This window comes from Roseibium marinum (assembly GCF_002906165.1).
GTDB lineage: Bacteria > Pseudomonadota > Alphaproteobacteria > Rhizobiales > Stappiaceae > Roseibium > Roseibium marinum.
Window position 1 is genome coordinate 1 of record NZ_PPCN01000001.1, and the last position, 115343, is coordinate 115343.

The 115343-nt window shown below is 62.0% G+C and carries 109 protein-coding genes and 1 tRNA gene (1 of these 110 running past the window's edge); 56 read left to right on the forward strand and 54 right to left on the reverse strand.

Features of this window, described 5'->3' with window-relative positions; all coding sequences use genetic code 11:
• A partial coding sequence (locus tag CLV41_RS00005) for an integrase core domain-containing protein (RefSeq protein ID WP_146048464.1) occupies positions 1-327 on the forward strand: 327 nt, incomplete at its 5' end.
• Positions 328-802: 475 nt separating this feature from the next.
• On the opposite strand, the gene CLV41_RS00010 is transcribed toward CLV41_RS00005, so the two are convergent.
• The 5 genes from CLV41_RS00010 to CLV41_RS00030 all read right to left on the reverse strand — a co-directional run bounded on the left by CLV41_RS00010 (position 803) and on the right by CLV41_RS00030 (position 5421).
• Complete coding sequence (locus CLV41_RS00010) at positions 803-1555, reverse strand: SDR family NAD(P)-dependent oxidoreductase (protein ID WP_103220253.1); 753 nt, start codon at positions 1553-1555, stop codon at positions 803-805.
• Between the two features lie 21 nt (positions 1556-1576).
• Positions 1577-2395 (reverse strand): SDR family NAD(P)-dependent oxidoreductase, encoded by an 819-nt coding sequence (locus tag CLV41_RS00015; protein WP_103220254.1) that lies wholly within the window; start codon positions 2393-2395, stop codon positions 1577-1579.
• Positions 2392-3759 carry a TRAP transporter large permease gene (locus CLV41_RS00020; RefSeq protein ID WP_103220255.1) on the reverse strand — a complete coding sequence of 456 codons (1368 nt, stop codon included), beginning with the start codon at positions 3757-3759 and terminating at the stop codon, positions 2392-2394. The genes CLV41_RS00015 and CLV41_RS00020 overlap by 4 nt, the downstream gene beginning before the upstream one ends.
• Before the next feature lie 3 nt (positions 3760-3762).
• The gene (locus CLV41_RS00025; protein ID WP_103220256.1) at positions 3763-4296 is read right to left on the reverse strand and encodes a TRAP transporter small permease subunit; all 534 of its coding nucleotides are present in this window, start codon (positions 4294-4296) and stop codon (positions 3763-3765) included.
• 102 nt (positions 4297-4398) lie between these two features.
• Positions 4399-5421: a TRAP transporter substrate-binding protein gene (locus CLV41_RS00030; RefSeq protein WP_208987215.1), complete on the reverse strand. Its 1023-nt coding sequence runs from the start codon at positions 5419-5421 to the stop codon at positions 4399-4401.
• A 212-nt stretch (positions 5422-5633) separates the two neighbouring features.
• On the opposite strand from CLV41_RS00030, the gene CLV41_RS00035 reads away from it, so the two are divergent.
• From CLV41_RS00035 to CLV41_RS00055, 5 genes are all read left to right on the forward strand, one after another.
• On the forward strand, positions 5634-6443 hold the full coding sequence (locus tag CLV41_RS00035; protein ID WP_103220257.1) for an IclR family transcriptional regulator: 810 nt from the start codon (positions 5634-5636) through the stop codon (positions 6441-6443).
• Between the two features lie 31 nt (positions 6444-6474).
• Positions 6475-7644 carry an acetyl-CoA acetyltransferase gene (locus CLV41_RS00040; RefSeq protein ID WP_103220258.1) on the forward strand — a complete coding sequence of 390 codons (1170 nt, stop codon included), beginning with the start codon at positions 6475-6477 and terminating at the stop codon, positions 7642-7644.
• Complete coding sequence (locus CLV41_RS00045) at positions 7641-9269, forward strand: acyl-CoA synthetase (protein WP_103220259.1); 1629 nt, start codon at positions 7641-7643, stop codon at positions 9267-9269. Before CLV41_RS00040 ends, CLV41_RS00045 begins: the two co-directional genes overlap by 4 nt.
• On the forward strand, positions 9266-10108 hold the full coding sequence (locus CLV41_RS00050) for a PPC domain-containing DNA-binding protein (RefSeq protein ID WP_103220260.1): 843 nt from the start codon (positions 9266-9268) through the stop codon (positions 10106-10108). The genes CLV41_RS00045 and CLV41_RS00050 overlap by 4 nt, the downstream gene beginning before the upstream one ends.
• Positions 10109-10187: 79 nt before the next feature.
• Complete coding sequence (locus CLV41_RS00055; RefSeq protein WP_103220261.1) at positions 10188-11255, forward strand: Gfo/Idh/MocA family protein; 1068 nt, start codon at positions 10188-10190, stop codon at positions 11253-11255.
• 91 nt (positions 11256-11346) lie between these two features.
• Here CLV41_RS00055 and CLV41_RS00060 read toward each other — a convergent pair whose 3' ends face one another.
• Positions 11347-12339 carry a GntR family transcriptional regulator gene (locus tag CLV41_RS00060; protein WP_103220262.1) on the reverse strand — a complete coding sequence of 331 codons (993 nt, stop codon included), beginning with the start codon at positions 12337-12339 and terminating at the stop codon, positions 11347-11349.
• Positions 12340-12564: 225 nt separating this feature from the next.
• On the opposite strand from CLV41_RS00060, the gene CLV41_RS00065 reads away from it, so the two are divergent.
• From CLV41_RS00065 to CLV41_RS00085, 5 genes are read left to right on the forward strand one after another with little or no spacing between them, the layout of a single operon-like run.
• Positions 12565-13308 carry an SDR family oxidoreductase gene (locus CLV41_RS00065; RefSeq protein WP_103220263.1) on the forward strand — a complete coding sequence of 248 codons (744 nt, stop codon included), beginning with the start codon at positions 12565-12567 and terminating at the stop codon, positions 13306-13308.
• Entirely contained in the window at positions 13305-14399 is a 1095-nt protein-coding gene (locus CLV41_RS00070) for an Ldh family oxidoreductase (RefSeq protein ID WP_235867021.1), read from the forward strand. Before CLV41_RS00065 ends, CLV41_RS00070 begins: the two co-directional genes overlap by 4 nt.
• 57 nt (positions 14400-14456) lie before the next feature.
• Positions 14457-15431, forward strand: coding sequence for a C4-dicarboxylate TRAP transporter substrate-binding protein (locus CLV41_RS00075; RefSeq protein ID WP_235867022.1), 975 nt, complete (start codon positions 14457-14459; stop codon positions 15429-15431).
• 60 nt (positions 15432-15491) lie between these two features.
• On the forward strand, positions 15492-15971 hold the full coding sequence (locus CLV41_RS00080) for a TRAP transporter small permease (RefSeq protein ID WP_235867023.1): 480 nt from the start codon (positions 15492-15494) through the stop codon (positions 15969-15971).
• A 4-nt stretch (positions 15972-15975) separates the two neighbouring features.
• The gene (locus tag CLV41_RS00085) at positions 15976-17256 is read left to right on the forward strand and encodes a TRAP transporter large permease (RefSeq protein ID WP_103220265.1); all 1281 of its coding nucleotides are present in this window, start codon (positions 15976-15978) and stop codon (positions 17254-17256) included.
• A gap of 50 nt (positions 17257-17306) precedes the next feature.
• Here CLV41_RS00085 and CLV41_RS00090 read toward each other — a convergent pair whose 3' ends face one another.
• Positions 17307-18272 carry an amidohydrolase family protein gene (locus tag CLV41_RS00090; protein WP_170107074.1) on the reverse strand — a complete coding sequence of 322 codons (966 nt, stop codon included), beginning with the start codon at positions 18270-18272 and terminating at the stop codon, positions 17307-17309.
• 180 nt (positions 18273-18452) lie between these two features.
• Complete coding sequence (locus tag CLV41_RS00095) at positions 18453-19481, reverse strand: LacI family DNA-binding transcriptional regulator (RefSeq protein WP_103220267.1); 1029 nt, start codon at positions 19479-19481, stop codon at positions 18453-18455.
• A gap of 405 nt (positions 19482-19886) precedes the next feature.
• On the opposite strand from CLV41_RS00095, the gene CLV41_RS00100 reads away from it, so the two are divergent.
• The 16 genes from CLV41_RS00100 to CLV41_RS00175 all read left to right on the forward strand — a co-directional run bounded on the left by CLV41_RS00100 (position 19887) and on the right by CLV41_RS00175 (position 36478).
• On the forward strand, positions 19887-20852 hold the full coding sequence (locus tag CLV41_RS00100) for an NAD(P)-dependent oxidoreductase (RefSeq protein ID WP_103220268.1): 966 nt from the start codon (positions 19887-19889) through the stop codon (positions 20850-20852).
• A 97-nt stretch (positions 20853-20949) separates the two neighbouring features.
• Positions 20950-22221, forward strand: a complete 1272-nt coding sequence (locus tag CLV41_RS00105) for an amino acid ABC transporter substrate-binding protein (protein WP_103220269.1) — start codon at positions 20950-20952, stop codon at positions 22219-22221.
• Positions 22222-22343: 122 nt separating this feature from the next.
• Positions 22344-23087, forward strand: a complete 744-nt coding sequence (locus CLV41_RS00110; protein ID WP_103220270.1) for an ABC transporter ATP-binding protein — start codon at positions 22344-22346, stop codon at positions 23085-23087.
• Positions 23084-23812 (forward strand): ABC transporter ATP-binding protein, encoded by a 729-nt coding sequence (locus CLV41_RS00115; protein ID WP_103220271.1) that lies wholly within the window; start codon positions 23084-23086, stop codon positions 23810-23812. The genes CLV41_RS00110 and CLV41_RS00115 overlap by 4 nt, the downstream gene beginning before the upstream one ends.
• Positions 23812-24690, forward strand: a complete 879-nt coding sequence (locus CLV41_RS00120) for a branched-chain amino acid ABC transporter permease (RefSeq protein ID WP_103221433.1) — start codon at positions 23812-23814, stop codon at positions 24688-24690. Before CLV41_RS00115 ends, CLV41_RS00120 begins: the two co-directional genes overlap by 1 nt.
• On the forward strand, positions 24690-25721 hold the full coding sequence (locus tag CLV41_RS00125; protein ID WP_235867024.1) for a branched-chain amino acid ABC transporter permease: 1032 nt from the start codon (positions 24690-24692) through the stop codon (positions 25719-25721). Before CLV41_RS00120 ends, CLV41_RS00125 begins: the two co-directional genes overlap by 1 nt.
• A 5-nt stretch (positions 25722-25726) precedes the next feature.
• Positions 25727-26509, forward strand: a complete 783-nt coding sequence (locus tag CLV41_RS00130) for a glutathione S-transferase family protein (RefSeq protein ID WP_103220272.1) — start codon at positions 25727-25729, stop codon at positions 26507-26509.
• A gap of 5 nt (positions 26510-26514) precedes the next feature.
• Positions 26515-26961: a DMT family transporter gene (locus CLV41_RS00135; RefSeq protein WP_103220273.1), complete on the forward strand. Its 447-nt coding sequence runs from the start codon at positions 26515-26517 to the stop codon at positions 26959-26961.
• A gap of 136 nt (positions 26962-27097) precedes the next feature.
• Entirely contained in the window at positions 27098-28396 is a 1299-nt protein-coding gene (locus CLV41_RS00140) for a M24 family metallopeptidase (protein ID WP_103220274.1), read from the forward strand.
• A 65-nt stretch (positions 28397-28461) separates the two neighbouring features.
• Entirely contained in the window at positions 28462-29451 is a 990-nt protein-coding gene (locus CLV41_RS00145) for a thiamine pyrophosphate-dependent dehydrogenase E1 component subunit alpha (RefSeq protein ID WP_103220275.1), read from the forward strand.
• Entirely contained in the window at positions 29452-30435 is a 984-nt protein-coding gene (locus CLV41_RS00150) for an alpha-ketoacid dehydrogenase subunit beta (protein ID WP_103220276.1), read from the forward strand.
• Positions 30436-30437: 2 nt separating this feature from the next.
• A complete protein-coding gene (locus tag CLV41_RS00155) occupies positions 30438-31463 on the forward strand; it encodes a biotin/lipoyl-containing protein (RefSeq protein ID WP_103220277.1) in 1026 nt (341 codons plus the stop codon).
• Positions 31464-31474: 11 nt separating this feature from the next.
• Entirely contained in the window at positions 31475-32938 is a 1464-nt protein-coding gene (locus tag CLV41_RS00160) for an NAD-dependent succinate-semialdehyde dehydrogenase (RefSeq protein ID WP_103220278.1), read from the forward strand.
• Between the two features lie 10 nt (positions 32939-32948).
• On the forward strand, positions 32949-33854 hold the full coding sequence (locus CLV41_RS00165; protein ID WP_235867025.1) for a 2-oxo acid dehydrogenase subunit E2: 906 nt from the start codon (positions 32949-32951) through the stop codon (positions 33852-33854).
• Positions 33855-33872: 18 nt separating this feature from the next.
• A complete protein-coding gene (locus CLV41_RS00170; RefSeq protein ID WP_103220280.1) occupies positions 33873-34370 on the forward strand; it encodes a (2Fe-2S)-binding protein in 498 nt (165 codons plus the stop codon).
• A complete protein-coding gene (locus tag CLV41_RS00175) occupies positions 34367-36478 on the forward strand; it encodes a molybdopterin cofactor-binding domain-containing protein (RefSeq protein ID WP_103220281.1) in 2112 nt (703 codons plus the stop codon). The genes CLV41_RS00170 and CLV41_RS00175 overlap by 4 nt, the downstream gene beginning before the upstream one ends.
• 19 nt (positions 36479-36497) lie before the next feature.
• On the opposite strand, the gene CLV41_RS00180 is transcribed toward CLV41_RS00175, so the two are convergent.
• The 7 genes from CLV41_RS00180 to CLV41_RS00210 all read right to left on the reverse strand — a co-directional run bounded on the left by CLV41_RS00180 (position 36498) and on the right by CLV41_RS00210 (position 43461).
• The gene (locus tag CLV41_RS00180) at positions 36498-37253 is read right to left on the reverse strand and encodes a hypothetical protein (RefSeq protein ID WP_103220282.1); all 756 of its coding nucleotides are present in this window, start codon (positions 37251-37253) and stop codon (positions 36498-36500) included.
• On the reverse strand, positions 37246-38664 hold the full coding sequence (locus CLV41_RS00185) for an amidase (RefSeq protein ID WP_103220283.1): 1419 nt from the start codon (positions 38662-38664) through the stop codon (positions 37246-37248). The genes CLV41_RS00180 and CLV41_RS00185 overlap by 8 nt, the downstream gene beginning before the upstream one ends.
• Positions 38661-39956 (reverse strand): TRAP transporter large permease, encoded by a 1296-nt coding sequence (locus tag CLV41_RS00190; protein ID WP_103220284.1) that lies wholly within the window; start codon positions 39954-39956, stop codon positions 38661-38663. Before CLV41_RS00190 ends, CLV41_RS00185 begins: the two co-directional genes overlap by 4 nt.
• Positions 39957-39963: 7 nt before the next feature.
• Positions 39964-40518, reverse strand: a complete 555-nt coding sequence (locus tag CLV41_RS00195; protein WP_103220285.1) for a TRAP transporter small permease — start codon at positions 40516-40518, stop codon at positions 39964-39966.
• 61 nt (positions 40519-40579) lie between these two features.
• The gene (locus CLV41_RS00200; protein WP_103221435.1) at positions 40580-41611 is read right to left on the reverse strand and encodes a TRAP transporter substrate-binding protein; all 1032 of its coding nucleotides are present in this window, start codon (positions 41609-41611) and stop codon (positions 40580-40582) included.
• Positions 41612-41694: 83 nt separating this feature from the next.
• A complete protein-coding gene (locus CLV41_RS00205) occupies positions 41695-42312 on the reverse strand; it encodes a GntR family transcriptional regulator (RefSeq protein WP_170107075.1) in 618 nt (205 codons plus the stop codon).
• A gap of 447 nt (positions 42313-42759) precedes the next feature.
• On the reverse strand, positions 42760-43461 hold the full coding sequence (locus CLV41_RS00210) for a GntR family transcriptional regulator (protein WP_235867026.1): 702 nt from the start codon (positions 43459-43461) through the stop codon (positions 42760-42762).
• A gap of 196 nt (positions 43462-43657) precedes the next feature.
• On the opposite strand from CLV41_RS00210, the gene CLV41_RS00215 reads away from it, so the two are divergent.
• The 7 genes from CLV41_RS00215 to hydA are packed head-to-tail and all read left to right on the forward strand — an operon-like array spanning position 43658 to position 50536.
• Positions 43658-44701: an extracellular solute-binding protein gene (locus CLV41_RS00215; protein ID WP_103220288.1), complete on the forward strand. Its 1044-nt coding sequence runs from the start codon at positions 43658-43660 to the stop codon at positions 44699-44701.
• 32 nt (positions 44702-44733) lie between these two features.
• Entirely contained in the window at positions 44734-45831 is a 1098-nt protein-coding gene (locus CLV41_RS00220) for an ABC transporter ATP-binding protein (RefSeq protein WP_103220289.1), read from the forward strand.
• Complete coding sequence (locus CLV41_RS00225) at positions 45828-46667, forward strand: ABC transporter permease (RefSeq protein ID WP_103220290.1); 840 nt, start codon at positions 45828-45830, stop codon at positions 46665-46667. Before CLV41_RS00220 ends, CLV41_RS00225 begins: the two co-directional genes overlap by 4 nt.
• Complete coding sequence (locus tag CLV41_RS00230) at positions 46664-47464, forward strand: ABC transporter permease (protein WP_235867027.1); 801 nt, start codon at positions 46664-46666, stop codon at positions 47462-47464. Before CLV41_RS00225 ends, CLV41_RS00230 begins: the two co-directional genes overlap by 4 nt.
• A 16-nt stretch (positions 47465-47480) precedes the next feature.
• Positions 47481-48218 (forward strand): maleate cis-trans isomerase family protein, encoded by a 738-nt coding sequence (locus tag CLV41_RS00235; RefSeq protein WP_103220291.1) that lies wholly within the window; start codon positions 47481-47483, stop codon positions 48216-48218.
• Positions 48219-48233: 15 nt separating this feature from the next.
• The gene (locus CLV41_RS00240) at positions 48234-49145 is read left to right on the forward strand and encodes a polysaccharide deacetylase family protein (protein ID WP_103220292.1); all 912 of its coding nucleotides are present in this window, start codon (positions 48234-48236) and stop codon (positions 49143-49145) included.
• The gene (hydA, locus tag CLV41_RS00245; protein ID WP_103220293.1) at positions 49142-50536 is read left to right on the forward strand and encodes a dihydropyrimidinase; all 1395 of its coding nucleotides are present in this window, start codon (positions 49142-49144) and stop codon (positions 50534-50536) included. The genes CLV41_RS00240 and hydA overlap by 4 nt, the downstream gene beginning before the upstream one ends.
• A 171-nt stretch (positions 50537-50707) precedes the next feature.
• On the opposite strand, the gene CLV41_RS00250 is transcribed toward hydA, so the two are convergent.
• From CLV41_RS00250 to CLV41_RS00270, 5 genes are all read right to left on the reverse strand, one after another.
• On the reverse strand, positions 50708-51685 hold the full coding sequence (locus CLV41_RS00250; protein WP_103220294.1) for an ABC transporter ATP-binding protein: 978 nt from the start codon (positions 51683-51685) through the stop codon (positions 50708-50710).
• Complete coding sequence (locus tag CLV41_RS00255; protein ID WP_103220295.1) at positions 51682-52731, reverse strand: ABC transporter ATP-binding protein; 1050 nt, start codon at positions 52729-52731, stop codon at positions 51682-51684. Before CLV41_RS00255 ends, CLV41_RS00250 begins: the two co-directional genes overlap by 4 nt.
• Complete coding sequence (locus tag CLV41_RS00260; RefSeq protein ID WP_103220296.1) at positions 52718-53605, reverse strand: ABC transporter permease; 888 nt, start codon at positions 53603-53605, stop codon at positions 52718-52720. Before CLV41_RS00260 ends, CLV41_RS00255 begins: the two co-directional genes overlap by 14 nt.
• A gap of 1 nt (position 53606) precedes the next feature.
• Positions 53607-54560: an ABC transporter permease gene (locus CLV41_RS00265; RefSeq protein ID WP_103220297.1), complete on the reverse strand. Its 954-nt coding sequence runs from the start codon at positions 54558-54560 to the stop codon at positions 53607-53609.
• Between the two features lie 103 nt (positions 54561-54663).
• Positions 54664-56277, reverse strand: coding sequence for an ABC transporter substrate-binding protein (locus CLV41_RS00270; RefSeq protein WP_103220298.1), 1614 nt, complete (start codon positions 56275-56277; stop codon positions 54664-54666).
• Positions 56278-56660: 383 nt separating this feature from the next.
• Here CLV41_RS00270 and CLV41_RS00275 point away from each other — a divergent pair, with 383 nt between their 5' ends.
• The 5 genes from CLV41_RS00275 to CLV41_RS00295 are packed head-to-tail and all read left to right on the forward strand — an operon-like array spanning position 56661 to position 61403.
• Positions 56661-57416: a FadR/GntR family transcriptional regulator gene (locus CLV41_RS00275; protein ID WP_103220299.1), complete on the forward strand. Its 756-nt coding sequence runs from the start codon at positions 56661-56663 to the stop codon at positions 57414-57416.
• Positions 57413-58576, forward strand: coding sequence for an amidase (locus CLV41_RS00280; RefSeq protein ID WP_103220300.1), 1164 nt, complete (start codon positions 57413-57415; stop codon positions 58574-58576). Before CLV41_RS00275 ends, CLV41_RS00280 begins: the two co-directional genes overlap by 4 nt.
• Positions 58576-59787: a diaminopropionate ammonia-lyase gene (locus tag CLV41_RS00285; RefSeq protein WP_103220301.1), complete on the forward strand. Its 1212-nt coding sequence runs from the start codon at positions 58576-58578 to the stop codon at positions 59785-59787. Before CLV41_RS00280 ends, CLV41_RS00285 begins: the two co-directional genes overlap by 1 nt.
• A 31-nt stretch (positions 59788-59818) precedes the next feature.
• Positions 59819-60733, forward strand: a complete 915-nt coding sequence (locus CLV41_RS00290) for an N-carbamoyl-D-amino-acid hydrolase (RefSeq protein ID WP_103220302.1) — start codon at positions 59819-59821, stop codon at positions 60731-60733.
• 4 nt (positions 60734-60737) lie between these two features.
• Entirely contained in the window at positions 60738-61403 is a 666-nt protein-coding gene (locus CLV41_RS00295; protein WP_103220303.1) for an aspartate/glutamate racemase family protein, read from the forward strand.
• 141 nt (positions 61404-61544) lie between these two features.
• On the opposite strand, the gene CLV41_RS00300 is transcribed toward CLV41_RS00295, so the two are convergent.
• The 12 genes from CLV41_RS00300 to CLV41_RS00355 form a co-directional block, all read right to left on the reverse strand.
• Positions 61545-61835: a putative quinol monooxygenase gene (locus CLV41_RS00300; RefSeq protein WP_103220304.1), complete on the reverse strand. Its 291-nt coding sequence runs from the start codon at positions 61833-61835 to the stop codon at positions 61545-61547.
• Between the two features lie 251 nt (positions 61836-62086).
• On the reverse strand, positions 62087-63112 hold the full coding sequence (locus CLV41_RS00305) for an ABC transporter ATP-binding protein (RefSeq protein ID WP_103220305.1): 1026 nt from the start codon (positions 63110-63112) through the stop codon (positions 62087-62089).
• Positions 63109-63858, reverse strand: a complete 750-nt coding sequence (locus tag CLV41_RS00310; protein ID WP_103221437.1) for a glycerophosphodiester phosphodiesterase family protein — start codon at positions 63856-63858, stop codon at positions 63109-63111. Before CLV41_RS00310 ends, CLV41_RS00305 begins: the two co-directional genes overlap by 4 nt.
• A gap of 12 nt (positions 63859-63870) precedes the next feature.
• Complete coding sequence (locus CLV41_RS00315; protein WP_103220306.1) at positions 63871-64695, reverse strand: carbohydrate ABC transporter permease; 825 nt, start codon at positions 64693-64695, stop codon at positions 63871-63873.
• Entirely contained in the window at positions 64685-65554 is an 870-nt protein-coding gene (locus tag CLV41_RS00320) for a carbohydrate ABC transporter permease (protein WP_103220307.1), read from the reverse strand. The genes CLV41_RS00315 and CLV41_RS00320 overlap by 11 nt, the downstream gene beginning before the upstream one ends.
• Before the next feature lie 75 nt (positions 65555-65629).
• Entirely contained in the window at positions 65630-66883 is a 1254-nt protein-coding gene (locus CLV41_RS00325; protein ID WP_103221438.1) for an ABC transporter substrate-binding protein, read from the reverse strand.
• Positions 66884-67001: 118 nt separating this feature from the next.
• Positions 67002-67886, reverse strand: coding sequence for a MurR/RpiR family transcriptional regulator (locus CLV41_RS00330; protein WP_103220308.1), 885 nt, complete (start codon positions 67884-67886; stop codon positions 67002-67004).
• Positions 67887-67967: 81 nt separating this feature from the next.
• Positions 67968-69260: an amidohydrolase family protein gene (locus tag CLV41_RS00335; protein ID WP_103220309.1), complete on the reverse strand. Its 1293-nt coding sequence runs from the start codon at positions 69258-69260 to the stop codon at positions 67968-67970.
• A gap of 14 nt (positions 69261-69274) precedes the next feature.
• Positions 69275-70219, reverse strand: coding sequence for an ABC transporter permease (locus CLV41_RS00340; RefSeq protein WP_103220310.1), 945 nt, complete (start codon positions 70217-70219; stop codon positions 69275-69277).
• The gene (locus tag CLV41_RS00345) at positions 70216-71298 is read right to left on the reverse strand and encodes an ABC transporter permease (RefSeq protein ID WP_103220311.1); all 1083 of its coding nucleotides are present in this window, start codon (positions 71296-71298) and stop codon (positions 70216-70218) included. The genes CLV41_RS00340 and CLV41_RS00345 overlap by 4 nt, the downstream gene beginning before the upstream one ends.
• The gene (locus CLV41_RS00350) at positions 71295-72842 is read right to left on the reverse strand and encodes an ABC transporter ATP-binding protein (RefSeq protein ID WP_103220312.1); all 1548 of its coding nucleotides are present in this window, start codon (positions 72840-72842) and stop codon (positions 71295-71297) included. Before CLV41_RS00350 ends, CLV41_RS00345 begins: the two co-directional genes overlap by 4 nt.
• A gap of 103 nt (positions 72843-72945) precedes the next feature.
• Entirely contained in the window at positions 72946-73953 is a 1008-nt protein-coding gene (locus tag CLV41_RS00355; RefSeq protein ID WP_103220313.1) for a BMP family protein, read from the reverse strand.
• Positions 73954-74251: 298 nt separating this feature from the next.
• On the opposite strand from CLV41_RS00355, the gene CLV41_RS00360 reads away from it, so the two are divergent.
• The 6 genes from CLV41_RS00360 to CLV41_RS00385 all read left to right on the forward strand — a co-directional run bounded on the left by CLV41_RS00360 (position 74252) and on the right by CLV41_RS00385 (position 81198).
• Complete coding sequence (locus CLV41_RS00360) at positions 74252-75160, forward strand: LysR family transcriptional regulator (protein ID WP_103220314.1); 909 nt, start codon at positions 74252-74254, stop codon at positions 75158-75160.
• A gap of 92 nt (positions 75161-75252) precedes the next feature.
• Entirely contained in the window at positions 75253-75732 is a 480-nt protein-coding gene (locus tag CLV41_RS00365; protein ID WP_103220315.1) for a formate dehydrogenase subunit gamma, read from the forward strand.
• On the forward strand, positions 75729-77300 hold the full coding sequence (locus tag CLV41_RS00370) for a formate dehydrogenase beta subunit (protein ID WP_103220316.1): 1572 nt from the start codon (positions 75729-75731) through the stop codon (positions 77298-77300). Before CLV41_RS00365 ends, CLV41_RS00370 begins: the two co-directional genes overlap by 4 nt.
• Positions 77301-77304: 4 nt before the next feature.
• On the forward strand, positions 77305-80175 hold the full coding sequence (gene fdhF / locus CLV41_RS00375) for a formate dehydrogenase subunit alpha (RefSeq protein ID WP_103220317.1): 2871 nt from the start codon (positions 77305-77307) through the stop codon (positions 80173-80175).
• Positions 80176-80177: 2 nt separating this feature from the next.
• On the forward strand, positions 80178-80993 hold the full coding sequence (gene fdhD / locus CLV41_RS00380) for a formate dehydrogenase accessory sulfurtransferase FdhD (RefSeq protein ID WP_235867028.1): 816 nt from the start codon (positions 80178-80180) through the stop codon (positions 80991-80993).
• Positions 80983-81198 (forward strand): formate dehydrogenase subunit delta, encoded by a 216-nt coding sequence (locus CLV41_RS00385; RefSeq protein WP_103220318.1) that lies wholly within the window; start codon positions 80983-80985, stop codon positions 81196-81198. Before fdhD ends, CLV41_RS00385 begins: the two co-directional genes overlap by 11 nt.
• A gap of 77 nt (positions 81199-81275) precedes the next feature.
• Here CLV41_RS00385 and CLV41_RS00390 read toward each other — a convergent pair whose 3' ends face one another.
• Complete coding sequence (locus tag CLV41_RS00390) at positions 81276-82040, reverse strand: LamB/YcsF family protein (protein WP_103220319.1); 765 nt, start codon at positions 82038-82040, stop codon at positions 81276-81278.
• Between the two features lie 101 nt (positions 82041-82141).
• Between CLV41_RS00390 and CLV41_RS00395 the strand changes: the two genes are divergently transcribed.
• On the forward strand, positions 82142-83041 hold the full coding sequence (locus CLV41_RS00395) for a LysR family transcriptional regulator (RefSeq protein ID WP_103220320.1): 900 nt from the start codon (positions 82142-82144) through the stop codon (positions 83039-83041).
• A gap of 15 nt (positions 83042-83056) precedes the next feature.
• On the opposite strand, the gene CLV41_RS00400 is transcribed toward CLV41_RS00395, so the two are convergent.
• The 14 genes from CLV41_RS00400 to CLV41_RS00465 form a co-directional block, all read right to left on the reverse strand.
• On the reverse strand, positions 83057-84538 hold the full coding sequence (locus CLV41_RS00400) for a tripartite tricarboxylate transporter permease (protein WP_103220321.1): 1482 nt from the start codon (positions 84536-84538) through the stop codon (positions 83057-83059).
• A gap of 4 nt (positions 84539-84542) precedes the next feature.
• The gene (locus CLV41_RS00405; RefSeq protein WP_146048466.1) at positions 84543-85001 is read right to left on the reverse strand and encodes a tripartite tricarboxylate transporter TctB family protein; all 459 of its coding nucleotides are present in this window, start codon (positions 84999-85001) and stop codon (positions 84543-84545) included.
• Positions 85002-85937 carry a tripartite tricarboxylate transporter substrate binding protein gene (locus CLV41_RS00410; RefSeq protein WP_103220323.1) on the reverse strand — a complete coding sequence of 312 codons (936 nt, stop codon included), beginning with the start codon at positions 85935-85937 and terminating at the stop codon, positions 85002-85004.
• A 392-nt stretch (positions 85938-86329) separates the two neighbouring features.
• A tRNA-Cys gene (locus CLV41_RS00415) sits at positions 86330-86403 on the reverse strand.
• A gap of 134 nt (positions 86404-86537) precedes the next feature.
• On the reverse strand, positions 86538-87179 hold the full coding sequence (gene pdxH, locus CLV41_RS00420; RefSeq protein ID WP_103220324.1) for a pyridoxamine 5'-phosphate oxidase: 642 nt from the start codon (positions 87177-87179) through the stop codon (positions 86538-86540).
• A 73-nt stretch (positions 87180-87252) separates the two neighbouring features.
• Complete coding sequence (locus tag CLV41_RS00425) at positions 87253-88569, reverse strand: type III PLP-dependent enzyme domain-containing protein (RefSeq protein WP_103220325.1); 1317 nt, start codon at positions 88567-88569, stop codon at positions 87253-87255.
• 182 nt (positions 88570-88751) lie between these two features.
• The gene (gene trpC, locus CLV41_RS00430) at positions 88752-89552 is read right to left on the reverse strand and encodes an indole-3-glycerol phosphate synthase TrpC (protein WP_103220326.1); all 801 of its coding nucleotides are present in this window, start codon (positions 89550-89552) and stop codon (positions 88752-88754) included.
• Positions 89549-90601: an anthranilate phosphoribosyltransferase gene (trpD, locus tag CLV41_RS00435; RefSeq protein WP_103220327.1), complete on the reverse strand. Its 1053-nt coding sequence runs from the start codon at positions 90599-90601 to the stop codon at positions 89549-89551. Before trpD ends, trpC begins: the two co-directional genes overlap by 4 nt.
• Before the next feature lie 12 nt (positions 90602-90613).
• Positions 90614-92749: an oxidoreductase gene (locus CLV41_RS00440; protein WP_103220328.1), complete on the reverse strand. Its 2136-nt coding sequence runs from the start codon at positions 92747-92749 to the stop codon at positions 90614-90616.
• Complete coding sequence (locus CLV41_RS00445; RefSeq protein ID WP_103220329.1) at positions 92746-93441, reverse strand: YggS family pyridoxal phosphate-dependent enzyme; 696 nt, start codon at positions 93439-93441, stop codon at positions 92746-92748. The genes CLV41_RS00440 and CLV41_RS00445 overlap by 4 nt, the downstream gene beginning before the upstream one ends.
• 22 nt (positions 93442-93463) lie before the next feature.
• Positions 93464-94177, reverse strand: coding sequence for a B3/B4 domain-containing protein (locus CLV41_RS00450; RefSeq protein WP_208987216.1), 714 nt, complete (start codon positions 94175-94177; stop codon positions 93464-93466).
• A 200-nt stretch (positions 94178-94377) separates the two neighbouring features.
• Positions 94378-94989, reverse strand: coding sequence for a LysE family translocator (locus CLV41_RS00455; RefSeq protein WP_103220330.1), 612 nt, complete (start codon positions 94987-94989; stop codon positions 94378-94380).
• 366 nt (positions 94990-95355) lie between these two features.
• Positions 95356-96105: an AraC family transcriptional regulator gene (locus CLV41_RS00460; RefSeq protein ID WP_170107076.1), complete on the reverse strand. Its 750-nt coding sequence runs from the start codon at positions 96103-96105 to the stop codon at positions 95356-95358.
• Between the two features lie 218 nt (positions 96106-96323).
• Positions 96324-97271 carry a LysR family transcriptional regulator gene (locus CLV41_RS00465; protein WP_103220332.1) on the reverse strand — a complete coding sequence of 316 codons (948 nt, stop codon included), beginning with the start codon at positions 97269-97271 and terminating at the stop codon, positions 96324-96326.
• Positions 97272-97364: 93 nt separating this feature from the next.
• Here CLV41_RS00465 and CLV41_RS00470 point away from each other — a divergent pair, with 93 nt between their 5' ends.
• The 10 genes from CLV41_RS00470 to CLV41_RS00515 all read left to right on the forward strand — a co-directional run bounded on the left by CLV41_RS00470 (position 97365) and on the right by CLV41_RS00515 (position 107598).
• On the forward strand, positions 97365-98372 hold the full coding sequence (locus CLV41_RS00470) for a class 1 fructose-bisphosphatase (RefSeq protein ID WP_103220333.1): 1008 nt from the start codon (positions 97365-97367) through the stop codon (positions 98370-98372).
• Positions 98373-98420: 48 nt separating this feature from the next.
• Positions 98421-99293, forward strand: a complete 873-nt coding sequence (locus CLV41_RS00475; protein ID WP_103220334.1) for a phosphoribulokinase — start codon at positions 98421-98423, stop codon at positions 99291-99293.
• Between the two features lie 11 nt (positions 99294-99304).
• Positions 99305-101293, forward strand: a complete 1989-nt coding sequence (gene tkt / locus CLV41_RS00480) for a transketolase (protein ID WP_103220335.1) — start codon at positions 99305-99307, stop codon at positions 101291-101293.
• 138 nt (positions 101294-101431) lie between these two features.
• Positions 101432-102511, forward strand: a complete 1080-nt coding sequence (gene fba / locus CLV41_RS00485; protein WP_103220336.1) for a class II fructose-bisphosphate aldolase — start codon at positions 101432-101434, stop codon at positions 102509-102511.
• A 20-nt stretch (positions 102512-102531) separates the two neighbouring features.
• Positions 102532-104001 (forward strand): form I ribulose bisphosphate carboxylase large subunit, encoded by a 1470-nt coding sequence (locus CLV41_RS00490; RefSeq protein ID WP_103220337.1) that lies wholly within the window; start codon positions 102532-102534, stop codon positions 103999-104001.
• An 11-nt stretch (positions 104002-104012) separates the two neighbouring features.
• Positions 104013-104402 carry a ribulose bisphosphate carboxylase small subunit gene (locus tag CLV41_RS00495; protein ID WP_103220338.1) on the forward strand — a complete coding sequence of 130 codons (390 nt, stop codon included), beginning with the start codon at positions 104013-104015 and terminating at the stop codon, positions 104400-104402.
• 70 nt (positions 104403-104472) lie between these two features.
• Entirely contained in the window at positions 104473-105408 is a 936-nt protein-coding gene (gene cbbX / locus CLV41_RS00500) for a CbbX protein (protein WP_103220339.1), read from the forward strand.
• Between the two features lie 57 nt (positions 105409-105465).
• Positions 105466-106164 carry a ribulose-phosphate 3-epimerase gene (gene rpe / locus CLV41_RS00505; protein ID WP_103220340.1) on the forward strand — a complete coding sequence of 233 codons (699 nt, stop codon included), beginning with the start codon at positions 105466-105468 and terminating at the stop codon, positions 106162-106164.
• A 70-nt stretch (positions 106165-106234) separates the two neighbouring features.
• Entirely contained in the window at positions 106235-106909 is a 675-nt protein-coding gene (gene gph / locus CLV41_RS00510) for a phosphoglycolate phosphatase (protein ID WP_103220341.1), read from the forward strand.
• Positions 106906-107598 (forward strand): HAD-IA family hydrolase, encoded by a 693-nt coding sequence (locus CLV41_RS00515; RefSeq protein ID WP_103220342.1) that lies wholly within the window; start codon positions 106906-106908, stop codon positions 107596-107598. The genes gph and CLV41_RS00515 overlap by 4 nt, the downstream gene beginning before the upstream one ends.
• Before the next feature lie 22 nt (positions 107599-107620).
• Here the strand turns inward: CLV41_RS00515 and CLV41_RS00520 are convergent, their stop codons facing one another.
• The 7 genes from CLV41_RS00520 to soxA form a co-directional block, all read right to left on the reverse strand.
• Positions 107621-108898 (reverse strand): NAD(P)/FAD-dependent oxidoreductase, encoded by a 1278-nt coding sequence (locus CLV41_RS00520; RefSeq protein WP_103220343.1) that lies wholly within the window; start codon positions 108896-108898, stop codon positions 107621-107623.
• 53 nt (positions 108899-108951) lie between these two features.
• Entirely contained in the window at positions 108952-109710 is a 759-nt protein-coding gene (locus CLV41_RS00525; protein WP_103220344.1) for a c-type cytochrome, read from the reverse strand.
• Positions 109711-109781: 71 nt separating this feature from the next.
• The gene (locus tag CLV41_RS00530) at positions 109782-110225 is read right to left on the reverse strand and encodes a DsrE family protein (RefSeq protein WP_170107077.1); all 444 of its coding nucleotides are present in this window, start codon (positions 110223-110225) and stop codon (positions 109782-109784) included.
• Positions 110226-110316: 91 nt separating this feature from the next.
• Positions 110317-111429, reverse strand: coding sequence for a c-type cytochrome (locus CLV41_RS00535; protein WP_103220345.1), 1113 nt, complete (start codon positions 111427-111429; stop codon positions 110317-110319).
• Positions 111413-112687 carry a sulfite dehydrogenase gene (gene soxC, locus CLV41_RS00540; RefSeq protein WP_103220346.1) on the reverse strand — a complete coding sequence of 425 codons (1275 nt, stop codon included), beginning with the start codon at positions 112685-112687 and terminating at the stop codon, positions 111413-111415. Before soxC ends, CLV41_RS00535 begins: the two co-directional genes overlap by 17 nt.
• A gap of 48 nt (positions 112688-112735) precedes the next feature.
• On the reverse strand, positions 112736-114430 hold the full coding sequence (soxB, locus tag CLV41_RS00545; RefSeq protein WP_103220347.1) for a thiosulfohydrolase SoxB: 1695 nt from the start codon (positions 114428-114430) through the stop codon (positions 112736-112738).
• A 255-nt stretch (positions 114431-114685) separates the two neighbouring features.
• Positions 114686-115343: the 3' portion of a sulfur oxidation c-type cytochrome SoxA gene (gene soxA, locus CLV41_RS00550; RefSeq protein ID WP_235867029.1), read on the reverse strand. The gene runs 161 nt beyond the window's last position; only the last 658 of its 819 coding nucleotides appear in the window; its start codon lies off the right edge, out of view; its stop codon occupies positions 114686-114688.

Consider the following 115343-nt stretch of genomic DNA (forward strand, 5'->3'; position numbering starts at 1 on the left):
CACGGCAAGCCCGACATCTTCAACACTGACCAGGGATCGCAGTTCACCTCCGTGGACTTCACGGCGGTGCTGAAGAAAGCGGAGATCGCCATCTCGATGGACGGCAAGGGCGCGTGGCGGGACAACGTGTTCGTCGAACGGCTCTGGCGGTCAATCAAATACGAGGAAGTCTACCTCCACGCTTACAAGACCGTTTCCGAGGCCCGCGTCGGCATCGGCCGCTATCTGACCTTTTACAATACCCGACGCCCTCACTCATCCCTTGACCGGCAGACGCCGGATCAGGCTTACTTCAACGCTCTGACGCCGATGATGGTGGCGGCTTAATCGAGGCGAAAATCCACTTAGCGAAACGCCCGAAACTGTTCAGACGAACCGAGCCAGCTCTGACCCATCAGATGGGTCGTAATCAATGCTCTTTGGTATTAATCCTCATTCGAGGCCGAAACGGCCATCACTGAGTGAAAGCCTCTCCACTAAATCCGGGCAGATCCAGCCGTTGAAAGGGCCAAGCGTTAAAATCTCAGTGTGATCAGGCTCCCGCAACCAAATAAAATGACCCACATAACCGCAGACGCTTTTGGAAAAAAAACGCGCGCGGTGTCTTGTTGGTCACCACCCACGACAGGCGCTAAACGCAACACGCCTCACAAAGCAACACGGAAATTCCAGAACGATACAAATCAAAAGCCCCACCCGGTAACAACGGTGGGGCTTTTTGCGTTCTATTGGCAATTGGCAAACCGGATTGTGCAGCTCAGCCAAATCTGCGCTGCAGCTTCACAGGCAGAGCTGTGCGGGCTTAGTCGCGCAGGTCCGGCAAGCCGATGCCGGTGCTATCAAAGCCGCCGTCTGAGGCGACGACCTGACCCGTGACATAGCTTGCCTTGTCGCCGCACAGGAAGACGATGACTTCGCCGATCTCGTCTTCGGAACCATAACGGTTCAGCGGAATGGCATCGTGATAGGCGGCGATGATAGCCGGCGAATGGACAGCCATGGCCAGTTTGGTGCGCACCGGTCCCGGGCAGACGCAATTGGCGCGAATGCCGTGTTCGCCAAGTTCCGCCGCCTGCTGCTTGGTCATGTGGATGACGGCCGCCTTCGAAGTTCCGTAAGCGACCCGCAGCGTAGAGGCGCGCAGGCCCGAGATGGACGCGATGTTGACGATGGCGCCGCGGGTCTCACGCAGGGCCGCAATGGCCGCCTGGGACATCAGAAAGACACCGTCCAGATTGGTGTCCATCACCGTGCGCCAGCGCGCGAAGGTGGTCTCCTCGATGGGCCCGAAATCCGCCACGCCGGCATTGTTGACGAGAGCGTCGATCCGCCCGAATTTCTCCAGGACATCCTTGTAGAGCTGGTCCACGGCCTCGGGAATGGAGACATCACAGACAAAGGCCCGGGCGCCGTCGAGGTCCTTGGCAGCTTCGGCCAGCGTTGGTGCGTCGCGGTCGATCATGGCGACATTCCAGCCGTCGCGCAGGAAGAGCTTCGTGGTGGCAAGTCCGATGCCGCGGGCCGCACCGGTGACGAGAGCGAGTTTCTGTGTCATTTGAAGTTTTCTCCCGGAAAATCAGATCGCGGCATTGCCCATGAGGATCGACATGCCGCCGTCAACGTGAAGATCGACGCCGGTGATGAAGCCGGCCGCGTCGGACGCCAGAAACAGGGCCGCCTCCGCGACATCCCACCCCGTGCCCTGACGCTTCATCGGCACCTGGGCCGCGCGCGCTTGCGCCACCGCCGCGCCATCGGTGGAGGTGGCCACATGAGCCTGAACGTGCGGCGTGTCGATCATGCCCGGCACCACGGTGTTGGAGCGCACGCCCCGGGCGGCATATTCCGCCGCGACGCTGCGCGACAGTCGGCTGAGGGCCGCCTTGGAGGTCTCGTAGCCGACATAGGCGTAAGGGCCGTTGAGATGGGCCGCGAGGGTCGTGATGTAGACGATCGCGCCGCCGCCGTCCTGCTCCAGAACCGGCAGGGCGGCCCGGGTGACGTGAAAGGCGGCATCCAGGTTGACGGCGAACACCTTGCGCCAGTCCTCGAGCGTCGTATCGGCGATGCCGCCACGGGTGCTGATCCCGATGTTGAAGTGAAGGATGTCGAGCCCGCCGAAGGCGTTGACGGCAGAAGTCACGGAGGCCTTTGCCACCTCGGGATCGGTCATGTCCCCGATGAAGGCAGCGGCTGTCCCGCCCTCGTCGCGGATCAGCTCGACGGTGGCTTTTGCGGCCGCATCGCTCCGGTCGACGACCAGAACCTTTGCACCTTCACGGGCGTAGAGAACGGCTGCGGCCTTGCCGTTGCCCCAACCGGGGCCGACGGACCCGCCGCCAACAACAAGGACGCGTTTGCCGGCGACGCGGCCTGTTTGTCTGGTCTCACTCATTGCATCACCTGATCCGGCAGCCACAGGGCAATCTCCGGGAAGGCAACGACGAGGCCGAGCAGAACAAGCTGCACGATCACGAAGGGAATGATGCCCCGGTAGATGTCGCGCATCGCCAGCATGTTGCCCGCCGCGCCTTTAAGGTAGAACAGCGCGAAACCGAAGGGTGGCGTCAGGAAGCTGGTTTGCAGATTGAGCGACACCAGAATGGCGAACCAGTAGATCATCTGCGCCTTGTCGACATGGTCGCCCAGATCCATCAGCGGAACGATCGGTGCGAAGATCGGCAGCACGATCAGGGTGATCTCGATCCAGTCGAAGAAAAACCCCATGACGAAGATCATCGCCATGATGGAGATCAGCAGACCCCAGTCGCCAAAGGGCAGCGCCCGGGCGGTGTCCACGATGAAATGCTCTCCACCGACCTTGCGGAAGATGTAGGAGAAGGCCGTCGCGCCGACGAAGATGAAGAACAGCATCCCCAGCGACGTGACCGATCCGTCCATGGATTCCCTTAGCGTCACCCGGGTCAACCGGCCGCGCAGCAAGCCGATCAGCAAGGCGGCCACGACCCCGACGCCCGAGGCTTCGGTCGGCGTGGCGAAACCGCCGAGAATGGAGCCGAGGACAGCGAAGATCATCAGAAGCGGGGCAAGGACGGACTTCAGGGTTTCAAGCCAGAGACCGCCTTTTTCCTTGTCGGTCAGCGGCGGAGCCTTGGGAGCAAGGGAGGGCTGAAGAAACGACCGGGTGACGATGTAGATCACATAGCAGGCGGCCAGAAGCAGGCCCGGCAGGAGCGCGGCGACGAACAGTCGTCCGAGGGAAATCGACAGCAGGTCCCCCATGAAGACCAGCATCACGGACGGGGGAATAAGGATGCCGAGGGTGCCCGCGGAAGCGACAGTGCCAGCGGAAAGCCCCTTGTCGTAGCCGTTTTCGAGCATGGTGGGCAGGGCCAGCATCGTCAGCATGATGACGGACGCGCCTATGATGCCGGTGGCGGCCGCCAGGATCGTCCCCATGAGAACGACCGCCAGGGCAAGGCCGCCGGGGACGACCCGCATCAGCCGCTGCAGGGTCAGCAGAAGGTCTTCGGCAATGCGGGTCTTCTCCATGATCAGGCCCATGAAGATGAACATGGGGGCCGCGACGAGGACCGCGTTGTCGATGGTGCCGGAAAAGATCCGGTTGGGCAGCAGGGTTGCATGCACCAGGCGCATGTCGCCGGTCCAGATCGCGAGCAGCCCGAAAATGAGGCTCGTTCCCATCAGCATGATCGCGACCGGTGCCCCGGAGAACAGCAGCACGATCAGCGACAGGAACATGGCGCCCGGCAGGACCGCGGAGATCGTTTCGATCATGGATCAGGTCTCCCAGGGGCTTTGCAGCATGTCGGGCCGGCGAAGAGCGACAATGACCTTGAAGAGGACGGCCAGCCCGCCGGAAATGGTCAGCAGCGCGCCGATCGGGATCACCGACTTGATGATCCAGCGGTTCGGCAGGCCGACCCCGCCGGAGCTGCCTTCTCCGCGCTCGAAAGAGCGCAGCACGAAGTCGTATCCGAACCAGGTCAGCAGCAGCATGAAAGGAATGAGGAAGGCGACGATGGCCACGATCTCCAGCCACAGCCGGGTGTCCTGGCGCATGTTGGCGGAGAAGATGTCGATCCGCACATGGGCGTTGGCGAGATAGGTCCAGCCGAAGCAGAGCACCGCGATCGCACCGTGAATGTGCCACTCCAGCTCCTGGAGCTTGAAGGAGCCGGTGGAGAAGAAGCGCCGGCCGATAACGTCATAGAGAATGACAGCCGCCAGAACGAGCAACAGCCAGCCGCATAATCTTGCCGCCAGGCGGCAGGGGATCGCCAGCAAATCGGAGAGCCGCAGAAGAGTGTTCATCAGACTTACCTTGGGTCTGGCCTTAAGTCTGGCCTTGCATCCGGCGAGATGGCGCGGGACAACAGCCGGAAGGACCGGGCGCGGGGCGCCCGGTCCTTCGGATTATTTCAGGTAGGCAAGGTCGGACCAGGTCTGGAAGTTCTTGCGGAACTCCGACAGGCTTTCCCATGCGCGCTTGAAATCCGGATCGGCTTCGGACTGCTCGACGACGACCTCGTCCCAGGACTGGCTGAAGGCGGTCATCATCGCGTCGTTCCATTGATGCACCTGGACACCGGCGGCCTTGAGGTCTTCCAGCGGCTGCAGCTGCTTGGCTTCCCCCTCGGCGGCGGTCAGGGCGACATTGGCCTGACAGGCCGTCTGAATGACGGTGCGCTGCTGGTCGGACAGGCCGTCCCAGACGTCCTGATTGACGATGAAGGTGATCAGCGACGTCTGCTGGTGCCATCCCGGGAAGTAATAGTGGGAGGCATACTCGTTCATGCCGACCGCCTTGTCGATCAGCGGGAACGAGACTTCAGCGGCGTCGATGGTGCCGAGACGAAGACCGGTCAGCGTGTCGGCGACAGGCATGGACTGGGCTTCGACGCCGAGCTTGCCCATAACGGCCGCGCCAAGACCGAAGACGCGCATCTTGATGCCCTGAAGATCTTCCGGCTTGTTGATTTCCTTGGCGAACCAGCCGGAGGCTTCCGGCACCAGGATGGCGCAAAGCTCTGTGTGGATGTTGTATTTGGCCGTGATGTCGGCCCACAGTTCATTGCCGCCGCCATAATACCACCAGGCTGTATAAGCGCGCACGTCCGGCCCGAAGGGAACGGCGGTGAAGATCGCCGCGGACGGGATGATCCCCTGAGCGAAGCCGGGGCTGTACCAGCCCGCGTCCACGGCACCGGTGGAGATCGCATCCCACATTTCATTGCCGCCGACGATGGCGCCCGGCTCGTTGAACTCGATCTTCAGATCGCCGCCGGTCAGGGCTTCCACCTGTTCGGTCAGGCGAATGCCGCTATCTCCCAAAAGGGGAAGGGATGAGGGGTAGACGCTCTGCATGACAAGCGTTTCGGCCTGAGCTGCGGCTGAAAGTGAAAGCGCCGCGGCAGCGGCAAGTGCAAAAGTCTTCATCGGATTTTCCTCCCGTTTGCGCGTTCATCTCTGGTGAATGCCACCGGCTATTCTCAGGCAGTATCCATATTATGGATGATATCGCGGTTGTAAGGGTAGCGTCATGAAACACAAAATGTAAGGGAAAATTTGCAATCTGTTGAATTATGGAAAAAAGAAAGACAGAATAGGACACCTGATGAGATTTTAGTATCTACAATATGGATAGTGCAATGCAACAAAAAGAGGCGGAGCCGGGCGGGGCGCAGAGTGTCGACCGGGCGCTCGGGTTGCTGTCGGCGATCGCCCGGGCAGGCGGAAACGCCGTATCGATCAACACTCTGGTTGAGCAAAGCGGGCTGAGCCGCCCGACCGTCCGGCGCATGCTGCTGGCGCTCATCCGGGCCGGAATGGTCGAACAGGACAAGGACAGCCGGTCCTATGCCCTGGGGCCTGAAAGTTATGTCATCGGTCTGATGGCGAACCGGCGGTTCGATCTTCTCGATCTGGCGATTGACAGTCTTGGCGCCCTGGCGCGGGACAGCGAGGACACCTGCTTTCTGTCGATCCGGCGGGGATGTCATTCGGTTTGCCTGCACAGGGAGGATGGTCCCTTTCCCATTCGCACTTACGCCCTTCAGGCTGGGCAAAGGCACCCGCTCGGGGTTGGAGCCGGTGCGATGGCGATCCTGGCGGCACTGCCAGACCGGGAGGTGGACGACGTGATCGCCGACAACGCACAAACCCTGGCGAGCGGCTATCCGGGCTATACGCCGGAGCTTCTCCGGGACCATGTGAAAGAAACCCGGGCGCGCGGCTGGTCCGTCAATCCCGGGCTTTATTTGCCGAATTCATGGGCGGTGGGCATTGCGCTCATGGCCCCGAGCGGAGAGCCGATCGGGGCCCTGTCGGTCGCGGCGCTGGACACGCGCATGCAGCCCGACCGCCAGCTCGAGATTGCCGGTCTTCTGAAACGTGAAAAACGCACGATAGAAGCGAAGCTGAACAGAAAACTGGAATTCAACAATCCAGGCACGGCCTGACCGCCCTGCCGGGACGCCCGGGAGAAACAAGATGAACCATGCGCAGATTGTGGGTTGGGCCCACAGCAAATTCGGAAAGTCCGAAACGCCGGGCCTGGAAGGCTTGATGGCGGAAGTCGTGCCCGCCGCTCTCGAGCATGCCGGTGTCGGTGCGCCGGACGTCGACGGCATCTTCGTCGGTGTCTTCAACAACGGGTTTTCCGCCCAGGCATTCGAGGGTGCGCTGGTTGGCATGGCGCTCGACGACTTGCGCAATGTGCCGGCCGTGCGCCTGGAAAATGCCTGCGCAACCGGCTCCGCCGCGCTTTATGCGGCGATGGACTTCATCGCAGCAGGCCGCGGCAAGGTTGCCCTGGTCGTCGGCGCGGAGAAGATGACTGCCGTTCCCACGTCCCGTGCCGGCGACATCATGCTCAGCGGCTGCTACCGGGAAGAGGAAGACCGGGTCGATGCGGGCTTCGCGGGTATTTTCGGCAAGATTGCCCAGACCTATTTTCAGGAAAACGGCGACCATTCCCTAGAGCTTGCGATGATCGCGGCCAAGAACCACAGCAATGGCCTGCGCAACCCTTACGCCCATATGCGCAAGGATCTGGACGCGACCTTCTGCAACACGGTCACCGACAAGAACCCGCTGGTGGCCGGTCCCTTGAGGCGGACCGATTGTTCGCTGATTTCCGACGGCGCCGCGGCGCTTGTCCTTGCAGCACCGGATGTGGCGGAGAGCCTGGGCCGGGCCATCGGCTTCCGGGCGCGCAATCAGGTGAATGATGTCCTGGCCCTGTCGCGCCGCGACGTGACCGAATTTGCCGGCGCGCGGGGAGCGTGGAAAGCTTCGCTGGAAGAGGCGGGCCTGTCCCTTGACGATCTGGATATGGTGGAAACCCACGATTGTTTCACCATTGCCGAGCTGCTGGAATATGAGGCCATGGGGCTGGCCGGGCGCGGCCAGGGTGGCCGGGTCGTTCGCGAGGGGATCACCGCGCGCGACGGCAAGCTGCCGGTCAATCCTTCCGGAGGGTTGAAGTCGCGGGGCCATCCGCTGGGCGCCACCGGTGTTTCCCAGCACGTGATGGCGGCGATGCAACTGGCGGGCGAAGCCGGAGACATGCAGCTGCCCGATGTCGGGCTGGCCGGTGTCTTTAATATGGGCGGTGCCGCCGTCGCGAACTACGTGTCCATTCTGGAGCGGGTAAAATGAGTTTTGAAACCGCCAATCGGGACACGGCCCTTCCCTGGTCGACCCGCACGTCGAACATCGCCCATTTCCTGTCCCGAAACGCGCGCCGTCTCGGAGACCGGCCGGCGATCATCTGGGGAGACGACCGCTGGACATGGCGGGAGCTGGATGCCCGCGTATCGTCTCTCGCCATTGCCATGCGGGAAGACTTCGGCATCCGGCATGGGGATCGGGTGCTCGTTCAGTCGCCGAACAACAACCAGATCATCGAGATCATGCTGGCCTGTTTCCGGCTGGGTGCGGTCTGGGTGCCGTCCAATTTCCGTCAAGGCGCGGATGAAGTCGCCTATCTGGCGCAAAAGGCCGGCACGGCGATGATGTTCTGCGAACACGGCTTTCCCGGCCATGCCGCGGCCTGCCGCGCGGCCCTGCCGGACATGGTGGGCGTGGTTGCGATCGGCAACGCGAACTTCGGCCCTTCCTACGAAGCCCTGATCGCGAAAAACCTCGGCAAGGACATGCCTAATGCCGATGTCGACCGCGATGCACCCTGCTGGCTGTTCTTCACCTCAGGCTCCACCGGACGTCCCAAGGCTGTCGTTCTCACCCACGGTCAGCTGACATTCACCATCGTCAATCACCTCAACGATCTGATGCCGGCATCGACGCCCGAAGATGTCAGTCTTGTGGTGGCGCCGCTGTCCCATGGGGCCGGAATGCATCAGCTGACCCAGCTCGCCGCCGGCGCCGTCAGCGTGCTGCTGCCGGCAGGCCGTTTCGACCCGGCCGTGGCCTGGGAGCTTGTGGCGCGCCACAAGGTGACGAACCTGTTCACCGTGCCGACCATCGTGAAGATGCTGGTCGAGCATCCGTCCGTCGACGAGCATGACCACACCAGCCTGCGCTATGTCATCTATGCCGGCGCGCCGATGTACCGGGAAGATCAGAAATTCGCCCTGCGCAAACTGGGCAAGGTTCTGGTCCAGTATTTCGGTCTGGGCGAAGTCACGGGAGCGATCACCGTGCTGCCGCGTCATGACCATCATCTCGAGGATGGTCCTCAAGCCAGGGTCGGAACCTGCGGAATCGAACGCACGGGCATCCAGATCAGCATTCAGGACGATGACGGCAAGCATCTGCCGCCCCTCGCCAGCGGCGAAATCTGCGTGACCGGCCCCGCAGTCTGCGCCGGCTACTACCAGGACGAGGAAGCCAACGGGAAGGCTTTCCGCGATGGCTGGTTTCGCACGGGGGATCTCGGCCACATGGATGCGGAGGGCTACCTCTACATCACCGGACGCGCATCGGACATGTACATCTCCGGCGGCTCCAACGTCTATCCGCGCGAGGTGGAGGAGCTTCTCCTGGCCCATCCGGCGCTGAAGGAGGTGGCGGTGCTCGGCATTCCCCATCCGAAATGGGGCGAGACCGGACTTGCCGTCTGTGTTGCCGAAGAAGGGCAGGAGCTGGACGAGATGTCGCTACTGGCAACGCTGCATGGCCGGCTGGCGAAATACAAGCTGCCGACCCATTTCGTCTTTCTGTCCGACATGCCGAAGACCGGCTACGGCAAGATCACCAAGAAGCTCATTCGCGAAGAGCTGACCGCACGCGGTTTGATGCCCGTGCTGGAGGGAACTTCATGAGCCGGTCTCACCTGATCCGGCATCCGGGTCCGCCGACAGTGCCGCGCCGGCATGTGGTGAGCGGCTTCGCGGAGCCGCTTTCCTTCAGCCTCGGCAAGGGCGCGATGCTCATGAGCGCCATTGCCGAAGTCATGGACGCCGCCGGGTGCGACAGCGCGGTGGTCCGCCTCGACGGGCTGGTCATGGGGCCGTACAAGTTCGTCATGCCGGACACCTCCCCGGACGAGGAGCATGTCGCCTGGTACAGTCAGACCCACGACGGGCAGGGCGCGACCCTGACACAGGGGACCGCGATTGTCGGCAGGCGGAACGGCGAATGGTTTCTCCATTGCCATGCCATCTGGGACGATCCGCAACACGGGCGCCGCGCCGGTCATCTGTTGCCCGACCAGGTGACGATTGGCGCCGATTATTCCGGCGACGGCTTTCGGTTCGAAGGCGGCTGCTTCGATGTCACGGCGGATGCGGAAACGAATTTCTCCTTCTTCCGGCCCCGGAAGCTGAGAGACACGCCTGCGGTCAATGCCGCCATCGTCTCGCTCGCGCCCCATGAGGATCTGTCCACCGCCGTTGCCGAGCTTTCCGGCGAACTGGAACTTGGCAATGCGCTGGTTCTGGGGATCGGAAGCCTGATCGGGGCCGATTTCTCCGATGGGTCCTCCATGGAATCGCCGATCTCGGAGGTTCTGTTGCTGAACGGGGCCCGGAATGCCGGACCGCAGGGACCCGTGCTCCCGACCTTCTGCGTCGATCCGGACGGCAACTTCTTCGAAGGCAACATCGTGCCCGGCAAGGCGCCGATCTGCGTCACCTTCGAGATGATCCTTGTCGCCGGTTAAGGCGGGGGCTGTTTCAGTTTGATAGCCGTTATTATTGGTATACCGGTATTCCATAACGAAAATCATCCGGAGGGAACTGATGGAAGTTGCTGGAGACCGCGTTTCGCCGCCACTGGGAGTGGCGCTCGTGGGAGCGGGTATGGTTGCGGGCACCCATCTTGCGGCGATTGCGCATGCCCGCGATCATGTGATCCTGCGCGGCGTTCTCTCCAGGCGGGCGGACCGCGCTGACGCGCTGCTGGCAGGATTGCCGGAAAACTATCAATCCGTACCACGAGTTTACCAGAGTCTCGATCAGTTGATCGAAGATGACACGGTGAACGCGGTGGTCATCATTACGCCGGCGAATGTGCGGCTGGAACTGATCGGGCCTATTGCCGGCAGCGGCAAGCATATCCTTCTGGAAAAACCTATTGCCCGAAATCAGGCGGAAGCCGAAGCAGTCGTGGACCTGTGCGAAAAAGCCGGCATCCATCTTGGCATTGTCTTCCAGCATCGTTTTCGTGACGCCTCCCGGAGGGCAAAGCGAATTGTGGACGCTGGCGGCCTCGGCCGTCTCGGAGCGGTCGAGGTCGCCGTGCCCTGGTGGCGCGATCAGGCTTATTACGACGAGGCCGGGCGCGGAACCTATGACCGCGATGGAGGAGGCGTTCTGATCACCCAGGCAATTCACACGATCGACCTGATGTTGTGGCTGACCGGTCCGGTCAGCCGTGTGCAGGCTCTGACGGCAACCAGCATCTTGCACAAGATGGAGGCGGAGGATTTTGCGGTCGCCGGGCTTCAGTTCGCCAATGGCGCGGTCGGATCGTTTACCGCAAGCACCTGCAGTTTTCCCGGGTCTTCGGAATCCATCGTCCTGCATTTCGAAAAGGCCAGCCTGCATCTCCAGGCAGGGGTACTGACCGTCAGCTGGCGCAATGGAAAAACGGAGACCTACGGGACAGACAGCGCCACGGGCGGCGGGGCCGATCCGATGGCCTTCACCCATGAATGGCACCAGTCCGTTCTTGAAAACTTCTCCGAAGCGGTTCGCCGGGGCGTCCCGCCCGCAATCACGGGACGCGAAGCGCTCGCCGCTCAACGGCTGATCCATGCAATTGAAGACTCCGCGCGGAAGGGCCGGACCTGCGAGCTGGAACAATGAAATTGGGCATGATTGGGCTTGACCGTCGGCACATCTGCGGCATCTCCGCCAACGCCGCGTGTTCGTCTGTTGCGAGAACCGGAGCCTGGCCTCAAGTTTCCAGTTTCTCCAAAAAGGCAAGCGGTTCCGGCTGGTAATATGTCGCGATCTTGTCGATGCGGCTGAGCGAGCGGTCGAGCGAGATCTTCAAATGCTCGGCGAGCGTGTCCGCCGCCTTGCCGGCTTCCCCCGACTGCAGATACTTCACGATCTCCAGATGCTCCGGCAGAAACGGCTCGACCGGAAACATCTCGTTCGTATGACGATAGAGGAAGCGGTGCGCAATGATCAGCGACTGATGTGTGTGGATCGTCTGGATCATGGTGGCATTGCCGCAATAACTCAGCAGCTCGACATGCATCTCGTTCTCAAAGCGATCAAGGTCCGCGCTGCCAAGATTTGCGGTGTTGGTGAGCGCCTTCTCCAGATTGGAGCGCATCCGCGCAAGCAGCGGTGGTGGCAGGTTCGGGGCGGCGTCTTTCAGCGCCACGGGTTCCAGCACCCAGCGCATTTCATAGAGTTCGCCCACATGGCGCGGGGTCAGCGCCGGCGCGAACCAGCGTGAGCGATCGTCCTTGCGCACCAGGCCGGCTTGCTGCAGACGGGCAAGGACATCGCGGGCCACGGTCCGGCTGACATGATAGGTCCGCGCCAGCTCTGCCTCGACGATCCGCCAGCTGCCGGTCGCTATCCGTGAAATGATTTCCGCTTCCACCTGGTCGTAGATCCGCTCCCAGCTGGACGACGACACGAGCCGCTGAAGTTCCCGTGGCGCGCTCAAAACTGCTTTATCGGCGGGTTCTCCGCAGACGATGAAGCCCCTGCCTGCCGCTTTTTCAACAAGTCCGGCTTCTTGCAACCGGGTCAGGGCCTGGCGCGCCGGTGGTCTGCTTATGCCGAAACGCGCGGCTATTCCCGTCTCGTTCAGACGTGACCCTGGACTGAGAGTCTTTTGCCGGATTTCCTCTGCAAGGATCTTGAAGGCGCGTTCGTAGAGACGGGGGGCCGCACCCGAAATCGGGCCGCGGCCGGCGTCTACAGGCATGCTCTCTTCCGTGGCAGGCGGTTCTTCGATCTTTCCGGCTCCATGATCTAATCGATTTATATGAGCTGTGACGATAGCCAAAATCGCCCTCCTTTGACAATTGCCGAACACTCAAAAACCAGGATCAGACTAAGGTCCCGCTTTCCTTATTGTGTTATATATTGATAATTGTATAGTGTGCACATTATACAATAATTGTTAGAGGCAAAGCGAAGGACACAGGGCATGTCGGACCGGCTGGCCGGAAAACGGGCTTTTGTGACAGGCGCGGGTCAGGGAATCGGACGAGCGACGGCCCTGGCTTTCGCCCGCGAGGGCGCCGAGGTCTATGCCGCCAGCCGTACGCTCGCGAAAATGGAAGACCTGCCCGCACTGAATGGCGCCATCACGCCGGTAGAGCTCGACGTCACAAGCGCCGAGAGCGTGGAAAAAGCCATTTCGAACGCCGGAAAGCTCGATATCCTGTTCAACTGCGCCGGATGGGTGCACAACGGCACGATCCTGGACTGTTCGCGCGAAGACTGGCTGAACAGCTTCGACCAGAATGTCACCTCGATCTACCAGACCATCCGGGCGGCTTTGCCTGGCATGCTGGAACGCGGGGCCGGGTCCATCGTCAACGTTGCCTCGGTCGCCTCCTCCATCACCGGCGTGGCCAACCGTGCCGCCTATGGCGCGAGCAAGGCAGCGGTGATCGGCCTGACGAAGGGTGTGGCGCGCGATTTCATAAAATCCGGCGTCCGGTGCAATGCGCTGTGTCCGGGCACGACCCTGTCTCCGTCGCTCGAAGCGCGCATGAGGGCCACCGGCGATCCGGAGGCGACACGCCGCGAATTCACCGCGCGCCAGCCGATGGGCAGGCTGGGGACCGTGGAGGAGATGGCGGCGGCCGCGGTCTATCTCGGCAGCGATGAATCGAGCTTCACCACCGGATCGGTAATGGTCGTCGATGGAGGGCAGACGCTGTGAGTTCCACCGCGCCCGTCAGCGAAACCGAGGCGCAGTGTATTGCCCTTGAGGACCTGAGCGCCTTCAGCATATCGGTGCTGTCGGCCGCCGGTGCGAATCTGGAAACGGCATCGGCCGCGACCCGGGCCATGTTGCATGGTTCCCGGCTGGGGATCGACAGCCACGGCATCCGCTTGCTGCCGCATTATGCGAAGGCCATCAGAGGCGGCCGCGTCAACGGCAGACCGCGGCTGGACTTCAACTACCGGGCGGGTGTCGTCGCGACCCTGAATGCCGGCGACGCGCACGGGGCGCTGGCCGCTTATGAAGCCATGAAGGAAGCCATTTCCATCGCCCGCTTCAACGGCATGGGAGCGGTTGCCATACAGCGCGGTTCCCACTTCGGGCCCGCCGGCGCCTATGCGGTCGAAGCGGCGAGGGCTGGAATGATCGGAGTGACTTTCTGCAATTCTGACGCCTTCGTGCGCCTGCATGGCGGGGCCGAGCGCTTTCATGGCACCAATCCGATTGCCGTGGCGGCTCCGAGCGGATCGGACGATCCCTGGCTGCTCGACATGGCGACCAGCTCGATTCCCTATAACCGCATCCGTCTTTTTGAAAGCCTTGGCCAGCCTCTGCCCCGGTCGGTGGCCTCGCTCGCGGACGGTGAGGACACCCTGGACGCCGCGCAGGCGGTTATGCTTGCCCCGCTCGGTGGCGAATTCGGCTTCAAGGGAGCGGGCCTGGCCGGACTGGTTGAGATCTTCAGCGCCGTTCTCACCGGCATGAAGCTGAGTTCGGAAATCCTGCCCATGGAGGGGGAGGACATGTCCACACCGCGCTACATGGGCGCCTTCGTTATGGCGATTGATCCGGCCGCATTTCTCGATCCGGCCGAGTTCAAGAACGGCATGCGCCGCTACCTGCATTCCCTGCGCAACTCGCCGACAGCGGCGGGCGAGACCGTCCTGGCCCCGGGCGACCGCGAATGGGCCGAAGCCGCGCGGCGCGACCGCGAGGGAATCCCCATCGACCCGAAGACCGAACTGGCGTTCCGCGATCTCGCGGAAGCCTATGGCGTACCGTTCCCTGAAGGGACGGGCACGCCCTGACCCACGAATTGACCATGGCATCATTGGGAGGATGAAATGACAGGTTATGGGAGAGTATTGAAGATAGGCGCAGCCGCGCTGCTTGCAGGTTGCACGCTGGCGGCCGGCACGGCGCAGGCACAGGAAACATACACGCTGCGGTTCAACCACGTGCTCGGACCGAACGAACCGTTTCACAAGGGGTTCACCGACTGGTCGGAACGCGTTGAGGAACGCACCGGTGGCGGATTGAAGATGGACGTTTTCCACTCCTCCCAGCTCGGAGTGGAGGAAGACATCATCGAGCAGATCCGCCAGGGCGCCAATATCGGTCAGAATACAGACGCGGCGCGCCTCGGCAATTACGTGCCGGGCATCGCGGTGGTAAATGGCCCCTATTTCGTATCCACGATCGAGGAAGCCTATGCGCTCGCCGACCTGCCCACCATGAAGAAATGGCAGCAGGAGCTTGCCGACGAACACGGTCTCAAGGTTGTCTGCTTCGACTGGGTGCAGGGGTTCCGCAACTTCTACACCAACAAGGAAATCCGCGAGCCGGCGGATCTGGAGGGATTGCGCATCCGCACCCCGCCGGCGCCGATCTGGCAGGAATCCATCCGCGCGCTGGGAGCGGAACCGACAGCAATGAATTTCGGCGATGTCTATCCGGGCCTGCAGCAGCGTGCCATCGACGGCGCCGAGCTTGTCTATCCGAACATCACCGCCGCCAATTTGAACGAAGTGCTTAAAATCGCCAATGAAACCAAGCACATTCTGCTGGTGAATTTTCAGGTTGTGAGTTCGAAGTGGTTCAATTCGCTGCCCGTCGAGTATCAGACAGCTCTGGTCGAGGAATGCAGGACGGCTGGACAGGAAACCTCCGAAGTCATTCGCCAGGCGACGGAAGCCGCCAGGCAGAAGCTGATCGAAGCCGGCATGACAATTGTCGAGGACGTGGACATGGAGGCTTTCCGGCAAGCCGGCGAGGCCGCGTATGAAGCGCTTGGCATTGTCGAGGCGAAAAAACAGTTGCAGTCTGAAATGCAGCAGTAACAACGGTTGGAACCAGACACGGAGCCGGCGGCAATGGTCAGGGCACGGACAGCATATTCGGTGCTAACACGGCTTGAAGCCGTTCTGGCCGGCGTGTTTCTGATGTTGATGGTTCTGCTTATTTTCACGGGTGGTGTGGCGCGCATGCTGCATCACCCGCTCAACTGGACCATTGATCTTTCCACCTGCTTCTTTGCCTGGGCCTGTTTTCTGTGCGCCGATATCGCCTGGCGCAGGAACGCCCTCATGTCCATCGATGTGTGGGGGAAACACCTTTCGCACAGGGCGAACCGCGCCCTGGACTACCTGAATTATGCGGTCATCTCCGCCTTTCTCGTCTACCTGATCTATGCCGGAATATGGCTCTCCTGGGTCAGCCGCGCACGGAGCTTTCAGGGAATCCCTGGCGTGAGCTACTCCTGGGTGACGATGAGCATCGCGGTCGGAGGAGCGCTGCTTCTGCTCACGACGATCCTGAAGGCCATGTCGGCCCTCAAGGAGGATCGCCTGCGCGGGACGACCCGGTGCGGCGCGGTCTGACATCATGTTGATCGTTGCCATCGCCTTTGTCGTCTTCCTGCTTATGCGCATGCCGGTCGCCTTTGCCATTGGCATTTCCGGCGTTCTGTTTTTCGCCCAGCATCCCGAACTTCCGTTCACGATCCCGGCGCAGATCACGGTTTCGCAAACCCAGAATTTTTCACTTCTGGCGGTTCCGCTGTTCATCCTTGCGGGCAATTTCATGAACCGCTCGGGCATCACGAAGCGCCTCCTGGAACTGGCCTCGGTCATGACCGGCCGGTTGCGCGGCGGCCTTGCGCAGGTCTCCATAGCCCTGTCGGCACTGATGGGCGGCGTCTCCGGATCGGCAATCGCCGATGCCTCGATGCAGTCGCGGATGCTGGGAGAGGACATGGTCCGGCGCGGCTTCACCCGCGGATTTACCGCGGGTGTTCTCTCCTACGGTGCGGTTCTCACACCGATCATCCCGCCCGGGATCGGCATGATCCTCTTTGGCACGATCGGTCAGGTGTCCATCGGGCGGCTGTTCGCCGGCGGCGTGCTGCCGGCGCTGCTCCTCTGGCTGGCCTTGTCCCTGGCCGTCTGGCTCACGGCCCGCAGCCGCGGCTATGAACCCGAACGCAAGGTGCGCCCGAGCCTCAAGGAAACCGCCCGCGCCTTCAAGGGCGGCATCTGGGCGCTGCTGTTCCCGGTATTCCTTCTGTTCGGCCTGAGGATGGGCGTCTTCACACCGTCGGAAATCGGCGCGTTTGCCGTGCTCTACGCGATCTTCATCGGGGTTCTGGTCTATCGTGAAATGAAGGCGAAGGGATTTATCGAGGCCCTGGAAGGCAGCCTGACGGATGTCGGCGCCGTGATGTTCCTGATCGCCTTGTCGGTGATCTTCAGCTACGGCCTCGTGTTCGAGCGGGTGCCGGAAGTCGTCTCGGGCTGGATACTCGGCGTGACGGAAAACCCCTACGCCGCGATGATCCTCGTTGCGGTTTTCGTGCTGGTGATCGGCTTTTTCATCGACGCCACGGTGTTGATCATCATGCTGACGCCGATATTTCTGCCGGTCATCCGCCAACTCGGTGGCGATCCCGTGCATTTCGGCATCGTTTTCATCATCGCCGCCACCATCGGCAATTTCACTCCACCCGTAGGCGCGGCGATGTATGCCGTATGCTCGATCCTCAAATGCCCGATCGGTGAATATACCCGCGAGTCGAAGGGCCTGCTGGCCGCTGTCGCGCTCGTTGTCCTCCTTCTTGTGTTCCTGCCCGGTATCGTGCTGTTCCTGCCTGACCTGGTCTTTGGGTGACGTTCGAGTTTGATTTATCCCTCATAATGAACGCTCTTTGGTATCAGGTATCACAGCTTGAGCAATACGCGGGCATTCAAGGAAAAGATGGCCTTTTTCAAGTCATGGTCCATCGGATGGGACCGCAGCCAGTCAACGCCGGACCGATTGTCCGCATAGGGCCAGTCGACAGCAAAGAGAATGTGATCCGGGTTGAGGCATTCCAGACAGCAGCGGAGCGCCGCATCGGAGAAAAAGCCGCTGGTCGTCACGAAGAAGTTGTTTTTGAAGATCTCGGCAAAGCGCACCGCTGCGTTGCCGGGCCGCGCGAGCGACTCATCGATCCGGGGAAGCCAGAACGGCAGGGCCTCGCCCATATGCCCCAGGATGATCTTGAGGCCCGGATGGCGGTCGAAGACGCCGCTCAGGATAAGCCGGATGGCATGGGTCCCGGCCTCCACGCCAAAACCCCACGCAGGACCGGTCAGGGCCGGGTGGCTTTGGTCATACGGCGCGTAGCAGCTTTCGATCACCGCCTTGTCCGGGTGGGCCGGATGCAGATAGATCGGCACGTCGAGCGCTTCCGCCCGGGCATAGATCGGCCAGAATTCCGCCGCGTCGACAAATTCGCCGCAGCTCTTTCCGTGGATCATCGCGCCTTTCAGGCCAAGTTCCTCGACGGCGCGCTGAAGTTCGTCGGCCGCGGCCTCCGGAACGGAGCTGGGGATCATTGCAAATCCGGCGAACCGGTCCGGCGTCTTCCGAATGATTGCCGCGAGCGCGTCGTTGACTGCCCGGCAGGCTTCCACGGCGGTATCGCCGGTGAGACGCTGACTGCCCGGTGACTGGTGCGACAGCACCTGCATGTCGATGCCTGCAGCATCCATTTCCTCGATGCGCACGCCTGCGAAATCGAAGAGCTTCCTGCCAAGCGCAGACGCCGGATCGGCCGCCGAAGCCAGATGCCGGGCGAGTGCGTCGTGCATGAAATGCTCTTCGATCGCAATGATTTCCGCGCTGGTGGTTACATCGGTCATGCGGTCCCCCTGGATATACGCAATCATGACAATTGCGCCTGAAACTTTGTGCAATCGATTGCAGGTAATTTCCGTGATTATGCAATCGATTGCAAAAAGGTCAATCGCTATAAGGACCGCGGACCGATCGCTGCAAGGAGCGACTGCCCATCGGCCGGGATATCTGGGAATTCTTTCTTTTCAGGCCGGGTCGATGCGTTTCACGCTGCCGCGTTCGACGAGCTTGACCGGCAGGATCGTGGTTCTGGGGATCGTGGCGTCCGGATCGGTCATCATCTTGATGAGTAGCTCCGCGCCGATGCGGCCGATATCGAACTGGGGGATCTGGATCGTCGTCAGTCCCGGCGGGATGAGATCCAGAAACGGAATGCCGTTATAGCCGGTGACGGAGATGTCGTCGGGACACGACAGGCCGTGCTGGCGCAGCGCGTCGAACGCGCCGAGCGCCAGGCGGTCGTTGGCGCACAAGATGGCTGTGAACTCAGTGCCGGATTCCAGCAGTTGCCGGGTACAGCGCCGTCCCTCCTGCTCGTCGAAATAGTTCGAAACCACAAGCGCCTCGTCGGGAAGATCGAGGTGAAGTTCCTTTGCGGTTGCCTTGAAAGCCTCGATGCGTGCCCGGCCTGTCGAGAGGTTTTTCGGCCCGGCGATATGGGCGATGTGGCGGTGGCCATGCTCATGAAGATACCGCAGCATCATCGCAATTCCGCCCGGATCGTCATTGACCACGGACGGGATTTCGCTGTTTTCGATCTGGCGGTTGACCGTCACCATCGGCAGGCCACGGCGCGCCACCTCGATCATGCGTGGATCGCTGAGATAGGGAGCGGCGTGGATGATGCCGTCCACCCCGCGTTCCAGCAGCACATCGACCAGTTTGGCTTCCCGCTTCCGGTCGCTGTCCGTGTTGACGATGATGGACGTGTATCCGGCGGGCTCAAGAACGCTTTCCGCACCGCGCACGATTGGCGGAAACAGCGTGTTCTCGATATCCGGAATCATGAGACCGATGGACATGGTGCGCTTTGTGCGCAGGCTGGAGGCCAGTCGGTTCGGGCGGTAGCCCATGCGCTCCGCCGTGGAGCGGATTCTCTCCACCACCTCACGGGTCAGGGACGTCCGGGCATTGGGATCGAGCGCCCGCGAAACCGTCGAGACATGGACGCCGGTTTCTCGCGCGATGTCCTTTAGCGTAACCGGTTTGTTCATGCGTCCATTCTCGTCCGTTTCGATCTTATCAGTTTTAGGGGCGGCGGCGGTTTTTCGCAATCGTTTGCAAAAAGGGATTGACAGGTTCTCAAAACCGTCCTTAGTATTTGTGCAATCGATTGCGTGATTTCTTCCCCAAAAGTGGAGAGGCGACAAGCGCGACATTTCAAGCCGGTCAGACTGATCAGACCGGAAAGGGAGGTTGAGGCCTGCGTGACGACCGACGAACCCGAGGCATGACTGCGTGGCAGTGCCAAGGAAGCGGAAGCGCGTCGTCGGGTTTTCAATCCGATCAAGGGTGCAAACGTTCGCACGTAAATCGTCTGGATACGGGACTCATCAGTCTGAATTCTTGCCCGCTGGACGGGCTCGGACTGCGAAAAGAATTATAAGTGGAGGTAAACTATGAGCAGCCTTAAGATTGGATGGGTCGGAATGGGGCGTATGGGGTATCCCATGGCCGAACGGCTCGTCGATGCGGGCTTCGATACCTATGTCTGGAACCGGACCCGGTCGAAAGCCGAACCGCTTGCCGCGAAGGGCGCAACGCTGGTCGATACGCCGCGCGACCTGGCGGGTGTCGACATTCTCGGAACCATGGTGTCCACCGGCAAGGACGTCGAACAGGTCTATTTCGGCGAAAACGGGGTTCTGTCAGGGGATGGAACACCGAAGATCTTCCTCGATTGCTCCTCGATTTCCAGCGAACAGTCGGCGGATATCCGCACCCGCCTTGCCGAGCGCGGCGCCGAGCTGATTGCCTCGCCCGTCAGTGGCAACGGCAAATGCGTCAAGTCGGGCAAACTGAGCGCCGTGGCCTCCGGTCCGAAGGCGGCCTTCGACAAGGTGGAGCCGGTCATTTCCGCGATCGCCGCCAATGGCGCGTCCTATGTCGGCGAGGGCGAGCTCGCTCGCTTCTGCAAGATCGCCCATAACGTCTTTCTGGGCGTTGTTACGCAAAACCTGGCTGAAATCACGGTTCTGGCCGAAAAGGCAGGCGTGCCGAGAGCCGCTTTCCTGGATTTCATGAACAACTCGGTCATGGGCTCGATCTTCACGCGCTACAAGACCAACGCCTTCGTGAATCTCGACTGGACGACCACCTTCACACCGGAGCTGCTGCGCAAGGACCTGGATCTGGGTCTCGGGGCGGCACGCAATCTGGGCGTGCCGATGCCGGTGACGGCGGCAACCCGCGAAGCGTTGCAGGCTCATTTCGGCGCCGCTACGCTGAAGGAGGATCCCGACGCTTACCTGCAAAAGGATTTCTCGGCGCTTCTTGAAACAGTTGCCCTGGCCGCCGGCCTGGAACTCAAGAGCGAAGACACCCCATACCCGACAGGTCTGGAATTGCCGCAGGCCGCGGAATAACCGCGGCCGAGCGGATTTACGGCGCCAAGAAAAACCAGAACGGCGTCCTGGAACGAGGAAAGAGGGCCTTTAGTTCCGAAAACAGGGAGGAATAGCAATGAAGCTTCTTACACTACTCACCACGACGGTTGCCGTCTGCGCCATGGCGACGGCCGCTCACGCGGACATCAAGATCGGGGCGTCCCTGCCGCTGACCGGCGCGTTTTCAATCGCCGGAGCCAAGCACAAGCAGGGCTACGATCTGTGCGTGAAGATGCTGAACGACAGGGGTGGCATCGGCGGCGAGAAGATCGAACTGATCACCTCGGACAACCGTTCCGATCCGGCCACCGCCATCAGCCAGTATGAGCGGTTCATCAATGTCGACAATGTCAACGCCGTCTTCGGCACGTTCTCGTCGCGCCTGACTTTTCCGGTCGCGAACATCCTGGCGAAATACGGTTACGTGCATCCGGTTCCGGCCGGCGGCGCGCTGCGCATCTACAAGCAGGGACACGACAACCTGTTCTATTTTCAGCCGAATGCCGCCGAATATGTCGGCAGTTCCCTGAAAGGGTTGATCGAGGACCTGATTCCGGAAGGCGAGCGTCCGAAGACCGCCGCGGTCGTGGCGGCCGATGACTTCTTCGCCAATGCCGTGGAGGCCGGTTTCCTGGGCCAGAAGGTCATGGACCCGGCTGACGGCAGTGTCGTGGCCGATCTGGCTCCCGGTTATCTCGCCGATGCGGGCATCGAGGTCGTCTTTTCGGAAAAGTGGCCCGAGGAAGGCTTCAACGACTGGCTGAACCTTGCCAACTCCATCAAGCGCTCCAACGCCGAGCTTATTATCGCCTTGACCGCGTCCGCGGAAGAAGCGGTGCAGATTACGCGTGCGCTGAAGACCGTGCGGGCGGAACCCAAGATGGTCTACTACAGCCAGGGCACCCAGGCGGAATTCTATGAAGGCACCCAGGGCGCGTCCGACAGCATCCTGATGCACACGTCCTGGCATCCTGCGGCTCCCTACAAGGGCACCCTTGCCGGCGAAGAGTTCACCAACGCCGATTTTGTCGCCGCGTTCCAGGAGGAATACGACGCGGCGCCGGATGAAGATGCGGCGATTCCGTTCGCGGTCTGCCAGGGGATCGAACAGGCCATCATCGGCGCCGGTTCGACTGACAATGCCGCCATGGGCAAATGGCTGTCCGAACGCACAGCCGACAATCCGGTACGCACGATCCTGGGCCGTTTCGCCTGGGACGACGTCGGCCTGCCGGTCAACAAGCCGTTCCTCGTCGCCCAGTGGAACGACGGCGAATTGCAGTTCGTCTATCCGACGGACGAATTCGACGGGGTCTCCAAGATGACCTATCCCAAGCAGGGATTCTGATAAGCTGAAAACGGCCGGGCACGGCAACGCGCCCGGTCACTTTGTACCGATCAACTCCGGATGACCGTCGGTTCCGACCGGTCATCCGTTGATCAGGACGAATTTTGAGCGGAGGAGCGCATATGCTTGAGGTCAGGAGCCTGAGCAAACACTTCGGCGGTATTCAGGCGGTCGACAAATGCTCGTTTGTCGCCGAGCGTGGCAAGATCACCGCGCTGATCGGGCCGAACGGGGCGGGCAAGACGACCGCTTTCAACTGCATCAGCCGCACGATGGCGCCCTCGGCCGGGGAAATCCGCCTGGATGGCAGGCGCATCGACACCCTTCGCCCCTACCAGGTCACGGCCGCGGGCCTGTCGCGGACCTTCCAGATCTCGCGCAATCTCGCTGACATGACGGTGCTTGAAAACGTTATCTGCCAGTCGAAGATCCACGGTTGGAGGGATCTCTTCCGGCCGGCGATGAGCGCGGAGGAGATCGACAAGGCCTTCGGCATCCTCGAATTCCTCGGCATCACGCGCATCGCCAACGAAGACGGCTCCAACCTGAGTTACGGCCAGAAAAAGCTGATGGACCTGGCGGCGCTCCTGATGAGCGACCCGAAGATCATCCTGCTCGATGAACCGGCCGGCGGTGTCAATCCGACGCTGCTGGAGGAAATCATCGGCCATATCCGCAAGCTCAACGAGCAGGGGCTGACGGTGCTTATCGTCGAACACAACATGGACCTGATCATGCGATTGTCCCACCGGGTTGTCGTCATGGCACATGGACGGGTGATTGCCGATGGCACGCCCGACGAGGTCCGCGAAAATCCGGATGTGCTGGACGCCTATCTGGGCGGCGCGCTTGAGGAGGCTGCATGAGCGGACTTCTGGAAGTTTCCAATGTGGTTGCCGGTTACGGCGACGGCCCCGCCATCCTGGACGGCGCCAACCTGTCGGTTCAGCCGGGCAAGGTTCACTGCATCATCGGCCCGAACGGCGCCGGCAAATCCACGCTGTTGAAGACCATTGTCGGCATGCTGAAGATCCGTCAGGGCAGCGTGACCTTCAAGGGCGAGAGCCTTAAGGGCAAGCGGCCGGATCAGATTCTGCGCCGGGGCATATGCTTCGTCCCGCAGGAACGGGCGCTGTTTCCCAAGATGACCGTTCGGGAAAACCTGCGCATGGGCGGCTTCTCGCTGGCCGACAAGTCGAAGCTGGAAAAGCGGATCGACGAAATCGAGGAGCGCTTTCCGATCCTGGGCGAACGGCGCGACCAGCACGCCGGTACGATGTCGGGCGGCCAGCAGCAGACCCTTGCGATGGCACGCACCCTGATCCTCAAGCCGGAAATCGTCATGCTCGACGAGCCGTCTCTCGGGCTCGCCCCGAAGATCGTCAAGGAAGTCTTTTCCATCATGCGGCTGATGGCCGATGAGGGGATCACCATCCTGCTTGTTGAGCAGAACGCGCTGATGGGATTGAAGCACGCCGACTGGGGCGTGGTGCTCGACCTTGGCCGGACCCTGTTCGAAGGGCCCGCGGCGGAGGTGCTGACGGATCCGAGGATCCAGGAACTCTATCTTGGTGGAAAGAAGGCGGCGTAATGGCTGAGGTCATTCAAATACTTATACTCGGGATGGCACTCGGCGGGGTCTATGCCCTGATGGGCTCCGGGCTGAGCCTGGTTTTCGGTGTCATGCGCATCGTCAACCTGGCACATCCGGTGCTGATCATGGCGGGGGCCTATGTCGCCTACTGGGCGGCCCGCCTCTACGGCCTCGATCCGCTTCTCACGCTTCCGATTGCCGCCGTCATCCTCGCGGCAACCGGTGTGATCCTCTACAAGCTGGTCTTCGAACGCGAGGCCAGATCCGCGAAATACTCCGAAATGACCGTGCTCCTGACCTTCGCCCTGGCGATGGTGATCGAGGGTGCCCTGGGGACGGCCTTCACCAACACCCAGCGCGTCACTTCGCCGGACTATGCCACCGACGCGTTCTTTATCGGCGACATCTTCATCCCCAAGGGACAGCTCTATGCCGGCATTGTTTCCCTCGCGATCATTTCCGCGCTGGCCCTGTTTCTGAAATACTCCCGCTTCGGCTATGCGATCCGCGCCACCACCCAGAACCGGGAGGCGGCCGAACTGCTCGGCGTGAACGTCAATTTCGTCGGGCTTGTGAGTTTCGCGATCGGGATCGGCCTTGCCGGCGCGGCGGGATCGCTGGTGTCCTTCGTGTTCTCGTTCTTTCCGGCAAAACACTGGGAGTGGATCGCCGTCCTGATGTCCCTCGTGGTGCTTGGCGGCATGGGCTCGATTTTCGGCACCGTCCTGGCCTCGTTCATCCTGGCCGTCGTTGCCGCCTTCATCGGCGCCTATTTCGGCGCCACCTGGTCCACCCTGACATTCTTTGTCGCCCTGTTCGTGGTGCTTCTTGTCAGGCCCCAGGGGATCTTTGGCGAAAAACCGGAGTTGGCATAGTGGCTAGCCTTGATACCAATGACGTGCTCGTGGCACGCAAAGCCTATAACGCCGGCCTCGTCCAGGACGTTTCGAAGGAGCGGGCCTACTGGTTCCCCGCCCTCGTCCTGGCGCTGCTCCTGCTGTTGCCCGCCCTGCAATTTACCGGCAACTACAATTATCTGATCCATCTTGTGCTGTTCACGGCCAGCTATGTGGTGATGGCCTCGGGCTGGAATATTCTGGGCGGCTTCACCGGCTACATCTCGCTGGGGCACAATGTGTTCTTCGCGGTCGGCGGATATTTCGCCGGCATGATCTTCGCCCGCTACGGCATCTCGACGATCGTCCTGGCGCCGTTCGCCGGTCTCGTCGCCGGTCTGCTCGGCTATCTCGTCGGCCAGATCACCCTTCGGGTGCGCGGTCCGTCGTTCATCATCTCCTCGCTGGCGCTGGTGATGATCTTCCGCATCCTGTTCGAAAACTGGGATTTCGTCGGCGGGGCTGCCGGCGTGTCCCTGAAGGCGAACGACCTTCCCGTGCAGTGGGCCAAGCTGCCCTACTATTATGCCTTCGTCCTCATGGCCGCCTTCTCGGTCTGGGCCGCCTACCGCATCAAGCACTCCAAGTTCGGACTGGGCCTGCGGGCCATCTCCAAGGACGAGATAAAGGCGGAAAGCGCGGGCATCAACACCCGGTTCTACAAGACGCTCGCCTTTGCCATCTCGGCGTTCTTCGTCGGCATGGCCGGCGCGGTCTGGGGCGAATACCTGACCTATATCCGGCCGAATATCTTCCTGATCATCCTGGTCTCGGTGAACATGGTGCTGATCTGCATTCTCGGTGGCAAGGGAACCATCGCCGGGCCGGTGGTCGGCGCCGTGCTCCTGGTGTCCTTCAACGAGTTCTTCGTCGCGACCCTGGGGGCTTCGGAAATCAACATCCTGGCAACCGGTCTCATCATGATGCTCTGCCTGATGTTCTTCCCGCTTGGCATCGTCGGTACGCTCGCGCGCCTCAGGAAGCTGCCGCGCATCCTGAACTGGGATTGAGGATCATGAGTTCTTTCGTGCTTCACAATGCGCCGCAATCGACCTGCTCTCAACGGGTGCGCTATGCGCTGCATGCCAAGGGCATCGCCTTTGAGGAACACAAGCTGGATCTTTTTTCCGGCGACCAGCTGAAGCCGGAATATCTGGCAATCAATCCCAACGGCGTCGTGCCGGCTCTGGTTCACGATGGAACACCCGTCATCGACAGCGCGGTGATCCTAGAATACCTGGAAGACATATTGCCCGGAACCGCGCGCATGCGGCCCGAGGACCCGCGCGAAACGGCCAAACTGCGGGCCATTATGCGCTTTATCGACGAGGTGCCGACACCGGCGATCCGGGTGCCGTCCTACAATCTGGCCTTCCTGCCCCATTTCCAGGCGATGAGCGAGGTGGACTTTCAGGCGCTTTGCGACAGCAAGCCGCTGCGCAGGGAGTTCCTGATGAAAATGGGCCGCACCGGTTTTCCGAAGCAGGACATGGACGAGGCGCTTGGCCGGCTGACGCGCGGCGTGGAGCGCATGGCGCGCTGGCTGGAGGAAAGCGGCGGGCCGTGGATCCTGGGTGAGGACATCTCCCTGGCGGACGTTGCGATCATGCCGGTTATCGTGCGCATGGACGACATCAATCTGGGAGGAATTTGGCAGGACTATCCGGCTATCGGTGCGTGGCTGGAGCGGATCAGGTTGACGGAGCCTTTCCCGGAGACCTACTACCATGGCTCTCTTCTAACGGAAAAATATCCGCACCTTGCCGCGCTGCGCAATGAGCGGATGGCAGAGGCCTGAAAACGATGCAGATGGTTCCCTACATGCTTGCGACGGTGGTCATTGGAATGATGCTGTCAACGCAGCCGCCGCTTAATTCCATCCTCGGGCGCGCCGTGGGCAGTGCCTATGGCGCGGCCACGATTTCCATCGCGGTGGCTCTGGCAAGCATCCTTGCTTTCATTGTCTTCTCCGGATGGGGAGACATCTCGCGCAAGTCGTTGGCCACTGTGCCCTGGTGGGTCTATCTGTCCGGCGTCGCCGGCGCGGTTTTCGTCGCCTCGGGTCCGGTTGTGGCGCCGGTGACCGGGGCCATGGTGTTTTTCGTGTGCATCGTCGCCGGTCAGCTCATCGGCTCGATGCTGGCCGACCATTTCGGAGCTTTCGGCCTCGATGTGCGGACTGTCTCTGTCTGGCGGCTGCTGGGACTGGCGATGGTTCTCGGCGGGGCCCTCCTGGTCAGTCGCGGCTAACACGGATCTGGTGCGGATCAAGGAAACGCGTTTCGCCCGCATATGCAATCGATTGCGCATTCCTTGAATGCGGACTGAGGAACAAGGAGCGCGCCGGAAAGACCGGCACCGCGTTCCACGATGAGGAGAAAAGACAATGAACCAGGCCCTGACCCCCCGGATACTGCAGCCGGGCGACATGGATCCGAACTGGCGCTGGGAGGGCAGACTGCCGGCCTGGGGGCACACGGCGGTCGATTTCGAGCGCCGCGTCGATCATGACCGCTTGCGCCGCTATCGGCTGAGCCGGGCGAAGGATGCGCTCAAGAAGAGCGAGTGCGGCTCGCTCCTGCTCTTCGACGTCAACAATATCCGCTACATTTCCGGTACCAAGATCGGCGAGTGGGAACGGGACAAGATGTGTCGCTTTTGTCTCCTCACAGGCGACGACGAGCCATATGTCTGGGACTTCGGATCGGCCGCCGTTCACCACAAGAAATATGCCGACTGGCTCAATCCGGAACATTGCCGGGCAGGCGTTGTCGGCATGCGCGGCACCATTCCGCCAAGCTTCGGCCTGATGAAACTCTATGCCGAGGAGATCGCCGGCCTCATCCGCGACGCCGGCATGTCGGGCATGCCGGTCGGCGTCGACTATGCCGAAACGGCGATGTTCTTCGCCCTGCAGGAAGCCGGCATCAATGTGGTGGACGGCCAGCAGATCATGCTGTCGGCGCGCGAGATCAAGAATACCGACGAGATCCAGTTGCTCACCCAGGCGGCCGCGATGGTCGATGGCGTCTATCACATGATCTACGAGGAACTGAAACCGGGTATTCGCGAAAACGACATCGTCGCGATGTCCAACAAGATGCTCTACGAAATGGGCTCCGACGACGTGGAAGCCATCAATGCCATCTCGGGCGAGCGCTGCAACCCGCACCCGCATAATTTCACCGACCGGTACTTCCGGCCGGGCGATCAGGCCTTCTTCGACATCCTCCAGTCCTATCAGGGCTACCGGACCTGCTACTACCGCACGTTCAACATCGGCCGGGCTACGCCCGCGCAGAATGACGCCTATGTGAAATGCCGCGAATGGCTCGACGCCTCCATCGAGCGCATCAAACCCGGTGTCTCCACCGACAAGGTGGCGGAAGTCTGGCCGACGGCGGAAAGCCTGGGCTTTCCCAATGAGCTGGCGGCATTCGGCCTGCAATTCGGCCATGGACTCGGGCTGGCGCTGCACGAACGCCCGATCATCTCCCGCGCGGTGTCGCTCGACAATCCGATGGAGATCAAGACGGGCATGGTTTTCGCGCTCGAGACCTATTGTCCGGCGGCCGATGGGTATTCAGCGGCCCGGATCGAGGAAGAAGTGGTTGTCACGGATACCGGCTGTGAAGTGATCTCGCTGTTCCCGGCGGAAGAACTTCCTATCGCCAACCGCTACTGACCGACGTCCGAATTGCCCGGTCCGGCGCGCCTTTCGCCGGCCGGGTCCCTTCGCAGGAGTTTCAAATGGCAGCCAGAAAGTCTAAGGCCAATACGGAGGCCTATCTGCGCATGTACCGCCAGATGGCGCGGATCCGCGCGTTCGAGGACAACGCCAACCAGCTCTATCTGTCGGCGAAGATGCCGGGACTGACCCACATGTATTCCGGCCAGGAAGCGGTTGCGGTCGGCATATGCGAGGCGCTCACCTCCGACGACAAGATCACCTCCACCCATCGCGGTCATGGACATTGTGTCGCCAAGGGTGCGGAGTTCCGGCAGATGTTCTGCGAGCTTCTGGGCAAGGCCGAAGGCTATTGCCGCGGCAAGGGAGGATCCATGCATATCGCCGATCAGGCAAACGGCAATCTTGGCGCGAACGCCATTGTCGGCGGTTCCATGGGCATTGCCACCGGATCGGCCCTGACCGCGAAACGGCAGGGCACCGGCCATGTGACGGTCTGCTTTTTCGGCGATGGCGCCACGGCGCAGGGCGTCTGGTACGAGGTCATGAACATGGCCGCGCTCTGGAAACTGCCGATCATCTATGCCTGTGAAAACAACGGTTACAGCGAATATACCAAGACGGCGGAAATCGCCGCCGGGTCGCTGACGGCGCGCGCCGAAGCATTCGGCATCGATTCCTTCACCGTGGACGGTCAGGATGTGCTGGCCGTGAACGATCTGGCACAAACGCTGGTCGCGCGGTGCCGCAAGGGCGAGGGACCGTTCTTCGTGGAACTCGAAACCTACAGGTATCACGGCCACCATGTCGGCGACATCAACCGCGACTACTACCGGACGAAAGACGAGGAAGCCGACTGGAAAAAGCACCGCGATCCCATCGTGAATTTCGGCAAGTGGCTGATCGGTCAGAAGATCGTCACGCCGGACGAGCTCGTTTCCATGGACAACGAGGTGCGGGCGGATGCCGAGGCTGCCGTGCAGTACGCGCTCGAAGCGCCCTATCCCGATGTCCGCGAAGTCGACATGCATGTTTTCGCCGAGGGGGCCTGAATGCGCGAAATAACTCTTTCCAGGGCGGTCAATGAAGCGATCGCGGAAGAAATGCGCCGCGACCCGGCGATTTTCCTGATCGGCGAGGATGTGGCGGAAGCCGGGACCCCGTTCAAGGTGCTGTCGGGTCTGGTGGAGGAATTCGGAACGGAGCGCATCATCGACACGCCGATTTCGGAGCCCGGTTTCATGGGGATGGCTGTCGGTGCGGCCATGACCGGGTCGAGGCCGATCGTCGATCTCATGTTCGGAGATTTCATTTTCCTGGTGATGGACCAGCTCTGCAATCAGGCCGCCAAGACCCACTACATGTCCGGCGGCAAGCTGAAGGTGCCGCTGGTCCTGCGCACCAATCTGGGCGCGACCCGGCGCTCGGCGGCCCAGCACTCGCAGTCCCTGCATGCGCTTGTCGCCCACATACCGGGCCTCAAGGTGGCGCTGCCCTCATCGGCCTATGAGGCCAAGGGTCTGTTGAAGACCGCGATCCGCGATGACAATCCGGTTGTGATCTTCGAAGACAAACTCATGTACAACGACAAGGCGCCCGTCCCGGAAGAGGAATATCTGCTGCCGTTCGGCAAGGCGGAAATTCTGCGCCAGGGCAAGGACGTCACGCTGGTGGGCACCTCCTCCATGGTTCAGGTCTGCCGCAAGGCGGCGGACCTTCTGGCGGCGGACGGCATTTCGGCGGAAGTCATCGACCCGCGCACCATCGTTCCGCTCGACGAGGACACGATCGTCGGGTCGGCGAAGAAGACCAGCCGGGCCATCGTCGTCGACGAAGGACACCAAAACTTCGGTGTAACGGCTGAAATCGCCGCGCGCATTGCCGACAAGGCCTTCTATTACCTGGATAATCCCGTTCAGCGCATGGGTGCGATGGATGTGCCGGTGCCGTTCTCTCCCGCACTTGAAGACCTGACCGTGCCGACGCCCGAGCAGGTCGCGGAGCGGGCGCGCCGGCTCTGCCGGGGGGAGATCTGACGATGACCCATGAAGTCATCATGCCCGCGCTTGGAATGGCCCAGGAAACCGGGTTGCTCCTTGCCTGGCGCAAGCAGCCGGGCGACGCAGTGAAGATCGGTGATGTCCTGATGGAAGTGGAGACCGACAAGGCCGCCATGGAAGTCGAGGCGCAGGCCGATGGCTTCGTGACCGAGCTGCGTGCAAAAGAGGGTGAGGACGTTCCTGTCGGCGCCGTGATCGCCATCATTTCCGCCAGCATGGACAAAGCCGCCGGGGCGCCGACTGAAGATGCTCCGGCAACACCGGCTGCAACGACGGACAAGGTGGACGACACGCCGCGGGTCGCCCCCACTGTTGCGAAACCAACCCCACAAATTCCGGAAAAACCGAAGGATACGGCACCGCCGTCTGAAGGCAGGGTGCTGGCCTCACCCAAGGCGAAGCGCCTCGCGGCCGAGCAGGGACTTGACTTGACCCGTCTGGCGAAAGCGGGTCACCCGCAGCCTTATCGCGCCGCCGATCTCGACCATCTCAAGGGTATGCATGCCAGCCAGGCGGACGGGGGGCAGGTTGGGGCCGCGTCGCAGCGCATCTTCGCACGCGCCAGCGTTCCGGCGGCGCCCTTCGACGAATTCTGCGATTGGCTTGCCGGGCAAGGCGCGGTCGCGGCGGATCTGGTCCTTGCCACATTCGCGGCCGGCAGCTTCAGGTCGGCAACCGGATTGCAGACGCTCGCCGTCTCCGTTTCCGCTCCGCGCAAACCCTCGCGGATATTCCAGGATCCCGACCGGTGCGGCCTTCTGGACCTTTCAGAAGATGAAGACGGACAGCACGCCGATCTGATTGTCTACGACCTGACCGCATCGCGCCTGACGGAGGCGGAACTTGCGGCGACCCATGCGCCGACGGTTACAATTGCCCGCGGTCAGGCGAACCTGACGGTATCTCTTTCGGCGACACGCGAGCAACTTGACGACGAGGTGCTGATCGCCATGCTCGACGCCTTTGCCGGGCGGCTGGAGGAACCCCTCCGGCAGCTACTTTGAGGACAAGACCAATGACCAAACCTGTTCTGAATGTCGATGCACGGCAGTTTTTATCCGACCTCCACATCGATGGAAGCTGGCGGGAAGGCGCGAACGGCGAGCGTTTCGATGTCCTCAACCCGGCAACGGAGGAAGTGCTCGCTTCGGTAGCCTCCGCCGAAATCGCCGACGCGGACGCTGCACTCGATGCGGCCGAGGCCGCCTTTGGCGAATGGGCGTCGCGCACGCCGCGCGCGCGTTCTGAAATCCTGCGCAAATGCTGGGAACTCATGACAGCGCGGCTGGACGAGTTCGCCACGCTGATCACTCTGGAAAACGGCAAGGCGGGCAACGATGCGCGGGGCGAGGCCGCCTATGCGGCGGAATTCTTCCGCTGGTTCGCCGAGGAAGCGGTGCGTGCGGACGGTCTGATCACCCGGGCGCCGGCGTCGGGAGCCCGGATCATCGTCCAGCACAAGCCGGCGGGCATCGCGGTTCTGGTGACGCCCTGGAACTATCCCGCCGCCATGGGCACGCGCAAGATCGCACCGGCTCTTGCAGCCGGATGTCCGGTGATCATCAAGCCGGCCTCCGAAACACCTCTCACCATGCTGGCGCTGATGCCGCTGCTGGAAGAGGCCGGTGTTCCCAAGGGGCTTGTAAACGTTCTGCCGTCGAAAAAATCCGGCGCGCTGGTCGATCATCTTCTGCACGATCCGCGCGTGCGGGTCGTTTCCTTTACCGGTTCGACCCAGGTGGGCCGCAAGCTGCTCCATTCCGCCGCCGATCAGGTGCTGAAACCGGCGATGGAACTGGGCGGCAACGCACCGCTGATTGTCTTCGACGACGCGGATCTCGATACGGCGGTTGAAGGCGCGATGCTGGCCAAGATGCGCAATCTCGGCGAAGCCTGCACCGCCGCGAACCGGTTCTACGTTCACGAGAGCGTGGCCGGCGAATTCGCCGAAAAACTGACGGCCTCCATGGCTGCGCTGAAACTCGGCAACGGTCTCGAACCGGATGTCGATGTCGGCCCGCTCGTCAACGCCGATACGCGTGACAAGGTGGCCGCCTTTGTCCGGGACGCAATCGCCAAAGGCGCGGATCTGCTGCTCGGCGGGACGGTTCCGGACGGACCCGGCTTCTTCTATCCGCCGACGGTTCTGACAAATGTTCCCGAAACGGCCGATTGTGTGCATGACGAGATCTTCGGTCCCGTCGCCGCGCTCCAGACCTTTTCCGACACGGAAGACGTCATCCGCCGCGCCAACGACACCGAATACGGGCTGGTGGCCTATGTGTTCACCGAAGACATGAAGCGCGGACTGCAGGTCTGCGAAAGGCTCGATTACGGCATGGTCGGCCTGAACCGGGGGCTTGTTTCCGATCCGGCGGCGCCGTTCGGCGGCACCAAGCAGTCCGGTCTTGGGCGTGAAGGCGGCCATGAGGGCATGCTGGAATTCATGGAGACCCAGTATATTTCGGCAAGCTGGTAGGGACAGGCATTTGACCAGGGTCACCGCAAGCCCGTCAGTCCGCGCCCTTGCCGGGCGCAAGGGGATCGATCTGGAGGATCTCGGCCGTACGCTCGGCCGCAGGGCGCTGGCGCGCGAGGATGTCGAGGCGGCGGTTTCCGGCTCGAAACCGGGCGGTGGCCTCTCTTCTGTATCCGGGCCGGATCATTCCACCTTCTGGGATGTCGATCATTCCGCCTACGGACCAGTCCGCGCAGAGCCGATGACCCGCTTCGCCCGGACTTCGGCCCGCAACCTTGCCGCCGCGAACGCGCTCATCCCGCAGGTGACCCATCACGACGAGGCCGATGCAGGTGCGATCGAGGAGTTCCGCAAGACCCTCAAGGCGGAAGCGGCGGAAAACGGTGTCAGGCTGACGGCGCTCGCCTTCCATGTGAAGGCGCTGGTACATTGCCTGAAACGCTTCGAGACCTTCAATGCATCGCTCAGTCCGGACGGAGCAATGCTCTATCTGAAGGACTATGTGCACATCGGCATCGCCGTCGATACGCCCTACGGCCTGACGGTTCCCGTCGTCCGCGATGCCGACCGCAAGGGTCTGTTCGAACTCGCGAAGGACATTTCCGCGCTGGCGGCAAAAGCCGCCGGGCGCAAGCTCCCACCCGATGCGCTGGGCGGCGCGTCGATGTCGATCTCCAATCTCGGCGGTATCGGCGGAACGGCCTTCACGCCCATCGTCAACCCGCCGGAAGTGGCCATTCTCGGTATCACGCGCACCCGCATCCAGCCGGTCTGGGACGGCGAGGCCTTCCAGCCGCGTCCCGTCGTTCCGCTCGATCTCAGCTATGACCATCGGGTCATCAACGGCGCGGAGGCCGCCAGATTTCTTGCCGAATACGCAACGCTGATCGGCGACCCGCGACGTTTGTTGCTCTGAACGGATGGAAAGACCTGAATGGCGGACCAGCAAAGCACAGAAGGCATAACAGTCACGCTCAACGGCGGGCAGACCACGATCAGCGGCCACGACACCCTGCCTCTGCTTCACGTCCTCAGAGAGGTTCTCGGACTGAAGGGCACACGCTTCGGCTGCGGGCAGGGCACCTGTGGGGCCTGCACGGTGATCGTGGAGGGAAAGGCGGTGACCTCCTGCGATCTGCCGCTGGAGGCGGTTCGCGGCAAACGGATCGAGACCGTCGAATGCCTGGCCGCCGGCGGCGCGACCCATCCGCTGGCGGAAGCCGTTCTGGCCTGCCAGGCGGCGCAATGCGGCTATTGTCTTCCGGGCATACTCATGGCGGCGAAAGCGCTGCTCGATCGCGAGCCCGATGCACCGGACGCCCGGATCCGCGAGGCGCTGGACGATAACCTCTGCCGCTGCGGGGCACATCTGCGTATCCTTAGGGCTGTCCGCCTCGCGGGTGAGGTCATGACGGCGGCGACAGACCGATGAGCGCGCCCAGCATCCCCCTGCCGCTCAAGGCTGCTCCCGACATATCCGACTGGATCCGTTTCGGACCCGGGCGGACCGTCGAGGTGCTGACGGGCCGCGTCGAACTCGGTCAGGGAAATCTGACCGCGCTGGCGCAGATGGCGGCGGACGAACTGGGGCTTGCTCCGAACGATGTCGTCATCACCTCCGGAAATACCGAGCGCACCCCAAATGAAGGCTACACGGCCGGCAGCATGTCGGTCTCCATAGGCGGAATGGCGCTCCGGTTCGCCGCGTCGGCGGCCCGTGTGCTGGTCTTGCGGGAAGCGTCGCTGAAGCTGAACGCCGATTACCTGAGCCTGTCCGTGCGCGACGGGGATATTCTGGAAGGCGGCCGGCCGACGGATCTGGATCTCAGGGATGTCGCCACCGGTTTGAATTTCGCGGTCCCGGTCATCGACTATGCCGCCCTTTTGGTGCCGGAACGGCGCACGCTGTCGTCGCAACCTCTCCCGCGCAGGGACTTGCCCAACCGCATATTCGGGACACCCTTCATTCACGATTTCGCGCCGGAAGGCATGGTGCACGGGCGGATCCTCCATCCGCCGGTGCAAGGGGCAATGCTCCGCTCACTGGATCTGAAGACCCTGGCCGCAAGACCGGGCATCATCGACGTCTTTCGCGACGGTTCCGTTGTCGGCATTCTCGCCGGGAGTTTTTCTGTGGTGACCGCCGCGGTGGACTGGGCGGCAAACCGTGCCGAATGGGCTGTCCCGGATTTGCCTCAAGCCGCGTCGCTCCGCGAGCTTCTTGCGGGCGCCGCCAGCGCTGAAACGGTAATCCTTGAGAAGGGAAAAATCCCGGAAGAGGACGGAAATGCCGTCGAAGTCACCGCCAGCCGGGCCTATCTCAGCCACGGGTCCATCGGCCCCTCCGCCGCCATGGCCGTCTGGCGGGACGGCAGGCTGAAGATCTGGTCCCATTCGCAGGGCGTGTTTCAGCTTCGCAACGCGGTCGCCCGGGTTCTGGGGCTGGATATCGAGGCCATCAGCATCGAACACGCGTCGGGCGCCGGGTGTTATGGACACAACGGCGCGGACGATGCCGCCTTCGATGCGGCTCTGCTGGCGCGCCGTGTTCCGGGAAAACCGGTGAAGGTGATCTGGAGCCGTCTCGATGAATTCCGGGTCGCCCCGCTCGGGCCGGGCATGCTGACCACCGCCAGGGCGGTTGTGGACGAAACCGGCGCGCTTCAATCGGCCTCCATATGCGTCACCAGTGCGCCGCACGGCAATCGGCCGGACACGGCCGGTGTGCCGAACCTCGTGACGGCAACCCGTCTCGCCGAGCCGGTACCGTTTCAAAGATCCAACGACGTGCCCCTGCCGCAGGGCGGCGCGGACCGCAATGCGATCCCTTACTACCGGGTCCCGAACCTTCATGTCGGCAAGAAACTGGTCCACGATTTGCCCTACCGGACATCGTCCCTGCGGGCGCTCGGCGCGCATCTCAATATCTTCGCCATCGAGATGCTGATGGAAAAGATTGCCGCCGAGACCGGGCAGGACCCGGTGACCCTCCGGCTTCGGCATCTCGACGATCCAAGAGCGGCAAAGGTGATCGAAACCGTCATGGCCGAAGGTGAGGCCCTGCGGCGGGACATGGAGCCGGGTGCGGAAGGCTGGGGTCTCGGCTTCGGCAGATACAAGAATACCGGAGCCTATGCCGCGGTTCTGGCCAGGATCCGAGTGGAGGAAACGGTCACGGTTTCCCATATCCACGCGGCCGTGGATAGCGGTGAAATCGTCAACCCGGACGGTGCCCTGAACCAGATCGAGGGCGGAATTCTCCAGGCGGTCAGCTGGACCCTGAAGGAAGAGGTGAAGCTGGCAGGCCCGCTGGTCGCAACGGAAACCTGGCTCGATTATCCGATCCTCAGGTTTTCCGAAGTACCGCAGGTGGCCGTCACCCTGATCGACAGGCCCGAGGATCCGCCGCTCGGCTGCGCCGAGGCCATGGCGGGCCCGGTGGCGGCGGCAATCGGCAGCGCCCTTTTCCAGGCCCTGGGCATACAGATCTGCGATCTGCCGCTGACGCGTGAGCGCATCATGGCTGCCGCCCTGGCGTGACCGGCTGTCCTTGGTAGGTTCAGAAACTGAGCCGCACTTCGGAAACACCGTTCCAGACGGCGCTCCATTCCGACGCACTGTCCACCTTCTGCATTCCGGTCATCGAACCGGTGAGCACCCATTGTCCTTTTTTCAGGCCGCCCAGCAGGTCGCCGCCGTGGTTGGCATAGGCCAGAAGGGCGCCGACCGGGTCGATATTGACCGGCGTGAATGCCTCGGGCGTCCCGTTCCGGCAAAGGGTCAGATGCGCCACCGGATCGGGCCGCAGGTCGGCAATTGGCAAAGCCGTGCCGATGACCAGACCGTCATTCGCCAGACAATCCGCCAGCCGTTGGGGAAACGGCAGGTCGGGAGCCGTCAGCCGGTATGAGACACGTTCGAAAGCCACGGCAAAGACGTCCACGGCCTTCAGGATGGTGTTTCGCGTATAGGCGACAGATGGCCGGCAGGGCAGGTCGTGACAGAGCCTGAGGGCGATCTCGGTTTCCAGCAGCAGCCTTTCGCCGGCACGGGTGGGTGACGACAGGGCTTCGCCGCCCCAGACAGGCGCCGCGGTCGGTCCGCTGGGGCCCGAAGCGGACACCTTCCAGCTTCGCGGAGCGGCATTCAGAAACTGCACGACGCGCCGCTGCACATCGTACCCTTCCTGTTCCGTTTCCGGCCGGGCATAGACGGGCAGCTGCGCTAGCGTGGCGCCATTGCCGCGGCACCCCGCGAGCAGTTCCGCGGCCGCATCGAGCCTCTTTTCCGTCCGCTCGGGATCTTTATCAGTCATCGAGTGCCATCTCCGGCCATTTGTCGTGCCAGGGGAAAGCTTTTTCGTATTGCCGGGCCAGTCTCATCAGGAGCCAGTCACGGTTATGCGCGCCCACCAGCTGGCAGCCGATGGGCAGTCCGTTCGGGGCCGGCGGGCCGGGCAGATTAACCGCCGGATGCCCGATGGCGTTCACCCAGCCGGTATAGACGGCATGTCCGCGTGGTCCGGCCGACTGGCCGTCGATCATGGACGGATAGTCCGTTCCCACGGGCCAGGGCATGGCGGCACTCGACGGTGTAAGAACCGCGTCACAAGTGTGGTAAAAACGCGCCGCGTCCTCGCGCAGGCGGGCGATCCGGTCGAAAAGCGCAAACAGCGCATCCGCCCCGAAGGAACGGCTGGAATCGGCCATCTCCCGGTATTTCGGACTGGCGCTCGCGAACCCATCGCCAAGCTGCCTTGCAAGGGAACCCAGTCCGGCCTGGCCGATGCGTGTCCAGTGTTCATTGAGATCGTCAAGGTTCAGCGGCAGGGTGCCGGGCGTTACCCTGTGGCCGAGGGTCTCCAGTCTTGCCGCCATCTGCCGGCTGCTGTCGGCGATAAGGGGATCAAGCGGGGCGTTTGCCATCTTTTCGACGTAGAGAATATTCAGGCGGGACGGCGCGGAGCCCAGATCCAGGTCCCTTCCCGGCTCGTCGGGGAGAGACGATCTCGGGTCACCGTGATGGTATCCTTCCATGGCGCGAAAAAGCAGCGCGGCGCTCTCGACGTCCCGGGTGATCGGGCCGACGACTTCCATATCGAAGAGAACCTGGGGAAGGGTCACTGTCCGCGCGAGTCGGCCGATCGTCGGCTTCAGTCCGAAAAGACCCGTATAGCCGCAGGGCCGTCTGATGGACCCGCCTCCGTCGGTTCCGATCGCTGCGGGGAAAAGACCCGCGGCGACCCCCGCGACCGATCCGCCGCTGGACCCGCCAGGGGTCAGCGTTGTGTCCCAAGGATTGCGCGTCGGTCCGAACAGCGGATTGTCGGTAAACCCTTCCAGCGTGAATTCGGGAACGTTGGTCTTGCCGAGTATCACCATGCCGGCCGCTTTCAGCCGGGCAACAGGCGTCTCGTCCTCGGCAGGCATGAAATCGCCATAGACCGGACTTCCCCACGTGGTGCGGATCGACGCGGTCAGGATGTTGTCCTTCACCGCGAGCGGAATGCCGTCCAGCGGCCCCAGGGTTTCTCCTGCCGAGCGGCGGGCATCACTTTCCGCGGCCTGAGTGAGCGCCATGTCGTTCCGGGTAACCAGGGCGTTGATCGCAGGATCGAGCCGGTCGGCTCGCGACAGCACGTCTTCGGTCAGGTCCACGGACGAGATCCAGCCCGCCGCCAGATCCGACGCGAGTTCGCTGAGCGTTTTCTTCCAAACTTCGGTCATTGGAACATTGTTCTCGGCAGCCAGAGGGCAATACTCGGGAAGGCGATCATCAGCAGTGTGAAGACCAGCATGATGACGACATAGGGCACGGCTCCCCTGACCACGTCGATGAAGGGACCGCCGTCCAGCCGCACGCCCTGGACCACATAAAGGTTCATGCCGACCGGCGGGGTGATCAGTCCCAGTTCGCACATCAGCACGACGAAGATGCCGAACCATACCGGGTCGATCCCCGCCGATGTGATCACCGGCACGGCGATCGGAATGGTGAGCACCTGCATGGACAGCACATCCATGAACATGCCGAGGACGAGATAGAAGACCACCAGAGCGAGAAGCAGTCCGACCGGCGACAGGCCGAGCGACGCGATCCACGAGGTCATCGACTGGGCCGCGCCTGTCAGGGAAAGCGTCACGTTCAGGATGAAGGCGCTGGTGACGATAAGCAGGACCATGCCCGTGGTCTTGGCTGTCTGGATGAAGCAGCGGTTGAGGAATTCAAGGCTGAGCTTGCGGTGGAACAGCACGAAACCCAGTGCGGTGGTGACACCGAGCGCGGCGGATTCCGTCGGGGTCGCGATGCCCAGATAAATGCTGCCGATGACGATCATGAAGATGATCACGGGCGGCAGCAGGGCCGTTGAGGCCTTTACCTTGTCCGCAAGGGAGATAACGTCCGCGCTTTCGCCCCGCTCGTGCCGGTGGGTGTAGCCGATGTAGGCCATGAAACACAGGGTCAGCAGGATACCGGGGACGATGCCGGCGACGAAGAGCTGTCCGATCGACTGTTCGGCCATGGAGCCGTAGACAAGCAGATTGACGCTCGGGGGAATGAGGATGCCCAGCGTCCCGCCGGCCGCTAGGCTGCCCAGGGCCCTGGCCTTGTCGTAGCCGCGCGCGTCGAGGGTCGGCATGGCGACGGTGCCGATCGTCGCGGCTGTCGCCACGGAAGACCCGGAGGTTGCTGAAAACAGCGCGCAGCAGCCGATATTCGTGTGCAGCAGCCCGCCCGGCAGGAAACCCAGCCACATGGACATGGCCCCGTACATCCGGTCGGCGATGCCGCTGCGCAAAAGCAGCTCGCCGAGCAGAATGAACAGCGGAATTGCGGTGAGAAGGTTTTCGTTCTGGACGCCCCAGACGACGGCCCCCATGGTTTCCACCAGCGGCCAGCCGAAGGCGAGCACCCCGCCGACGATGCCCGCAAGGGCCATGACAGCTGCGATCGGTACTCCGACCAGCATTACTGCCAGCATGATGAAGAATGCGATGAGAATGGTTGATACGGCCATGGTCCGACTATCTGCTCCGAAGGTCCGTCAGTTCGTCATTCAGTTCCTCGGAGACGCCCTTGGGTCCGAAGTCGTGGTTCAGGCCGTCCAGATCGCCCGAAATCAGCTGCCTGAAGGCCGACGCGGTGCGCAGCGCGGTCACGATGAAAAAGATCGCCAGGGCGGCGTACCAGATGGCCTGCGGATAGATGAGCGGCGTCGCCCAGGGCGTGGCGGCGGTGCTGCCGTAGTCGAGCGTGTCCTTGATGACCGAAAAGCAGTAGCGCAGGAAAAAGATACCGAAGGCGAACAGGGACAGCGTCGCGAGGATATTGAGCGCCGCCTGCACGCGCGGCGGCATCCGGTCATAGAGGAAGTCGATACGGATATGTCCGCGTTCGACGACAGCAACGGAGAAGGCAAGCGAGCCGCAGATCGCGAGGATATAGCCCCCGAGCTCGTCGGCACCCTGGAAGGAATGGTTGAAGATCTTCCGGCTGAGCGTTTCCAGCGTCACGAAAAGGGAAAAGGCAAGCAGAAGCAGTCCGAAGGACCAGCTCGCCACACGAGTGAAGAAGTGCATGATCGCAAAGACCCGTTGTTCAGGGGAATGCGGCGCGCCGTTTTCGGCGCGCCGGCAGCTGTTACATGCCGAGGCGGGTGCCGACGGTGGCTTTCCAGTCCGCCGAACAGGACGGGTTGGTGGCGTCGCAGACTTCGGCCCAGGCCGGGAAGGAGAGTTCCTTCACCGCGCTTTCGACGATTTTCAGGTCTTCCTCGGAGATCGGAACCTCGACGAGATTATACGGCTTGTTCAATTCGCAAGGCGTCTTGCCGACATTGCAGCGCATGGCGTCGTCGAACAGTTCTTCCGAATAGGCCCAGATTTCGGAGACCAATGTGTCGAAGGCCGCCTCGATCTTCGCCTGGTCTTCCGGGCTGAACTTGTTCCAGGTATCGAGGTTGATGCCGTAACCGTTCAGGGCGATCTGGAAGGCCAGTGGCAGGACATGGGTCGTGACTTCCGGCCATGCGGCGGAATTCGCCGAGCTCGGGCCGGTGATCGCGCAGTCCACGACGCCGCGGGCAAGGGACTGCTGGACTTCCGAGAAGCCGAGGGGCACCGGGATGCCGCCGACACTTTCCACGAACTTCGCAAGGTTCTGGTCATAGACCCGCACCTTGTAACCCTTGAGGTCGGTCAGCTTGCCGATCTCCGGCTTGCAGAACAGGACCTGCGGCCCGAACGGCCAGATACCGAGCAGCTTTGTGTTGAATTTTTCCTGAAGGCGCTTGTCGACGATTTCCGAGAAATCGGCCATCGTCTTCTTGCCGGCGTCGTAGGTCGGGTTCAGGCCGACGAGATCCAGGCCCAGGATCGTCGGTTCGTCACGGCTGACCTGCGACATGCGCAGGGAAATGACGTTGAACAGGCCGCTCTTGAGGACGCGCAGTTCCTCGGTGTCCTTGATGCCGGTCGCATCCAGCGGCTGGAAGTTCACCGTCACGTCGAGGCCGGTATCCGCCGCGAAGGTTTCGAAGAAGGGCAGTTCCTTGTTCTTCTGGATCAGGCCGGTGCTTCCGGGCTGGCCGAGAACCTTCAGTTCGATGGTTTCGCCGATTGCCGGCGAACCGAGCAGAAGGCCAAGGGAAAGGGCTGCAAAAATTTGACGCATGACGTACTCCATTTTTGTTCTGACGGAGTACGAAGAGCAAGCGTTATGCCAATTATGCGCGAGAGGCGCGCCGGGGCGTCCGTTCAGGGGCCGGGAAACGTCGCTTCGACCACTTCCCCCGTGCGCCGCACGTGCTGCTTCATGAGACGCCCGGCGAGTGCCGCGTCGCCCGCCTCGAACGCCTTCATGATCCCGTTATGCTCCTCCATCGCTTCCATCCAGCGGTCCTGTCCGGCGAGGGCCTGGTAGCGCAGGTGACGGGCGCGCGTCATGAGCGATGCGTGTGTTTCGACGAGGATCGGATTGCCCGAGAGCTCGACGATTTTCAGGTGGATCTGGTGATTGAGCACAAAATACTCATCCCGCTCACCTGCCGCGTGATGCATGGCCATCTTGTCGTGTAGCGATTGCAAACGCTTGAATTCCGTGGGTTTTATGGAGGTGGCCACGGTTTCGGCTGCAAGCATCTCGAGGCCGGAGATGACTTCGAACAGTTGCCGCATTTCCTTGGCCGTCGTCTTTGTGACACGAGCGCCGCGGTTTGGCCGGTGTTCGATCAGACCTTCATGGATCAGCGTTTTGATCGCCTCGCGAAGCGGCGTCCGCGAGACATTGAGCTGCGCGCATAAAGCAGTTTCGATGATGCGGTCACCGTCGCTCAGGACGCCCTCGAGAATCAGTGCGCGCAGCTGCCTGGCCACATTTTCATGGAGCTGTTGGCGTCGAACGGGACGCACCGTCCGTGCGGACGTATTTTTCGGATGCAGATTCATGTTGGCGACGATAATCGTCGAAAATGGCGGTTTGGCAAAATATAAAATGCCTATATATCAATCTTTTATGCCCAAATTGTATACAATATACAATGTGAAGGTGCGGGATCCGGCGAGCCCGGCTTATGCGCGTGGCCGGAGCCCGTGCGGTTAAGTATTTCGTTTCAAAAGCTTAGGAAGATCTCCCGCTCGTGGCGGGCTCTTGGCACCGCGATTGCTTCACTCCGGTAAATCTTTTCCCGCGCAGCCAGTTTTTTTGGGTGGGATAAACCGGAAGGAACGGAATGCATGGTCAGGGCATATGCGGTGCCGGGTCGTCGGGAAGCGTGCGGCGGGGAAAATGCCATTGGCGGCATAACCGGGTCCGCGGCGCCTTCAGCTTTGGAAAATGTCCTGAAAATTCACCGGGGCGGAGTCCGCTGCCGGAAAATCGAGCCGTTCCTGAACGTGGGTGAAGTGATCCCTGGAAAGGGCGACGGCCGACATCGGGTCTCCTTTGCGCAGGGCTTCGACGATCGCGGCATGTTCATCGACGCCGCAGGCCGAGTGCCCGCTATGTTCGTAAAGAGAGACCATGATCGACGAGCGGCTGAGCAGGTCCCGGATGAAGCGCGACAGCTCTGCGTTGTCGAGTGCGTCGACCAGCAGAATATGAAACTCGCCGGAAAGGCGCACGGACAATGCGCGGTCATTTGCGCGCGCGGCGTCGCGCTCCTTGTGAAGATGCTGCTCCAGCGAAGTGAGCATGGCTTCGGAAAGGGACGTGCCGAGCTGCAGAAGCACACCGGCCTCCAGCGTCCTGTGGGCCTGGTAGACCGCCCGGATCTCCTCCGCGGAAGGACTGGGGACGCGCGCGCCCCTGTTCGGAATGATGTCGATACGGCGGTCGGCGGCAAGCCGGTGCAGGGCCTTGCGCACGCGTTCGCGCGATACGCCCAGGGCATCCGCAAGCTTGTGCTCGGCCAGCTTCGTACCCGCTCTCAGCTTGCCTTCCATCAGGGCGTTGGACAGCCGGTCATAGACCATTTCGTCAATTTCGGGAGCCGATTTGGGGGTGCGCCGCATGGTCTGTTTCACGTCCGGTTCGTCTCTCTGGATTCAATTTGTGCACAAAAATACCAAAAAATGTGCACAAAAAGATTCCGAATCAGTCTTTTCGCATACGAAAGTAACTAACACTTTGAATTAAAATAAGAAATAAAAATGTGCACATTTGGCCCCGTGTTTGCATGGCCACCCATGTCTTTGTTCCCCCAGCGTGGAGGATTGGAATATGTCTCGCAGGAATACCATTACACGCAGAAATGCGCTCAAGCTTGGCGCCGCGGCAGTCGGCACCCTTGCAATGCCGGCAATCGGGCGGGCCCAGTCGAAGGAGATGATCGTCGGTTGCGCGGGTGGCCATGTCGGCTGGATGGAAAAAGCTGTCCTTCCGCTTTTCGAGGCGAAGTATGATTGCAAGATCATTCTCGAGGGCACGAAGTCGTCCGTGAACCTGGAAAAAATGCGGTCGAACAAGGACCAGCCCTATCTTTCCGTCGTGATGATGGACGATCCGGTCCTCATTCAGGCGGTTGAGGAAAACCTGATCGAAAAGCTCGATCCGGGCGCGGTGTCCAACATGTCGGCCATCAAGCCGGACGCCATTCATATGGACGGAATGTGGGCCAACTACCAGCAGCCTTGGTGCGGTGTCGCCTTCAATACCGGTTCGGTCGGCGACGTGCCCTCCTGGGGCGCGCTGTGGGACCCGGCCTACAAGGGCAAGGTGATAATCCCGTCGCTTCAGAATACGGAAGGCCTGTGGACACTGTTCTTCGCCGCCCAGCTTGCGACCGGCAAGCCGCTTGAGGAAGCCCAGTATGACATCGATGCCGCCTTCGGGAAGCTGGCGGAACTGAAACCCAATCTGCTGACGATCTACACCAAGATGCCGCCGAGCTTCAATTTGCTGGAGCAGGGCGAAGCGTCCCTGCTGGCGGGATCGTTCTCGTCCATCGCGATTCCCCGCAAACTGGAAGGCGCGCCGGTCGATCTCGCCGCACCGAAGGAAGGCGTTGGCGCCATGCCGTCCGGCATTGCCCGGGTGACGGGCGGGCCGGAAGAAGAGCTGGCCGCGGCTTTCATCAACGAGATGCTCGGGCCGGACCTCCAGGGGGCCATGATCAAGGAGACTTTCGCCCTGCCGACGAATACCGGCGTTGCCGCTGGAGATGGCGTGCCGACCGACGTGAAGGCCTTCTCACCGGATTGGGGTGCGGTTGCCGCCAACCGGCGTGCCTGGATCGAGCGGTTCGACCGCGAGATCGCCGTCTGACCCCCGAAAGCCCGCTAAACAGGATGAGCTGAATGGTTTCCGCATTCGACGACCCGAGTTACCTGGTCGCCGCTTCCGTATCGAAAAGCTTTCAGGGCACCCGTGTTCTGGAAAACCTCGATCTGGAAATCGCAAGGGGTGAATTCGTGTCCCTTCTTGGCCCGTCCGGGTGCGGCAAGACCACCTTGCTGCGGATGATCGCCGGTCTTCTGGCGGTCGACGGGGGGACGATTACGCTCGGCGGCAAGGTTATTTCCGGCCTGCCGCCGCACAGGAGAAATGTGGGCGTGGTTTTTCAGAACTACGCCCTCTTTCCCCACCTGACGGTACGTGAAAACATCGCCTTCGGCCTGAAGGCGCGTGGCGGTTCCACGTCTGAGGTGGAGGCGACCGTCGACCGGTTCCTGGAGCTTATCAAGCTGCCGGACATTGCCGAAAGGTATCCCTCCGCGCTCTCCGGCGGGCAGCAGCAGCGGGTTGCCGTCGCCCGTGCCCTGGCGCCGCGTCCCGATATCCTGCTGCTCGATGAACCTTTCAGCGCGCTGGACAGGAAGCTGCGCGAGGCCATGCAGATCGAATTGAAGTCGCTGCTGCGCGATCTGGGGATCACCTCTGTCTTCGTCACACACGACCAGGAAGAAGCGCTGGTCATGTCCGACAGGATCGCGGTGATGAATGCCGGTGTCATCGAGCAGTTCGGTGCGCCGCGGGACATCTACCGTTTTCCCGGTTCGCGTTTCGTCCTCGATTTCATCGGCTCGTCATCGCAGCTCGCGGGGACCGTGCTGGCGGAAACCGGAGGCGAGCTGACCATATCCGTCGGCGGCTCCGAGGTCCGCGCAGCGGGGCACTTCGTCAGGGGCTCTCCGGTAACGGTCGCCCTGCGCCCGGAGGACATGTCGATCCACCTGCCCGGAAGTGCGCCGGAGGGCCACAACACCGTACCGGTGGTTCTCAGGGACCGCATCTATGTCGGTGCCCGCACCCAGGCGCATTTCACCGCCAGCCAGGGCGAAAGCCTCGCCATCGATCTGTCTCCGGATCATGCCGGCCGTCTGGATCAGGGCGCGACCTACGCGGCCGCCTGGAGCCCTGAAAAGACGCTGATCTTCCCGGGGGACCGACAATGAAGACGCCAGGCGAGCAAAAGGACAGGACGTGGATCCTCGCCGCGCCGGGTGTCGGCTATCTGACCGTGCTCTACGCGCTGCCGCTCGGTTTACTGCTGCTGGCCAGCTTCCGGCTGCCCGAGGCGTTCAGCATATCCGCCTATGTCGATTTTTTCGGCGATCCGTTCAACTGGTACATCATCTGGAACACTCTGCGGTCGGCCCTTCTGACAACGGCTTTCTGCCTTCTGATCGGCTATCCGGCGGCCTTTGCGCTCGCCTGGTCGAAGGGCTGGCTGCAGGCGCTGTTCCTGGTCTCCCTGATCCTGCCGCTGTCGGTCGGGATCGTGGTCAAGGCATTTGCCTGGACAATCGTGCTGCGCAGCGACGGTGTCCTGAACCAGGCACTGATGGCGCTCGGTTTCACCGACGAGCCGGTGCGGCTGATCTTCACCGAGACAGGGCTTATCTTCGGCGCGGTCAACGTGTTCGTGCCCTTCATGATCATGCCGGTCTATTCGGTGATCCGCCTCCTTGACCCGAGGCTGGCGGAAGCGGCCCGGACCCTCGGCGCCGGCCCGCTCTACGTCTTCTGGAAAATCATTCTGCCACTCACCGTGCCGGGCATCATTGCCGGGATCGCCTTCGTGTTTTCGCTGGCGCTGGCCATGTATGTCATTCCCACATTGCTTGTCGGTGAACGGTTCATGACCCTGTCCCAGCAGATCGCGCGGTCCTATCTCTATCTGCGCAACGAGACGCTGGGGTCGACGGTTGCGGTGGTCCTGCTGGTCTTCTCGCTGATCGTCATCGTCGCCAGCCAGTGGCTGGCCGGTAAGGTGAGGGCAAACACGTGACCGTCCTCGAACGCCTTGCCCGCCTGGCTGTGTGGACCATCGGACTGGCCGTGTGCGTCTATCTCATGGTGCCGCTTTTCGTGACCGTTGCGGTTTCCTTCTCCGCTTCACCCGTCTTCGACCTGCCACCGCCGAGCTGGTCGCTGCGCTGGTATGAGGCGCTCGGATCCAAACGGGGGTTTCTTCCCTCCCTGAGCCTCTCGGTCCAGATTGCCCTCATATCGACTGGCATCTCCCTGGTCCTTGGAACCCTGACGGCGATTGCCGTCGTCAAGGGACGGTTCCCGGGCCGAACCGCGATCTCGACCTTCGTCGTTTCTCCGTTGATGATGCCGGGGCTCGTGATCGGTATCGCGCTGCTGCAGTTTCTGCGCGAGATCGGCTACCGGGATGCCTATACCGGTCTGATTCTGGGGCATGTGATCGTCACGCTCCCCTTCATCATGAGGACGGTGCAGGCCAGCCTGAGCCTGTTCGATTTCACGTTGATCGATGCGGCCAGAACACTCGGCCTCAGCTACCCGAAAGCGGTCGTCAAGGTTCTCGTTCCGGTCCTCAGTCCGGCTTATCTGAGTTCCGGTCTGTTCGCCTTTCTCGCCTCGATGGACAATTACCCGATCTCGATCTTTCTGACGGACGCGCGCAACAAGACGTTGCCGATCCAGGTCCTGGAATATCTGGAGGTCAGGCCCGATCCGACCATCGCGGCGATTTCCTCCCTTCTCATCCTGCTCACCATCATCGTTCTCGTCATATCCGACCGGCTGGTGGGCCTGCGCCGAATGACTGACTTCTGACCCTGGAACCCCATTGATGACATCACAAAAACGCTACCTGCTCGGCATGCTCACACCTTCCTCCAACACGGTTCTCGAACCGGTCACCTCCGCGATGGTGTCCGCCCTGGATGACACGACGGCGCATTTCGGCCGCTTCCGCGTCACCGAAATCTCGCTTGGCGAAAACGCGCTCGGCCAATTCGAGAACGAACCGATGCTCGCGGCCGCCGAACTGCTCGCGGACGCCCTTGTCGGCTGCATCTGCTGGAACGGTACGTCGGCGGGATGGCTCGGCTTCGAACGCGACGAGGACCTTTGCGCCGCCATTACCGAAAGAACGGGAGTTCCCGCGTGCTCGTCCGTGCTGGCGATTAACGAGATCTTCGAGCGCACCGGCGTGAAGACATTCGGACTGGTGACGCCTTATCTCGATGAAATACAGGAAAAGATCGTCGCGAATTACGCCTCCGCGGGCTTCACATGCACCGCGGAACGGCACCTGAACCTCAAGGTCAATTTTTCCTTTTCCGAGGTGTCCGAAGCGCGGATCGAGGACATGATCCGCGCCGTTGCCGCGGAAGGCAACCCGGACGCCATCCTGGTCTTCTGCACCAATCTTCTTGGCGCCACCGTTGTGGACAGGCTCGAACGGGAACTCGGCGTTCCCATCTATGACACCGTCCAGACAGCGGTCTGGAAATCCATGAAGGTCTGCGGCGCCGATCCTGCACGGGTGACCGGCTGGGGCCGGCTGTTTCAGGAACTCGACTGAGCCGGGGTGCTTGCTATGTCATTCTATCAGCGGGACTATCTCGGCTATGGCGCCTCTCCGCCACGTGTTGTCTGGCCGGGCGCGGCACGGGTCGCCGTGTCGCTTGTCATCAATGTCGAGGAAGGGTCCGAGTTTTCGATCCGCCGCGGCGATGCCGTCAACGAACGCATCTACGACATGACCGCCGAACCGTTCCGCCATCCAGATATTGCCATGGAAAGCCATTTCGATTACGGCCCCCGGGTCGGCTACCGGCGGATTGTCCGGCTTCTGGCAAAGCACGGCGTTCAGGCGACCCTGAGCGCCACCGGCGAGACCGCGCGCCTCTATCCTTGGATGTTCGAGGATGCCGTCGGCCGGGGGCACGAGATCGCCGCGCACGGCTGGCGCTGGGAGGGCCACCAGGGACTGTCCGGCGACGATGAGCGCGACCGCATCCGCAAGACGGTCGAAGCGCTTCACGAGGCGGCCGGCACGCCGCCTGTCGGGTGGCACACCCGCACCTCGGCCAGTCCCCGCACGCGCGACCTTCTGATCGAACATGGCGGCTTCCTTTACGACAGCGACGCCTATGACGACGAGCTGCCGAGGGTTGTGCGCACGGATAAAGGCCCGCATGTGATCATGCCCTACGCCCTCGATACCAACGACATGCGCTTTCAGCTTCCCAATGGTTTCAGGGACGGGGCGGAGTTCGCCCGGTATCTGTGCGCGGCCTATGACTGGCTGTGGGAGGAAGGCGGTGAAACCCCGACGATGATGAGTGTCGGGCTGCATCTGCGCATCGTTTCCAGGCCGGCAAGGATTGGCGGCCTGGCGGCTTTTCTCGACCATGTTGCCGCCAGGGGCGGGGCCTGGTTCGCAACCCGGCGGGACATCGCCCGGCACTGGCTGAAAACGACCGAAGGCGGAGAAGGAAATTCATGAACAATCTCGAGACGATCGTCAAAGGCGGAACAATTGCCACCGCGTCCGACATCTTCAAGGCGGATATCGGCATCCGTGGCGGCAAGATCGTTGCCATCGCGGAGGCCCTCGAGGGCGCGGACGAGATTATCGACGCAACCGGCAGGCTCGTCCTGCCCGGCGGGATCGACAGCCACGTCCATATTTCGCAGCCCTCCGGCGAGGGGATCGTCATGGCCGACGATTTTGACAGCGCCACCCGCTCGGCGGCCTTCGGCGGCAACACCACGCTCATGCCGTTCTGTTTCCAGGAAAAGGGACAGAGCCTGCGCGAGGCGCTCGCCTGGTATCACTGCCTTGCGGAGGGAAAATGTCACGTCGATGTCAGCTTTCATCTGATCGTCTCGGACCCGACGCCGCAGGTGTTGGGCCAGGAACTGCCCGCTCTGGCGGAAGAAGGCTACACCTCCTTCAAGATGTTCATGACGTACGACGATCTGAAACTCACCGACCGCGAGATCCTGGAAACCATGAGCGCGGCAAAGGTCTCCGGCGCCCGCGCGATGATCCACGCGGAAAATGACGACGCGATCGCCTTTCTGCGGGACCAGGCGGAGCTCGCCGGCGATATCGCGCCGAAATTTCATGCCTCGACCCGGCCCGTCCCGGTTGAGCGCGAAGCGACGCACCGGGCGATCAGTCTTGCCGAAATCGCGGGCGTGCCGCTGGTCGTCGTTCATGTCTCCAACCGCGAGGCGATGGAGGAGATCGCGCGCGCACGCGCCAGAGGGCTGAAGATCTACGGCGAAACCTGCCCGCAATATCTGGTGCTGACCGCCGAGGATCTCGATATTCCGCATGGCGCCAAGAACGTCTGCTCGCCGCCGCCTCGGGACCAGGCAAGCCAGGTGGCCTGCTGGGAAGGCATCGAGCAGGGTATTTTCTCCGTCTTTTCCTCCGATCACTGTCCGTTCCGGTATGAGGACACCGCAGGGAAAAAGCATCCCGGAGGCGAGAAAAGCTTCCGCTGGATTCCCAACGGTATCCCGGGGGTCGAAACCCGTTTGCCCATCCTGTTTTCGGAAGGTGTGGGGAAGGGCCGGATCGACCTGCGGCGCTTTGTGGAACTGACCGCGACGAACCATGCAAGGCTATACGGTCTTTATCCGCAAAAAGGCACGATCGCGATCGGGTCGGATGCGGACATCGTGCTATGGGATCCGGATATGGAAATGACCATCACTCAGGATATTCTTCATCACGGCTCGGACTATACGCCCTATGAAGGGTTCAGGGTGACCGGCTGGCCGGTCCTCACCATGGTGCGCGGCAGGACCGTCGTTGCCGGTGGAAGGATGCCGTCGGCTGATCCCGTAGGCATGCATATTGCGCGCAGCAAACCGGCCGCCTGAGACGGCTGCCCGAGACGGCCGCTGAAAGGCTGCGCGAACGCAGCTTCAGCCGCTTGCAAGTCCGGGGGTCGCTTTGCTGCTCCCGCTGAAGATCAACAGACCTCCAATCGGAATCGATTGCAGGTCTGAAAGTTGATCGATTTCAATGGGGGGAGAGCTTCTTGTCCGCGCTCAGCTGAACGCGGGCTGTTCCAGCACGCAGGCAACCGAATGACCCGCGCCGAGATCCGTGACCGGCGGCAGGCCCGCAAGGCACTGCGGGCGCGCGAAGGCGCAGCGCGGCGCGAAGGAACATGCGGAGGGCGGCTCCTCCAGGGCCGGCGGGGACCCCGGAATGGCGTCGAGGCGCTCGTCCTTGACTGCTCCGTGAAGGTTCGCCGCCAGCAGGCCGCGCGTATAGGGATGCCGCGGGTTCTTGATCACATCGCGCGTCGTTCCCGTCTCCACGATGTTGCCGGCATACATGACCGCGATCCTGTCGGAGACCTCCACGGCGACGCCGATATCGTGGGTCACGAAGATGACTCCCATGCCGAATTCCCGCTGCAACTCCCTCAGCAGCAGCAGGATCTGGATCTGCACGGTGGCGTCCAGCGCGGTGGTCGGCTCGTCGGCAAGCAGGAGTTTGGGGCGGCAGGCGAGCGCCAGCGCGATCATGGCACGCTGGCGCATGCCGCCGGACATTTCGTGCGGAAAGTTTTTCAAACGCCGTTCGGGCGAGGGAATGCGCACCCGGTTCAGCATGTCCAGGGCGACTTCCATGGCGGCGAACCTGCCGACGCCCTTGTGACGCATCACCGTTTCGGCGATCTGGTCGCCGATCGTGTAGACGGGATCGAGCGCCAGCGCAGGTTCCTGGAACACCATCGACACCTCACCGCCCCGGTAGGCGGAAAGGGCCCTGCCTGAAAGGGTCGTGATATCGGTGCCGTTGACGCGGACTTCGCCCTCGATTTCGCTGCGCCTGGGTGGCAGGAGGCGCAGCAGCGTTTTCAGGGTCACGCTCTTCCCGGAACCGGATTCGCCCAGAAGGCCAAGCGTCTCGCCTGCTTGCATGGAAAGGCTCAGTCCGTTGATGGCGTGAACCGTGCGCTCGCCCTTGAACTTGACCTTGAGACCGTTGAATTCGACAAGAGGCGTCCCCGTCATTGCGCGGCCTCCCGGTTCGCGAGACTGTGACCCGAACCCGGCTCGTGAATGTGGCAGGCCGCCAGATGGGCTTCTTCCCCGCCGATGATGCTGAGTGCCGGTTTCCGCGCCGCGCATACGTCTTCGGCAAACCGGCACCTTGTGTGGAAACGGCAGCCGGAGGGCGGATCGATCGGGTTCGGCGGATCGCCCGCCAGTGGCGGTTCCTCGGTGCGGTTGTCCGGATCCATCGAGGGCATGGCGGCGAACAGCGACGCGGTATAGGGGTGCGCCTGCTTCGCGTAGATGGCTTCGGACGGCCCTATTTCCACGACTTCGCCCAGATACATCACAAGCACCCGGTCGGAGATGTAGCGCACCACATTGAGATCGTGGGAAATGAAGACATAGGTAAGGCCGAATTCCCGGCGGAGATCGTTCAGAAGGTTGAGAACCTGCGCCTCGACGGATTTGTCGAGCGCGGAGACCGCCTCGTCGAGGATGACCAGCCGCGGCTCCATGGCCAGCGCCCGGGCGATATTGACGCGCTGGCGTTGTCCGCCGGAAAGCTCGTGCGGATAGCGCTGGGCGAAGCGGTCCGGGTCCAGTCCCACCCGGGCAAGAAGGTCGCGGGCCCGTTCAGCCGGCTTGTCCAGACCCTGGATCTTCGGTCCGAAAGCGACGGAGTCCACAATGGTCAGGCGGGGATTGAGCGAGGCGTAGCTGTCCTGGAACACCATCTGCACACCACGGCGCAATTCCTTCAGCCCGATGTCGCCGCCGAGGGAATCGCCATCGAAGATGATACCGCCCTCGTCCAGTTCGATCAGGCCGATCAGCAGGCGGGCGGTGGTTGATTTTCCGCAGCCGGATTCCCCGACGATCCCCAGGGTTTCGCCCTTCATCACGTCGAATGAGACACCATCGACGGCACGGACGGTTGCGGATCGGCGGCTGAAAAGACCCGAGCGGACCGGAAAGTGCTTTTTCAGGTCCTTGGCGATGATCAGCGGCTGACCGGGGCCACCCCGGTCCTGCTGGCCGGATTCAGCTTCAGTCTTTGACATTCATGGCACTCCGGAGACCGTCGCTCAAAAGGTTGAGGCAAAGGGAGGTGATGAAGATCATCAGGCCGGGCAGCGCCGCCACCCAGGGATTGACGTAGATGGCGGTGCGCAGCGTATTCAGCATCAGGCCCCATTCCGGCTCGGGAGGGCGCACGCCGATACCCAGGAAGGACAGGCCCGCCGCGAGGATCATGCACACGCTGGTCAGGCTCGTCGCATAGACGAAGATCGGTCCGAGCACATTGCCGATGATATGCACCCGGATGATCGTCAGCGCGCCGCCGCCGCTGGCTCTCGCGGCGTCGATATAGTCGAGCGCCCGGACACTCGCCGTGGCGCTTTCCGCCACGCGGGCGATCGGTGGAATGAAGACGATGGTCAGCGACACGAGGCTGTTGACGATGCCCGCGCCGAGGGCGCTTGAAATGGCGATCGCCAGCAGCACCGAGGGAAAGGCGAAAAACACATCGACCGTACGCATGATCAGCGCGTTGATCCGCCCGCCCGCGTAACCGGCGACAAGACCGAAGGCGGAACCGATGAAAAAGGCGAGCACCACCGGCACCAGACCGACGAACAGCGTCAGGCGGCCGCCATAGATGAGCCTGGACAGCATGTCCCGGCCCTGCTCGTCCGTTCCCAGCGGAAAGCCGGGATAGCCGATGGGTTTCAGCCGCTTGATCATGCTGGCCTTGTAGGGATCGTCCAGCCCCAGATAGGGCGCGAAGACCGCCGACAGGATCAGAAGCAGGACGATAACGGCGCAGGTGACCGCGACGGGATCGCGGGAAAATCGTTTCAGGACGCCGGTCCAGTAGCCTGCCGCGGTGATGACCGGCGCCTCTGGGACCACTGTATCGGTTGCGGCGCTCATGTCACGACCTCTTGATGCGTGGGTCAATGGCCGCCTGGGCGACGTCGACGATCAGGTTCATGCCGACGAAGAACAGCGACAGGATCAGGATCGTTCCCTGCAGCAGGGGCAGGTCTCTCTGGAAGATCGCGTTGGACAGCAGAAATCCGGAGCCGGGCCAGTTGAAGACGGTTTCGATGAGAATCGACCCGCCGAGCAGGTAGCCGAGTTGCAGTCCCATGACCGACAGGGCGGTCGGCGCCGCGTTGCGCACCACATGGCGCAGCACATCGCTGTGGCGCAGCCCCTTTGCGTAGAGCGCCTGAACGAAGTCCATCGAGAAGATGTCCCCGACCAGCGCGCGCACGGTGCGCGCCACGATGCCGATCGGCACGACGGCCAGCGTGACGGCCGGAAGGATCAGGTGTCTGACATGGGCGTAATCCCAGGTCCACTCGCCCGATCCACCCGGTCCCGCGCCCATCGAGGGCAGCCACCCGAGCTGGACGGAGAAGATGATCACCAGAACGATGCCGAGCCAGTAATTCGGCACCGAGACGCCGGTGATGGCGATCGCCGTGACCAGCCGGTCGAAAATCGTGTCGCGGAAATATCCTGCGAGAAAACCGAGAAACAGACCGATCGGAAAGGCGATCACGCTGGCGCTGAAGGCCAGAAGAAGTGAATTCCTGACCGCCGCGAAAACCTCGTCGGCGACCGGCCGTCCGGTGGCGATGGATTTTCCCAGGTCGCCCATGGCCGCCTTGCCGATCCAGATCGCGTATTGCACGGGCAGCGGCTTGTCGAGACCATAGGCCGACCGCATGGCGGCCTGCTCCTCGGCGGTCGCGTCGACCGGCATGATGGCGGTCAGCGGATCGCCCGGCGCGATATGCACCAGAAGGAAGCAGATTATGCTGACGCCGATGGCGACCGGCAGAACGTAAATCAGTCGGCGAACGAGATAGGTGAACATTCGGGCCGCTCGTCTTGAAGTCCGGAACGTGCGAGGCCGCGGCACGGAGCCGCGGAACGGGAAAGGGTTCGCGAAGACGGGCTTCGCGAACCCGGTTGTCGGATCAGTCGCCGATCGTGATGCCGGAGAAGTTCTGGTACCAGTTCTGGGCCTGCACGAAACCGTCGACCTTCGGGCTCATGGCGCGCGGCGCGACGTCATGGGTGACCATCAGGAACAGGGCTTCATTGACGAATTTCTCATGCGTCTTGCGCAGAACCGCGTCCTGTGCCTCCGGATCGAAAGTGGTCTTGATCTGGTTGAACAGGTCTTGCATCTCTTCATCGCAATAGTGACCCCAGTTGGTGCCGTTCGGTGCGATCAGATCGCAGGACAGGTGCCGGATGAGACCGGTGAACGGATCCTGGATGAAGTAGGTGAAGTTTATGGACTGGGACCCGTCGACGCTCGGATCCGCCGCGCCCGCGCGCCACAGATTGATCATCTGGTTCCATTCCACGACCATGAACTCGACCTCGATACCGACTTCCGCCAGGCTCTGCTGGACATATTCGTTCATCGGCAGCGGCAGCATCTGACCGGAGCCGGACGGCGAGATCAGCGCCTTGACCTTGAGCGGCTTGTCTGGACCGTAACCGGCTTCGGCCAGCAGGGCCTTTGCGGCTTCTGGATCGTATTTCACGTCAAAGGTCGGGTTGCCGAACCACTGGCTGGTGGGCGGCAGAAAGCCCTTGGCCGGCACGGCGAGGCCGCCGAGCAGTTGCTTCAGACCTTCGCGGTCGATGGCGAGGTTGGCGGCCTTGCGCACACGGATGTCGTTCCACGGCGAACCGTCGAGGCGGGACAGATGCCAGGTCCAGTTGTGCGGATAGGCGTTCGAGACGATCTCGAAGCCGTTGCCGGTGAGCGCTGGAATCGTGTCCGGGGCCGGGGCTTCGATCCAGTCGACCTGACCGGAGAGCAGCGCCGCGGTCCGGGCACTGGGTTCAGGCAGCGGCATCAGGATCATCTTGTCCAGTTTCGGGATCCGGGTCTCGTCCCAGTAAGCCGTGTTGGGCACCAGTTCGGCGCGCTCGCGCGGAACGAATCCGGTGAGTTTCCAAGGGCCCGTTCCGGACGGATCCTTGGCGACCTCTTCCCAGTTCTTGTCCTTGGCTTCCCAGTTGGCCTTGGAAGACATCAGGATCCAGGCGAGCTGGTAGGGCAGCGTCGCGTCCGGCGTCTTGGTGGTGATTTCGAGCGTGTAGTCGTCAAGCGCCTTGTAGGAGGCGACGGCGGGAATGCGCGACTTGCCCTGGGCGGACTGGCGCGGATCGTACTGCTCGGACTCCGGATTGAGAAGCTTCTCGAAGTTCCACACAGCGTCTTGCGCGGTGAACGGGCTGCCGTCGTGGAACGTCACGCCTTCGCGGATCTTGAGTGTCCATTTGGTCTGGTCGTCGGGATCCACGCTCCATTCGGTCGCCAGGCCGGGGATCAGAACGGATGCCTTGTCGGCGCTGGTGAGATCCCATTCGATCAGTGAATCATAGACGGTATAGCCCATGAAACGCATGCCTTCGCCGCCCTGGTCCGTCTGGCCGGTGGTGAGCGGAATATCGGCCGCCGTCATGCCGACACGTAACGTGCCCGCAGCCCAACCCTGAACTGAACCTGACGCGAGCACTGCGACGGACAGGGCTGCGAGTGCCGCGCCCTTCAATCTCTTCAATGCCATTGCTGTTGTCCTTCCGTGAAAATGCCGGCCTCTGCGGTCTGCCGCAGGCCGCGACGTCTCGAAATGCCTACTTCTGGAACGTTTCCCGCAATGGCCGTGCGCGGCCAAACCGATCCACCCTTTGGCGGGCAGCGGAAGATTGCTCAGGCCGGTGCGAAAAATCGGGTGACCCGTCTGTTTCCAACCGATTTGATATAACCTTCCGTCCACGATCCTTCGCCCCGTCTCTTCATCTGGCAGGGCTTAAAAAATCAATGAAATCAGTAGTTTCGATGAATTTTCCTCTTGTCTTGTCACACCTGTTCAGGTTACCAAATTGCTGGTCTGACCAGATCACCGTATTGACGGGCTAAAATGTGTGCAAGTATATAATTTAGGCATTAATGACCATTTTGACGCCACTTGAAATCGAAAAAGTGCAAACCGGTGAGGACACGGAACGCGAGCGCTCCGTTCCTGCAAGAGTGGCCCGCGCAATCCAGGACATGATCGCCGAACGGCACTTGCAGCCTGGAGATCCGTTGCCCTCGCAGCGCGAGCTCGCGGGCACGCTTCAGGCGTCGCGGCCTTCGGTGCGCGAGGGCATATCGATGCTGGAAACGCTGGGGCTCATCCGCGTGGAAAAGCGCAAGGGCCTGTTCGTCGCTGCCGCGGCCGGACGGCTGCCGGCCGAGTTCTGGCCGTCAGGCAAAGGCTACGGCCTCAGGGAAGTTTTCGAGTTTCGCGCGGGATTTGAACCTCAGGCGCTCGCGCTGGCATTTCCTTTTCTCAAGGATACCGGCCTCCTGCGTTTGCGCCGGCATGCCGAGGCGCTGATGCTGGCGGCCCGGCAAGGCAACGCGGTCGCCGCCGCGGAAGAGGATACGGCCTTTCACGACGTGATTTTCGATCATTGCCGCAACCCGCTCTTCCGGGATATCCGCCGGCACCTGTCCAAGGTGATGCAGGAGAGCCAATGGGTACCCATGGTGATCATTGAGCGCGTGCGCGACACGGCAAGGGAGCATTTTGCCATCGTCGATGCGATCGATGCGAACGATAGCGCGGCCGCCTGTGCCGCGCTGACGGACCACATCCGCGCCGCCGCGCGCCGGTGCGACATCGAACTGGCTGTTCCGCATCGAGGTCCAGGCGCATGATCGACGACACTGTGTCCGCATTTTCCGAAATCCTTTCGGTACCGTACAGGCCAGGAGGTGGACCGCTGGAGGGCCTGACCTTCGCGGCAAAGGAGAACTACCAGTTCGAGGGTCGTATCGCCTCGAACGGCAATCCGGTCTGGAAGGCGACGCACGATCCGGCTGAGAGGACGGCCCGCTGCCTCCGCACCGTGCTGGAGGCCGGTGCTTCTCTGGTCGGCTTTACCCATATGGACGAACTGGCCTACAGCGTGATCGGCGCCAACGCCCATACCGGAACGCCCGTGAATTCCGCTGCGCCCGACCGTGTTCCGGGCGGCTCCTCCTCGGGCTCCGCGTCGGCGGTCGCGGCGGGGCTGGTCGATTTCACGCTGGGCAGCGACACCGGAGGATCGGTGCGGGTGCCCGCATCCTTCTGCGGTCTTTACGGACTGCGGACCAGCCACGGGCGCATCGACTCGCAAGGTCTTCTGCCACTCGCCGCGAGTTACGATGTGCCGGGATGGTTCGCGCGAAAGTTGGAAGTGATGGTCCGCGTCAGCGGCGTTTACGGAATCCCGGCCGAGAGCGGCCGGCTGCCGGGCCGGTTGTGGATGCCGGAAACCGTCTGGGCGGGTGTGGCCGCTCCGGTTGTCGAGTCCCTGAGGCCGGCGTTGGCGAAACTTGAGGCGCGTCTTGGTCCGGCCGACACGACGCCGCTGCCGGAACCGGTCCTGGAGGACTGGTTCGAAACCTTCCGGGTTCATCAGGCCGCTGAAGTGTGGCAGGCGGTTGGCGACTGGGTCAGTTCGGTGTCCGCCGAATTCGGACCCGGTGTGGGCCAGCGTCTGAAAACAGCCTCCGCCACCACGGAGGAAAGCTTCACGGCCGCCGTGCGGCGCCGGTCCGCGATCCGTCGTTCCATGGATGCGATGATGACGGAGGACACCGTGCTTGTTCTGCCGTCGGCACCCGGGGCGGCGCCTCTGCTCACCGCGTCTCAACAGGACCTGGAAGCCTACCGGCACGCGACGATGTGCCTGACCTGCATTGCCGGCCTCAACGGTTATCCCGAACTCTCGGTTCCCGGTGCCAGGGTGGAGGGAGCCCCGGTCGGCTTGTCGCTTGTCGGTGCGCGCATGCGGGATGAGGACCTTCTGGTTCTCGCGGAAGTGTTGTGATGGGACACACGCCGGAAGCCGGGTTTGCCCACGAATTCTGCCTGAACGGTTTGGCGGACCGGAGCGAGGTCTACGGTCCTGACCGGTCCGCTATCCTGAATGCCGAGGCGTTTGAAACCGCCCGTGCCACAATTACCGGCTGGCCGGGTTATGCCCCTACGCCGCTGGTTTCGCTTCCCGGAATTGCGAAGCAGGCGGGAATAGCCGCGCTTGCCTACAAGAATGAAGCCTCCCGGTTCGGTCTTGGAAGTTTCAAGGCGCTGGGCGGGGCCTATGCTGTCTGGCGGGTGCTCCACAGGTCGGCCGCGCAGGCAGGCATCTCCCCCTCGGAGGGCAAGGCCTTTGCGGCGCACGCCGCGGAATTGACGGTGACCTGCGCAACCGACGGCAATCACGGCCGCTCTGTCGCCTGGGGGGCTCGAACCTTCGGCTGTAATTGCGTTATCTTCATTCATGAAACCGTCAGCGAGGGCCGCAAACAGGCAATCGAAAATTTTAGCGCTAGGGTGGTCCGCTGCAAGGGCAATTATGACGACAGCGTGCGCGAAGCGCAGCGCCAGGCGGATGCCAATGACTGGACCGTCGTCTCGGACACGTCCTATCCCGGTTACACGGATATTCCGCGGGATGTGATGCAGGGCTACGAGCTGATGGCGTTCGAAGCCCTGGACCAGTGGCCGCATGAAGCTCTGCCGACGCATGTGTTCCTGCAGACCGGTGTCGGCGGGATGGCTGCCGCTGTGGTGGCTCATTTCTGGCGGCGGTTCGGCGCCGATCGTCCGGTTTTCGTGCTGGCGGATCCGCTCAACTCGGCGTGTTGGCTGGAGACGATCCGCAACGGTGCGCCGACGGTCGTTGACGGCGACATCGAAACCGTGATGGCAGGCCTTGCTTGCGGGGAGATTTCCGAACTGGCCTGGAGCATTCTGGAAAAAGGTGCCGATGCAGTCGTCGGACTTCCGGACGAGTCCGCCGTGGAGGGCATGAAACTGCTCGCCGACGGCCGCTACGGCGACCGGCCCCAGGTGGCGGGCGAATCCGCTGTCGCGGGCCTGATGGCACTGCTTGCGGTCAGCGGAAAAGACGCCGAGCGTGCCGCGCTGGGGCTCACGGAAAATGCCCGTGTCCTGGTATTCGGCACCGAGGGGGCAACCGATCCGCTGCTGTATGAACAGCTTGTCGGTCTCGCCCCGGATGAGGTCGGCTCATGAGTATCGCCGTCAATTGTGCAAAGGAAACCCGATGTCCCGCACGCTTGTGATTGCCGCCGGGCAACTCGGTCCGGTTGCCCGCAAGGAAAAACGCTCGTCCGTGGTCTCCCGGATGACGAGCCTGATGGAAACGGCGGCGGACCGCAATGCGGACCTTGTCGTCTTTCCCGAACTCGCCCTCACCACCTTCTTTCCGCGCTGGTACATGGAGGATCAGGCCGAGATCGATGCGTTCTTCGAGACCGAAATGCCTTCGGAAGAAACCTTGCCGCTGTTCGATGCCGCAAGACGCCTGGGTCTCGCCTTCTCGTTCGGTTTCGCGGAAAAGACGGTCGACGATAATGGGGAAACCCGGCGGTTCAACACCTCGCTTCTGGTCGCGCCGGATGGTGCGATCCTGCTGAAATACCGTAAGATCCATTTGCCGGGTCACCGGGAAAACGAAACCTGGCGGCCTTTCCAGCATCTGGAAAAACGCTATTTCGAAACCGGCGACCTCGGCTTCCCGGTGGCGGAAGCCCTTGGCGGGCGGGTCGGAATGTGCATCTGCAACGACAGGCGCTGGCCGGAAACCTTCCGCATGCTCGGTCTGCAGAAGGCGGAACTGGTCCTGCTCGGATACAACACGCCGGTTCATTATCCACCGGCGCCCGAACATGACCACCTGCAGGACTTTCACAACCATCTTTCCATGCAGGCAGGTGCCTATCAGAACGGCACCTGGGTCGTGGGGGTTGCCAAGGCCGGGTGCGAGGAAGGCTGCGACCTGATTGGCGGGACCTGTATCATTGCGCCGACCGGAGAAATCGTCGCCAGGTGCTCGACACTGGGCGACGAACTGATCACGGCCGTTTGCAACCTGGATCGCTGCCGGGAGATCCAGGACAACATTTTCGATTTCGCGCAGCACAGGCAGCCGCGGCACTATGGTCTGCTGGTGACGTGAGCGGATGACGATTGTCCTGATCAATCCCAACACGTCGCCGAACACCACCGAAGCTATGGTGAAGATAGCGCGCGAAGCTCTGCCCCAAGCCTGCATTACCAGCGTGACGGCAGCCTTCGGCAGTCCGCTGATTTCGGACGAACCCGCTCTTGCCGTTGCAGCGGAAGCCGTCCGCGCCATCGACCTGACACGGTTCGCTGACCTGGAAGGTGTGATCGTCGCGGCCTTCGGCGACCCGGGTCTCGACGCGTTGAGGCAAACGCTCGGGGTTCCTGTTGTCGGGATCGCCGAGGCGGGTATGCTTGCGGCCGCCAGGGGCGGGCGCCGGTTTTCCGTAGCGACCACCACGCCCGATCTGGTTGACGCCATCGAGCGCCGCGCGGAACGTTACGGCATAAGGAAGCAGCTCGCGTCCGTGCGGCTGACGGCCGGCGATCTCGCCGAGACGATGGAAACGCCCGGGTTGCTCATCGAGCGTCTGGGCGCGGTTGTCGAGGCCGCCGTCTCGCAGGATGGCGCGCAAGCCGTCGTCATCGGCGGCGGCCCGCTCGCCGTGGCGGCCCGCGCTCTCTCTTCCCGGGCGCGTGTGCCGCTGATCGAGCCTGTCCCGGAAGCAGTTCGCCGGATATGGACGGTCATTAGCGGTCCTTCCGGCAAAACGGTGCCTTGAAGCGGAAAGTCCGCGTGGCCGTGCAAGCTCGGTAAATGTGCCGTGCGGACATGCGAAGACGGGTCTGACTTCAGTCGGGATATACGACTGGCCCAGGCGGGACTTCGGTAGGGGCGAATTGTAGTCGGCTGCCGGGTCGGATCAGCCGATCAGCGACATCTCGCTGAGTGTAAACTCGGCGATGGCCCCCTCGGTCGCCGCCTTGTAGTCAGCCAGGTGAGGGGCATTGATGTGGTCCTGCCACAGGCCGCGGCTTTCCCAGGTTTCGTAGAACATGAAATGCGCCGGATCATCGTTGTCCAGATGGAGATCGTATCTGAGGCAGCCCGGCTCTTTGCGCGTGACCGGGATCAGCTTGAGCAGTTCGGTTTTCACGAGGCCGGTCTGGTCCGGCTTCGCATGAATATTCGCAACAATGGTCAACTCGGTCACGGCGCTGTCTCCTTAATGACGATGATCTTGTCTTAGGGTACGGACCCTAGAGCACAATGGATAAACAGGCAGAACCGGAAATGACAATCCGTTAAATCCGGTCAATGCTCGGCGGGCATAGGCTGAAAAAGGCTGCCGGGTTCGCATGTGTGAGCCGACGGACGTTCGATCGGTATCGAATGAACCCCCAAAAGCTGATCGATCTTGAAATGATGGAGGATCTTCACGAGCGCGTCCATGACGGCCCCGGCCTACAGGTCCACCCGTCGCTCCGACCCGTTGTCGAAGAAGAGCGCGCGATCCGTGTCGAGCCCGACCCAGATGGACGTCTGGCCGGCTGCGATGTCCCGGCGCGGCGTGGTCACGATCAGGCGGCCCAGTTCCGTGTCGCAATGGAGTATCAGCTCCGAGCCGGTCATTTCGGACAGAAGAACCTTTCCCGCAAAGGCCTGCCCCTCGGGTTCGCTTGTATGCAGCCGCATGTTTTCCGGACGAAGGCCCACGGTCAGGCCGCTGCGCCCCGGCCAATGGGGGAGCGTTTCAATGGGAATGAAGTTCATCGCCGGCATGCCGAGGAAGCCGGCAACGAAGCGATTGGCCGGCCGGTCGTAGATCGCGCTCGGAGTGTCGAACTGCAGGAGGTTGCCGTCCTTCATCACCGCGACCCGGTCCGCCAGCGACAGGGCTTCGGTCTGGTCGTGGGTGACATAGACGACGGTCGCCCCGAGCTGCGTGTGCAGTTCCTTGATCTCCGTGCGCATGGTGACCCTGAGGGCGTTGTCCAGGTTGGAGAGCGGTTCGTCCATCAGGAAGATCGAGCTGTCGCGGGCCAGAGCCCGGCCCATGGCGACCCGCTGGCGCTGGCCGCCGGAAAGCGCGCCGGGCTTGCGGTCGAGATAGGCTTCGAGCTTCAGCGTCCGGGCGACGTCTTCTGCCCGGGCATTGCGCTCGGCCCTCGGGATGCCGCGCAGCTCCAGCCCGAAGGCGATGTTCTGGCGCACGCTCATATGCGGATAAAGCGCATAGTTCTGAAAGATCATCGCGATGTCGCGGTCCTGCGGCGGCAGTGCATTCACCCGTTTGTCCCCGATGAGGATATTGCCCTCCACGCAGGTCTCCAGCCCGGCGACAAGGCGCAGGAGCGTCGATTTCCCGCAGCCGGACGGCCCGACGATGACAACGAATTCCCCGGCCCGGATATCCATGGAGACGCCATGCAGGACTTCCGGTCCGCCCGCATAGGACTTGCGGATGTTCTCTAGCTGAATGCTGCTCATCTGGTCTCGTCCGTTTGCAGGCGGTTGCGGATGGCGATGGCAAGGCTCGGCCTGTCGGTGGTGAAAACCTTCACGCCGAGCGTCAGCGCCTTTTCGATCTGTTCCTGCGTGTGGGCCGCCCAGCAGCCGAATTCCAGCCCGGCCTCCTGGGCCGCGCTCAGGAGAGACCGGTCGGCTCTGTCCACATGAACACCGATTTCGGAAATGTTGTGGTCCCTGGCTAGTTTGATGACCGTCGGGACGCCGAGTTGGGTCAGCACGGGCGGGCTGACAAGCCAGAGCCGCGGCCGCTCTGTCGCCGCGGCCAGATGCTTGTGCGTCTCGATCAGGAACGAGGAAAACACCGTGCGCTCGAGCATGCCCTGCCGCTCAAGCGTTTCCACCACATGCGGGACAAAATCCTCGTATGGCCGGCCGTCCGGTCCGGGTTTGATCTCGCAGCGGAAATCCACACGGCTGTCCCGGTAAAGGGAGCAGAGCTCTTCCAGAAGCAGCGGATGACCGCCAGCGCCATAATCGATGACGGCAGCGCGCACCTCGGCTTCGCTCATGTCGCGGATCGCGCCGCTCCGGTCCGTGGTCCGGTCCAGCGTCGGATCGTGATGGACCACAAGAGCGTCGTCCGAGGTGGGGTGAAGGTCGAACTCGACCTCCTCGAGGGCCAGTCCTGCGGTGGCGGCGAAACCGGCCGGCGTGCTGTCGCCGAATTCAAGCGTGCCGCCGCGATGGGATGCAATACGGGTCATCGAAAGTTCCATTTATTTGACGGCGCCCATGGTGATGCCGCGCACCAGGTGGCGCTCGACGAAAATGAAGCCGAGAAGGATCGGGAGAATGGTGATGGTCGAGGCGGCCATGACGAGCGGCCAGTTGACGACGTCCTCGCCCGGATTGACCTTGTAGAGCCGGGCCAGCCCGACCTGCAGCGTGTAGAGATCCTCATCGCCGACGGCGACGAGTGGCCAGATGTAGCTGTTCCACTCGGAAATGAAGATGAAAAGGCCCATCGAGAAAATCGCCGGCCTGGCGATCGGCACGATCACCCGCCACAGCACCTGCAGCGGTGTCGCGCCGTCCATGTAGGCCGCCTCGTCAAGGGCGACCGGAATGCCGCGAATATACTGCCGGAGGAAAAACGCGGCGAAGCCGTTCGAGATGGCCGGCAGAATCAGCCCCGCATAGGTGTCGAGCAGGCCGACCCTGGCGAGCGACAGGTAGTTCGGAATGAGCGAGATATGGCTGGGGATCATCAACGTCGCGACCACGGCCGCGAAAAGCAGGTTGCCGCCCGCAAACCGGAACCTTGCGAAAGCGAAGGCCGCCATCGTGGCGAATGCCAGACCCATGACGGTGACCGTCCCGGACACGATGAGACTGTTGAAGAGATAACGGGCGAAGTGGAACTGCCCGATGGCGAGCTGGTAGTTCTCCAGCGTGAAGTCGAGCGTTCCGGTGTAATAGGCATCGACCGTCTGGAACGACATGAAGATCGAATAGAGCGCCGGGAACAGAAACAGCAGCCCGCCCGCCAGAGCGAGCCATGTGAGGATCCGGTTGCCGGGTCTCGTTTCGTCAGGCTTCATAGTGAATCCTCCGTCCGAGAACGCGGGACTTGAACAGGGCAAGCGCGATCAGGAGAATGAACAGGAGCACCGCCAGCGCCGAACCCTGGCCGATGTCGAACAGCGTGAAGCCGACCCGGTACAGCATGTTCACGAGCATGTCGGTGGCGCCCGCCGGGCCACCCTTCGTCATGACATCGACGATGGTGAAGATCTGGAACGCTTCGATCACCGAGACCACGAGCAGGAAATAGGTCGTCGGCATGACCAGCGGCACGGTGACCCTCCGAAAAACATGAGCCTTTCGGCCGCCGTCGACCGCCGCCGCATCGTAGAGCTCCTGCGGCACGGCCTGCAGACCGGCGATATAGATGACGATGTCGTAGCCGAGCTGCTTCCAGGTGTTGACGACGATCACCACCCACAGGGCAAGCTGCGGGTCCTGAAGCCAGGGGACCCTGCCAAGACCCAGGCTGACGAGAAAGGCGTTCACCATTCCGTAGTCGGTGGCGAACATCCAGGAGAACACCACGGCGATGGACACGGTGGAGGTGACCGACGGCAGGAACAGCGCGCCGCGCAGCAGTCTTGAGGGCAAGGTCTCGCGGACCAGGTAGCTCGCCACCATCAGCGCCAGCCCGAGCCGGATCGGCACGGATATGACCGCGAACAGCGCCGTGACCCGCACCGAATTCCAGAATTCGTGCGAGGACAGCAGGAGCCGGTAATTCTCCAGCCCGACAAAGGGCATGGTCGGCGACAGGAAATCCCACTCGCGAAAGCTGAGATTGATGCTGGCGGCGATCGGAATGTAGGTGAAGACCGCGATAAACGACATCAGCGGCAGCACCAGAAGATAGGGTGTCAGTCTGAAAAGCATAGGCAGGACCTGTCGGCGGGCACCGGGCTTCGCTGGAAAGCCCGGTGCTGTGTTCAGGAATTCGGATCCGGAACCTTAATTGGTCCGTTCGGCTTCCTTGCGCGTGCGCTCGGCGAAGTCCTTGAGGGTGTCCTCCACATCGCGCTGGCCGAGAGCCAGGGCCTGCCACACGTCATACTCGGAGGCGCGCATCCAGGTGACCACCGGCGGCCGCGGGCGGCCGCGGGCGAAATCGAGCTGATCGATCGCGACCGTGATGCCGGGCTTGTCCTGAACGGCGCTGGCGGCGAGAGGCTGCTTGGCCGTGTGCTTGTTGATCGGCATGTAACCGGTGCCCGAAAACCAGATGGCGTTGGATTCCGGAGACGCGGCGAAGCTGATGAACTTGTAGGCCGCATCCTGGACCTCCTTGTCGGAGGACGACAGGATGCCGATGCCGGCGCCGCCGATCGGCACGGCGCAGACCTTGTTGCAGGGCATTGGCAGGACCGCCAGGTTGTCGCCAAGCGCCTTCTTGGAGCGGGTGTAGTTGCCGGTCGAGTTCAGCATGATGCCGACCTTGCCCGCCAGAAACGCGTCGCGGCCGTTGTTTTCCTTGGTCACGCCGTCGGCGGAAGCCACCTTGTGCTCGTGCACGAGCGACGCCATCCATTCATAGGCCTCGATCGTGTTCGGGCTGTCGATCAGGATCTCGCCGGTCTTGCTGTCGATCAGGTCGCTGTCATTGTCCATGATCAGGCCCCATCGCGCGAACTGGCCGGGTGCGGCGATCCCGCTGATGCCTTCATCGCCGAGCTTCTCGGTGATCTGTCTGGAAACGGCAAGAAGGTCGTCATAGGTCTTCAGGTCCGGCTCCTCGGTGAAGCCCGCGCGTGCGAAGATGTCCTTGTTGTAATAAAGGACCGGTGTGGAGGAGTTGAAGGGAACGATGTAGTTCTTGCCGTCGAAGACGCCGACTTCCCTTGCGAAGTCGAACAGGTCGTCCTTCAGCGGATCGTTGTTGACATAATCGGTCAGGTCCAGCAGCACGCCGCGGTCGGCGAAAAGACCGTAGCGGGTCACTTCCATGATGACGGCGTCCGGTGCCCGGCGCGCCGGAATGGCGGCCTGCAGCTTGGCGACGATATCGTTGTAGTTGCCGATATTCTGGGCTTCGATGTGAATGCCCGGGTTCGCGGCTTCGAAATTTTCGATGATCTTGCCCAGGGATTCGCCGCTGCCGCCGTCGAAGCTGTGCCAGAACTCGACGGTGACGTCGGCCTGTGCGGCGGCAACGCCGCCAAGGCCGACCAGACCGGCAAGGAACAATGTTTTGAGATTACCAAGCATCATTCATTCTCTTTCAAAGTGGGTTGGTTTATTTATCGGGTGAGAGTGCGCGCCGTTATTTCGTGAGAACGGTTCTGTTATGGATTGGGAGCCATTCCGTCCGCTGCTGTTAAGTGCATCAGCGTCTCCATTGCGCGGGCAGGGTCTGCCTGAAGGCCTTGTAGTCCTTCAGGGATCTGATCGAGCGGCCGTCATCGATACCGGCAAGGTCGAGAATGACGGCATTCGCAATGGTCATCGGCACGACGAGAGACTGGGATTCGCCCGCCTCGCCGCGTGCGGCGCTGATGTGATGGAGCGGCGGCGGATCGAAACGGGCGGCATGGACATCCGTCAGCGCCAGCCTCTTCGCGCCGCGCTCGGCGGCGATCCTATTGACGTCCTGGACCATCTGCACCGGCCGCCTGAAGGCCAGCATCCAGACAGTATCATCGCTCGACATCGTGTTGATTGTTTCGGCGAACTGGTGCATCCGCTCGCCCAGGTCGATGGCGTCATATCCGGAGCGCTGAAGCCGAAGGGAAATCAGCGACGACAGGCTGGCGGCGTGGCCGCGGCCGAGAACGAAAATCTTCCGGCTGTCGCGCAGGGTCTGCGAAAAGCGTCTGATGTCGGCATCTGCTACCGTATTGCGCAGCGCCTCCAGGGCGGTGATCTCGCTGTCGATGACGGAAGACAGCACCTGGCCTTCTTCCGCCCGCACCAGCCGGGCGGCCATCCGCGCGGCCGGGTTCTCGAAATCGGCGTCGCCCTCGACCAGATTGGCCTTGAGGAAAGCCCGGAACTCGGGATAGCCGTCAAACCCCAGGCGCCTGGCCAGCCTGATCGCGGAAGCGGGGTGGACACCGGCGCGGGACGAGACTTCGGTTCCGTTTTCCAGCACCGCCCGGATCGGATCCTGGATCAGCACATCCAGAAGGCGCGTGTCGGAACCGGTGAGTTTCGACGCGTTTCTGGTGATCAATTCGCTCAGGAAACCCGAGGGCGGGATCTGCTTTGTCATGCGCGAAGGCTAGCGCTGCAATTTGAATTGCAGAAAACAGAACGATGAAATTTTTATTACAGTCGGTTTGCCCGAACCGGCTCAGGACTCGACCGGAGCGTATCCGGCGGGGTCGACGGTCGCCGGACGTCCGGGAAGTTCCAGCCGGGTCGTGCGCGCCGGTGTCGAGGCGATCACCTTGCCGCCTTTGACGACCTTGAGCCGCGTTGCCTTCAGCCGGATCGCCTCGATCGTATCGCGCGCCTGCAGCAGCATGAAATCCGCCTTGCAGCCGGTCTGAAGCCCGTAGCCTTCCAGCCTCATTGCCCTGGCGGGATGGTTGGTGACGCATTCGAAGCAATAGCGGATGTCGTCCCGGCTGGTCATCTGGGCGACATGCAGCCCCATGCTGGCGACTTCCAGCATGTCGCCGGAGCCCATGGAATACCAGGGGTCCATCACGCAATCATGACCGAAGGCGACATTGACGCCGTGGGAGCGCAGTTCGGGGACGCGGGTCTGGCCGCGGCGTTTCGGATAGCTGTCGTGCCGGCCCTGCAGCGTGATGTTGATCAGCGGATTGGCGATGGCGTGGATTTCCGCCTCGGCGATCAACGGCAGCAGCTTGGAGACATAATAGTTGTCCATGGAATGCATCGAGGTCAGATGCGAGCCGGCCACCCGCCCCTGCAGTCCTAGGCGCTGTGTCTCGAAAGCCAGCGTCTCGATGTGCCGCGACATCGGGTCGTCGGTCTCGTCGCAGTGCATGTCCACCATCAGGCCGCGCTCCGCCGCGATTTCGCAGAGCCTTGCGACAGAGCGGGCGCCATCCTGCATGGTGCGCTCGAAATGCGGAATTCCGCCGACAATGTCGACGCCCATGTCGAGCGCGGTGAGGAGGTTCTTCTCCGCGTTCGGCGAGCGGAAGAGCCCATCCTGGGGGAAGGCGACGAGTTGAAGGTCGATATAGTCCCTGACCTTGTCCCTGACCTCCAGCAGTCCCTTGATGCCCGTCAGCCGGTCATCGCAGACATCCACATGCGTGCGGATCGCGAGCAGACCCTGCGAAACGGCGAGGTCACAGTATTTCAGGGCCCGTTCGACCACCGCCTCGACCGTCAGGATCTCCTTCAGCTCGCCCCACAGCGCGATGCCTTCCAGCAGCGTGCCGCTGCGGTTCATTCTCGGCAGGCCGAGTGACAGGGTCGCGTCCATGTGGAAGTGGCTGTCGACAAAAGGCGGGGATACCAGCAGGCCGCCCGCGTCGATAATCTCCTTCGCCTCGGCCGTTATTCCGGGTTCAACGGCAGCAATGACACCATTCCTGCAGGCAATGTCGATCCCGGTGCGGCCGTCCGGCAGGTTGGCGTTCCTGACGAGAAGATCAAAACTCATCGGCGGCGGTCCTCTCAGCGTTGACCTTTGAAATAGGGAACAAGCAGCGCGCGCGGATAGTCTGTGCGGCGGGCGACGACGATCAGCGCGGCGATGGACAGTATATACGGCATCATCAGGAACATCTGTCCGGGAATGAAGCTGCCGACTTCCGTCTGCAAGCGCACCTGAAAGGCATCGAAGGCTCCGAAGAGCAGCGCGCCGAGCAGGGCCTTGCCGGGCCGCCAGGAGGCGAAAACCGTCAGCGCGATGCAGATCCAGCCCCGGCCGTTGACCATGCCGAAGAAAAAGGCGTCGAAGGCGGACATGGTCAGGAAGGCGCCGCCGAGCGCCATGATCGCCGAGCCGGCGACGATTGCGCCGATCCGCAGACCGTAGACCGACAGACCCTGGGATTCGACCGCCGCCGGATTGTCCCCGACCGCCTGAATGGCGAGACCCAGCGGGGTCCGGTAGAGCACATAGGCCGTGGCGGCGACGAGGAACAGCGCAAGGAAGGTCAGCGGCGTCTGCTGAAACAGGGCCGGACCCAGAAAAGGCAGATCGGACAGGACCGGAATGTCGAGAGGCTGGAAGGCCTCGATGCGCGGCGGCGAGGCCACGTCCGGCAGGGCCGTGCGGTAGATAAAATAACTCAGCGACGTGGCGAACAGTGTCACGCCGATCCCCGAGACATGCTGGGACAATCCGAGCGGCACCGTCAGCACCGCATGGATGAGACCGAAGAACCCGCCGGTCAGAGCGGCAACCAGCACACCGCCCCATAGACCCGCTCCGAGCCAGACAGCCATCCAGCCGGCCATGGCGCCTGCTGTGAAGATACCTTCGATACCGAGGTTGAGCACACCGGCGCGCTCGCAGATAAGAGCGCCGATGACGCCGAAGATCAACGGCGTCGCGATGCGGATCGCGGCGGCCCAGAAGCTGGCCGACATGAAAATCTCCAGAATGTCGCTCATTTCGCGGTCTCCTGGGCGGGGCTGCTGGTGGCAAGCCGGATCCTGAACCGCAGGAACAGTCCGGAGACGAGCACGCAGAGCAGCGATATGGCAACGATCAGGTCGGCGAGGTAATTGGAAACCCCGGTCGCCCGCGACATGGAATCCGCGCCGACGAAAATGCTGGCTATGAAGAGAGCGGCGAAAACGACGCCGATGGGCGACAATCCGGCGAGCATGGCGACCACGATGCCCGAATAGCCGAAGCCCGGCGACAGATCGGCGGTGAGATAGCCTTTCAGGCCCGCGACTTCGCCGACCCCCGCCAGCCCCGCAAGAGCGCCGGAGAGCAGCCCGACGCGGACGAAGGTGGCCGTCACCGGAATGCCGGCATGCCGGGCGGCGGCGGCATTCTCGCCGACGGCGCGGATCTCGAAACCCCACACCGTGCGTTTCAGCAGAAAATACACCCCGAGCGAAGCCGCAAGCGCGATGACGAGACCCCAGTGGATTCTCATTCGGTCCATCAGTTTCGGCAGGGCCGCTTCGTCGAGGATTGGCTCCGACTGGGGCCAGCCCATGCCCATCGGGTCCTGCATCGGCCCTTCGAGCATCATCTGCACGAAAAGCAGAATGACGAAATTCAGCAGCAGCGTCGTCACCACTTCATCCACGCCAAGGCGGGTTTTCAGCAGCGTCGGCACCAGCATCACCAGACCGCCGGCAAGGGCGCCGGCCAGAATGACCGCCGGAACGAGAACGAACGAGGGGCCGGAAATCAGGCCGGTTCCAACCGCGACCGCCGCCAGGGCTCCCGCGTAAAGCTGCCCCTCCGCGCCGATGTTCCAGAGTTTGGCGCGAAAGGCCACTGCGGCGGCGAGCCCGGTCAGGATGAGCGGCGCTGCCCGGGTCAGCATCTCCGTGAAGGCGAACATCGACCCCCAGGCGCCCTTGATCATCAGGCCGTAGGCGTCGAAAACCGAAAGCCCGGCGAAAAGCATGGGGATGGCCGCCAGAATGAGGGCAGCAAGGGCGGCGGTTACCGAAACGCCGATCATCCTTGAAACGGCGACCGGGCCTCTGGGTTCGAAACGGATCATTCGGCAGCTTCCATGGTGTGTCCGGCCATTCTGAGCCCGAGTGTGCCCCTGTCGAGGGTTTCTGTCGGCTCGGCGGCGGACAGATGTCCGCGGTGGATGACGGCGATCCGGTCGGAAAGCCGCATCAGTTCGTCCAGATCCTCGGAAATGAGAAGAACGCCTGCGCCGCGAGCGCGCGCGTCAAGCAGGCGTCTGTAGACTTCGGACGTCGCCCCGACATCGAGACCCCGCGACGGCTGGGCGGCCAGAACGACCTTCGGCTCGCCCTCAAGAGTTCGGGCCAGAACGATTTTCTGAATATTGCCGCCCGAGAGCAGCCGCGCCGGGCTGTCCTCGCCCTGGCAGCGGATGTCATAGGCGTCGATCATGGCTTTCGCCTTGTCACGCATGGCGGCGAAACGCAGCAGTCCGAAACGCTGGCTTTCCGGCTTGCGGATGGCTTCGATGGCGAGGTTTTCGGAAACGGTCATGGCCCCGACGATGCCGTCGCGGTGCCGGTCTTCCGGTATCCGCGCCAGACCCGCATCGATCATCGTGCGGGCATTGGCATGCGTCAACGCACGATCCCCAAGCCTCATGCTGCCGGCAACGGGTGTTTCAAGGCCCGAGATGACCCGCGCCAGCATGGTCTGGCCGTTGCCCGAAACGCCGGCAATACCAAGGATCTCACCGGACCTGAGCTCCAGATTGACGTCCCGTATCGATTCACGGCTCTCACCGGCCGACACGCCCGTCAGGACGAAAAGGGTATCTCCCGGCGCGCCTGCACCCCGCACAGTCTCGCTCACTTCGTGCCCGACCATCAGCTCCGCCAACTGGCGCTGATCGCATTGAGATGTCGGCAGGTCGGCCACCTTGGCACCGCCCCGCAGCACCGCGATGCGGTGGGACGCAGCCATCACTTCCGCCAGCTTGTGCGATATGAAGACGATCCCGAGCCCCGCAGCCGCGAGCTTTTTTAATATGGCGAACAACGTGTCCGATTCCTGCGGCGTCAGCACTGCCGTGGGTTCGTCGAGCACAAGCACCCGTGCGTTCCGGTAAAGGGCTTTCAGGATCTCGACCCGCTGCTTTTCCCCGACCGAAAGCTGCGAGACGCGCATGTCCAGTCCGACGGTCAGGCCGGAGCGGGTCATCAGGTCTGCCAGCTTCCTGCGCGCCGGTGCGCGGGCGGATTTCAGCGCCGAGAGTTTTTCCGTGCCGAGCAGGATATTGTCGAGAACGCTGAGGTTTTCGGCCAGCGTGAAATGCTGGTGGACCATGCCGATCCCGGCATCCAGCGCCGCATGTGGCGATCCCGGTTCCAGTTGTGCCAACTCACCGCCGTCCCGCGACACCAGCACCGATCCTTCATCGGCGACGTAGTGGCCGAAGAGGATGTTCATGAGGGTGGTTTTTCCGGCGCCGTTTTCCCCCAGCAGGGCCAGGATTTCGCCCTGCCTCAGATCAAGGTAAACGCCGTCATTGGCCGTCAGAGCGCCAAAGCGCTTGGTGATGCCGTCCAGTCTCAACAAGACCGGGGCGTCCTTTGCGGGGAGCGCCATGCGAACCTCCGGGAGGAATTTGAATTCAGTTCGAAAATCGGCTCGGGTCCGAAAAGGCACGCCGGCGGCCGATGTGCCGCCGGCGTACAATCGTATCGGCCGCTTACATGGTCGACTTCGGTTCGCTGTCGTTCACGTTGACGCGGAACAGACCGTCGTTGATTTCCGCTTCCTTGGCTTTCGCAGCTTCCACCGCGTCGGCCGGCGCCAGGCTTTCATCGACGATGAAGCTGCCGCCGCCATAGGACATGAAGCTGTAGGGCCCGTAATCGGCCGGTTCGAATTCCTCGGAGACCACCGCGTCAATGGCGCGGTCGACCGTCGGTTCCATGTGCCACAACGCCGAAGACAGGATTGTGCCCGGATAGTCGTCCGACGTATCGATCACGTTGCCGATGGCCAGAATGCCCTTTTCCTTCGCGGCGTCGGAGACACCGAAGCGTTCGGCGTAGAGAATGTCCGCGCCCTTGTCGATCATGGCGAAGGCGGATTCCTTGGCTTTCGGCGGGTCGTACCAGGAGTTGATGAAGGTCACGAGGAACTTCACATCCGGGTTCACGGACGTCGCGCCTTCCATGAAGGCGTTCATGAGCCGGTTCACTTCCGGAATGGCGTAACCGCCGACCATGCCGATGATGTTGGACTTGGTCGTCGCGCCCGCGATCATGCCGGAAAGATAGCTCGGCTCATGGATCCAGTTGTCGAAGACGGCGAAGTTCGGTTGCGCCGGACCGAAGGACGAGCCCATCAGGAAGGCTGTTTCAGGATATTCCGCGGCAACCTTGCGCGCGGCGCGCTCCACGGCGAAGGCCTCGCCGACGACCAGGTCCATGCCCTGCTCGGCATACTCGCGCATCACGCGTTCATAGTCGGTGTTGGCGACGTTCTCGGAGAAGGTATAGGTGATGTCGCCGCGCTCCTGGGCCGCCTTGAGCGCCTTGTCGATGCGGCTCACCCATTGCTGCTCGACCGGAACGGTATAGATCGCCGCAACCTTGATCGGGTCTGCCGCGCTTGCGGGCGACAATGACATTCCCATGGTGACTGAAACGGCCAGGGCGGCCGACAACAAGGCCCGCCGGGCCCTGGAAAATGATTTTGATGTGAGCATCTGGATCCCCTGGAAGTATTTTTTTACAGGGAACAGATGATCATAAAATGCGCATGCTCACAAGTTATGCACGCGGTGAAATGCTAGAAAATTGATCAAACGGACAAAATAACCCGGACGTTTCCATTCCGTCGCAAAGTGGGGGGAGGCATTGCGTCCGGCCGGTCTGTCGGTATCGGGCCGGCCACGGGCGCGGCGGGTCCGGCGGAAGCCTTAATTCTATGCTAGGGAAGATCACGGACAATCTGCTGCCGGACATTCCTCAGACAAGGTGGCCCTGCCACAGTGCGAACCGCTGATGATCGATAAACTTGAAATGTTCATTGCTCTCGCCCGGGAACGGCATTTCGGCCGCGCCGCGGAGGACTGCGGCGTGACCCAGCCGACCCTTTCGGCAGCGATCAAGCAGCTTGAAGAGCAATTGGGCGCTCTGCTGGTCCTGCGCGGATCGCGCTATCAGGGACTGACCCCGGAAGGTGAGCGCGTTCTGGAATGGGCCCGCCGGCTTGTCTCCGACGCCCGCACCATGCAACAGGAGCTGAAGACGGTCCGCGACGGACTGAGCGGGCATCTGCGCATCGCAAGCATCCCGACGGCGCTTTCCTATGTTCCCGAACTGACGACACCGTTTGTCGACCAGAATCCGGGCGTGACCTTTTCCGTCCTCTCGCGCTCTTCCATCGAGATCCTGTCGCTGCTGGAGAACCTGGAGATCGATGTCGGCGTGACCTATCTCGGCAACGAGCCTGTCGGAAAGGTCATCCAGGTCCCGCTTTATCGCGAGACCTATTGCCTGGTGACCACGGAAGGCGCGCCGCTTGCCGACCGCAAACGGGTGACATGGCGCGAAGTCAGCCGTATTCCCCTGTGCCTGCTGACCAAGGGCATGCAGAACCGGCGGATCCTCGATGGCATTCTCGCTGAAGCCGGCGCCGATGCGGCGCCGACACTGGAATCGGATTCCATCGTGTCCCTTATCGCCCATATGCGTACAGGCCGCTGGGCCTCCATCGTGCCTCAAAGCCTGGCGGAAACCTTCGCCTCCGACACGCTCAGAACCATTCCCATCACGGAGCCGGACGCGGGTACCATGGTCGGTCTGGTGGCGACACGACGCGAGCCTCACGCACCGCTGATAGCCGCGTTCCTGCGCATGGCCAGGGGGATTTCGGAGGCGCGAAAAGTGGAGTTTGAAACTCATCTATAGGAATGTGCAATCGCTCAACTGAACCGGGATCTTGATTGCGCCGTGCACAGTATGACACTTTGAAAGTCATGCGCGAATGAGGGAGAGACGGCATGGAATTGCAAGTGCCGGAAGCGGACGTTGCGAACCGGACGGCCGCCATCGCCGACGGACATTTGAATGTGGAAGGTCCGCTTCTGCCGATACTGCATGACGTCCAGAAGGAATTCGGCTGCGTGCCGGAAGCCGCGCTACGCGTCATTGCCGACAAGCTGAACCTCAGCCGCGCCGAAGTGCATGGTGTCATGAGTTTCTACCACGACTTTCGGCAGGAGCCCGCGGGCCGCCATGTTCTGAAGATCTGCCGTGCCGAAGCCTGCCAGTCCGTCGGTGGGGAAGTCCTCGCGGAAGGCGTGCGCAAGGCGCTCGGGATCGGTTGGCACGAGACGACGCCCGACGGCAGGATCACGCTGGAACCGGTCTACTGCCTCGGCCTTTGCTCCTGCGCGCCGGCGGCCATGTTCGACGGCGAACTCCATGGCCGCCTGGATGACGCCGCGCTCTCGGGTATTGTGATGGAGGCGGGCCGATGACGCCGGTGATTTTTGTTCCGCGCGATGCCGCCGCCATAGCTGTCGGTGCGAATCGTGTCGCCGAGGCGATCGCCGCGGAACTCTCCGCCCGCGGGATCGAGGCGGAACTGGTCCGCAACGGCTCGCGCGGGCTGCATTGGCTGGAGCCGCTGGTCGAGGTGCGCTTCTGCGACCGCCGGGTGGCCTATGGTCCCGTGAAACCATCCGATGTCCCCGGACTGTTCGAAGCCGGCTTCCTGGAGGGTGGCGCGCATCCGCTCTTACACGGTGAAACCGAAGAGATGCCGTTTCTGAAGGCCCAGACTCGCCTCACCTTCGCGCGCTGCGGTGTCACCGATCCCCTGTCCCTGGACGACTACCGCCTTCACGGTGGGCTCAATGGCCTGGAAACCGCTGTTGCCATGCAGCCGGCCGATATTGTGCAGCATGTCACCGACAGCGGTTTGCGCGGACGTGGCGGTGCCGGTTTCCCCACCGGTATCAAGTGGAAAACCGTGCTGAACGCGCCGGGAGTGCGCAAATATATCGTCTGCAATGCCGATGAGGGCGACAGCGGCACCTTTGCCGACCGCATGATCATGGAAGGCGATCCGTTCGTTCTGATCGAGGGCATGGCGATTGCCGGCATCGCGACCGGAGCGGCGAAGGGATTTATCTATACCCGCTCCGAATATCCGCACGCCATCGAGACCATGCAAGCGGCGATCGAAACCGCCCGCAAGACCGGCATTCTCGGACCGTCGGTGCTCGGTTCGGCTCATGCCTTCGATATGGAAGTGCGCGTCGGCGCCGGAGCCTATGTCTGCGGCGAGGAGACATCGCTCCTCAACAGTCTGGAAGGCAAGCGCGGTGTCGTGCGGGCAAAACCGCCACTCCCGGCGCTTGAAGGCCTGTTCGGCTGCCCGACCGTGGTCAATAACGTCCTGTCGCTGGCCTCCGTTCCGGTGATTCTCGACAAGGGCGCGGATTTTTACCGGGACTTCGGCACCGGCCGCTCGCGCGGCACCATGCCGATCCAGCTTGCCGGAAACATCCGTCATGGCGGGCTTTACGAGACCGCGTTCGGCATCACGCTCGGCGAACTCGTCAACGATATCGGTGGTGGCACCTTGAGCGGGCGTCCCGTCAAGGCGGTTCAGGTCGGAGGGCCGCTCGGCGCCTATTTCCCGCCGGAACTGTTCGATACGCCTTTCGACTACGAGGCGTTCGCCGCCCAGGACGGCCTCATCGGCCATGCGGGCGTTGTCGTCTTCGACGATACCGCCGACATGCTCAGGCAGGCGCGGTTCGCCATGGAGTTCTGCGCGGTCGAAAGCTGCGGCAAGTGCACGCCCTGCCGCATCGGTGCCGTCAGAGGTGTCGAGGTCGTCGACAGGATCGCGGACGGCGACAAGCCGGAAGAACAGATCGATCTCCTGAAGGATCTCTGCAACACCATGAAACTGGGCTCGCTCTGCGCGCTCGGCGGCTTCACGCCTTATCCGGTCATGAGCGCGCTGACCCATTTTCCTCAGGACTTCACCCCCAAACCCAACACCCTGAAGCCTCTGGCTGAGGCGGCGGAGTAGCGACATGTCCCTGATCAAGGAAACGGATTACGGCACACCGGCATCGGCGTCGGAGAACAAGATCACGCTCTCCATCGACGGCTTCGAGGTGACGGTTCCCGAAGGTACGTCCGTGATGCGGGCCGCCATGGAAACGGGCATCCAGATCCCGAAGCTCTGCGCGACCGACATGGTCGATGCCTTCGGGTCCTGCCGCCTGTGCCTGGTGGAGATCGAGGGGCGGCGGGGCACGCCGTCCTCCTGCACCACGCCCGCCGAAGACGGCATGGTGGTTCAGACCCAGACCGGCCGCCTCAAGGATATCCGCCGCGGCGTGATGGAACTCTATATTTCCGACCATCCGCTCGACTGCCTGACCTGCGCCGCCAATGGCGATTGCGAGCTGCAGGACATGGCGGGCGCGGTGGGCCTGCGCGACGTGCGCTACGGCTATGACGGCGGCAACCATGTGAAACAACGCGATGGTGGCGGCGAGGTGAATGCCCGCTTCATGTCGAAGGACGAAAGCAACCCCTATTTCACTTACGATCCGTCGAAATGCATTGTCTGCTCCCGCTGCGTGCGGGCCTGCGAGGAAGTTCAGGGCACATTCGCGCTGACCATCGAGGGTCGCGGATTTGGCTCGCGGGTGTCAGCGGGCATGCACGAAAGCTTCCTGAATTCCGAATGCGTCTCCTGCGGCGCCTGCGTGCAGGCCTGTCCGACCGCGACCCTGCAGGAAAAATCGGTGATCGACATCGGTCAGCCCGAACACTCGCTCGTCACCACCTGCGCCTATTGCGGTGTCGGCTGTTCCTTCAAGGCGGAAATGCGCGGTCAGGAACTGGTCCGCATGGTGCCTTACAAGGACGGCAAGGCCAATCATGGCCACTCCTGCGTCAAGGGCCGTTTCGCTTATGGCTACGCCTCTCACAAGGACCGGATTCTGAACCCGATGATCCGCGACAAGATCACCGATCCGTGGAAGGAAGTCTCCTGGGAGGAAGCCCTGAGCTTCGCCGCCAACAGACTGCGGGCGATCCAGTACGAACACGGCAAGGAGTCCATCGGCGTCATCACCTCGTCCCGCTGCACCAACGAGGAAACCTATCTGGTCCAGAAGCTGACGCGGGCCGTTTTCCTCAACAACAACACCGATACCTGCGCACGGGTCTGTCATTCGCCGACCGGTTACGGCCTCGGCCAGACCTTCGGCACCTCCGCCGGCACGCAGGATTTCGACAGTGTCGAACAGGCCGACGTGGTTCTGGTGATCGGCGCCAATCCGACCGACGGCCATCCCGTCTTCGCCTCCCGACTGAAAAAACGCCTGCGCCAGGGCGCCAAGCTGATCGTCGTCGATCCGCGCCGGATCGATCTCGTCCGGACACCGCATGTAAGCGCCGCCCATCACCTTGCCCTCAGGCCGGGCACGAATGTTGCCGTCGTCACGGCGCTCGCCCATGTGATCGTGACCGAAGGCCTGTTCGACGAGGACTTCATTCGCACGCGCTGCGACTGGGACGAATTCCAGGAATATGCCGAATTCGTCGCGGATTCCGCGCATGCGCCGGAGACGGTTGAAGCCTTGACCGGAGTGCCGGCGGCGGAATTGCGCGCGGCGGCCCGGCTCTATGCAAGGGGCGGCAATGGGGCCATCTATTATGGCCTCGGCGTGACCGAACACAGCCAGGGCTCGACCACGGTGATCGGCATCGCCAATCTGGCCATGCTCACCGGCAACATCGGCCGGCCGGGCGTCGGCGTGAACCCGCTGCGCGGACAGAACAATGTCCAGGGCTCCTGCGACATGGGCTCTTTCCCGCACGAACTGCCGGGCTACCGCCATGTCAACAATGCCGATGTGCGCGATGTCTTCGAAAAGGCCTGGGGCGTCAGCATTTCCGACGAGCCGGGCCTGCGCATCCCCAACATGCTGGATGCCGCGGTGGAAGGCACGTTCAGGGGGCTTTATTGCCAGGGCGAGGACATCCTGCAGTCGGACCCGGATACGAAACACGTCTCCGCCGGGCTGGCGGCGATGGACTGCGTCATCGTGCATGACCTCTTCCTGAACGAGACCGCGAATTACGCCCATGTCTTCCTGCCGGGATCGACCTTCCTGGAAAAGGACGGCACCTTCACCAACGCGGAGCGCCGCATCAACCGCGTCCGCAAGGTGATGGCGCCGAAAAACGGCTATGCTGACTGGGAGGTTACCCAGCTTCTCGCCAATGCCATGGGCGCCGGCTGGAGCTACACCCATCCTTCGCAGATCATGGACGAGATCGCCGCGACGACGCCCAGTTTCGCCAATGTCAGCTATCGGCTGTTGGACGAGAAAGGGTCCGTCCAATGGCCGTGCAACGACAGCACACCGGTCGGCTCGCCGGTCATGCATGTGGATGGTTTCGTGCGCGGCAAGGGAAGGTTCATCCGCACCGACTATATCGCCACCGACGAAAAGACCGGACCGCGCTTCCCGCTGCTGCTCACCACGGGCCGGATCTTGAGCCAGTACAATGTCGGCGCGCAGACACGCCGGACGGAAAACGTCGTCTGGCACGACGAGGACGTTCTGGAAATCCATCCGCACGATGCGGAAACCCGCGGTGTCAAGGAAGGCGACTGGGTCAAGTTGGCCAGCCGGTCGGGCGAAACGAGCCTCAAGGCCAGCCTAACCGACCGGGTGTCGCCGGGCGTCGTCTATACGACTTTCCACCACCCGAGCACCCAGGCGAATGTGATCACCACCGACTATTCCGACTGGGCGACCAACTGTCCGGAATACAAGGTGACCGCGGTTCAGGTGTCGCCCTCCAACGGGCCGACGGACTGGCAGGAGCAATACGAGGAATTCTCCGTGCGGGCACGCAGGATCGAGGCTGCCGAATAGCCATGAAGACGCACAGCACGTCCTCAGCGGTCTCCTATCGGGACGGCCGTTTCTCGTCTTCCAGGCTGGAACTGGCGGACGAGGTGCCGGTTGCGATCAGCTATAACGGCTCGACTCATGCGGTGCTGATGGCGACGCCTTCCGACCTCAAGGATCTGGCGATAGGATTTTCCCTGTCCGAGGATATCGCCGCGGCGCCGGACGAGATCGAGGACATCGCCGTCGTCGAACTCGACAAGGGTATCGACGTTCAGGTCCGGCTTGCCACGGATGCGACGGAAAGATTGCGGCAAAGGCGGCGCTCCATCGCCGGGCCCGTCGGCTGCGGGCTGTGCGGCATCGAGAGCCTGGACGCGGCCATGCGCGAAATCCGTCCCGTCAGCGCCGAGATCCGGCTCAAAGCCGAAAATGTGGGTGATGCGGTTCGCGCCATGGGCAAGGCACAGGCGCTCAACCTGCGGACCCGCTCCGTTCACGCGGCGGGCTGGTATCATCCTGAAAACGGCCTGACGGCGATCCGTGAGGATGTCGGGCGGCACAACGCCCTGGACAAGCTGATCGGCGCAATGAGCCTTTCCGGCACGAATGTTTCGGGAGGCGCTTTCGTGATGACCAGCCGGCTGTCGATCGACCTGATCCAGAAGACGGCCGCCGCGGGCTGCGGGATTATTATTGCGGTCTCCGCTCCGACCGCGCTTGCCGTTTCGGAGGCCGACAGGGCCAACATCACAATGGTCGCCTGCGCGCGCGGCGACGGCTTCGAACTCTTTACCCATCCGCACAGGATTATCGGGAGAACCCTGCAAGATGTCGCCTGACAAACTGATCTACATGGCCAACCAGATCGCAGGCTTTTTCCACAACAGGCCCCATGAGGAAGCCGTGGCCGGTGTCGCGGACCATATCAGCAAGTTCTGGGAACCGCGCATGCGCATCCAGCTTTTCGACATGCTGACCCGAACCGCTGACCGGTTCGATCCGCTGGTTCTGGAAGCCGGACCGAAGATCCGTCCGGTCAAATGATACCCCGCGGCGGGACGGTGGTGTTTCACGCGCCTTGCCGAAGGCGCGGTGCGTCGCCGGGAAGCTGACCCGGGTCGTCAGTTGCGGCCCGTCACAGGGGCCACGCTGATACCTGCATCGACAAGGGCGGCGCGAACCTGTCTGGCCACGGCGGCTGCCGAGGGCTCGTCCGCGTGGATGCAGAACGTATCGACAGGCGTGGAAATACGGGTGCCGTCGATTGCGACAAGACATTGCTCCTGCGCCATGACGACGGTTCTTTTCGCCGAGAGTTCCGGGTCGCGGATAACAGCGGAATTCTTGCTTCGCGGCATGAGCTGTCCATCGGGAAAATAATGGCGATCGGCATAGGCTTCGTGAGCAACGGGCAATCCGGCCTCCCCGGCAGCGCGCGTCATTTCCGAAAGGCAATTGGCAACGAAGATGAGGTCGCGGCCCGCTGCCCGGATCCCTCTGGCAATGGCATCGGCAACCTCGCCGGTGTGATGGGCGATGTTGTTGAGCGCGCCGTGCGGTTTGACGAAATCCACACGGGCGCCATGGCTCGCCGAAAGTGCCTGTAGCGCGCCGATCTGATAGGTGACGAGATATTCGATCTCGCTCGGGTCCATGGTGATATGCCTTCGGCCGAACCCCTGGAGATCGCTGAACCCGGGATGGGCGCCGATGCTGACTCCATGTTCCAGGGCGAGGCCGACGGTTCGGTACATGACGACCGGGTCGCCCGCATGCATGCCGCAGGCGATATTGGCTGAGCTTATGTGGGGCATGACGGCTCCGTCATCGCCCAGTTTATAGGCGCCGAAGCTTTCACCCATATCCGCATTGATCGAAATTTTCATTGCTGTGACCATTTTTGCGGCATGGTCGGCAGATTGCTGTTGTGTGTCCAATGCATTTATGCAGTCAGTGATCATGCAATAATTGCATATGGGGTGAGTGGATGCTGGAACTGAGAGAATTGCGCAATTTTCTGGTCGTGGTGGAAAGACTGAATATTTCCAGCGCGGCGATTGCCGTCAATCTCAGCCAGCCGGCGCTGTCGCGCCAGATACAGGCTTTGGAGCGCAAACTCGGTGTGGATCTGTTCGACCGGGTCGGCAAGCGGCTCGTGTTGACAACGCAAGGGGCGGACCTTGCGGCCCAGGCGGCGGAACTGATCGAACGCGCCCAGGACATGATGCAGCACACGGGCCGCACGGAACACGAGCACAGCGGCACGCTGCGCATCGGGGCCTCGCCTCAGACGATCACCTGGCTGCTCTCTCCGGCGATGGCACTTTTCCGCACGTCCTATCCAAAGGTGAGCATGATCGTCAGCGAGGGGCACAATGACGCCTTGATCGAGATGGTCGAGCATGGCGCTGTCCACATGGTGATTGCCAATCTGGGGATCAGCAACATCCTTGTCGGACATCCCCTGTTCAGCGCCCGGCTTCTGGCGGTCCTGCCGCCGGATCATCCCGGCAGGAAGAAGAAGTCCATCACCATGGATGCCATTGCCAATGAGCCGATGATGGTCATGAAACGCGGGTTCCTGACCCGGCACCTGTTCGAGCAGGTTGCGCTGGCGCATGGCGTGCGCCCGCGCATTCTGCTCGAAAGCGACAGTACCCAGACTTTGGCGGCGCTCGCCCAGGACGGTCACGGCGTCGCCATCGTCTCTTCCTCGGCACGAGACCTGACGGCGATCCGCAACGCGGTTCCGATCGTCTCGGATACCTGTCAGACCTCCGCGGAGGTTTCGGCCCTGTGGAACCCCAATCGCTACCGTCCGATGAATATCACCAACTTCCTCGCGGTGCTCAAGGAAGTGGCGGCCGGGCATCAGGGAGCAGGATGATCTTCATCGCTTCATTCACTGACGGCCCGGCCTGAGAAACAGCACGATGGCCGCAAGGGCGGCGAGAAGAAAACCCACCGCGATGGGATGATCGAACACGGCAAGCGGTGAGTGATTGGTGACAATCAGCGCCTGGCGCAGCGACAGTTCGAACAATGGTCCGATCACGAATCCGATCAGGAACGTCACGACGGAATATCCGTACCGCTGCATCGCGAACCCCAGAAACCCCAGGGCCAGCATGGCGAAAACCGAAAAGGCCGTGTCGCGCTCCAGATAGGTGCCGATCACGCAGAACAGAACCACGAAGGGGATGATCAGCCGTGGCGGCACAAGGGTGACCCGCGCGAAAAGGGTAAGGCCGAGCCGTCCCACCATGAGCATGACCAGACTGGCGACGATCATCGAGACATAGATGCCGTAGATGAGCCTCGGATGCTGATCGAAAACCAGTGGGCCCGGCTGGACGCCATGCAGCATGAAGGCGGAAACGAGAATTGCCGCCGAAACGCTGCCGGGCAGACCGATGGCGAAAAGCGGAATGAGGCTCGCGGGCAGGACGGCATTATCCGCTGCCTCCGATGCCGCCACACCCTTGAGATCGCCCTCGCCATAGGTATCGCCCGGCCGGGCAAGGCGCTTGTTGATCGCATAGGACAGCAATGCGCCGATCGTCGGGCCGAGACCCGGAATGATGCCGGCGCCAATGCCGATGCCGGTGGCGCGCAGGGTGACCGGAAACACGCGCTTGAGGTCGCTGAACCGCAGGTTCTTGTCCGTTTCAGGCGCGAACCCTGAAGTTGCCGAGATCTTGCCCTTCGCCGCGAACAGCGCCTGCACCTGCACCAGCATTTCTGTGAAGGCCAGCATGCCCACCGTTGCGGCGATCAGCGGTATCCCGTCGAACAATTCGATGAACCCGAAGGTCATGCGCGGCGTGGCGCTTTCCGGATCGAGCCCGACGGTTGACAGGAATAGCCCCAGAACGCCCGAAATGATCCCGCGCGAAAGGGACGTCCCCGAAAGTGCCGCGATGAAGCTCAGCGCGAATATCATCACTGAGGTCATTTCCACCGGACCCATCTTGAGGGCGAAACGCGCCAGCGAGGCAGCAAGGAGAATGAGCACGAGTGTCGCCACCAGGTCTCCGAAGACGGAGCTGTAAAGCGCGGTTTTCAAAGCGCGCGTGGCTTGTCCCTTTTTTGCCAGCGGGTAACCGTCGAACGTGGTCGCGGTGGAACTGGGTTCGCCCGGGGTGTTGAGCAGGATGGCTCCTGTTGCGCCACCGGCCGCACTCGCCTTGGTGACGCCCACCAGAAAGGCGATGGCGCCGATCGGAGACATCGAATAGGTCAGCGGTACGGCCACCGAAAGCGCGGCCGGCCGGCTCAACCCGGGCAGCACACCCACGAGGTATCCGAGCAGGATGCCGCCAATCACCGAGACGATTGACGCCAGGGTCAATGCGTCGGCGGCTCCCTCAAGAAATATTTCCATGCGGCTAAAGACCCGACCAGTCGACGAAGAGGAGAATGAGCAGAGCACCGGTGCCCATCCCGGCAAGTGCGGCGATGCGGCGTTCTCCGACGGCCAGGCAGGACAGAAGAACAAGCGCGGCGCCGCCGATGACGAGCCCGGTCAGATCGACCAGAACGACACCTGCGAGCGCCGCGGCGCCGAACTGGATCACCCCTCGAAAACCGCCCGCGTCTCGGGTGTTACTGTCTGGATTGCCGCGGAGGAGGCCGAAAACAAGCGTGACAACGGACATCAGGGCGATGATCGTGGCGCAGACAATCGGCAGCATGCGCGGGGAGAGCCCGAAATTGTCCGTCTCGGCGGTGCCGGCTGGAATGACGACGAACAGCAGCAAAAGGCTGGCACTGAAAACAACTGCAAATTCGGCAAGAGGCCGCATCCGGAGACGCGGCCCGTTTTGACTGGTGGAAGGTCGGTTCATTTACTCCATTGCCGCCTTGAACTGGGCGCTCTGCGCACGGATCTGCGTTGCGAATTCGTCACCCGTGAGAATAAAGCTGCCCATGTTGCGCTTGGCAAGCACGTCCAGAAGAGGCTGTGACTTGGCGGCTTCCTCGAAAGCGGCGACGAGTTTGGCTTTCGCCTCTGCCGGAATTCCGAGCGGAGCCAGATAGACCACCATGTTGACGCTGGAGATGTCATATCCGAGGCCTTTCAGCGTCGGCGCTGTTTCGAAACCGGGAACCGGGTCCGTGCCCAGGCCTGCGAGCACCATCAGTTCGCCGGCTGCGGCTTGCGCGTAGTAGGTGCCCGAGCTGTAGGCAAAGTCCACATGTCCGCCGAGAACCTCGGCCACAGCTTCGGCGCCGCCTTTTGTCGGAACGGGTTTCAGGACAATCCCCTCTTTCTCGGAAATGGCCTTCATCACCACCCGGTCGAGGGAAGTCGTCGATGCGTAGGTCAGACCGTCGGGAGCATCCTTTGCCGCCGCAACGACATCGGAGAAATTCGTCCAGCCGCGCGACGGCAGGGCGACGAGCGCCTCGGGGAAAACGCCGAAGGCGCCGATAAACTCGAAATCGTCGATACCGAAGCTGACGTTGGAAGTATGCGGGTCAAAGGAAATGGTGGTGGAAATGGCTGCGGCAAGATTATAGCCGTCCGCCGGCTTGGCCTTGAGCGCGGTCAGGGCCAGTCCGCCACCGGCACCTGGCTGGTTCTCGACCACGACCGGCTCGCCGAGTGAGGCGGACAGCGCGTCGGAGGCCGCACGGGTAATGGTATCGACACCGCCACCCGGACCGAAGCCGACGGTTATCGTGACTTCTTTTTCGGGAAATTCAGCTACGGCGGGGCTCGCCAGTAGTGCAAGCGCCAGACCGGTCTGGACGAGCGTTTTGGGAATTGATCTGAACATTGTCAGCTCCTGTGTTGCGCGGTTTTGCGTGGCTCTCCAGATGAAAACAGCGCATCCTTATGCTGTCCAATGCATTTTAAGGCGCCTTAGTAATGCATTTGATGCATGGATAATTTCAAGCCATGCCGAGCCGGCTGCAAGAAGAAGGGATCGCAGCCATCCGGGAGGAAGTCAGTTCGGGATCATCGGATGCCGCCGGGATTTCGTCAATGCGCCGGAAAACGACCCGCAGGGAAGCCGGACCGAAGATACGTGCGGTCAATTGTGCAGTCCGGAGAAACCGTCGTGGTCAGGGCTGCAAAGTAATGCGCCGCCGGGCCGTGTTGGAACGTCCTGCGCAGCGATGAACGCTCACGCACGGGTTCAAAGATTGATAGTCGATTGGGGAAGGTTGGAGGCGTGTAGCGGACTCGAACCACTCTTTCCGGATTTGCAATCCGGTGCATAACCACTCTGCCAACACGCCGCTGCGCGGGTGTCCGCCAGACAGGCCCGCAAGGTCCTTTAGCATTCCAAGAACGTTCAATCCTCCTCTCGAGATTGCGGATGAATGCCGGTCAATGTTCCTGAACGGTCTGCCTGACCGCCGTCCTCGGGCAATTACGGAAAGAACTTTTCCATCGTCCACGGGTCATCGGGGCCGTTTCTTTGAAAAACCTGCCTGTCGTGCAGGCGAAACGGTTTGTCCATCCAGAATTCCATATAGCTTGGCACCAGGCGATAGCCGTGCCAGTAGGGCGGACGTGGAATGGCGCCGACTGCGAAACGTGCCGTCTCAGCCAAAACGGCCTTTTTCAGCGCCAGGCGGTTTTGCAGAGGGCGTGACTGCTGGCTTGCCCAGGCGCCGATCCGGCTGGCCCTGGCGCGGGAATTGAAATAGGCGTCCGCCTCATCCTCGGATACCGGCACGACCTTGCCGCGGAACCGGACCTGACGGCGAAGCGATTTCCAGTGCAATACCGCAGCGGCCTGGGCGTTTTCGCTCAATTCCCGGCCCTTCTGTGACTCCGTATTGGTATAGAATACGAAGCCTTCCCGATCGTATCCTTTCAACAGCACCATACGAACATTGGGCAGCCCCGCCGCATCCGCCGTTGCGATCGCCATGGCATTTGCGTCGTTGATTTCCTGTTCGTGCGCGAGCGCTAGCCATTCGTCGAACAAGGCAAGGGGATCCTGCCCCGAGATGATTGTGGCGTCCTCTTCAAAGGCAAGCGCCGGGTCGCGATCGACATTGCTCATGTCGCAAGGCTCCTTTGCAAACGGGTCGCGGCGACTGTCTCCGCTAACCTGTCCGGTCTTTGATCCTGAGGGGTCAGGCTATTCTGCTTTCGCGTGAATCCGGGATGCTCCCGGCGATCAGCCTCGGTTCGGGCAACACGTTGCGCCACTTGTCGAAATCGTCGCCAGGCATTGTAACCAGATGAGCGATGCCATTGATATCGACCACCACTTCGGCGGCTGGTGGAACATTCAGGAATTCCATGTGCTGGGTCGCGCAATAAGCCCCCACATCCATTATCATCAGGTGGTCACCCACCCCGACGGAATTGTCGACACTCACTTCACCCGGCAGGATGTAGTCGTTTCGCAGGATACTGCGGCCGCGGATCTTGCAGCTGGTGGCATTTTCGCTTTCGTTGATCTCACGGAAACCGGAATCCAGGAACACCGTGTTGTGTGCACGATTGCGCAGCTGCGCCGAAGGCATCAGCATGCGCGAACCATCTGTCACGACAATGCTGCCATTGCTATGGGTGACGATATTGCGTTTGACACCCGCGATCAGCACGCCTGTATCGGCCAATACGTCGCGCGCCGGTTCGAATAGGAAGTTCACTGTATCCGGAATACCCATTTCCGATGCCAGTTTTGCGATCTGCTGGAAATAGGTGCGCCAGTCGAAATGCTTTTCCTGCTCCCCCCATTTCTCATAGTCGAATCCATGGCCGCCTGCGAAGTTGATCGCCTTCGCATCGGGGAAATGGTCGAGGTAGATCTGGAAAATCTTCCGTACGATATCGACCATGTCGGTCAGCGAGTTTCCGCTGCCGCAATAGACCTCGAAGCACTCAAGTGTCCTGTCGTGGGCTTTTAGCATCTCGGACAGATCGGCCAGTTGCCCCACTTTGATGCCGGGCTTGTCGGAGTCCAGACTGTCGATACGCACGCTGATCGTGGGCGCGTTTTCATTCAGCGCAAAGTTGATTTCGTCGAGGCTAGCCAGGAAAGTCCGATAGCCCTTCTTGCACCAGAACCCGATCTCCTCGTTCGAGACATGGCCCGGCGAGACGATGAAATCGGAAAACCCGTGCCTGGTGGTGATATCGTATTCGTTCGGCATCTGAAGGAGAAGTCCTGCACCCTCAGCTTGAAGCGGCTTCAGGATATGCGGGTTCGCGTTGGGGAAGAAGGGGACATAGAGCGACACCCGGCCCTCCAGTCCCGCCGCCCGGATGCCGTCTTTCACGCGGTGAATGTTCTTGAGTAGCTGCGCCTCACTATACACGAAGACCGGTGTGCCGAGGGCTGAGCAGATCAACAGCAAATCCACGCCGGACACCCAATGGCCCGCAAGACGGGCGCTCTGACCGGGTTCGACGAATTTCTCGGGTGGGTTACGCAGGTTCATACGCTTTCTCCTTGTGGCAGTGACTCTTAACACTTTTTGGTTGAGTATCTCCAGTAAAATACACCGTAAATTGAAATTTTAAATAGATCTTTTGAAATAAAGGAGAGATTAAATAAGGTATTAGAAATTATATATAGAAATAAACTTAGCAACTTAAGATTATAAATAAATAATTATAATAATTATGAATTGAATCTTATGGAAGTTATCTCTTGGGTTGAAATTTCTATTTCCGGAGATCGCATCAATGCCTCTCCAATCAGGAATCCGCGAATACCTTCCCGGACTAATTTGGACACATCTTCCGGACCGCCAATTCCGCTTTCGCTGATCACGAGGCGATCAGGCCCGATCCTCCGGACCAGCCGGCTGGTGGTGCCCAGGTCGGCCTTGAAACTCGTCAGGTCGCGGTTGTTGATACCGATCAACCGCGCATTCATGGCGAGCGCGCGGTCGAGTTCGCCATCGTCGTGTATTTCGATCAGCACATGCAGACCGAGTTCTTCCGCGGCGGCTTCCAGCTCTCTTGCCTGGTCATCGTCGAGCATCGCCAGGATCAGCAGAATGCAGTCGGCCTGCATGGCGCGGGCTTCGGTCACCTGAATAGGGTCGATCACGAAGTCTTTCCGAAGCACCGGCAGTCCCGAGACCTCGCGCGCCAGCGCGACGAAGTCCCTGTGGCCCTGGAAAAATTTCGTATCGGTCAGAACCGACAGGCAGGCCGCACCGCCTTGAAGATAAGATCGGGCGATGCGGGACACATCGAAATCCGCCCGGATCAGACCTTTTGACGGGCTGGCTTTCTTGATTTCGCCGATCAGCGCCACCTCATCCGCGGCGTATTTCGCTGCGATGGCCCCGGTGAAGTCGCGGGGGGGCGGGAGGCTGCGGCTGACGGCCTCGAATTCGGTCAAGGCACCCGTCGCTTTCAGATTGGCCACTTCTTCGACTTTGTGGGCCTTGATCTTGTCCAGGATGCTCATTGCAGTTCCTCGTATTCGCGCTGCCGTTCTTCGCAGGTTGCCCGAGACGCGGTGACAACACTCCGCAGTACGCGTGCAGCATGTCCGCCATCGACCGAGGCCCGGGACCGGTCCAGAGCCTCGTGCCAGTCTGACGTGATGCCGGCAGCGATCAGGCCTCCCGCCGCATTTAAGAGGGCGATGTCGCGATAAGCGCCTGGCTCTCCGGCCAGAACCGCGCGCAGCGCGGCGGCATTCGTCCGGCTGTTGCCGCCTTTCAATGCGTCGAGCGGCGCACGCTCAATTCCGAGTTTTTCCGGCGTCAGGTCGAACATGACCACTTCGCCATCGGTAAGCATCGCAATATGGGTGGTGCCTGTGGTCGTGATCTCGTCCATCCCGTCTTCGCCGTGGACAACGAGCGCGCGGCTGGAACCGAGCGCCCGAAATGCCTGGGCCATCGGTTCCAGCAGGTCCCGGGAATAGACCCCGACCAGGTGACGGGTAACGCCCGCCGGGTTTAAGAGCGGACCGAGGATATTGAAGATTGTCCGCATGGCGAGGTCGATCCGCGCGGGCATCACATTCCTGAGCGCGGGGTGATGCGCGGGCGCGAACATGAACCCCATCCTGGCTTCGGCGAGACAATGCGCCACCCCTTCGGGCGTTTGTTCGAGCAGGACTCCGAGCTCCGTCAGGACATCGGCTGCACCGGTTTGCGACGACACGGCCCGGTTTCCATGCTTTGCCACCGGCACGCCAGCGCCGGCGACAATGAACGCGGCCGCCGTTGAAATGTTGTAGCTCCCGACGCCATCGCCACCGGTACCAACGATATCGACAGCGCCGGCGGGTGCGCGCACGCGCAACATTTTCGCGCGCATCGCCTGGACGGCGCCGACGATTTCCTCGATCGTCTCGCCGCGCATCCTCAGCCCCATCAGCAGGGCCCCGATTTGCGGGCCGCTCGCCTCGCCCGACACCATGAATGTGAACAGGTCGCGCGCCTCTTCGCGGGAAAAGGTCTCACCCGCCGCGAGGCGGTTCAAGAGCGCTTTAAGATCGAACATCTGCAGCTCCTTTCATGTGGATCCATTTGAATAGGGAGCATCCCCGGTGAGCGCCTGATCCCGTTCGAGCGCCACGTTCTCGCGCCGGAAGGGCGGCCGGTCGGACAGTCCCGTATCCAGAGTGCGGGCGAACAAATGTCCCGAGAAGACCGCTGCTGCGAGAGTTCCAGGAGCAAGGCAGTCACCGATCCTCACGACCCGGGGGGGCGAGATGTCCGGCTTGTATGCTGCAATACGAGTGGCGATATCGTGGTAAAGTCCGTCACGCGGCATCTGGCCGGTCACCAGCACGGCCGCATCGATCCCGATGCGGCGCCGCCGTCCGGTAAAACGGCAGGCAAGTTCAGCTTCTCCCTTGGCCAGGAGAGCGAGCTTGGTGGATACCGAGACTTCGGCACATGTCTCGATTATGCGTTTTTGCACGCGCGGTTGCTCGGTGGTGTTCACCGTCCATGCGGAAACAAGGCTTTCCGGCGTGACAAAGACAACCTCGCAGCCGGTGCCGGCGAGCAGTTCGGCTATGACGCCGCCCATATAGTAGTGATCGTCATCGTAAAGCACGACGCGGCCTTGCGGGCGCCGCCCGGCGAATATGTCGTCCGGTGTGAAAACAGGGACCGTACCGAGACCGGGCAGGGGGGCGGCATGGCCCCGCCCGGTTCCGTCCGTGCGCCAAACCGCGCCGGTTGCCACCGCGATCAGCGAGAAATCCGTGTCGAGCGCAATCTCCGCGGTAATGTCGTTGCGGGGCAGCAGCGTGACCTTGGGGTCTTTCCTGATCTGTCCCAATCGCCAATCCGCCACGCGGCGCCAGCTATGCAGCCCCGGAAGGGCCGCTTCCTGCAGCGCCCGACCGCCGAAATCCGGGCGGCGTTCAGCAACGAGGGTTTCATAGCCGCGGCGCCCCAGCCAGGTCGCCGCCTCCAGACCCGCCGGGCCGCCACCGATCACCAGCACCCTGTCTTCCGTGTCCTTGGCGGGAATATATTCAGGATGCCAGCCGCGGCGCCATTCTTCTCCCATGGTCGGATTTTGAGTGCAGCGCAACGGCACGGCCAATTTGTCGGAAGCCACACAGATGTTGCAGCCGATGCATTCGCGGATGTCGTCGAAGTCGCCGTCGCGGATCTTTCGGGGCAGGAAGGGGTCGGCGATGGACGGCCGGGCGGCGCCGATGAGATCCAGCGCACCGGAAGTGAGGAGGGTCAGCATCAGATCGGGCGATGTATAGCGTCCGACCCCGACGACGGGTTTACCTGTCACCGTCTTCACGAAGCGGACATAGCGGTCCTGGAAGCCTTCATCGCTGAAACGCGCGGTTTGGCCGTCATTGCTGAAATCTCCGATATTCACGTCCCACAGATCGGGGAGGTCGGCGAGCATTTCGACCACGTCGCGGCCTTCGTCTTCACAGCTGAGCCCATGTGTTCCAACCAGTTCCTCCACACTGAATCGCAGTGCCACGGCACAGCGGTCGCCGACCGCTTCCTTGGTGTCGAGGATCAGTTCGCGCAGCAGCCGGACCCGGTTTTCCAGGCTGCCGCCATATTCGTCCTTGCGTTGATTGGTGCGGCGCGAAAGGAAATGCACCGGCAACGTCATATCGTGCCCTGCGTAGATGTAGACGATGTCGAAGCCGGCGGTCTTCGCGTTGAGCGCTGCCGCGCGGTGCCATCGCCGAAAGTCGCGAATATCCTGCAGGTCCATTTCGCGGGCATGGACGGGGGCAATACCACGCGTGGCCACGGGCGACGGTGCGATAGGGATCGCGCGGGTTTCCAGATTGTGGACGTGGAAACCGTTATGGGCCAGTTCGATTCCCGCGAGCGCGTCCTGGGCGTGGATCTCTTCCACCGCGCGCCTCAAAATCGGCAGATCTTGCTGGTCCCAGAGCCGCAACTCTCGAGGATGGCAGCTTGAGTAATGGACATCGCATTGCTCGGTGCAGACCGCGCCCCAGCCGCCTTCGGCCTTTATGCCGCGCATGCGCGCCATGGCACTGGGGTGAAGGCGGTTCATCCCGTTGCAATGAGGCACCTGGTAGAACCTGTTCTTTATGGTTACCGGTCCGATTTTGAGCGGCGTGAAAAGCGGATCGAACCGCGATCCCGCGGCTTCGAGCCAGGCCGGTTGCTGTTTGGGGATCATGACCGCACGGGCGGGCGGGCGCCAAAAATCGCGCTGCCGACCCGTACATGAGTGGCGCCCTGCCCGATGGCTTGCGCGTAATCCCCGCTCATGCCCATCGAAAGCACACGAAGACCTTCGTCTTCGGAGATCTTGCGCAAAAGCGCGAAATCGCCGGACGGGTCCTCGCCGGCGGGCGGGATGCACATCAGACCGGCCAGATCGAGATCGAGCGTCTCGCGGCAAGCGCGGATAAACTCCGAAGCCTCCTCAGGCAGTACGCCGCTCTTTTGAGGTTCACGAGCCGTGTTGACCTGGATATAGACCTGCGGGCGCCGGCCTTGCTTGTCGCTTTCCCTGGCTATGGCAGTTGCTATGCTCGGCCGGTCGATGGACTGGATTACGTCGAACAATGCAACCGCATCGCGTGCCTTGTTCGACTGCAGGGGCCCGAGCAGGTGCAATTCCAGTCCGCGATTGCCTTCCAGCAGCGGCGGCCATTTGTTCTTGGCCTCCTGAACCCGGTTCTCACCAAAGACGCGATGGCCGAGGTCGATCGTGCTCTGGAGCCTGTCAGGCTCCACCGTTTTCGACGCGGCCACGAGAGTGACCGTTTGAGGGTCCCGGCCACTCTGATGCGAGGCGGTGCCGATGGTCGTCCGGACCCTTGCGAGGTTGTCCCGCAGATCGCAATGCACCGTATCCGTTTCCATCAGGCTGTCCCTTTCTCCGGTTTCAGACCGTTACGCCCGCTGGAGCGAATTCGAGTTGCCGGTTCTCGGGAGTAAGCAGGGTTTCCTCGGTGACGCTCAGGCCCAGCTCCGACGCCCGGTCCCTGAGCCGTGCGCACAGAGCGGTCACGTCCGCCATGGCGTCCTCGTGCAGGGCCTCGGCCACGATCAGCACCACGTCCGACCTGTCCCGAACCACTGAAGCCGCACCCTGGCGGTAGACCCAGCGGCGTGAATGCGCCTGACCCGCGGCGTCGGCAAAGACAATTTCTCCTGGAACGGGGTGTTCGCTCTCGCCCTTGAAGGTGGTGTGGACTTCATCTCCCACCGCGGCGCGTACCGTGATCCCGTCTGCGATGTGGGCGACGTCGAAGGCGGCGATGGGAATACCGGCATTCATGGATTCCGCATTCAGCACATCCACCAGAGGGTGGAATCGCGGCAACGCACCGTCCTTGCGGTACCGGCGCAACAGGGCCTCCGCGGCGCAGCGATACTGCGTGGGTTTGAATCCCATGGCTGCATAGGCCTGACGCCAGGCCTGAATCGACGGCCATTCGCTTTCGGGTGCGGTTCGCAGCCGCCCTGCGGTGTCTGCCAGCATTGCGTCGATGTCTACGGCTTCTTTTTTCGCGCCGGAAACGCCGCGCACCACTATCGCGGCCGCGCGAAGCGAAGGAAATTTCTCCCAGATTTCGTCTGCATGATGAAAAAACATCGCTTCCTCCGTCATACGCAAGCAGGAGCCGGAATGGCGTTCGGTGCCGGGCATTCGGGAACCGCCGCCGACCCCGAAAGAGTGCGGCTTGCGCGCCTATGGCAATCGACTGACGGAGCCTTGGCGGTTATGGGCAGGACGAGCGAATGTCGCAGCGCCGGTTTCGGGTCGGTTTTTGTCAGGGCCACAGCTTTTCCTCTTCAAATACTTGCTAGAGCCAAACGAAGTGCCAGTGCGACGAAAACGAGCGCGAAAATCGCGTTCATCGATTTCATCACCATGGGGTGGGAGATCACATGTCTGCGCATGGAAGAGGCGAAAACGCCGTAGCCTATGAAGACGGCAAAGGTCATCGCCATGAAGATCGTTCCCATTGCGAACATCTGGGTAACCGGCGCCACGGTGCCGGAGGGAATGAACTGGGGGAGGAAAGCCAAAAAAAAGATTGCCAGCTTGGGGTTGAGGATATTGATCAGGAAGCCCGTCACCGCAACCTTGGCCATTGAGTGCAATTTCTGCTCCGGCTGTACTTCCAGCACGCCATGGCTGCTCAAAATCATCCAGGCCATGTAGAGCAGGAAGACCGCGCCGGCATACTTGAACAGTTCGAAAGCGAACGTGCTGGTGTGCAGGAGCGCCGCGAGCCCGAGGATTGCCGCGGTCATGGCGGGGATAATCCCCAAGGTGCAGCCTGCGGCGGCCGCCACGCTGGGCGTTGCGCCCCGCGCCAGGCCGATGGCGATCGTGTAGACCACACCGGTTCCCGGAGCGACGACGACGACGATCGAGGTGATCAGAAATTCCAGCCACACTTCAGCACACACCGCAAGTAGCTGGAAAACCGGCCCCGCCGGCCGTTCGCCAGACCGCTGCGGTCCTGAGCCGCGGCAATATTTCCGCTGCCGCGTGGTCTACGGTCCGAGACATCTCAGGGCAAGCGCCGTACCAGGCTTTGCTTCGTAAAAATGTCGTCCCACCCGCTCCATGGAAAGGGGCGAATCCGGTCTCATCGGCGAGCCGGGTACCTGCTCGCACTGGAAACCGCGAGTTAAGGCCGGCGAAGGGTGAGGTATTCCAAAAACAGGAGGACAACGGAATGATCCCGGGCTCGATCTTTGCTCGGGAAAAGCACTAGCCTCAGACGCGGACGGCGTATTGAAGAATATTGCAACCGTCTTTCAGACAATGTCTTTGGTGAAGTGGCCCGGAGACAAACCATATTGGCGCACGAAGGCGCGTGTCATATGGCTCTGGTCAGCAAAACCGCTCGACACCGCGGCTTCGGCCAGGGGATGGCCGGCGCGGATCTTCCGACGGGCAAGGTTGACTCTGTACTGGATCAGGTAATTGTGGGGCGTCGTGCCGACTTCGGCCGAGAACCGGCGTAACAATTGGAACCTGCTGACACCTGCCGCGTCCGCGAGGTCGGCGAGGTTAAGCGCTCCGTCCGCTTCGGCGGCAATCTTGTCGAGGGCACAGCGAACTGCCCAGGAATAATCCGGTCGACCCGTCTTGCCGCGATGGACGGGTACCTTGCCGATCGCGGCCAGCGCGAGAATCAAGCACTCTTCCGCAAAGGCCTCCTCCTCGGTCGGCGAGGACAGGGCTGTAACCGCTTGTGCGATGGCGGCGCAGGTCTGCCGGTCGCTGAGCACGGGGTTTGTGAATTCCTGCCCTGAGCGGTCGGTCTCGGCGTATCGGCCGATGATCGCCAGATCGAGAAAGAGCATTTTCCACTGGCGGGGCGCGCCTTTGCGTCCAAGCCCGTCATGAACCTCGCCCGGGTTGACGGTGATAACATCCCCGGTGCTCGCCTCGACGTGACCGCGCCCGCTCCACGACTCGTGTCCTCCGGAGACCATGAAGCCGATCCCGTATTCATCGTGGGTGTGACGTGGAAAGCTGCGGTCGGAAATAATCGAGACCACATTTACGCCTGAAAGTTGCGAAGAAATTCTCTCGGCTCTATGCATGGTTGTTAGCATAGGCCCTTGTTCGCCTCTGTCCAGTGCTCTTGAAATGCCTTTCAGCGGCATCGTTTTCAAGCCCGTCGGTTCGAGCGTTGAGCGGTCGCCTTTCGCGATCGCAATTGGCTGACCGGCCGGACGGCGGCACTATATGCCGCGGAACTGTCCGGCGCCCGGCGCTATTTCTCAAGCAGGTCGCGGATTTCCGTCTCGGCGAGGAACTGCGGCCCGTTGCCGCGGATATAGTCGAGGACCGTGTCCAGGGCACGGTTGGGCTTCAGGTCGGCGCGGTGGAGCACGAACCAGTGGCGGACGATCGGCAGCCTGTCCGCCTTGATCATCCTGAGGCGCCCGGATTTCAGTTCCTCGACAATGCTATGGATCGAGATCAGCGCGATGCCGAGGCCGGCGATCACGGCCTGTTTGATGGATTCGTTGGACTCCATTTCCGTGAAGGTGAAGGGCTGCCCTTCACCGAGCTGGTCCAGGAACCGGATCGTCAGAATGCGTGTGCCGGATCCTTGTTCCCGCAAGATGAAATGTTCGGCCAGAATGTCGGCGGCCTGCGCGCGGGAACCCTGGGCCAGGGGGTGGTCCGGCTGGGCGATCAGGACATGCGGGTGGTCGCCCATGCTGTAGGCTACGACATCCGGCTGGCGCGGCGGCCGCCCCATGATCGCAAGATCGATCTTGCCGGCGGCAAGGTCTGAAACGGTCCGGTCGCGGTTACCCACCTGCAGAACGACTTCAATATCCGGAAAATCCTTCTTCAGGCGGGCAACGATAGAGGGTGCGAAATATTTGCCGGTGCTGACGACACCCAGCACGACCCGGCCCGCCATGCCGTTTTTCATGGCTTCGATCAGATCCACGGCCTTGGCGAGAGCGGATTGCGAGGTTTCGAAAGCTTGCAGAAGCGCCATGCCGGCAGCCGTTGCTTCAAAACCGCCGCTTCGGGTCCGGTTGACCAGAACACATTCGAATTGCTCCTCAAGAACCCTGAGCTGCGAATGAACGGCCGGTGGCGTCAGACCAAGCAGGTCGGCGGACTGGCTTATACTGCCAGTTTTTACAACGCCATCCAGGGCGCGTAACTGCTTGAAGGTGATTGCGTTTAGGTTGGTCATTCAATTAGATTTAATCTGCTTTCCAAACTTTTAAATTCTTTTAATATTCAAAATCGTGAAAATCAAGGCAACACCCAAGGACGGGAGGCCTTGATGACCCAGAAAAACTGTCTCATATCAGCTGAGCGCGTCCCAGCGCCTCTCTACCCCGCCATCGCAGCGATGTGCCGGGTCGCCGGCGACCTGTCGCGAACCATTGCCATGGGGCCGCTGGCCGGCGCGCTCGGCGCAAGCGTTGGAAGCAATATCGGCGGAGACACGCAAAAGGCGCTCGATGTCGAGGCCGACGATGCGTTTGCCGCGGCCCTGAAACGCACCGGCATCCGTTGGTACGCCTCCGAGGAGCAGGACGATCCCGTCGAAATCGATCCCGACGGAACGCTGGCGCTGGCGATAGATCCCCTCGACGGCTCATCCAATATCGACGTCAATGTCTCTATCGGCACGATCTTTTCGATGTTCGAGGCAAAACCGGAGGCCGAGGCGTCGTTCCTGCGCCCGGCTTCGGAGCAGATAGCTGCCGGCTATTTCATCTTCGGACCCCAGACAGCGCTGATCATGACCTTCGGCTCCGGCGTCCTGCACTATGTTCTCGATCCGGTGGAACGCGTCTTCACGCTGGTGAACGACCGTCTGATCATTTCGTCACAAGCCAGCGAGTTCGCCATCAACGCATCCAACTACCGGCACTGGTCGAAGCCGATCCGAGCCTATATCGACGATTGCCTGGCGGGTGACCAGGGACCGCGCGAGAAAAACTTCAACATGCGCTGGGTCGCCTCGCTGGTCGCTGAAACACACCGCATCCTGAGCCGGGGCGGGATCTTCCTGTATCCGGGCGACGGCCGGCCCGGCTATGAACGCGGCCGGTTGCGCATGGTCTACGAATGCGCTCCGATCGCCTTCCTGGTGGAACAGGCGGGTGGCCGGGCGACCACGGGCACCGACCGGATCCTGGACCAGACCGCCGGCAGTCTCCATGCCCGCATCCCTTTCGTCTTCGGCTCCACCGACAAGGTCGACCGGGTGGTCGCCTATCATGATCTGCCCGATCAGGAAGTCTCGGCCCTGTTCGGAACGCGCGGTCTGTTCCGCGCCTGACCCATGAACGCGCCTGACGGGCGCTGATACCGATTTTGAGGAAACGAAATGTCCAAGAAGCATCCGATCATCTCGGTGACCGGCTCCTCAGGTGCGGGCACCACGACGGTGAAGAGCACCTTCGACCAGATCTTCCGGCGCGAAGGCATCGTCCCCGTGTCGATCGAAGGCGACGCCTTTCACCGCTACGGCCGCGACGCCATGAAGGCGGAGCTGGAAGCGCGCAAGGCGGTTGGCGACGAGACCTTCAGCCACTTCAGCTATGAAGCAAACGAGCTGGAGAAGCTTGAAGAGGTTTTTCGCATCTACGGGGAAACCGGTGAGGGCGAAACCCGGCATTACATCCACGATGAGGACGAGGCGAAGCGCTACGGAGCGTCCCCGGGTACCTTCACCGGCTGGGCGCCGTTCGACAAGAGCTCGGATCTGCTCTTTTACGAAGGCCTGCATGGCGCCGTCGTCAACGACACGGTGAATCTCCCTTCCCTCGCGGATCTGAAGATCGGCGTGGTTCCGGTGACCAATCTGGAATGGATCCAGAAGATCCACCGTGACAAGGACCGCCGGGGATACACCACGGAAGCCGTCACGGACACGATCCTGCGGCGCATGCATGCCTATGTGCACTGCATCTGCCCGCAGTTCACGGAAACCGACATCAATTTCCAGCGCGTGCCTGTTGTCGATACGTCCAACCCGTTCATAGCCCGCTGGATTCCGACCCCCGACGAGAGCCTGGTGGTCATCCGCTTCAAGAACCCCCGTGGCATCGATTTTCCCTATCTGCGGTCAATGATCCACGACAGCTGGATGACCCGTGCGAACTCGATCGTCATTCCCGGCGGCAAGATGGATCTGGCGATGCAACTCATCTTCACGCCGATGATCCTGCGCCTTGTCCACGAATCCAGACGCGCTTGAGGAGAAAGCCGATGAACGTCCAGACCCCGGTTCTGTCTTCCGAAACCACGATGGCGAACGCGATCCGGTTCCTTGCCATGGACGCCGTTCAGGCGGCGAAGTCCGGTCATCCGGGCGCGCCCATGGGCCTCGCCGATGTGGCGACCGTCCTCTTCAACCGCTTCATCAGCATCGACCCGGCCGATCCCGCCTGGCCGGACCGGGACCGCTTCGTCATGAGCGCCGGTCACGGCTCCATGCTCATCTACGCGATTCATCACCTGCTCGGCTATGACGACATGGATATCGGCCAGCTCCGCAATTTCCGTCAACTCGGATCGCGCACGGCCGGACATCCCGAATACGGCCATGCCAAGGGCATCGAAACGACGACCGGTCCGCTCGGCCAGGGACTTTCCACCGCCGTCGGCATGGCGCTCGCCGAACGCATGCACAACGCCCGCTTCGGCGATGATCTGGTCGATCACTATACCTATGTGATCGCCGGCGACGGCTGCCTGATGGAGGGCATCAGTCACGAGGCTATCGACCTTGCCGGCCATCTCGGGCTCGGCCGCCTGATCCTGTTCTGGGACGACAACCGCATCACCATCGACGGGCCGACCGATCTGTCGACATCAATGGACCAGCAGAAGCGCTTCGACGCCGCCGGATGGCACGTTCAGTCCATCGACGGTCATGACGCGGAAGCCATCGCGGAGGCGATTACCGCGGCCCGGGCCGAGACGGGCAGACCGTCGATGATCGCCTGCCGCACGGTGATCGGCAAGGGCGCTCCCAACAAGGCGGGCAGCCACAAGGTGCACGGAGCGCCGCTCGGCGACGAAGAGATCGCTGCGGCCCGCGCGGTCCTGGACTGGCCCTTTGCCCCGTTCGAGGTTCCTTCGCCGGTGAAGGACGCCTGGGGTGCGGTCGCCGGGCGCGGCGCCACGGCCAGAAACGCCTGGACGCGGCGCAAGGAAGCCCATCCCGGGGCGGCGGAATTCGATGCCTCGCTCGCACCAGCCGATGCGGAGGCGCTGGCACGGCAACTGGCGGCCCACAAGATCGCCCTCAGCGCCGGTGCGCCGAAAATGGCGACGCGGCAGGCCTCCGAAATGGCGCTGGAAGTGGTCACCGCGACCCTGCCGAACGCCGTCGGCGGATCCGCCGACCTGACCGGGTCCAACAACACCCGAACGAGATCCATGCGCTCCGTCTCGCGGGACGATTACAGCGGCGACTACATCCATTACGGCATCCGCGAACATGGCATGGCTGCCGCCATGAACGGCATCGCGCTCCATGGCGGGTTCTTCGTCTATGGCGGAACGTTCCTGGTCTTTGCCGATTATTGCCGTCCGGCCATCCGGCTTTCCGCCCTCATGGGCGTGCCCGTGACCTATGTGATGACACACGATTCCATCGGCCTGGGCGAAGACGGCCCGACGCACCAGCCGGTCGAGACGATCGCCTCGCTGCGCGTCATGCCGAACCTTACCGTCCTGCGCCCCGCCGATGCGGTGGAGACCGCCGAAGCCTGGGAAATCGCCGTGACATCGACCGGGACGCCGACGGTTCTCTGCCTCTCGAGACAGGCTCTGCCGACCGTGCGCACCGAGCATTCGGACGAAAACAAATCGGCTCGCGGAGCCTATGTCCTGCGCGAGACGGATGGTGCCCGCGACGTCACGCTGATCGCCACCGGCTCCGAAGTGGAGATCGCGCTGGCCGCCGCCGCCAGGCTGGCGGAGACAGGCGTGAAGGCGGCCGTGGTGTCAGCGCCCTCATTCGAGCTTTTTGCCAGGCAGGACACGGCCTACCGGGCCGGTGTCCTCGGCACCGCGCCGCGTGTCGGCGTCGAGGCCGCGATGCGCCAGGGATGGGATGCCCTGATTGGCGACGAAGGCGCCTTTGTCGGCATGACAGGTTTCGGGGCGTCAGCTCCGGCCGGGGATCTTTACCGGCATTTCGGCATCACGCCGGAAGCGGTCGCCGAAGCGGCGGCCGGCCTTCTCTGACCGCTGCGGTCAGGACCGGGTCACGATTTCACCGGTGCCGCCCTTCAGGTGCGGCACTCGAGCAGGGACCGGCGGGCGGAGCGCCCTCCGGCACAACAGCCCGAATGAGGTTGCGATGGCAGCCCTGGGAGGAGACAGATGGCTTTGATCACATTGCGCCAGTTGCTCGATCATGCCGCCGAATGCGGCTATGGCGTGCCGGCCTTCAACATCAACAACATGGAACAGGGGCTTGCGATCCTGCGCGCCGCCAAGGCATGCGACGCGCCGGTGATCCTGCAGGCGAGCCGCGGCGCGCGTTCCTATGCCGGCGACATCATGCTGCGCCATATGGTCGAGGCGCTGGCCGAGATGTTCCCGGACATCCCGGTGGTGCTGCACCAGGACCACGGCAACAACGACGCCACCTGCCTGTCGGCGATCCGTCACGGCTTTACCAGTGTCATGATGGACGGCTCGCTGGAAGAAGACATGAAGACCCCGGCGTCCTTCGAATACAATGTCGACATCACACGCCGCGTCACCAGGGCGGCCCATGCGGTCGGCGCCTCCGTCGAGGGTGAACTCGGCGTTCTCGGCTCCCTTGAGACAGGCGAGGCCGGCGAGGAAGACGGGTCCGGCGCGGCAGGCAAGCTCAGTCACGACCAGCTTCTCACCGATCCGGATCAGGCGGTTGATTTCGTCATGGCCACCGGGTGCGATGCGCTGGCTATTGCCTGCGGCACCAGCCATGGCGCCTACAAGTTCAGCCGCAAGCCGGATGGCGAGATCCTCTCCATGGCGACGATCGCCTCCATCCACGAAAAGCTGCCGGACACCCACCTCGTCATGCACGGGTCCTCGTCGGTACCGCAGGAATTGCAGGACCTTATCAACTCCAGTGGCGGCGATATGGCCCAGACCTACGGCGTGCCGGTCGAGGAGATCGAGCGTGGCATCAAAATGGGTGTGCGCAAGGTCAATATCGACACCGATTGCCGCATGGCGATGACCGGCATGTTCCGCAAGGTGGCGAAGGAAAAACCGGCGGAATTCGATCCCCGGAAGTTTCTGATCCCCGCCATGGAAGAGCTTGAAAAGCTGTGCCGCGACCGGTTCGAGCGTTTCGGCACCGCCGGGCACGCCGGCGCGATCAAACCGGTCTCGATGGATGAGATGGCAAGGCGTTACGCGTCCGGGGCGCTCGACCCCCAGATCGCGTCCGCCCGGGCGGCGTAAGAGCGAAAGGAGCTCCAGTTATGAACCAGATAAGCAATCCTCAGGAAATCACGGACCAGAAGAAGCGCTACACCGCCGGTGTCCTCAAATACGCCCAGATGGGGTATTGGGACGGCGATTACGAGCCGAAGGACACCGACATTCTGGCACTCTTCCGGATCACGCCGCAGGACGGTGTGGACCCGATCGAGGCCGCGGCCGCGGTGGCCGGCGAGAGTTCCACGGCGACATGGACCGTGGTCTGGACCGACCGGCTGACAGCCTGCGACCAGTACCGGGCGAAAGCCTACCGCGTGGAACCGGTTCCCGGCCAGGAAGGCCAGTATTTCGCTTACGTCGCCTATGATCTGATCCTGTTCGAGGAAGGCTCCATCGCCAACCTGACCGCGTCGATCATCGGCAATGTCTTCAGCTTCAAGCCGCTCAGGGCCGCGCGTCTGGAGGACATGCGTTTTCCCGTGGCCTACTGCAAGACCTTCAAGGGCCCGCCGACCGGTCTTGTGGTCGAACGCGAGCGCCTGGACAAGTTCGGCAAGCCGATGCTTGGCGCGACGACCAAGCCGAAGCTCGGCCTGTCGGGCAAGAACTACGGCCGTGTGGTCTATGAGGGCCTCAAGGGTGGCCTGGATTTCATGAAGGACGACGAGAACATCAACTCGCAGCCCTTCATGCACTGGCGTGACCGCTTCCTCTACTGCATGGAGGCCGTCAACAAGGCGACCGCTGAAACCGGCGAAGTGAAGGGTCACTATCTCAACATCACCGCCGGCACGATGGAAGAGATGTACCGCCGCGCGGAATTCGCCAAGGAACTCGGCTCGGTTATCGTGATGGTGGATCTGATCATCGGCTGGACCGCGATCCAGTCGATCAGCGAATGGTGCCGCCAGAACGACATGATCCTGCACATGCACCGCGCGGGACACGGCACCTATACCCGCCAGAAGAACCACGGCATTTCCTTCCGTGTCATCGCCAAGTGGCTGCGCCTTGCCGGCGTCGATCACCTGCATTGCGGTACGGCGGTCGGCAAGCTGGAAGGCGACCCGATGACAGTGCAGGGCTTCTACAATGTCTGCCGGGAAACCCGCAACGAGGTCGACCTGCCCCGTGGCCTGTTTTTCGAGCAGGACTGGGCGGATATCAAGAGGGTCATGCCGGTTGCCTCCGGCGGTATCCATGCCGGACAGATGCATCAGCTTCTGGATCTCTTCGGCGACGATGTGGTGCTTCAGTTCGGCGGCGGCACGATCGGCCACCCGATGGGCATTCAGGCCGGTGCGACCGCCAACCGCGTCGCGCTCGAAACCATGGTGCTCGCCCGCAATGAAGGCCGCGACATCAAGAACGAAGGCCCGGAAATACTGCGTAACGCCGCCAAGTGGTGCAAGCCCCTGGAAGCCGCGCTCGATACCTGGGGCAACATCAGCTTCAACTACACATCCACCGATACGTCGGACTTCGTGCCGACCGCAACCCCGGCCATGTAAGGAGACCTCTCATGCGCATCACCCAAGGCTGCTTTTCGTTTCTGCCCGATCTGTCCGACGCGCAGATCACCGCGCAGGTCGAATATATCCTCGGCCGCGACTGGGCCGTGAGTGTGGAATATTCCTACGACCCCCATCCGCGCAACAGCTACTGGGAAATGTGGGGCAACCCCATGTTCGACCTGCGCGATGCGAAGGGCGCGATGATGGAGTTCGAGGAATGCCGCAAGGCACATCCGGAGGCCTATATCCGCATTCTCGCCTTCGACAACACCCGCGGCTGGGAAACGGTGATGATGTCCTTCATCGCCAACCGCCCTTCCACGGAACCGAAAATCCACCTGCAGCGGACCGATTTCCAGGGCCGCGCGCAGAAATACGCTTGGGACGTCCGAACTTAGGGCGTGCCCGTCGAGCCATGCGTCCTCAGTTCCTCCCGGACGCATGGCTCTTTTTTCAGGAACCGGATCCATGAGTGACGAAACACCTACCGCCAGTCCCAAGACCGTCGATCTTGCCGCCGAATACGAAAGCTCCGGCGTTGCCGAGGTCTTGCGGGAACTCGATGAGGACCTGATCGGCCTTGCTCCGGTCAAGCAGCGCATTCGCGAGACCGCGGCGCTGCTCCTGGTCGACAAAGCAAGGCGCGACCTGGGGCTCGCGCAGGAAACGCCAACGCTGCATATGAGCTTCACCGGCAATCCGGGAACCGGCAAGACAACGGTGGCCCGCATGATGGCCGGGCTGCTGCACCGGCTCGGATATGTCCGCAAGGGCCATCTGGTTGCCGTCACGCGCGACGATCTTGTCGGCCAGTATATCGGCCACACCGCGCCCAAGACCAGGGAGGTTCTGAAAAAGGCCATGGGCGGCGTGCTGTTCATCGACGAGGCCTATTATCTCTACAAGCCCGACAACGAACGCGATTACGGCCAGGAGGCTATCGAGATCCTCCTGCAGGTGATGGAGAACAACCGGGACGATCTCGTCGTCATCATGGCCGGCTACGCCGACAGGATGGACAGGTTCTTCTCCGCGAACCCGGGCTTCCGGTCACGGATCGCCCATCACATCGATTTCCCGGATTACACCGACGGCGAATTGCTTCAGATCGCGAATTCAATGCTGCGGGGACAGAACTACGCTTTCGATGAGGCTGCTGAACGCGCCATGACGGACTATATCGCGCTGCGCCGGGAACAGCCGCATTTCGCCAATGCCCGCTCCATCCGCAATGCGCTGGACCGCGCGCGGCTGCGCCAGGCCAACCGCCTGTTTTCCGAAAGTGCCGGTCCGCTGGGTGTGGAGGCGCTGTCGACGATTTGCGAACCGGACATCCGCGAAAGCCGTGTCTTTCAGGGTGGCCTCGATGTCGATCGCCGCTCTGCGGATCTGGCAGCGGAGTAAAGCCGCTTCATCGTCATTATGGGTCCGAGACCTGGTCCGGAAACAGGAGAAAAAGCCATGACCTTCGATCGTTCGCTCAAAATAGCGCCATCGATTCTTTCCGCCGATTTCGCGGATTTCGGCCGGGAGATCCGGGCAATTGAGGCAGAGGGCGCCGACTGGGTGCATGTGGACGTCATGGACGGCCATTTCGTCCCCAACCTGACCTTCGGCCCGCCCGCGGTGAAAGCGTTCCGCAAACATGTCACGACCGTCATGGACGTTCATCTGATGATCGCTCCGGTCGATCCCTATATCGACGCCTATGCGGAGGCAGGCGCCGATATCCTGACGGCGCATGTGGAGGCGGGGCCGCATATTCACCGCACGCTCCAGGCGATCCGGGCCGCCGGCATGAAGGCGGGCGTGGCGCTCAATCCGGGAACGCCGGCCGAAGCGGTGGCGCATCTGCTCGACCTTGCCGACCTCGTCTGCGTCATGACGGTCAACCCGGGGTTCGGCGGACAGAAATTCATCGACCTGACCGGCAAGATCCGCCGCCTGCGCGAGATGATCGGCGACCGCCCGATCCATATCCAGGTCGACGGCGGTGTCGATCCGGTGACGGCACCGCTCGTCGTCGAGGCCGGAGCGGATGTGCTCGTGGCTGGGTCCGCCGTCTTCCGCGGTGGCTCGGTGGAAAAATCCACTGTCTACGGAGCCAATATGCGCGCCATCCGCGAGGCCGTTCTTCCGGCCCGGCAGATGACGGCGTAAAGACCTGGAACATCAGACGCGTGAACCGGCCGCGCGCACTAAGGCATTCTTGAAAACTCGGGAAACGACAATGGGAACACCAATCGTCATATTCGATCTTGACGGAACGCTTATCGACAGCGCGCCGGACATCCATGCCGCTGCATCGCGATTGCTGAAGCGCGAGGGGGTGCCGCCGCTCACATTCGATGACATCCGCTCCTTTATCGGCCGGGGTGTGCCGGGGTTGATCGACAGGATCATCGAGGCTTCGCAGCTCGCGCCCGAAAGCCGCGAGCGGCTGATCGCATCGTTTCTCGACGACTACAATGCCCGTTCCACGGAACTGACACGCGTCTTCCCGGACGTCGCGCCATGCCTGCAAAAACTGAGGGAATTCGGCTTCCGCCTTGGCGTGTGCACCAATAAACCGCTCGCCTCGGCAACCCGTATCCTCAAGGTGTACGATCTTTTCGATGCCTTCGAAGCAGTCGTCGGCGGTGACAGTTTTCCGGCGGTCAAACCGGATCCGGCCGGCCTTGTCAGTCTGATCGGAACGCTTGGCGGCGGACCGGCGCTCTATGTGGGCGACAGCGCCATAGATGCGCAGACCGCATCGCGGGCCAGAACCCTCTTCGGCCTGTTTACGGAAGGGTATTTGAACGCGCGGCTCGAAAGCGTGCGCTATACGTTCCGTTTCGATGCCTTTTCCGAACTTCCCCTCGTGACGGAGGAAGTCTTCGCGCATCAGGGCGTCTTCGTGTGAGGGCGCTGATCTTTGATGTGGACGGGACCCTGGCGGAGACCGAGGAGCTGCACCGGCAGGCCTTCAACCTCACCTTCCAGGACGCCGGACTTGACTGGTACTGGAGCGTTGCGACCTACACCCGGCTCCTGAAAACTACGGGCGGCAAGGAGCGCATGCGCCAATGGGGCGAGGAAACGGCTTGTGGCATGCCGGATACTACGATTGCCGGGCTGCACGCCACGAAGACAGCCCGTTATGCCGCGCTTCTGGCGGCAGGTGCCGTCTCCCTTCGCCCCGGTATCGCGGAACTCATTGCCTACGCGCGGTCCGCGGCGCTGCGGCTCGCGGTCGCGACGACAACCAGCCGGCCGAATGTCGACGCTTTGTGTCTTGCCTGCTTTCAAAAACCGGCGGCGGACGTGTTTGAGGTGATCGCCGCCGGGGACGAGGTGGCGGCCAAGAAGCCCGCGCCGGATGTCTATCTGCTCGCGCTGGAGCGGCTCGGTCTTGCGGCCAGTGAAGCGGTCGCGCTGGAAGACAGCCGCAACGGCGTCCTGTCGGCAAAGGCCGCGGGCCTGAAGGTCGTCGCGGCGCCGTCCCTCTACACCGCGGCCGATGATCTTTCGATGGCCGACAGGGTGACGGATATCCTGTCGCCCGCAGCAACCCGCTTTCCTATGGACTTGCACGAAAGCGGGTTGGTCTAGATCACTTTATCCGGTGCCCGGATCAGGTTCCGAAAATATCGGTGGTGATGCCCTTGTACCAGCCGACCGATTCCTCATAGGTCGCTTGGCGCAGGGCGTCGTCTTCTCCCGTCTGGCTGATGAAGCTGCTGGTCGAGGCGATCTTTTCGGCGGAAGGGGCATATTGCGCGCCGACCTTCACGCCGTCATTGGTTTCGATCAGGCTCCAGCAGGTGTTGGAATATTTCGCCGGGAAGACCTTCGACCCGGTGAGTTCTCCCCGGATGGTCATGGCCGCGACTTTTGCCTGGCTGTTCGCCGAAAATCCCGACTTCGGCATGTCGCCCGCAATCGACGCATCGCCGATGACGAAGATGTTCTCATCGGCTTGCGAGCGCATGGAAGCGGGATCGATCGGGCAGAAACCGCTGTCGTTTGTCAGCCCGGCGCTGGCGGCGATCATGCCGGCCTTCTGGGCCGGGATGACATTCACCAGGTCCCCCCTGAAGGTATCCAGGTCCGTTTCCACTTCACCGGTCTGCGGATCGACGCTGGCGATGCCGCCATGAACGTCCGGGCCGTACCACTCGATCATGCCCGGATAGTATTTTTCCCAGCCTTCGGTGAACAACCCCTGCTTGGAGAATTTCGGCTTCGGGTCGATGATCACGATCTTGCAGTCGTCATAGCCCTTTTCCTTGAACAGATGAGCCATCATGGAGACACGCTCGTAAGGCCCCGGAGGGCAGCGGTAGGGGTTGGGCGGGGCGACCATCACCACCTGCTGGCCGTTTTCGATCGCGTCCAGTCTGGCTTTCAGAAGTTTCGTCTGCGGTCCGGCTTTCCAGGCATGCGGCATGACCTCGGCCGCCTCTTCGGAATAGCCGGGTACGCTGTCGTAGATCAGGTCGATGCCGGGAGCCACGATCAACCGGTCATAGGGCACCTTCGACCCGTCGGCCATCACCACTTCCCTTGCCTCCCTGTCCACGCTATCGGCCATGGCGTTGACGACGGTGATGCCATAGTTGGAGGCGAGGTTGTCGTAGCCGTGGGTGATGGAGTCGAAACTGCGGTACCCGCCCAGGTACAGGTTGGAGAAAAAGCAGGTGGTGTATTGCGGATTCGCCTCGATCAGCGTGACGTCCAGGTCCTCGCCGGCATCCTTTGCCATGTAGCGCGCCGCCGTGGCGCCACCTGCGCCGCCGCCGATCACGACGACCCTGGGTTTGCCTTGCGCCCTTGCGTAATAGGGCATCGCCAGCGTGGTGGCACCGGCTCCCACTACGAATCCGAACGTCCGGCGTGTGATATTAGGCATGTTACTTCCTCCCCACATGTGCAGCGTGCGGCCGGACCTTTCGCGAAAGGTCCTTACTGCGGATCGAGAGACCCGAAATAAGCCGCGAGTGCTGCGATTTCCTCGTTGCCGAGATTGGTCGTCATGTTCTGCATGACCTGATGACTACGGACATTTGTCTTGTATTCGAACAGCACCCGGATGAAGGCCTGGCTTGGCCAGCCGACAATCGACGGGATCCCGTCCGCCCGGCCGGACATCTGGTGGCAGGTGACGCATTCGCTGGACAGATATTCGCCAAATTCCGGATCGCCCTCCATCCCCATCGCGACCGCACCGATTTCCGCGCGCGCCTGCGTGCCCGCTCGCGGATCCGCCGCCGGGGCTTCCTTCGATAACGCTTGCAGATAGGCGATGACGTCGATCCGGTCGCCCTCGTTCGTCATCCCGCGAAAGGACATGCGCGTTCCAGGTACATAGGCGCGCGGCTTTTCCAGATACTGGTTCAGGGTGAACGCGTTCCAGACGAGTCCTTCTTCGCCGAGCTTTTTCATGGCGCCGGAATATTTGAAACCGTCCAGAACGCCCGCCTGCCGGCCGAACAATCCGTCCAGATGCGGCCCGACACCGTTGCGCGCCCCCGCGCCGACCTGGTGGCAGGACTTGCAGGCCTTGAAGACCTGTTCTCCCTTGAGGGGATCTCCCTCCTGGGCGGTGGCGGGAAGGGGCAGGAGGAAGCAGAGTCCGGCGGCAAGTGCCTGCGCGTTGCGTTTCAGCGCGGCTTCAAAGCGAAAAGGGCCTTGCGGCGGTTTGCTTCGTCCAGATCCGGTCATTCCGGGTCCTCCCCAGCCGAGATATATCATCCCGCGCGGAGGAATGTCCTCCCGCGCAGGGCAATCTGTCGTCAGGGCCGCAGTATAGTATAGCCGCCGGCGTCCAGTTCCATCAGCGAGATGGCGCCGGCGGGAACGACCTCGACACTCTCCATCAGCTCGATGTCCTTGCCTTCATTCCTGGCCATGGCCTGACGTGTGTTGTTGCAGGCTTCGAACGTGACATTCGGCATGCTCTGCGCGAAGGACTTCATGCGCTTGGCAACCGGCGATGTGTCGGACCGGAGCATATGCAGGCCCGCATTGAAGGCAACTACCCTGATGTCGACTTCCTCGCCCAAATCGGAATAGTGGCGTGAGACATTGGCCGCGACGTTGAGAACGGTGTTCATCTTTTGCGGATTGTTGTCGGTGATCTGCAGCGCAAGCTTGTGCATGCCATCTTCGGCGATGGCGGCCGAAGCAAGCATGAGCACTGCCGGAACCGCCAGAGCAATCTTGATAAGTCTAAGCATCGTTTCCTCCCTTTGGCGCGTCCGGTTTTCCGGTCACGCTTCCTTGCGGCCCGCCCCTGTTATGAGTCCGGGACGGTGCCGCAAAACGATGTCAGTCGACGCCTCCAAGTCCTGAGGCATCGTCATCGTCGACAGAACCTGGCGTCACGTCGAGGATCCTTGCGCGCATGGTGATCTCGACGGCATCCGCCTTGCAATCGCTCATGCAGGGGTCGCCCTTGGTGGCATAGTGCTCTTCCTCGGGCCGGTCGTCCGCAATGAAGTTTTCCTCGTTCGGCAGACGGATCTCAACGAAGTTCTCGTTGGAAAGCTCGAACTCCTCATCGTCGACGACGTCGTTGAGATAGAGAAGATAAGCGGTAATGGCGTAGACGTCGTCGTCCGACAGCGAACGGGCGTTGCCGTAGGGCATGGCCCGCCGGACATAGTCGTAGACGGTGGAAAGATACGGCCAATAGGAGCCGATGGTCTTTTCCGGCCGCTCGTCCGTCAACGTGTCGTGACCGCCCGCCAGAACCGGCCAGCGGCCGACGCCTTCGCCGAAGTCGCCGTGGCAGACAGCGCAATTGTCCGTATAGAGCACTTCACCGTCCGCCACCGTTCCCGATCCTGCGGGCAGGCCCTGGCCATCCGGACGGATGTCGATGTCCCACGCGGCGACTTCATCTTCCGTCGCGGCCCGGCCGAGGCCGCCGCCCTCGCGTGTGGCCGAAACCGGAGACGGGGTGGCAGAGGCTGCCGCAGTCTGGACTGCGGCTTCAACCGCTTCCGGTTCCGCCGCGCTTTGCTCTTCTTTTTCCGCTGGAGCCGTACTGGAGAAGGTAGCCAGATAGGCGATCACATTCTCCAGGTCTTCTTCTTTCTTCAGTCCGGCAAAGGCCATCTTGGTGCCCTTGATCATGGCCTTCGGCTTTTCCAGATAGGTGGTCAGGCTGGCGTCATCCCACACAAGCCCGCCGTCTCCGGCGCTGATCATCGCCTTGGAGTATTTGTAGCCTTCAAGGGTTCCCGCCGTCCGGCCGAAAACCTCATTGAGCTGAGGGCCGACCTTGTTCTTGGCGTTGTCGCCGACCGCATGGCAGGCGGCGCATTTCTTGAAGACTTTTGCACCCTTGTCGGCATCCCCCGCCACGACCGCGCCCGTGAGAACCGGCAGGGCGGCGAGGGACACGCCAAGGCTGAGAACTTTAAGAAACTTCGACATTTTCCACCGTCCCGTCTGCTTTGACATGCCAGGTCTGAATACCGTTGTTGTGGTAGATCGAATTCTCGCCGCGGGCGGCGCGCAATTCGTTCTTGGTTGGCTGATAGTAGCCGTTTTCATCCATCGCCCGGGACTGGATCAAAAGGTCGGAACCGTCCCAGTCGATGTCGAGATAAAAACGGTGCAGCGCCTTGGACAGGCTCGGCCCGTCCAGTCGCGCGGTTTTCCAGTTGCGCCCGCCGTCGATGGAAACATCCACGCGGGTGATGCGGCCGTTTCCGGACCAGGCGACACCCGAGATCACCAGCGGCCCTTTTCCGTGCGTGACCGGTGCCTGCGGGCTCGGGCTGGTGACGACGGACTTGGGGTCCATCACCCAGGTGAAGCGGCGCGCCTTTCCTGTTTCCAGAAGGTCGGTGTATTTGGAGGTTTCCTCGCGCTGGTGCCAGGGCTCGTCGCCGACTTCGATGCGGCGCAGCCACTTGACCCACATGTTGCCTTCCCAGCCCGGCACCACGAGACGCAACGGATAGCCCTGTTCCGGACGAAGAGCCTCGCCGTTCATCTTGAACGCGACAAGGCAGTCGTCCAGCGCCTTGTCCATCGGGATCGACCGGGTCATGGCGGAGGCATCGGCTCCTTCCGGCATCACCCATTTGGCGCTGGTCTTGATGCCGGCTTCTTCCAGGATCAGTTTCAAAGGCACGCCGGTATACATCACGCAATGGACCATGCCGTGGGTAAACTGGCAGCCGTTCAGCTGCGAGCCGCGCCATTCCATGCCGGAATTGGCGGCGCACTCCAGAAAATACACCCTGTTCTCGCGCGGGAACCGTTTCAGGTCCTCCATGGTGAAGACCAGCGGCGTGTCGACCAGGCCGTTGATCATCAGCCGGTGGTCCGCCGGATTGATCTCCGCGATGCCGCCGTGGTGGCGTTCGAAGCACAATCCGTTCGGCGTGATGATGCCGTCGAGTTCATGAAGCGGCGTGAAGTTGATCGAGCTCTCCGTGGAGGCTGTCAGCCATTCCACGTCGCGGCGCACGACACCGGCCTCGAATTCCGACGGCGTGCCATAGGGGCGCGCCTGCACGCCCTCACCGAGATACCGGTTCCAGTCCTGTATCTCGGTAATGAGGGGATCTCCCGCTGCGCGTGCCGCGCCGGCCGAACCGGCCACGGCGCCGGCCGCCAGACCCGCCTTGAGGAGCGAGCGTCGGGAAAGATTTGATGGTTGGGAAACCTTGGTATCACTCATGATCGTGTCCTTTGGGAGGTGTCCTCAGGATTTCGTTTGGGAATTTGGTCAGCCGGCAAGCGTGACGGACTGATTGTCCGGCAGCTTCACGACGGGGTTTTTGGTGATGTGGTTTTCGACGACGTCCCAGATCGGCGGACCTTCGGTGCCTTCGTTCACAGACGCCCAGCCGGCCACGACATAGTCCTTGGCCGGGTCGATCGCTTCGCCGGTGGCAAGCAGGGTCATGTTGGAAATGCGCTCGCCGATCTCCTTGTTCGGATCGATCGTGTAGCCCATGCCGCCGACGCGGACCATGTCGCCGCCCTGCTGGTAATAGGGGTCCTTGTTGAAGAGGTTGTCGCCGACATCCTCCAGAATGTCCTTCAGCATCTGACCGTTCATGGCGGAGCGATAGGCCGCCGGATAGGTCATGGCGCAGGCGTTGTGCAGGTCCTCGAAGGTGATGTCCTGGCCCGGGATCACCGTCGTGCCCCAGCGGAATCCCGGAGACAGCGCGATCTGCGCGTCCCGTTCTTCCAGAAGCGCCTGGCAGATCAGGTCGTCGAACGTGCCGTTGAAGTTGCCGCGCCGGTAGAGAAGGCTTTCGGTCTTGCCGAGCACGCGGGCGAGATCCTTTTCATAGGGCGCCCGGACCTCGTCGATCAGCGCCGACATGTCGGCGTCCGGGGTGATGATGTCGGAGAAGATCGGGATGAGACGATAGGCATAGCCGGCAAGCTTGCCGTCCTTTATGTCCAGATCCAGCCGCGAGACGAACTTGCCGTTGGAGCCGGAGGCGATCACCAGCGTGTCGTTGACGATCACCGGTTCGGGCAGGGCGTCGTGGGTGTGCCCCGTCAGGATGACGTCGATGCCGTCGACGCGGGAGGCCAGCTTGCGGTCCACGTCGAAGCCATTGTGCGAAAGCAGCACGATCAGGTCCGCGCCTTCGTCCTGTGCTTCCGCGACATGCTTGGCGATGTCCTCTTCGCGGATGCCGAAGGACCAGCCGGGGATCATCCAGCGCGGATTGGCGATCGGCGTATAGGGAAACGCCTGACCGATCACGGCAACCTTGGCGCCGCCCCGTTCAAACATCTTCCAGGCCTCGAAGGCCGGTTCGTCCCATTCACTGTCGTAGATATTGGAACCGAGGAAGGAAAAGGGCAGCTCATCGATCACTTCCTGCACGCGGTCCGTGCCGTAGGTGAACTCCCAGTGACCGGTCATGGCGTCCGGCTCAAGGGAGTTCATCACCGTGATCATGTCCTGGCCGAGCGTCTCATTGGACGTGTAGCTGCCCTGCCAGGTGTCGCCGCCATCGAGAAGAAGAACGTTGTCGGCGCCGCGCTCGGCGCGGATCCGCTTGATCACCGTCGCGACCCGGTCCATGCCGCCCATCTTGCCATAGGTCCTGGCAAGCGACACGTAGTCCTCGGAGGTCAGCGCATAGGCGTCCGGGGAGCCCGGTTCGATATCGTAGAGCTTCAGGAAATCCGCGCCGGTCACATGCGGCGGTTTTCCGGCGACGTCCCCGATGCCGAGGTTGATGGACGGCTCGCGGAAATAGATCGGCTTGAGCTGGGCGTGAATGTCGGTGATGTGGACCAGGGTCAGTTTACCCTTGGGCTCCATCTGCAGGAGCAGATCCTCGGAAAGCGCCTGCTGCGCCATGAGCCGGGACCACGAACCCGCCATCCCTGACCCGAGCAGCGCGCTCGTCGCCGTTGCCGCCATCAGGAACTCGCGTCTTGAGAACATTCCTTGCCTCCAAAATCGGCGGGCCAGACCTTGGCTGGCCCCATGCATGACTTCTCCGCTGGCACACGCGGACCCGCGCACCATGCATCTTCGGATGAGTTGTGCTTTCCGGCTTCAGAGCATCCTGCGTCCGATGGACCTCGGTAACGACGCTCCGGCACCTTGAATTTCAGTCTGTTTCTCAGCCTTCCCGCGCACACGCAGGCCGGCAGGGACATCCGGCGCGGTGGCCGCGCCGGATGTCGGGGAGGACGCCTATTGACGAACAGCCGGTGTTTCAACCCCAAGACCCGAGCCGCGCCAGGTCACATAGACTTCAAGCGCCATGAGATCGTCCGAAAAGGCGGCCGGAAACGCACCGCGTGTGTCCCGGATGCAGCCGCGGAAACGGTTGTGCAGCGAGACCATGGCGCTTTGCTTCAGCCGGTAGGTCGGGAAGCCGTTTACATTGCCCTGGCTGAGGTGGTCGGCACGGATATAGTTGCCGTTGTAGTCCTCATGGCAGGTCGCGCAGGACAGGTTCAACTGACCGGTCCTTGTGTAGTAGAGCTCTTCGCCCTTGTCCCACCAGGCCTTCATGTCGCCTTCGGTCAGATCGACCTCCACCGGCATGCCAATCGACTTGTGCTTGATGAAGGTTGTCAGGGCCTTCTGGTCTGCCGCATCGAACTTGTAGGGCTTGGCCTGCATGTTTTCTTCGCGGCACTGGTTGATCTGAAGTTCGATGTTGAAAGGTTTGCCCGCGTCGGCATTCCATTTCGGATAGTTGGCGCCGATGCCCTTCAGGAACTCCTCGCCGTCTTCGTGGCAGGAAGCGCAGGACTTGCCGGCGTCACCTTCAACGGTGTTCCAGATTTCCTCGCCGCGTTCCACGTAGAGCATGCCCGGGTTCTGGAAGCTGTCGGCTTCAAGG

Excerpts from the sequence above, each read along its gene's own strand:
- CLV41_RS00010 (WP_103220253.1), bottom strand. The coding sequence starts at position 1,555 with ATGACACAGAAACTCGCTCTCGTCACCGGTGCGGCCCGCGGCATCGGA.
- CLV41_RS00015 (WP_103220254.1), bottom strand. The coding sequence starts at position 2,395 with ATGAGTGAGACCAGACAAACAGGCCGCGTCGCCGGCAAACGCGTCCTT.
- CLV41_RS00020 (WP_103220255.1), bottom strand. The coding sequence starts at position 3,759 with ATGATCGAAACGATCTCCGCGGTCCTGCCGGGCGCCATGTTCCTGTCG.
- CLV41_RS00025 (WP_103220256.1), bottom strand. The coding sequence starts at position 4,296 with ATGAACACTCTTCTGCGGCTCTCCGATTTGCTGGCGATCCCCTGCCGC.
- CLV41_RS00030 (WP_208987215.1), bottom strand. The coding sequence starts at position 5,421 with ATGAAGACTTTTGCACTTGCCGCTGCCGCGGCGCTTTCACTTTCAGCC.
- CLV41_RS00035 (WP_103220257.1), top strand. The coding sequence starts at position 5,634 with ATGCAACAAAAAGAGGCGGAGCCGGGCGGGGCGCAGAGTGTCGACCGG.
- CLV41_RS00040 (WP_103220258.1), top strand. The coding sequence starts at position 6,475 with ATGAACCATGCGCAGATTGTGGGTTGGGCCCACAGCAAATTCGGAAAG.
- CLV41_RS00045 (WP_103220259.1), top strand. The coding sequence starts at position 7,641 with ATGAGTTTTGAAACCGCCAATCGGGACACGGCCCTTCCCTGGTCGACC.
- CLV41_RS00050 (WP_103220260.1), top strand. The coding sequence starts at position 9,266 with ATGAGCCGGTCTCACCTGATCCGGCATCCGGGTCCGCCGACAGTGCCG.
- CLV41_RS00055 (WP_103220261.1), top strand. The coding sequence starts at position 10,188 with ATGGAAGTTGCTGGAGACCGCGTTTCGCCGCCACTGGGAGTGGCGCTC.
- CLV41_RS00060 (WP_103220262.1), bottom strand. The coding sequence starts at position 12,339 with ATGCCTGTAGACGCCGGCCGCGGCCCGATTTCGGGTGCGGCCCCCCGT.
- CLV41_RS00065 (WP_103220263.1), top strand. The coding sequence starts at position 12,565 with ATGTCGGACCGGCTGGCCGGAAAACGGGCTTTTGTGACAGGCGCGGGT.
- CLV41_RS00085 (WP_103220265.1), top strand. The coding sequence starts at position 15,976 with ATGTTGATCGTTGCCATCGCCTTTGTCGTCTTCCTGCTTATGCGCATG.
- CLV41_RS00090 (WP_170107074.1), bottom strand. The coding sequence starts at position 18,272 with ATGACCGATGTAACCACCAGCGCGGAAATCATTGCGATCGAAGAGCAT.
- CLV41_RS00095 (WP_103220267.1), bottom strand. The coding sequence starts at position 19,481 with ATGAACAAACCGGTTACGCTAAAGGACATCGCGCGAGAAACCGGCGTC.
- CLV41_RS00100 (WP_103220268.1), top strand. The coding sequence starts at position 19,887 with ATGAGCAGCCTTAAGATTGGATGGGTCGGAATGGGGCGTATGGGGTAT.
- CLV41_RS00105 (WP_103220269.1), top strand. The coding sequence starts at position 20,950 with ATGAAGCTTCTTACACTACTCACCACGACGGTTGCCGTCTGCGCCATG.
- CLV41_RS00110 (WP_103220270.1), top strand. The coding sequence starts at position 22,344 with ATGCTTGAGGTCAGGAGCCTGAGCAAACACTTCGGCGGTATTCAGGCG.
- CLV41_RS00115 (WP_103220271.1), top strand. The coding sequence starts at position 23,084 with ATGAGCGGACTTCTGGAAGTTTCCAATGTGGTTGCCGGTTACGGCGAC.
- CLV41_RS00120 (WP_103221433.1), top strand. The coding sequence starts at position 23,812 with ATGGCTGAGGTCATTCAAATACTTATACTCGGGATGGCACTCGGCGGG.
- CLV41_RS00130 (WP_103220272.1), top strand. The coding sequence starts at position 25,727 with ATGAGTTCTTTCGTGCTTCACAATGCGCCGCAATCGACCTGCTCTCAA.
- CLV41_RS00135 (WP_103220273.1), top strand. The coding sequence starts at position 26,515 with ATGCAGATGGTTCCCTACATGCTTGCGACGGTGGTCATTGGAATGATG.
- CLV41_RS00140 (WP_103220274.1), top strand. The coding sequence starts at position 27,098 with ATGAACCAGGCCCTGACCCCCCGGATACTGCAGCCGGGCGACATGGAT.
- CLV41_RS00145 (WP_103220275.1), top strand. The coding sequence starts at position 28,462 with ATGGCAGCCAGAAAGTCTAAGGCCAATACGGAGGCCTATCTGCGCATG.
- CLV41_RS00150 (WP_103220276.1), top strand. The coding sequence starts at position 29,452 with ATGCGCGAAATAACTCTTTCCAGGGCGGTCAATGAAGCGATCGCGGAA.
- CLV41_RS00155 (WP_103220277.1), top strand. The coding sequence starts at position 30,438 with ATGACCCATGAAGTCATCATGCCCGCGCTTGGAATGGCCCAGGAAACC.
- CLV41_RS00160 (WP_103220278.1), top strand. The coding sequence starts at position 31,475 with ATGACCAAACCTGTTCTGAATGTCGATGCACGGCAGTTTTTATCCGAC.
- CLV41_RS00170 (WP_103220280.1), top strand. The coding sequence starts at position 33,873 with ATGGCGGACCAGCAAAGCACAGAAGGCATAACAGTCACGCTCAACGGC.
- CLV41_RS00175 (WP_103220281.1), top strand. The coding sequence starts at position 34,367 with ATGAGCGCGCCCAGCATCCCCCTGCCGCTCAAGGCTGCTCCCGACATA.
- CLV41_RS00180 (WP_103220282.1), bottom strand. The coding sequence starts at position 37,253 with ATGACTGATAAAGATCCCGAGCGGACGGAAAAGAGGCTCGATGCGGCC.
- CLV41_RS00185 (WP_103220283.1), bottom strand. The coding sequence starts at position 38,664 with ATGACCGAAGTTTGGAAGAAAACGCTCAGCGAACTCGCGTCGGATCTG.
- CLV41_RS00190 (WP_103220284.1), bottom strand. The coding sequence starts at position 39,956 with ATGGCCGTATCAACCATTCTCATCGCATTCTTCATCATGCTGGCAGTA.
- CLV41_RS00195 (WP_103220285.1), bottom strand. The coding sequence starts at position 40,518 with ATGCACTTCTTCACTCGTGTGGCGAGCTGGTCCTTCGGACTGCTTCTG.
- CLV41_RS00200 (WP_103221435.1), bottom strand. The coding sequence starts at position 41,611 with ATGCGTCAAATTTTTGCAGCCCTTTCCCTTGGCCTTCTGCTCGGTTCG.
- CLV41_RS00215 (WP_103220288.1), top strand. The coding sequence starts at position 43,658 with ATGTCTCGCAGGAATACCATTACACGCAGAAATGCGCTCAAGCTTGGC.
- CLV41_RS00220 (WP_103220289.1), top strand. The coding sequence starts at position 44,734 with ATGGTTTCCGCATTCGACGACCCGAGTTACCTGGTCGCCGCTTCCGTA.
- CLV41_RS00225 (WP_103220290.1), top strand. The coding sequence starts at position 45,828 with ATGAAGACGCCAGGCGAGCAAAAGGACAGGACGTGGATCCTCGCCGCG.
- CLV41_RS00235 (WP_103220291.1), top strand. The coding sequence starts at position 47,481 with ATGACATCACAAAAACGCTACCTGCTCGGCATGCTCACACCTTCCTCC.
- CLV41_RS00240 (WP_103220292.1), top strand. The coding sequence starts at position 48,234 with ATGTCATTCTATCAGCGGGACTATCTCGGCTATGGCGCCTCTCCGCCA.
- hydA (WP_103220293.1), top strand. The coding sequence starts at position 49,142 with ATGAACAATCTCGAGACGATCGTCAAAGGCGGAACAATTGCCACCGCG.
- CLV41_RS00250 (WP_103220294.1), bottom strand. The coding sequence starts at position 51,685 with ATGACGGGGACGCCTCTTGTCGAATTCAACGGTCTCAAGGTCAAGTTC.
- CLV41_RS00255 (WP_103220295.1), bottom strand. The coding sequence starts at position 52,731 with ATGTCAAAGACTGAAGCTGAATCCGGCCAGCAGGACCGGGGTGGCCCC.
- CLV41_RS00260 (WP_103220296.1), bottom strand. The coding sequence starts at position 53,605 with ATGAGCGCCGCAACCGATACAGTGGTCCCAGAGGCGCCGGTCATCACC.
- CLV41_RS00265 (WP_103220297.1), bottom strand. The coding sequence starts at position 54,560 with ATGTTCACCTATCTCGTTCGCCGACTGATTTACGTTCTGCCGGTCGCC.
- CLV41_RS00270 (WP_103220298.1), bottom strand. The coding sequence starts at position 56,277 with ATGGCATTGAAGAGATTGAAGGGCGCGGCACTCGCAGCCCTGTCCGTC.
- CLV41_RS00275 (WP_103220299.1), top strand. The coding sequence starts at position 56,661 with ATGACCATTTTGACGCCACTTGAAATCGAAAAAGTGCAAACCGGTGAG.
- CLV41_RS00280 (WP_103220300.1), top strand. The coding sequence starts at position 57,413 with ATGATCGACGACACTGTGTCCGCATTTTCCGAAATCCTTTCGGTACCG.
- CLV41_RS00285 (WP_103220301.1), top strand. The coding sequence starts at position 58,576 with ATGGGACACACGCCGGAAGCCGGGTTTGCCCACGAATTCTGCCTGAAC.
- CLV41_RS00290 (WP_103220302.1), top strand. The coding sequence starts at position 59,819 with ATGTCCCGCACGCTTGTGATTGCCGCCGGGCAACTCGGTCCGGTTGCC.
- CLV41_RS00295 (WP_103220303.1), top strand. The coding sequence starts at position 60,738 with ATGACGATTGTCCTGATCAATCCCAACACGTCGCCGAACACCACCGAA.
- CLV41_RS00305 (WP_103220305.1), bottom strand. The coding sequence starts at position 63,112 with ATGAGCAGCATTCAGCTAGAGAACATCCGCAAGTCCTATGCGGGCGGA.
- CLV41_RS00310 (WP_103221437.1), bottom strand. The coding sequence starts at position 63,858 with ATGACCCGTATTGCATCCCATCGCGGCGGCACGCTTGAATTCGGCGAC.
- CLV41_RS00315 (WP_103220306.1), bottom strand. The coding sequence starts at position 64,695 with ATGAAGCCTGACGAAACGAGACCCGGCAACCGGATCCTCACATGGCTC.
- CLV41_RS00320 (WP_103220307.1), bottom strand. The coding sequence starts at position 65,554 with ATGCTTTTCAGACTGACACCCTATCTTCTGGTGCTGCCGCTGATGTCG.
- CLV41_RS00325 (WP_103221438.1), bottom strand. The coding sequence starts at position 66,883 with ATGCTTGGTAATCTCAAAACATTGTTCCTTGCCGGTCTGGTCGGCCTT.
- CLV41_RS00330 (WP_103220308.1), bottom strand. The coding sequence starts at position 67,886 with ATGACAAAGCAGATCCCGCCCTCGGGTTTCCTGAGCGAATTGATCACC.
- CLV41_RS00335 (WP_103220309.1), bottom strand. The coding sequence starts at position 69,260 with ATGAGTTTTGATCTTCTCGTCAGGAACGCCAACCTGCCGGACGGCCGC.
- CLV41_RS00340 (WP_103220310.1), bottom strand. The coding sequence starts at position 70,219 with ATGAGCGACATTCTGGAGATTTTCATGTCGGCCAGCTTCTGGGCCGCC.
- CLV41_RS00345 (WP_103220311.1), bottom strand. The coding sequence starts at position 71,298 with ATGATCCGTTTCGAACCCAGAGGCCCGGTCGCCGTTTCAAGGATGATC.
- CLV41_RS00350 (WP_103220312.1), bottom strand. The coding sequence starts at position 72,842 with ATGGCGCTCCCCGCAAAGGACGCCCCGGTCTTGTTGAGACTGGACGGC.
- CLV41_RS00355 (WP_103220313.1), bottom strand. The coding sequence starts at position 73,953 with ATGCTCACATCAAAATCATTTTCCAGGGCCCGGCGGGCCTTGTTGTCG.
- CLV41_RS00360 (WP_103220314.1), top strand. The coding sequence starts at position 74,252 with ATGATCGATAAACTTGAAATGTTCATTGCTCTCGCCCGGGAACGGCAT.
- CLV41_RS00365 (WP_103220315.1), top strand. The coding sequence starts at position 75,253 with ATGGAATTGCAAGTGCCGGAAGCGGACGTTGCGAACCGGACGGCCGCC.
- CLV41_RS00370 (WP_103220316.1), top strand. The coding sequence starts at position 75,729 with ATGACGCCGGTGATTTTTGTTCCGCGCGATGCCGCCGCCATAGCTGTC.
- fdhF (WP_103220317.1), top strand. The coding sequence starts at position 77,305 with ATGTCCCTGATCAAGGAAACGGATTACGGCACACCGGCATCGGCGTCG.
- fdhD (WP_235867028.1), top strand. The coding sequence starts at position 80,178 with ATGAAGACGCACAGCACGTCCTCAGCGGTCTCCTATCGGGACGGCCGT.
- CLV41_RS00385 (WP_103220318.1), top strand. The coding sequence starts at position 80,983 with ATGTCGCCTGACAAACTGATCTACATGGCCAACCAGATCGCAGGCTTT.
- CLV41_RS00390 (WP_103220319.1), bottom strand. The coding sequence starts at position 82,040 with ATGAAAATTTCGATCAATGCGGATATGGGTGAAAGCTTCGGCGCCTAT.
- CLV41_RS00395 (WP_103220320.1), top strand. The coding sequence starts at position 82,142 with ATGCTGGAACTGAGAGAATTGCGCAATTTTCTGGTCGTGGTGGAAAGA.
- CLV41_RS00400 (WP_103220321.1), bottom strand. The coding sequence starts at position 84,538 with ATGGAAATATTTCTTGAGGGAGCCGCCGACGCATTGACCCTGGCGTCA.
- CLV41_RS00405 (WP_146048466.1), bottom strand. The coding sequence starts at position 85,001 with ATGAACCGACCTTCCACCAGTCAAAACGGGCCGCGTCTCCGGATGCGG.
- CLV41_RS00410 (WP_103220323.1), bottom strand. The coding sequence starts at position 85,937 with ATGTTCAGATCAATTCCCAAAACGCTCGTCCAGACCGGTCTGGCGCTT.
- pdxH (WP_103220324.1), bottom strand. The coding sequence starts at position 87,179 with ATGAGCAATGTCGATCGCGACCCGGCGCTTGCCTTTGAAGAGGACGCC.
- CLV41_RS00425 (WP_103220325.1), bottom strand. The coding sequence starts at position 88,569 with ATGAACCTGCGTAACCCACCCGAGAAATTCGTCGAACCCGGTCAGAGC.
- trpC (WP_103220326.1), bottom strand. The coding sequence starts at position 89,552 with ATGAGCATCCTGGACAAGATCAAGGCCCACAAAGTCGAAGAAGTGGCC.
- trpD (WP_103220327.1), bottom strand. The coding sequence starts at position 90,601 with ATGTTCGATCTTAAAGCGCTCTTGAACCGCCTCGCGGCGGGTGAGACC.
- CLV41_RS00440 (WP_103220328.1), bottom strand. The coding sequence starts at position 92,749 with ATGATCCCCAAACAGCAACCGGCCTGGCTCGAAGCCGCGGGATCGCGG.
- CLV41_RS00445 (WP_103220329.1), bottom strand. The coding sequence starts at position 93,441 with ATGGAAACGGATACGGTGCATTGCGATCTGCGGGACAACCTCGCAAGG.
- CLV41_RS00450 (WP_208987216.1), bottom strand. The coding sequence starts at position 94,177 with ATGTTTTTTCATCATGCAGACGAAATCTGGGAGAAATTTCCTTCGCTT.
- CLV41_RS00465 (WP_103220332.1), bottom strand. The coding sequence starts at position 97,271 with ATGACCAACCTAAACGCAATCACCTTCAAGCAGTTACGCGCCCTGGAT.
- CLV41_RS00470 (WP_103220333.1), top strand. The coding sequence starts at position 97,365 with ATGACCCAGAAAAACTGTCTCATATCAGCTGAGCGCGTCCCAGCGCCT.
- CLV41_RS00475 (WP_103220334.1), top strand. The coding sequence starts at position 98,421 with ATGTCCAAGAAGCATCCGATCATCTCGGTGACCGGCTCCTCAGGTGCG.
- tkt (WP_103220335.1), top strand. The coding sequence starts at position 99,305 with ATGAACGTCCAGACCCCGGTTCTGTCTTCCGAAACCACGATGGCGAAC.
- fba (WP_103220336.1), top strand. The coding sequence starts at position 101,432 with ATGGCTTTGATCACATTGCGCCAGTTGCTCGATCATGCCGCCGAATGC.
- CLV41_RS00490 (WP_103220337.1), top strand. The coding sequence starts at position 102,532 with ATGAACCAGATAAGCAATCCTCAGGAAATCACGGACCAGAAGAAGCGC.
- CLV41_RS00495 (WP_103220338.1), top strand. The coding sequence starts at position 104,013 with ATGCGCATCACCCAAGGCTGCTTTTCGTTTCTGCCCGATCTGTCCGAC.
- cbbX (WP_103220339.1), top strand. The coding sequence starts at position 104,473 with ATGAGTGACGAAACACCTACCGCCAGTCCCAAGACCGTCGATCTTGCC.
- rpe (WP_103220340.1), top strand. The coding sequence starts at position 105,466 with ATGACCTTCGATCGTTCGCTCAAAATAGCGCCATCGATTCTTTCCGCC.
- gph (WP_103220341.1), top strand. The coding sequence starts at position 106,235 with ATGGGAACACCAATCGTCATATTCGATCTTGACGGAACGCTTATCGAC.
- CLV41_RS00520 (WP_103220343.1), bottom strand. The coding sequence starts at position 108,898 with ATGCCTAATATCACACGCCGGACGTTCGGATTCGTAGTGGGAGCCGGT.
- CLV41_RS00525 (WP_103220344.1), bottom strand. The coding sequence starts at position 109,710 with ATGACCGGATCTGGACGAAGCAAACCGCCGCAAGGCCCTTTTCGCTTT.
- CLV41_RS00530 (WP_170107077.1), bottom strand. The coding sequence starts at position 110,225 with ATGCTTAGACTTATCAAGATTGCTCTGGCGGTTCCGGCAGTGCTCATG.
- CLV41_RS00535 (WP_103220345.1), bottom strand. The coding sequence starts at position 111,429 with ATGTCGAAGTTTCTTAAAGTTCTCAGCCTTGGCGTGTCCCTCGCCGCC.
- soxC (WP_103220346.1), bottom strand. The coding sequence starts at position 112,687 with ATGAGTGATACCAAGGTTTCCCAACCATCAAATCTTTCCCGACGCTCG.
- soxB (WP_103220347.1), bottom strand. The coding sequence starts at position 114,430 with ATGTTCTCAAGACGCGAGTTCCTGATGGCGGCAACGGCGACGAGCGCG.